This window comes from Alcaligenes sp., assembly GCF_050255915.1.
In the GTDB taxonomy this organism is placed as follows: Bacteria; Pseudomonadota; Gammaproteobacteria; order Burkholderiales; family Burkholderiaceae_B; genus Alcaligenes; species Alcaligenes aquatilis.
In genome coordinates, this window is record NZ_JBFWIQ010000002.1 from 27,822 (window position 1) to 143,164 (window position 115,343).

At 54.3% G+C, this 115,343-nt stretch carries 97 protein-coding genes and 4 tRNA genes (1 of these 101 only partly in view); 42 read left to right on the forward strand and 59 right to left on the reverse strand.

Annotated features, from left to right (window positions below; genetic code table 11):
- The 12 genes from AB7E06_RS02410 to AB7E06_RS02465 all read right to left on the reverse strand — a co-directional run.
- Nucleotides 1–2,026: retention module-containing protein (locus AB7E06_RS02410; RefSeq protein ID WP_427954957.1), on the reverse strand; the 2,026-nt coding region annotated here is incomplete at its 3' end.
- A 175-nt stretch (nt 2,027–2,201) separates the two neighbouring features.
- A complete protein-coding gene (locus AB7E06_RS02415) occupies nt 2,202–2,816 on the reverse strand; it encodes a response regulator transcription factor (protein WP_094198146.1) in 615 nt (204 codons plus the stop codon).
- A 117-nt stretch (nt 2,817–2,933) separates the two neighbouring features.
- The gene (locus tag AB7E06_RS02420; RefSeq protein ID WP_094198147.1) at nt 2,934–4,295 is read right to left on the reverse strand and encodes an HlyD family type I secretion periplasmic adaptor subunit; all 1,362 of its coding nucleotides are present in this window, start codon (nt 4,293–4,295) and stop codon (nt 2,934–2,936) included.
- Nucleotides 4,292–6,481 (reverse strand): type I secretion system permease/ATPase, encoded by a 2,190-nt coding sequence (locus AB7E06_RS02425; protein WP_321265487.1) that lies wholly within the window; start codon nt 6,479–6,481, stop codon nt 4,292–4,294. Before AB7E06_RS02425 ends, AB7E06_RS02420 begins: the two co-directional genes overlap by 4 nt.
- Nucleotides 6,459–6,680, reverse strand: a complete 222-nt coding sequence (locus tag AB7E06_RS02430; RefSeq protein ID WP_094198149.1) for a hypothetical protein — start codon at nt 6,678–6,680, stop codon at nt 6,459–6,461. The genes AB7E06_RS02425 and AB7E06_RS02430 overlap by 23 nt, the downstream gene beginning before the upstream one ends.
- A gap of 39 nt (nt 6,681–6,719) precedes the next feature.
- Nucleotides 6,720–8,258: a TolC family outer membrane protein gene (locus AB7E06_RS02435; RefSeq protein ID WP_230019571.1), complete on the reverse strand. Its 1,539-nt coding sequence runs from the start codon at nt 8,256–8,258 to the stop codon at nt 6,720–6,722.
- A gap of 797 nt (nt 8,259–9,055) precedes the next feature.
- Entirely contained in the window at nt 9,056–10,465 is a 1,410-nt protein-coding gene (locus AB7E06_RS02440; protein WP_346549135.1) for a YadA family autotransporter adhesin, read from the reverse strand.
- Nucleotides 10,466–10,534: 69 nt separating this feature from the next.
- Complete coding sequence (locus AB7E06_RS02445) at nt 10,535–12,703, reverse strand: phosphocholine-specific phospholipase C (RefSeq protein ID WP_427954961.1); 2,169 nt, start codon at nt 12,701–12,703, stop codon at nt 10,535–10,537.
- 31 nt (nt 12,704–12,734) lie between these two features.
- Nucleotides 12,735–12,914, reverse strand: a complete 180-nt coding sequence (locus AB7E06_RS02450; RefSeq protein WP_230019568.1) for a hypothetical protein — start codon at nt 12,912–12,914, stop codon at nt 12,735–12,737.
- 83 nt (nt 12,915–12,997) lie between these two features.
- Nucleotides 12,998–14,002 (reverse strand): phosphonate ABC transporter, permease protein PhnE, encoded by a 1,005-nt coding sequence (gene phnE, locus AB7E06_RS02455; protein WP_108728319.1) that lies wholly within the window; start codon nt 14,000–14,002, stop codon nt 12,998–13,000.
- Complete coding sequence (locus AB7E06_RS02460) at nt 13,999–14,865, reverse strand: phosphonate ABC transporter ATP-binding protein (protein ID WP_230019567.1); 867 nt, start codon at nt 14,863–14,865, stop codon at nt 13,999–14,001. The genes phnE and AB7E06_RS02460 overlap by 4 nt, the downstream gene beginning before the upstream one ends.
- A gap of 5 nt (nt 14,866–14,870) precedes the next feature.
- Nucleotides 14,871–15,809, reverse strand: a complete 939-nt coding sequence (locus tag AB7E06_RS02465) for a phosphate/phosphite/phosphonate ABC transporter substrate-binding protein (RefSeq protein WP_094198154.1) — start codon at nt 15,807–15,809, stop codon at nt 14,871–14,873.
- Nucleotides 15,810–16,032: 223 nt separating this feature from the next.
- On the opposite strand from AB7E06_RS02465, the gene AB7E06_RS02470 reads away from it, so the two are divergent.
- A complete protein-coding gene (locus AB7E06_RS02470) occupies nt 16,033–16,866 on the forward strand; it encodes an HAD-IIA family hydrolase (protein WP_094198155.1) in 834 nt (277 codons plus the stop codon).
- On the opposite strand, the gene AB7E06_RS02475 is transcribed toward AB7E06_RS02470, so the two are convergent.
- Nucleotides 16,863–17,765: a MurR/RpiR family transcriptional regulator gene (locus tag AB7E06_RS02475; RefSeq protein WP_230019566.1), complete on the reverse strand. Its 903-nt coding sequence runs from the start codon at nt 17,763–17,765 to the stop codon at nt 16,863–16,865. The two genes, AB7E06_RS02470 and AB7E06_RS02475, sit on opposite strands and share 4 nt — an antisense overlap.
- 202 nt (nt 17,766–17,967) lie before the next feature.
- On the opposite strand from AB7E06_RS02475, the gene AB7E06_RS02480 reads away from it, so the two are divergent.
- From AB7E06_RS02480 to cysG, 12 genes are all read left to right on the forward strand, one after another.
- The gene (locus AB7E06_RS02480) at nt 17,968–19,395 is read left to right on the forward strand and encodes an NAD-dependent succinate-semialdehyde dehydrogenase (RefSeq protein WP_094198157.1); all 1,428 of its coding nucleotides are present in this window, start codon (nt 17,968–17,970) and stop codon (nt 19,393–19,395) included.
- 106 nt (nt 19,396–19,501) lie between these two features.
- A complete protein-coding gene (locus AB7E06_RS02485; RefSeq protein ID WP_094198158.1) occupies nt 19,502–20,155 on the forward strand; it encodes a TetR/AcrR family transcriptional regulator in 654 nt (217 codons plus the stop codon).
- Between the two features lie 120 nt (nt 20,156–20,275).
- Nucleotides 20,276–22,621: an acyl-CoA dehydrogenase gene (locus AB7E06_RS02490; RefSeq protein WP_427954966.1), complete on the forward strand. Its 2,346-nt coding sequence runs from the start codon at nt 20,276–20,278 to the stop codon at nt 22,619–22,621.
- Nucleotides 22,618–23,913: an acetyl-CoA C-acetyltransferase gene (locus tag AB7E06_RS02495; protein WP_346549140.1), complete on the forward strand. Its 1,296-nt coding sequence runs from the start codon at nt 22,618–22,620 to the stop codon at nt 23,911–23,913. The genes AB7E06_RS02490 and AB7E06_RS02495 overlap by 4 nt, the downstream gene beginning before the upstream one ends.
- A complete protein-coding gene (locus tag AB7E06_RS02500) occupies nt 23,910–25,853 on the forward strand; it encodes a 3-hydroxyacyl-CoA dehydrogenase NAD-binding domain-containing protein (RefSeq protein ID WP_427954968.1) in 1,944 nt (647 codons plus the stop codon). Before AB7E06_RS02495 ends, AB7E06_RS02500 begins: the two co-directional genes overlap by 4 nt.
- A gap of 125 nt (nt 25,854–25,978) precedes the next feature.
- On the forward strand, nt 25,979–27,304 hold the full coding sequence (locus AB7E06_RS02505) for an OmpP1/FadL family transporter (protein ID WP_108728313.1): 1,326 nt from the start codon (nt 25,979–25,981) through the stop codon (nt 27,302–27,304).
- A gap of 9 nt (nt 27,305–27,313) precedes the next feature.
- Complete coding sequence (locus AB7E06_RS02510; RefSeq protein WP_094198163.1) at nt 27,314–27,832, forward strand: DUF4442 domain-containing protein; 519 nt, start codon at nt 27,314–27,316, stop codon at nt 27,830–27,832.
- 19 nt (nt 27,833–27,851) lie between these two features.
- Entirely contained in the window at nt 27,852–28,424 is a 573-nt protein-coding gene (locus AB7E06_RS02515) for a chalcone isomerase family protein (protein ID WP_108728312.1), read from the forward strand.
- Between the two features lie 23 nt (nt 28,425–28,447).
- On the forward strand, nt 28,448–30,112 hold the full coding sequence (locus AB7E06_RS02520; protein ID WP_427954971.1) for an AMP-binding protein: 1,665 nt from the start codon (nt 28,448–28,450) through the stop codon (nt 30,110–30,112).
- 154 nt (nt 30,113–30,266) lie between these two features.
- Nucleotides 30,267–32,099 carry an assimilatory sulfite reductase (NADPH) flavoprotein subunit gene (locus AB7E06_RS02525; protein ID WP_108728310.1) on the forward strand — a complete coding sequence of 611 codons (1,833 nt, stop codon included), beginning with the start codon at nt 30,267–30,269 and terminating at the stop codon, nt 32,097–32,099.
- 11 nt (nt 32,100–32,110) lie between these two features.
- A complete protein-coding gene (cysI, locus tag AB7E06_RS02530) occupies nt 32,111–33,820 on the forward strand; it encodes an assimilatory sulfite reductase (NADPH) hemoprotein subunit (RefSeq protein ID WP_125277251.1) in 1,710 nt (569 codons plus the stop codon).
- A gap of 1 nt (nt 33,821) precedes the next feature.
- On the forward strand, nt 33,822–35,276 hold the full coding sequence (cysG, locus tag AB7E06_RS02535; protein ID WP_427954974.1) for a siroheme synthase CysG: 1,455 nt from the start codon (nt 33,822–33,824) through the stop codon (nt 35,274–35,276).
- 257 nt (nt 35,277–35,533) lie between these two features.
- Here the strand turns inward: cysG and AB7E06_RS02540 are convergent, their stop codons facing one another.
- The 5 genes from AB7E06_RS02540 to AB7E06_RS02560 form a co-directional block, all read right to left on the reverse strand.
- The gene (locus AB7E06_RS02540; RefSeq protein ID WP_427955255.1) at nt 35,534–36,283 is read right to left on the reverse strand and encodes an ABC transporter permease; all 750 of its coding nucleotides are present in this window, start codon (nt 36,281–36,283) and stop codon (nt 35,534–35,536) included.
- Between the two features lie 86 nt (nt 36,284–36,369).
- Nucleotides 36,370–37,566, reverse strand: coding sequence for an ABC transporter substrate-binding protein (locus AB7E06_RS02545; RefSeq protein ID WP_427954976.1), 1,197 nt, complete (start codon nt 37,564–37,566; stop codon nt 36,370–36,372).
- A 10-nt stretch (nt 37,567–37,576) separates the two neighbouring features.
- Nucleotides 37,577–38,386, reverse strand: a complete 810-nt coding sequence (locus tag AB7E06_RS02550) for an ABC transporter ATP-binding protein (protein WP_108728305.1) — start codon at nt 38,384–38,386, stop codon at nt 37,577–37,579.
- On the reverse strand, nt 38,383–39,474 hold the full coding sequence (locus AB7E06_RS02555; protein WP_094198172.1) for an acyl-CoA dehydrogenase family protein: 1,092 nt from the start codon (nt 39,472–39,474) through the stop codon (nt 38,383–38,385). The genes AB7E06_RS02550 and AB7E06_RS02555 overlap by 4 nt, the downstream gene beginning before the upstream one ends.
- A complete protein-coding gene (locus AB7E06_RS02560; protein WP_094198173.1) occupies nt 39,459–40,019 on the reverse strand; it encodes a carboxymuconolactone decarboxylase family protein in 561 nt (186 codons plus the stop codon). Before AB7E06_RS02560 ends, AB7E06_RS02555 begins: the two co-directional genes overlap by 16 nt.
- A 129-nt stretch (nt 40,020–40,148) precedes the next feature.
- Between AB7E06_RS02560 and AB7E06_RS02565 the strand changes: the two genes are divergently transcribed.
- On the forward strand, nt 40,149–41,117 hold the full coding sequence (locus AB7E06_RS02565; protein WP_264672236.1) for an AraC family transcriptional regulator: 969 nt from the start codon (nt 40,149–40,151) through the stop codon (nt 41,115–41,117).
- A gap of 319 nt (nt 41,118–41,436) precedes the next feature.
- On the opposite strand, the gene rpsQ is transcribed toward AB7E06_RS02565, so the two are convergent.
- The 17 genes from rpsQ to rpsL form a co-directional block, all read right to left on the reverse strand.
- The gene (gene rpsQ, locus AB7E06_RS02570; RefSeq protein ID WP_094198175.1) at nt 41,437–41,712 is read right to left on the reverse strand and encodes a 30S ribosomal protein S17; all 276 of its coding nucleotides are present in this window, start codon (nt 41,710–41,712) and stop codon (nt 41,437–41,439) included.
- Between the two features lies 1 nt (nt 41,713).
- A complete protein-coding gene (gene rpmC / locus AB7E06_RS02575) occupies nt 41,714–41,905 on the reverse strand; it encodes a 50S ribosomal protein L29 (protein ID WP_003803032.1) in 192 nt (63 codons plus the stop codon).
- A gap of 9 nt (nt 41,906–41,914) precedes the next feature.
- On the reverse strand, nt 41,915–42,331 hold the full coding sequence (gene rplP, locus AB7E06_RS02580; protein WP_003803033.1) for a 50S ribosomal protein L16: 417 nt from the start codon (nt 42,329–42,331) through the stop codon (nt 41,915–41,917).
- A gap of 3 nt (nt 42,332–42,334) precedes the next feature.
- Nucleotides 42,335–43,108: a 30S ribosomal protein S3 gene (gene rpsC / locus AB7E06_RS02585; RefSeq protein WP_003803035.1), complete on the reverse strand. Its 774-nt coding sequence runs from the start codon at nt 43,106–43,108 to the stop codon at nt 42,335–42,337.
- Between the two features lie 9 nt (nt 43,109–43,117).
- A complete protein-coding gene (gene rplV / locus AB7E06_RS02590) occupies nt 43,118–43,447 on the reverse strand; it encodes a 50S ribosomal protein L22 (protein WP_009462426.1) in 330 nt (109 codons plus the stop codon).
- Nucleotides 43,448–43,450: 3 nt separating this feature from the next.
- A complete protein-coding gene (gene rpsS, locus AB7E06_RS02595) occupies nt 43,451–43,726 on the reverse strand; it encodes a 30S ribosomal protein S19 (RefSeq protein WP_003803039.1) in 276 nt (91 codons plus the stop codon).
- 12 nt (nt 43,727–43,738) lie between these two features.
- Entirely contained in the window at nt 43,739–44,566 is an 828-nt protein-coding gene (gene rplB, locus AB7E06_RS02600) for a 50S ribosomal protein L2 (protein WP_042489246.1), read from the reverse strand.
- A gap of 1 nt (nt 44,567) precedes the next feature.
- The gene (rplW, locus tag AB7E06_RS02605) at nt 44,568–44,864 is read right to left on the reverse strand and encodes a 50S ribosomal protein L23 (RefSeq protein WP_003803043.1); all 297 of its coding nucleotides are present in this window, start codon (nt 44,862–44,864) and stop codon (nt 44,568–44,570) included.
- The gene (gene rplD, locus AB7E06_RS02610) at nt 44,861–45,481 is read right to left on the reverse strand and encodes a 50S ribosomal protein L4 (protein WP_094198176.1); all 621 of its coding nucleotides are present in this window, start codon (nt 45,479–45,481) and stop codon (nt 44,861–44,863) included. Before rplD ends, rplW begins: the two co-directional genes overlap by 4 nt.
- Before the next feature lie 3 nt (nt 45,482–45,484).
- Nucleotides 45,485–46,159 carry a 50S ribosomal protein L3 gene (gene rplC / locus AB7E06_RS02615; RefSeq protein ID WP_003803046.1) on the reverse strand — a complete coding sequence of 225 codons (675 nt, stop codon included), beginning with the start codon at nt 46,157–46,159 and terminating at the stop codon, nt 45,485–45,487.
- Nucleotides 46,160–46,399: 240 nt separating this feature from the next.
- Entirely contained in the window at nt 46,400–47,242 is an 843-nt protein-coding gene (locus AB7E06_RS02620) for a quaternary amine ABC transporter ATP-binding protein (RefSeq protein ID WP_108728302.1), read from the reverse strand.
- On the reverse strand, nt 47,239–49,173 hold the full coding sequence (locus tag AB7E06_RS02625; RefSeq protein WP_427954984.1) for a glycine betaine ABC transporter substrate-binding protein: 1,935 nt from the start codon (nt 49,171–49,173) through the stop codon (nt 47,239–47,241). The genes AB7E06_RS02620 and AB7E06_RS02625 overlap by 4 nt, the downstream gene beginning before the upstream one ends.
- 271 nt (nt 49,174–49,444) lie before the next feature.
- A complete protein-coding gene (gene rpsJ, locus AB7E06_RS02630; protein WP_003803053.1) occupies nt 49,445–49,756 on the reverse strand; it encodes a 30S ribosomal protein S10 in 312 nt (103 codons plus the stop codon).
- A 145-nt stretch (nt 49,757–49,901) separates the two neighbouring features.
- Nucleotides 49,902–51,092, reverse strand: a complete 1,191-nt coding sequence (tuf, locus tag AB7E06_RS02635) for an elongation factor Tu (protein WP_094198179.1) — start codon at nt 51,090–51,092, stop codon at nt 49,902–49,904.
- A gap of 77 nt (nt 51,093–51,169) precedes the next feature.
- Entirely contained in the window at nt 51,170–53,272 is a 2,103-nt protein-coding gene (gene fusA, locus AB7E06_RS02640; RefSeq protein ID WP_094198180.1) for an elongation factor G, read from the reverse strand.
- Nucleotides 53,273–53,289: 17 nt separating this feature from the next.
- Entirely contained in the window at nt 53,290–53,760 is a 471-nt protein-coding gene (rpsG, locus tag AB7E06_RS02645) for a 30S ribosomal protein S7 (RefSeq protein WP_094198181.1), read from the reverse strand.
- A 139-nt stretch (nt 53,761–53,899) separates the two neighbouring features.
- The gene (gene rpsL / locus AB7E06_RS02650; protein ID WP_042489490.1) at nt 53,900–54,271 is read right to left on the reverse strand and encodes a 30S ribosomal protein S12; all 372 of its coding nucleotides are present in this window, start codon (nt 54,269–54,271) and stop codon (nt 53,900–53,902) included.
- A gap of 420 nt (nt 54,272–54,691) precedes the next feature.
- On the opposite strand from rpsL, the gene AB7E06_RS02655 reads away from it, so the two are divergent.
- From AB7E06_RS02655 to azu, 6 genes are all read left to right on the forward strand, one after another.
- The gene (locus tag AB7E06_RS02655; protein ID WP_094198182.1) at nt 54,692–55,396 is read left to right on the forward strand and encodes a response regulator transcription factor; all 705 of its coding nucleotides are present in this window, start codon (nt 54,692–54,694) and stop codon (nt 55,394–55,396) included.
- A gap of 10 nt (nt 55,397–55,406) precedes the next feature.
- Nucleotides 55,407–56,498: a FecR family protein gene (locus tag AB7E06_RS02660; RefSeq protein WP_094198183.1), complete on the forward strand. Its 1,092-nt coding sequence runs from the start codon at nt 55,407–55,409 to the stop codon at nt 56,496–56,498.
- A 19-nt stretch (nt 56,499–56,517) separates the two neighbouring features.
- Nucleotides 56,518–58,485 (forward strand): CHASE2 domain-containing protein, encoded by a 1,968-nt coding sequence (locus AB7E06_RS02665; RefSeq protein WP_427954989.1) that lies wholly within the window; start codon nt 56,518–56,520, stop codon nt 58,483–58,485.
- Nucleotides 58,475–59,269: an AraC family transcriptional regulator gene (locus AB7E06_RS02670; protein ID WP_249460616.1), complete on the forward strand. Its 795-nt coding sequence runs from the start codon at nt 58,475–58,477 to the stop codon at nt 59,267–59,269. The genes AB7E06_RS02665 and AB7E06_RS02670 overlap by 11 nt, the downstream gene beginning before the upstream one ends.
- A 97-nt stretch (nt 59,270–59,366) precedes the next feature.
- A complete protein-coding gene (locus tag AB7E06_RS02675) occupies nt 59,367–60,002 on the forward strand; it encodes a LysE family translocator (protein WP_249460619.1) in 636 nt (211 codons plus the stop codon).
- A 254-nt stretch (nt 60,003–60,256) separates the two neighbouring features.
- Nucleotides 60,257–60,703, forward strand: a complete 447-nt coding sequence (gene azu / locus AB7E06_RS02680) for an azurin (protein ID WP_094198186.1) — start codon at nt 60,257–60,259, stop codon at nt 60,701–60,703.
- Nucleotides 60,704–60,858: 155 nt separating this feature from the next.
- Here azu and rpoC read toward each other — a convergent pair whose 3' ends face one another.
- The 17 genes from rpoC to mnmG form a co-directional block, all read right to left on the reverse strand.
- Complete coding sequence (gene rpoC / locus AB7E06_RS02685) at nt 60,859–65,124, reverse strand: DNA-directed RNA polymerase subunit beta' (RefSeq protein WP_427954992.1); 4,266 nt, start codon at nt 65,122–65,124, stop codon at nt 60,859–60,861.
- The gene (gene rpoB, locus AB7E06_RS02690; RefSeq protein WP_094198188.1) at nt 65,124–69,236 is read right to left on the reverse strand and encodes a DNA-directed RNA polymerase subunit beta; all 4,113 of its coding nucleotides are present in this window, start codon (nt 69,234–69,236) and stop codon (nt 65,124–65,126) included. Before rpoB ends, rpoC begins: the two co-directional genes overlap by 1 nt.
- A 162-nt stretch (nt 69,237–69,398) precedes the next feature.
- Entirely contained in the window at nt 69,399–69,776 is a 378-nt protein-coding gene (gene rplL / locus AB7E06_RS02695; protein WP_003800851.1) for a 50S ribosomal protein L7/L12, read from the reverse strand.
- Between the two features lie 79 nt (nt 69,777–69,855).
- Entirely contained in the window at nt 69,856–70,380 is a 525-nt protein-coding gene (gene rplJ / locus AB7E06_RS02700) for a 50S ribosomal protein L10 (RefSeq protein ID WP_094198189.1), read from the reverse strand.
- Between the two features lie 233 nt (nt 70,381–70,613).
- Nucleotides 70,614–71,309 (reverse strand): 50S ribosomal protein L1, encoded by a 696-nt coding sequence (rplA, locus tag AB7E06_RS02705; RefSeq protein ID WP_094198190.1) that lies wholly within the window; start codon nt 71,307–71,309, stop codon nt 70,614–70,616.
- A gap of 3 nt (nt 71,310–71,312) precedes the next feature.
- The gene (gene rplK, locus AB7E06_RS02710; protein WP_003800842.1) at nt 71,313–71,747 is read right to left on the reverse strand and encodes a 50S ribosomal protein L11; all 435 of its coding nucleotides are present in this window, start codon (nt 71,745–71,747) and stop codon (nt 71,313–71,315) included.
- Nucleotides 71,748–71,814: 67 nt separating this feature from the next.
- On the reverse strand, nt 71,815–72,348 hold the full coding sequence (gene nusG, locus AB7E06_RS02715) for a transcription termination/antitermination protein NusG (RefSeq protein WP_003800839.1): 534 nt from the start codon (nt 72,346–72,348) through the stop codon (nt 71,815–71,817).
- A 9-nt stretch (nt 72,349–72,357) separates the two neighbouring features.
- Nucleotides 72,358–72,738 carry a preprotein translocase subunit SecE gene (secE, locus tag AB7E06_RS02720; RefSeq protein ID WP_094198191.1) on the reverse strand — a complete coding sequence of 127 codons (381 nt, stop codon included), beginning with the start codon at nt 72,736–72,738 and terminating at the stop codon, nt 72,358–72,360.
- A gap of 45 nt (nt 72,739–72,783) precedes the next feature.
- A tRNA-Trp gene (locus AB7E06_RS02725) sits at nt 72,784–72,859 on the reverse strand.
- Between the two features lie 95 nt (nt 72,860–72,954).
- Entirely contained in the window at nt 72,955–74,145 is a 1,191-nt protein-coding gene (gene tuf / locus AB7E06_RS02730; protein WP_094198179.1) for an elongation factor Tu, read from the reverse strand.
- A 43-nt stretch (nt 74,146–74,188) separates the two neighbouring features.
- Nucleotides 74,189–74,263 (reverse strand) — tRNA-Thr (locus AB7E06_RS02735).
- Nucleotides 74,264–74,301: 38 nt separating this feature from the next.
- A tRNA-Gly gene (locus tag AB7E06_RS02740) sits at nt 74,302–74,375 on the reverse strand.
- Between the two features lie 56 nt (nt 74,376–74,431).
- Nucleotides 74,432–74,518 (reverse strand) — tRNA-Tyr (locus tag AB7E06_RS02745).
- A 602-nt stretch (nt 74,519–75,120) separates the two neighbouring features.
- Entirely contained in the window at nt 75,121–76,059 is a 939-nt protein-coding gene (locus AB7E06_RS02750) for a ParB/RepB/Spo0J family partition protein (RefSeq protein ID WP_108726977.1), read from the reverse strand.
- 29 nt (nt 76,060–76,088) lie between these two features.
- The gene (locus tag AB7E06_RS02755) at nt 76,089–76,904 is read right to left on the reverse strand and encodes a ParA family protein (protein ID WP_094198194.1); all 816 of its coding nucleotides are present in this window, start codon (nt 76,902–76,904) and stop codon (nt 76,089–76,091) included.
- 2 nt (nt 76,905–76,906) lie between these two features.
- Nucleotides 76,907–77,578 carry a 16S rRNA (guanine(527)-N(7))-methyltransferase RsmG gene (rsmG, locus tag AB7E06_RS02760; protein ID WP_427954998.1) on the reverse strand — a complete coding sequence of 224 codons (672 nt, stop codon included), beginning with the start codon at nt 77,576–77,578 and terminating at the stop codon, nt 76,907–76,909.
- Nucleotides 77,575–79,491 (reverse strand): tRNA uridine-5-carboxymethylaminomethyl(34) synthesis enzyme MnmG, encoded by a 1,917-nt coding sequence (mnmG, locus tag AB7E06_RS02765; protein WP_427955000.1) that lies wholly within the window; start codon nt 79,489–79,491, stop codon nt 77,575–77,577. Before mnmG ends, rsmG begins: the two co-directional genes overlap by 4 nt.
- Nucleotides 79,492–80,347: 856 nt before the next feature.
- Here mnmG and AB7E06_RS02770 point away from each other — a divergent pair.
- Nucleotides 80,348–81,517 (forward strand): methionine aminotransferase, encoded by a 1,170-nt coding sequence (locus AB7E06_RS02770; protein WP_230019554.1) that lies wholly within the window; start codon nt 80,348–80,350, stop codon nt 81,515–81,517.
- 1,243 nt (nt 81,518–82,760) lie between these two features.
- Here the strand turns inward: AB7E06_RS02770 and AB7E06_RS02775 are convergent.
- Nucleotides 82,761–83,819, reverse strand: a complete 1,059-nt coding sequence (locus tag AB7E06_RS02775) for a metallophosphoesterase (protein ID WP_230019553.1) — start codon at nt 83,817–83,819, stop codon at nt 82,761–82,763.
- A 1,475-nt stretch (nt 83,820–85,294) separates the two neighbouring features.
- Between AB7E06_RS02775 and AB7E06_RS02780 the strand changes: the two genes are divergently transcribed.
- From AB7E06_RS02780 to AB7E06_RS02790, 3 genes are all read left to right on the forward strand, one after another.
- On the forward strand, nt 85,295–86,662 hold the full coding sequence (locus AB7E06_RS02780; RefSeq protein WP_427955002.1) for a diguanylate cyclase: 1,368 nt from the start codon (nt 85,295–85,297) through the stop codon (nt 86,660–86,662).
- 220 nt (nt 86,663–86,882) lie between these two features.
- Nucleotides 86,883–87,731, forward strand: coding sequence for an archaetidylserine decarboxylase (asd, locus tag AB7E06_RS02785; protein WP_125277259.1), 849 nt, complete (start codon nt 86,883–86,885; stop codon nt 87,729–87,731).
- 196 nt (nt 87,732–87,927) lie between these two features.
- The gene (locus AB7E06_RS02790) at nt 87,928–88,929 is read left to right on the forward strand and encodes a DUF4105 domain-containing protein (protein ID WP_234354363.1); all 1,002 of its coding nucleotides are present in this window, start codon (nt 87,928–87,930) and stop codon (nt 88,927–88,929) included.
- A 212-nt stretch (nt 88,930–89,141) separates the two neighbouring features.
- Here AB7E06_RS02790 and AB7E06_RS02795 read toward each other — a convergent pair whose 3' ends face one another.
- On the reverse strand, nt 89,142–90,059 hold the full coding sequence (locus AB7E06_RS02795) for a pyridoxal-phosphate dependent enzyme (RefSeq protein ID WP_094198201.1): 918 nt from the start codon (nt 90,057–90,059) through the stop codon (nt 89,142–89,144).
- 561 nt (nt 90,060–90,620) lie between these two features.
- On the opposite strand from AB7E06_RS02795, the gene AB7E06_RS02800 reads away from it, so the two are divergent.
- From AB7E06_RS02800 to AB7E06_RS02815, 4 genes are all read left to right on the forward strand, one after another.
- A complete protein-coding gene (locus AB7E06_RS02800) occupies nt 90,621–90,974 on the forward strand; it encodes a MarR family transcriptional regulator (protein ID WP_021447165.1) in 354 nt (117 codons plus the stop codon).
- Nucleotides 90,975–91,232: 258 nt separating this feature from the next.
- Nucleotides 91,233–92,021 (forward strand): PhzF family phenazine biosynthesis protein, encoded by a 789-nt coding sequence (locus AB7E06_RS02805; RefSeq protein WP_094198202.1) that lies wholly within the window; start codon nt 91,233–91,235, stop codon nt 92,019–92,021.
- 459 nt (nt 92,022–92,480) lie between these two features.
- A complete protein-coding gene (locus tag AB7E06_RS02810; RefSeq protein ID WP_427955006.1) occupies nt 92,481–93,212 on the forward strand; it encodes a hypothetical protein in 732 nt (243 codons plus the stop codon).
- 289 nt (nt 93,213–93,501) lie between these two features.
- A complete protein-coding gene (locus tag AB7E06_RS02815; protein WP_094198204.1) occupies nt 93,502–94,254 on the forward strand; it encodes a DUF4880 domain-containing protein in 753 nt (250 codons plus the stop codon).
- 27 nt (nt 94,255–94,281) lie between these two features.
- Here AB7E06_RS02815 and AB7E06_RS02820 read toward each other — a convergent pair whose 3' ends face one another.
- Entirely contained in the window at nt 94,282–97,584 is a 3,303-nt protein-coding gene (locus tag AB7E06_RS02820; RefSeq protein ID WP_427955008.1) for an autotransporter domain-containing protein, read from the reverse strand.
- A 279-nt stretch (nt 97,585–97,863) separates the two neighbouring features.
- On the opposite strand from AB7E06_RS02820, the gene AB7E06_RS02825 reads away from it, so the two are divergent.
- Entirely contained in the window at nt 97,864–98,286 is a 423-nt protein-coding gene (locus AB7E06_RS02825) for a hypothetical protein (protein ID WP_230019549.1), read from the forward strand.
- A gap of 130 nt (nt 98,287–98,416) precedes the next feature.
- Here AB7E06_RS02825 and AB7E06_RS02830 read toward each other — a convergent pair whose 3' ends face one another.
- The 4 genes from AB7E06_RS02830 to AB7E06_RS02845 form a co-directional block, all read right to left on the reverse strand.
- On the reverse strand, nt 98,417–98,806 hold the full coding sequence (locus AB7E06_RS02830; protein ID WP_094198207.1) for a DUF6180 family protein: 390 nt from the start codon (nt 98,804–98,806) through the stop codon (nt 98,417–98,419).
- A gap of 135 nt (nt 98,807–98,941) precedes the next feature.
- On the reverse strand, nt 98,942–99,979 hold the full coding sequence (locus AB7E06_RS02835) for a virulence RhuM family protein (protein WP_125277262.1): 1,038 nt from the start codon (nt 99,977–99,979) through the stop codon (nt 98,942–98,944).
- A gap of 43 nt (nt 99,980–100,022) precedes the next feature.
- Nucleotides 100,023–101,396 (reverse strand): tRNA uridine-5-carboxymethylaminomethyl(34) synthesis GTPase MnmE, encoded by a 1,374-nt coding sequence (gene mnmE, locus AB7E06_RS02840; RefSeq protein ID WP_094198209.1) that lies wholly within the window; start codon nt 101,394–101,396, stop codon nt 100,023–100,025.
- 248 nt (nt 101,397–101,644) lie between these two features.
- Nucleotides 101,645–102,196: a helix-turn-helix domain-containing protein gene (locus AB7E06_RS02845; RefSeq protein ID WP_003800785.1), complete on the reverse strand. Its 552-nt coding sequence runs from the start codon at nt 102,194–102,196 to the stop codon at nt 101,645–101,647.
- 160 nt (nt 102,197–102,356) lie between these two features.
- Between AB7E06_RS02845 and argE the strand changes: the two genes are divergently transcribed.
- The 13 genes from argE to AB7E06_RS02910 all read left to right on the forward strand — a co-directional run.
- The gene (gene argE, locus AB7E06_RS02850; RefSeq protein ID WP_094198210.1) at nt 102,357–103,553 is read left to right on the forward strand and encodes an acetylornithine deacetylase; all 1,197 of its coding nucleotides are present in this window, start codon (nt 102,357–102,359) and stop codon (nt 103,551–103,553) included.
- A gap of 30 nt (nt 103,554–103,583) precedes the next feature.
- Nucleotides 103,584–104,558, forward strand: a complete 975-nt coding sequence (locus tag AB7E06_RS02855; protein WP_094198211.1) for a threonine ammonia-lyase — start codon at nt 103,584–103,586, stop codon at nt 104,556–104,558.
- A 2-nt stretch (nt 104,559–104,560) separates the two neighbouring features.
- A complete protein-coding gene (locus tag AB7E06_RS02860) occupies nt 104,561–105,565 on the forward strand; it encodes an ornithine cyclodeaminase family protein (protein ID WP_094198212.1) in 1,005 nt (334 codons plus the stop codon).
- A gap of 30 nt (nt 105,566–105,595) precedes the next feature.
- Nucleotides 105,596–106,567, forward strand: a complete 972-nt coding sequence (locus tag AB7E06_RS02865; protein ID WP_427955014.1) for a tripartite tricarboxylate transporter substrate-binding protein — start codon at nt 105,596–105,598, stop codon at nt 106,565–106,567.
- 624 nt (nt 106,568–107,191) lie between these two features.
- Nucleotides 107,192–108,322, forward strand: a complete 1,131-nt coding sequence (locus AB7E06_RS02870) for an ABC transporter substrate-binding protein (RefSeq protein WP_226349074.1) — start codon at nt 107,192–107,194, stop codon at nt 108,320–108,322.
- A 44-nt stretch (nt 108,323–108,366) separates the two neighbouring features.
- The gene (locus tag AB7E06_RS02875) at nt 108,367–109,242 is read left to right on the forward strand and encodes a branched-chain amino acid ABC transporter permease (protein WP_035269511.1); all 876 of its coding nucleotides are present in this window, start codon (nt 108,367–108,369) and stop codon (nt 109,240–109,242) included.
- The gene (locus AB7E06_RS02880) at nt 109,243–110,202 is read left to right on the forward strand and encodes a branched-chain amino acid ABC transporter permease (RefSeq protein ID WP_094198214.1); all 960 of its coding nucleotides are present in this window, start codon (nt 109,243–109,245) and stop codon (nt 110,200–110,202) included. It begins immediately after the preceding gene.
- Nucleotides 110,195–110,953, forward strand: coding sequence for an ABC transporter ATP-binding protein (locus AB7E06_RS02885; RefSeq protein ID WP_042485129.1), 759 nt, complete (start codon nt 110,195–110,197; stop codon nt 110,951–110,953). The genes AB7E06_RS02880 and AB7E06_RS02885 overlap by 8 nt, the downstream gene beginning before the upstream one ends.
- The gene (locus AB7E06_RS02890) at nt 110,950–111,678 is read left to right on the forward strand and encodes an ABC transporter ATP-binding protein (RefSeq protein WP_035269507.1); all 729 of its coding nucleotides are present in this window, start codon (nt 110,950–110,952) and stop codon (nt 111,676–111,678) included. The genes AB7E06_RS02885 and AB7E06_RS02890 overlap by 4 nt, the downstream gene beginning before the upstream one ends.
- The gene (locus AB7E06_RS02895; RefSeq protein ID WP_269467002.1) at nt 111,678–112,514 is read left to right on the forward strand and encodes an alpha/beta fold hydrolase; all 837 of its coding nucleotides are present in this window, start codon (nt 111,678–111,680) and stop codon (nt 112,512–112,514) included. Before AB7E06_RS02890 ends, AB7E06_RS02895 begins: the two co-directional genes overlap by 1 nt.
- A gap of 19 nt (nt 112,515–112,533) precedes the next feature.
- Nucleotides 112,534–113,574 (forward strand): 2,5-dihydroxypyridine 5,6-dioxygenase, encoded by a 1,041-nt coding sequence (locus AB7E06_RS02900; protein WP_094198215.1) that lies wholly within the window; start codon nt 112,534–112,536, stop codon nt 113,572–113,574.
- The gene (locus AB7E06_RS02905) at nt 113,571–114,188 is read left to right on the forward strand and encodes an isochorismatase family protein (protein WP_060186798.1); all 618 of its coding nucleotides are present in this window, start codon (nt 113,571–113,573) and stop codon (nt 114,186–114,188) included. Before AB7E06_RS02900 ends, AB7E06_RS02905 begins: the two co-directional genes overlap by 4 nt.
- 93 nt (nt 114,189–114,281) lie before the next feature.
- Nucleotides 114,282–115,343, forward strand: the 5' portion of a protein-coding gene (locus AB7E06_RS02910; RefSeq protein WP_094198216.1) for an FAD-dependent monooxygenase. Its footprint extends 147 nt past the window's final position; only the first 1,062 of its 1,209 coding nucleotides appear in the window; its start codon is at nt 114,282–114,284; its stop codon lies beyond the right edge, outside the window.

Here is a 115,343-nt window from a genome sequence, read left to right on the forward strand (position 1 = left end):
CACCACCGTCACGGCTGACCGTGAACGTACCGGCCTCACCTTCGGTGATGTCCGTCTGGTTAGCCACGATATTGACCGTCGCCAACTCATCATCATCCTTGCCGTCATTATTGCGGTCATCAACAATCAGACCTGCGGCGGACAAATCACCCTCCAGCGCATTGATCACCTCGGTGATCTCAACCGTGAAGTCCTCAGGACCTTCATAGACCTTGTCATCGGCCGTCACCACACGCAGCTGTAAGCCGCCGTTGGCAGGCACTTCATACTCCGCATTCGGATCCACATCGACCCAGTTGCCAGCAGCATCCTGAACCTGCAACGTACCCACGAAGTCATCCGCATCGGCCTTGCCGTCCAGGCTCAAGCCCAGCTTGACCTTGGCCACCTGATCCGTGTCACCACCGTCACGGCTGACCGTGAACGTACCGGCCTCACCTTCGGTGATGTCCGTCTGGTTAGCCACGATATTGACCGTCGCCAACTCATCATCATCCTTGCCGTCATTATTGCGGTCATCAACAATTGTGCCTGTACCTTCACCCTGGACTTTATCAACAGGGGTACCGTTCTGTGTCTCGCCTTCTTGCGTAACAGTCAAGGTGAAGTCTTCTTCACCTTCAAAAACATCATCGTCTTTAGTATCTACAGTTACCGTGACGTCAGTGACACCGGGAGGCAGTGTGAAACTGTATGTGCCGTCACTATTTTGTGTGACAGGCACCGTATCACCATTGGGCAATTGCACAACAGGGGGCTGATCAAGAGCTATATCGCCATCGTCCGTGGAGCCATGCCCCAATTGCAGCGTAACCGTGGTCTCGTTGTCGACTGGTTTACCAAAATTCACGTTGAAGGTACCCGAACCTCCCTCACTGATGACCGTGTCGGACACAGTAATCGCAGGTACATCGTTATCTTCAACGGTAGTCGTTACCGGATCGCCGTACTCAACCTTCTCGTAGTTGCCGCCCGTGCTGCTCTCAATCCCGACATTTTCCGGGATATTGCCTTGCACCGTCCCATCATCAGGACGAGCTGGATACGTGACAGAACCGCTAGTCTCACCTTCTTTGATGATAATTTCCTGACCATTAGTCAGTTTAATCACCAAGTCTCCGCCTTGCGGAGGATTTTCAACTGTTGCGGTAATGGTGATGTCCTCACCTTCTACAACCGTATCGGGGCCTTCCAAAGTAATTTTTGTAGCATCATCATCGTCCGTGATGGTGCTGCTGGATGTACTGCTCGTATCCAGATTCTCGTAGTTACCGCCCGTTGTCGTGCTGATACCAATATCCTCAGGACGATCGCCTTGTGTGTAAGCATCATCCGGATACGGATTATCAACAAGCACCCGGCCTTCCGTACTGCCAACCGGAATCGTAATAGTGCTGCCATTGGTCAGCGTGATGATCAGATCTTGCCCAGTAACTGGGTTATCGACGCGCGCAATGATTTCAAATGGCTCGCCTTCCGTGACTCGCTCTGGTGTTTCCAATGTCACAGTCGATGTACCAGCAACGAGAGTTGGGTCCGTCTCATCGCCACCACCACCGCTAAAACGAGGCAATTCTGTGCCTAATACGCCTGGTTTGGGATACTCCAGGGCTAATGGTCGGGTTGTCTCAACAATACTGACCAAACGCACAAAACTACTTCCGCCCTCTCCGCCACCCGTCAGCACAGCAGCGGTAGGATCTAACTGTTCAAATGGGTCATTACCCGCTTCCAGTGCTGCCAGTACTGCAGCAATCGCTGGATCATCAGGATTGGTCAGAACGGCCACAGCAGGATCGACATCCGTCTGGGCAATATCGTCACTCAGCAAGAATTCCCGATTATCGGAAATGGTCATAGGCGGCCCGCCAGGAATCTCGAGCTCGACAAATGCGCCTGTTTCGGTAGTGATCTCAGCGTTTACGGGAACACGCATTCCCTCTTTGAGCGCTACTTTTGAGCCATCGCTGGTACGCATCCATGCTGTACCTTCAACGCGTGTCACTAAAACAGTATCCAGTGCCATAATTGTCTGATTCCTAAAAAAGACCGTCGCAATGCGACCATCTGAAATTGGCTTTCTTTGGTATGAGAATAGCGAGTTGATCTGCTATGTGATATTGGCGCTGCCGCCAGTTCGCCGCTTTACTTGCGATTCTTTACGCAAGTTGACAATGCAGGACTGGACGGCCCAAACAGGCTTATGAAATGCCGTGTACTTTTAGCGCCAACATTAAACGATCAGTTACACCAAGCTTTTCAAAAATAGCTTGAAGGTGGGCACGCACTGTTCGTTCAGTAATGCCAAGATCCTGGGCAATCAATTGATTGGAGTGCCCCAACGAGGCGCGTTGCGCCACCTCGATTTCACGGCTGGTCAAGTTGCTTTCCCAACCCGTGCGAATTTCCAAGTGACGAGTCACGTCACTGAGCAGGCGACTCAGCAAAGACTCTCCCACCCAAACCTGGCCCGAGGCCACGTGCTCCAACACTTGCTCCAGCAGAGCCGACGAGCTGTACGCGTGAATATAAGCTCGGGCGCCCAACGCCAATACGGCTTGCCCTTCAGAGTCGACAGGCCGAGGGCTGGCGACCACCACCTTCATCCCTTTTACTGCCTGTACCCATTGCGGGTGATTCCATAACGCAAGCGCACTGTCAATGACGACAAGCTCACGATGTTGCTGTTTCCACCGTAACAAATCCTCCATACCTCGCCCTCGGGCAGGCAAGTAGGTTACGGAATTCTGGTGACTCCAATGCTGCCACAAGGCTTCATCGTTCGTCAGAAATAAAACCGAATTTACTTGTCGCATACCGCTTTTCCCTTACTGGTAACACGAGCTAAAAAGCCATCAGCTCTGAGGCTGACGTGGGATTATTTATCCTCTATCGTCAGCACTACTCCCCCCGTACAGGCCACCCCTGCCGCTTTAACGCTCTGTAAAGGCGTTAGAGCGGGCCCTGAGAATGGGTTTGAGTAAATACTGCATGACAGTGCGTTTACCCGTGAGGATATGAACCTCTGCCACCATGCCAGGCAAAATAGGCCGATTATCATCACCCACGTAAACGGTATCAGTGCGCACTTTGGCTATATAAAATGAATTACCCTTTTCATCGGTAATCGTATCGGCACTGGTTTGCTCCAACACTCCGGCAAGACCGCCGTAAATCGCAAAGTCATAGGCAGTAAACTTAACTTCAGCAGATTGACCCGGGTGAAGAAATCCGATGTCACGCGGCTGGATACGCACCTCCAACAACAAGGAGTCATCAGTCGGCACGATCTCCAAAATATCCTTACCAGGTTGCACAACCCCCCCCACCGTATTAGCGGCAAGAGTTTTAATCGTCCCACGTACTGGCGAGCGCACTTCAGCCAATCGGACACGATCCGCCAATGCGCGCTGCCCTTGCTCTAAAGAAGCCAATTTGGCGCGAGTTTCTGCCAGCTCTGTACGAGCCTGGTTACGGAATGTAATTTCAACATCACCGATCTTGTTCTGCGCCTCTTGTATGGAGGCCTCGATCCTGCTTATTTGCGCCGTAGCGGCTCGTTGTTCTCCGCAATAACGCGCTACATCGCGCTGCAAGCGCAACAAATCCACTTCAGAAACAGCCCCGCTTTTCAGCAAAGGCCGCGTCATTTTCAATTCTTGCGATGTCAGGCCACAGCTCGATGCCGCCTGATCCCGATTGGCCTGCGTTTCTCGTAGCTCTTGCTGGCGTTGATGCAGTTGCTCCTGAGCGACAGAGATATTGGAGCGCAGCTCCTCGGTACGAGCTTGCCAGACGCGACGCTCCATTTCAGCAAGATCCGGCGCCTTTTCCACAACCTCGGCAGGCATATCCAGGGTTTGATCAGCCGCAATGGCCTCAAGCCGGGCCGCCTTGGCCAACAACGACAAGGACTCTGCCTCATTCTCACCCAAGGAAGACGATGCTCGCGTGGGATCAATGCGCAATAGCACTTCGCCCTGCTCAACGGATTGCCCGGGCCTGACAAGAATTTCCTCAACAACACCACCATCGAGGCTTTGTATGATCTGTACCTGCCGAGAAGGCACCACCTTCCCTTCTCCACGCACAACCTCGTCAATGTTGGCCAGACTTGCCCAAACAATCAGCACGCAAATTGCCAACAGCGTCAACCAGATCAACAAACGCGAACCGCGAACCTCTTGCTGACGTGCCGTCCAAGCTGCATTTTTGAGAACACTTCGGCTTGGTGCAGGCCCAGCATCGGCCTTCAGCCTTGCCCGTATCCGGGAAAACAAACTTTTTTTCGTCATGTCGCGCTCCGGGCCTTGCCAATCTGCCCACTACGCAATGCTGTAATGACCTGCTCCTTGGGACCATCGGCCACAATTCGCCCCATATCCATGACAATCAAGCGATCAACCAAGTCCAGTAGCGCTGTACGATGCGTGACCAGCACCACCGTTTTGCCTTCACATTCAGTGCGCAAACTATTGCGCAAAGCGGATTCGCTTTGATTGTCCATGTTGCTGCTAGGCTCATCGAGCAACAGAATAGAGGGGTTTCCCATCAAGGCCCGGGCCACCGCAACCGCTTGACGCTGACCGCCAGAGAGCGAATCACCACGCTCGCCGATCATCATGTCGTAGCCATCTGGGTGCCGACGAGCAAAATCATCCACACCCGCCAACTTGGCGGCAGCCAACATCTGATCATCCGTAACGTAGGGCGAACCCATCGTCAGATTATGTTTCAAGGTGCCATAAAACAGCATCGGATCTTGTGAGACATAGCCCATAGAACGACGCACATCAGCTGGGTCAATCTGCTGATTATCGATACCGTCTAACACAATCGTGCCCGAGGTCGGTTTATACAAGCCCAGAATTAACTTGGACAACGTGGTCTTACCTGAACCTATACGCCCGATAATGGCCACTTTCTCCCCTGCCTTGAGGGAAAAACTAAGCTGATTGATCACATTCTGAGTTGCACCGGGATACGCGAAACTAACACCACGGAACTCGATGGCACCTTCAAGATAAGGCCGAGGCACAAAATTGCGATCATCAGGGTGTTCGACCGGCAACTCCATATACATACCAATCGAATCCAGCGACGTACGCGCATTCTGATATTGCATCATCAGCCCGGCCACTTGCCCAAATGGGGCAAGACAACGGCCCGCAATCATGGAGGAAGCAATAATGCCCCCCATCGACAACTGCGCGTCCTGAATCAGATATACACCGATGATAATCACGCAGATCGTGACCACTTGGGTCAACATCTGCACGGTGCTTACCGTTACAGCCGAAGTCATCTTGATTCTGGCCCCTTGTCGAGCCAGGTACTCTGTAGACTGCTCCCAAGCGCGCTGGGCATTGCTCTGCGCATTCAATACCTTCAAGGTTTCAAGCCCAGCCAAGGACTCCACCAGGCCTGCGTTGCGCTGTGCAGCCGCTTGAAATGTTTGCTTGGTCAACCGCTCCATCCGAGCCTGGGCAAACCAGGACACGGCAAGAATAATGATGATAGCCACGACCGGCGGGATTAACATCCAAGGCGATATCCAGGCCAGTACCGCAAGAAACAGGACGACAAATGGCAAATCAACCAGCGTTGTCAGACTGGCAGAGGCAATAAAATCGCGCACAGACTCAAACGAGCGCAAATTGGCGGCAAAAGAGCCCACCGAAGGCGGCCGATTCTCCATGCGCAAATCCAATACCCGCTCCATAATCCGTGCTGATAACTGAATATCAACCCGCTTACTGGCCGCATCAACCACATACGCGCGTACGCTGGTCAACAGAAGGTTCAGCACGAGCACCAAACCAATCCCTATAGACAGTACCCACAACGTTTCTATCGCATTGTTAGGCACCACGCGGTCATACACATTCATGGTGTACAAGGGGATCGCCAAGGCAAACACGTTAATCAGAAACGCCGCTCCGAGCGCATCCCGATATAACTTCCAGTTTTGCGATACGGTCGCCCAGAACCAATGCTTGCCTTTCAGGGGCGTTATACCCTCTGTTGCTCGCACCTCGACCCGGAAGTCAGGTTGTACAACCGCGAGCAGGCCAGAATACAGCTCCTGCAATTGCTCCAGGTCAATTTCACTGGGGCTGCCGCTTTCTGGAAAATGCACAAGAGCACGATCATCCTCGAAGCCCAACAACACGCAAGCCCGACTATCGTTCAGCAGCAAAATGGCTGGCAACAGATTGGGATTGAGTTCGGCAAAAGAACGGCGCCAAATACGCGAGGTGCAATGCCCACGCGCTGCAGCCCGACTCAAAAGAGCGGGCGTCAGGCGTCCCTTCTGCAAGGGCAGACCCGTAGACAGATGCTGGGCCGTACATGGATTGCCGTGAATACGGGTAATCTCTACCAAACAATTCAGTAACGGATCATCATGAGTCAGATGAGGCGGGATACTGAATGTCTCGCTCTGTGGTGTTGGATTTTCAGATGAGTGGTTCGTCGTCATTAATCAAATCCAGCGAATCTCGCAGGCGCTGACGGGTTTGTTTGCGCTCGTTTAATTTAGCCAAGGCTTCAGGGGGCAAATCAGTCATGCGAAGAACGCCATTCGCAATCAAGGCGTCAATCAAGTCTTCCAGAACCCGAATAAAACTGGCATCCGAGACTGACAGCTCTTGTTTATAGCCCTCTTCTTCTGGACTCATATAGCCCCCTAACCTTCAAGTACGCTCAAGCAAAACCAATTAGTTCAGCCCAGCTGTTTTTTCACGCAAGACCGGCGGGGCCATATCGTCACGATAGTCAACTGTTATCGGAGTCAGATTGCTGGTATCCGGTACAGGTGCCATACATGCCTGAAAGGCCTCTTCGGGGAAATCCAGTTTGGCGGCTTCGTCAGGTTGCTCCGAGTAGGGCTGCGCCAAACCAACTGCTGATACCAGACGGTGCGACAGCATCAACCAGCTGTACTCGGCCTGTTGCAGGTCATAGGTGGCATTGGCCAACGCACGACGGGCATCAAACAATTCGTTTTCAGTATCCAACAAGTCCAGCAAGGAACGCTGGCCAATCTGAAATTGCTGCATATAGGCCACACGAACTTTAGACGTAGCCAGCTCATGTTGTTGCAGGAAAGGCAACTGGGCACGCAAACGTTGAACGTTGTTCCACGCTACGGACAAGTCCTGTTGCACGTTGCGGCATGTATAGTCGCGAACATCCCGCGCGGCATACTGCTGGGCAGTGGTCTGACGAATGCGCGCCATATCTGCCCCACCCCGGAACAGGTTATAGGACAGCACTAACTGCACGTTGGAGTTTTGGGCATCACGGTAAGACGATCCGGGTGGATCATTTTTATCTTTACCTGTTGCCGCACGGAACTCAAGTTTTGGGGACATACGCCCTTGAGCCACATGCTTGCCAAACTCGGCCGCTTGATACAGAGCCTGTTTAGCCAAAATGGAAGGACTGTTGCGCAAAGAAGGCAAGAAGTCGCTGGTTTTTGTGGGCAGGGATTCGCTCAAGGAAGGAGCAGGCTGCAACACCTCAGGAGCCGCTACCCCGACGATACGACGATAGCGCTGCAAAACGTCATTCAAGTTCCCGGCCTCGGTCATAACGTTACTTTGTGCCAAAGACTGGCGGCCATATGCCTGTTCCAGATCAACACCACGCCCGACGCCCGAGCTGGAGCGCTCCTCGATCTGCTTCAGGATATTCAAGTGCAGATTGTAATTTTCACGCGCCAACTTTTCCATTTCGCGGTATCGCAGCACGTCAATATGAGCATTCGCCGCCTCCAGCGCCAAGGAATCTACGGAAGCCAACAAATCATAGTAGGTGGCCAGTTTTTCGTAGCCCAACTGACGCACCTGATTAATCGACGAGAAACCATCAAAAATCAACTGGCGTAACTGCAAGCTATAGCCACTGCGAGACCAGTTCACAGACGATGCACTGGATGTGCTACCACGCCACTCCCGACCTACCCATCCTTCGGCATTGACTTCAGGCAATAACGCACCACGGCTGACATTCTGCCCTTCCAACGCAGACTGGAAGTCTTGGAAGCGAGCGCCAAGTTCGGGGTTGGACATGATTGCCCGCTCGATACTGTCTTTGAAGCTCAAGCTGTTTTCCTGCGCATGAACTGGCTGAGCCAGCACAAGCGCTGTCAGCAGCGAACTTACCGTTAGAGTTTTTTTACCACGCACGTCGGCCTCCGTAAGATCCTGTGCTGCGCCCACAACGGAGAACATCACCTCAGCGTTGTAACGCATTGCCAGATCAAATTTAAGTACAAAAATGAAAGAAGAATGGGTTCGGTGTGCCGCCTAAACAAAGCGAAAGAAACACCCCCCGAGGGCCCAACACCTATGTATTGCACATGGGCTTTACATCTAAGGCTGGTAAACACATCACCAGCCGCAGCAGTATGTTCATAATGGACCGGGGCAAGACAAGGCGGAGCTACAGGCTTCTGGCCTGTATTCTTGGAGCATAACCTTGTGTCTAATTGTGACTTTTTGCACGAAAACACACTATGATCGTCACACGAGTCACGGGACAAATTGTATCTTAGATTACAAGGGCTTTCGTCGATGACAATGTTAAAAATAATAAATAGCCTGTGACAAAAAGGGCAACAAAACTCTGAAATTAAACGATTTTAAGAAATCAGGGGCTTAACAAATAATAGCGTCATCATACCCTACTTCTAGATTTCTCCGTAAGAATCTACAAAATCTTTCACCTTAATAAGTATTTAGGTTACATCAACACCCAACAAAATTTTTAACATGCAATAAAAATAATTTTCTTGTCATACCTCTCGGCAACACGCTTATTGCAAATGCCACATTTGTAACTTTTACTTATGACACTGCAATGACCCCTACCCGCCGTATCAAGCAAAATCTAAAAAGAAATTAATAATCAAAAACTTATAACAGTATTTGAATTTCCACCCAGGTTAACGGGCACACCCGAAGCAAAACCAATCCCACTCTACAGGCAGGAAAACGGGCTGATAAACAGCCCGTTTTCTTACCACTTCCCTACTCCTTGTCCAGATGGCCTACCACTGATAGCCTACCCCTGCCGCCGCCCCGAGGTCTCCTCGAGACGTACCGTTGGCATTGACCTTGTACACCCAAGTCCCACTTTCCGAGACACGGGAAATGCCCAAAGCGTAGCCCGATTCACCATTCCAGGTCCCCCCCGCCAAAGAGACCATATTGCGCCCTGGCAAGTACGCCTGCGGCAAGGCTGCAGTTGCCATGGCAGCAGCGACCCCGGCACTCAACTTGCGCTCCTGAGACTGCAGATCACGATCCAGACGCCGCACAGACTCACCAAAGCGTGTCTCGGCCGCCTGGCTTGCTGCCCTTAACTGAGCCACATTGACAGCATCTGTCTCCTCACTACCGGGAGCTAGCCCTGTCAACTGCCGACCACCCAGATTCACTTCGCCCTGAGAACGATGGACACCATCCAAGCCATAGGCAACATATTCCTGGGATGCTCCGCGCACAGCCTGCGACCCGGCCCCTAGTGCGACACTGCCTTGCACAGCCTTCGCTCCCGAACCCAGCGCCACACCGTCAGTACCCGCTACGGCACCCGCTCCCACTGCGACACTTCGATCTGCAACCGTACCGCGACCAGCCCCCGAGCCAATTGACACATTGTCATTGCCTTGAACGCCCCCACCGGCGCCAGCACCATGAGCAATATTGTTATCACCCGTCACATCACGGCCCGCCCCCAGACCTAATGCAGCGTTACCCTCACCTGTGACGCCATAACCCGAATAGGAACCCAACGCCATATTGTTGGAACCCTGTACATTCTGGCCGGCATTCTTACCCTGGGCCAAATTGCCATTACCCACTACCTGTTGACCGGCATTCTGGCCCATTGCCAAATTGCTATCACCTTGCACATTACGGCCGGCCTCCTGGCCCAAGGCGGTATTACCATTTCCGGTTACGTCACGCCCCGCATTGCTTCCATAGGCAGCATTGTTATTGCCCACCGTATTCGTGCCTGCCCAAAAGCCCATGGCATCGTTGTAGTCTCCCTTGACGTTTTGTCCCGCACTACGCCCAATCGACTGATTCCACCCCCCTTCGACATTGGTGCCGGCGTAATAACCAATAGCCTGATTGGCATTTTTGCCGCTGACATTAGAGCCGGCGCCTTCCCCAATACCCAAATTCCAGTTCGTCGACACATCATTGCCAGCGCCCTTGCCCACCGCAATATTCACGCTGCCTGAGACATCCTGGCCTGCGTTATTGCCAACCGCCACATTGTTCTTCCCGCCGACATTCTGCCCGGCTCCCTGACCATACCCGGCATTGCTGCCATCCCACACAGCAGGCGGGGCAGTCTGAGCCCGCACATCCATTGGCTGCAACACAGCCCCCAGCACGGCTGCCGTCAATACCCCATTCACGGCAGCGGCTACATACGTGTATTTCATGAATCTCTCACACTCAAAAACAGCTCGACAGGCCCGAGCCACAACGTCCCGGGCCTTTCTCGTTAGACCTTACAGTTGCACCGCCATAGCAGGATCGCTGACGCCATGCTTGCCCGTTTCCATACGACCGGCAAAACGACGCTCGAAGCCCTCGGCCTGTACCGAAAAGTCGTACCAGTTGCCACTGTCTTTCACCGACCAACGCTGCTCAGTCACCTGTCCGGGCTCCACAAGCAGCTCCCATGGACCATCTGTGCGATACATGTTCGACAGCACCGTCGCCTTCTGAGCACGATCACCCTGATTGGACAGTTTCAAATAGACATCACCTGCAGTCGGCTCGTAACAGACCTGCACTTCCAGCGATACACCTGTCTCGGTATTGCCCACAAATGTGCGCACAAATCCATTCGTGCTGTACACCCAGAACTCGTAATCCCCGTTGTCCTGTGTGACATCCCAGGTGTCAGACAACAATTTGCCAGCCTCGACGGTGTAGCGACGAGGGATCAAGTCCAAGTGCTTCTTGTCGTAAACGTGAAAAACAGCCCCTGCGTGCCCGGTATTGCTAAACAGCAACTCGACAGCCCCTTTCTTGTCTACTCGCGCACTGGTATGCAACTCATAAGGCAAGGCACGTGAATAACGAACACCTGCTTCCTGATACAGAGGCTGCGGCGTCGCAGGAGGTTCAGCACGAGGCATCGTCTTTTGTTGTGCTTCCATCGCCTTGTAATCGCTCATGTCAGGCAAAGTCGGGAAGGAAGGATCATTCGGGCTGGCAAAGTCAAAGGCCGAGGTCAAATCCCCGCACACGGCACGGTGCCAAGGACTAACGGCGTCAACGGTGATATCGAAACGTTTTTCCAGAAACTGGGCCACAGAGGTATGGTCAAACACCTCGGAATTGACCCAGCCGCCACGACTCCAGGGGGAAATAACGTACATCGGCACACGTGGGCCCAAGCCCCAAGGACGCAAATTGCCACTGATGGTGTCATCGGCCTTCAAGTACTTACGCGCAGGATCGGAGAAATACTCACCGTCAAGCGAAACAGTCGATTTGCCCATCAACTTGCCATCGACGTCATAAGAAGGGACAGCAGGTGGGGGCAAATGATCGAACAAGCCATCGTTCTCATCAAACGTAATGATGAAGGCTGTCTTACTCCAGACTTCCGGGTTCGCCGTCAAGGCATCGAGTACCTGCGAAATATAATCCGCACCTTGGGCTGGACTACCACCACCACTGGGGTGCTCAGAGACCGACGGCCAGGGCAGAATCCAGGACACCGCTGGCAAGGTCGCATCCAGCACATCTTGCTTGAGATCCTCCAAGCTGTGATTGCTCATGCCCTGCTCATACAAAGGCTCACCTGGCTTGGACTCACGGAATGACTCAAAGGCCAAGCCCCCGTGCATAGCCCCCGTCCAGTTATTGTTCGGATCCTGATAAATACGCCAGCTCACACCCGCGTCCTGCAAGACATCAGGCAGGGTTTTCCAGGTAAAAGCCGAGCCTTGATAGGTATAGCCCGGTGTCGGTAAGGCCCCTTTGACCCAGCAGCGCAGGTTAACGGGTTCCGAATCGGAGTCCGTGCAATTGACCCCCATACGGCCGAGTTTGGGATCGTAATTAGAGCCGGACCAGAAAATAATCCGGTTGGGATCGGTGCCTGTCGCAATCGAACAGAAGTTTGCATCACACATGGTGAACGACTCGGCCAGCGCGTACTGGAAGGGAATATCGTCGCGTTTGTAATAGCCCATCGAGTACGCTTTTTTGTACTTGGGCCACAAACCAAACTTGCCTTGCCCCCAGGCCGCCTGGGCATCTGGCATGTTGTGAGGCGTACCAGGAACAAACAACGCGTTCATCGTGGCCGAGTTCAAATGGTAAGGCAGCACTTCCTTCGTACCGTCAGACTCATGCCAAACGGATTTACCCGACTCCAAAGGAATCGGGAAACGATCGCCAAAACCACGAACTCCTTTCATCGTGCCGAAGTAGTGGTCGAACGAACGATTCTCTTGCATCAGGATGACAACATGCTTGACGTCCTTAATCGTTCCTGTATCCACCGTCGCTGGAATAGCCAACGCGCGTCGAATAGAAGCGGGCAACATAGCCATCGCCGACAAGGCGCCAGCAGTTTGAGCAGAAGTTCGGAAAAATTTGCGTCGACCCGGCTGGGACAGTTCGATACCGGCATCGTCTGGGGGCAGAATCTTGGTCATGGTGCTAATCACTCAAAAAAGAAAAACGTCATCAAGGAGCGCAGCGCAACTGCGGTGTCTCGGGAACCTCGGGTTGTTCAATATCGCCACCGCCACCAGGGGGCGGGGTAGCAGAGGAATCCGTATCAGAGCCACCGCCACAGGCAGCCAGTGTCAAACTCAGGGCAATAGCCGCAACAACGCTACGGCCCAGTACAAGGTACGAGGTCATGAATCACTCCAGATCGGGAAAACAGGGCCGGCACGAACCGGCAGGGACTTGATAGAACGGCAGCCCTTACGGGATGCCGCTACTTAGCTCAGGCGCTGACGCAAGCGGGCCGCTACCTGATCCAACAAAAAAACAGTGATAAAGATCACGACGAGAATGGTCCCGACGTGGGCGTATTGATACATGTCATAGCGTCCTTTCAGCTCTTGCCCAATACCGCCCGCACCGACCAAACCCACCACCGTCGCCATCCGGACGTTACGATCCAGGATATAGAGGGTGTAGCCAGTAAATTTAGGCATTACCTGAGGCAATACGGCATACGCCAAAACCCGCAACTTGCCCGCGCCGATCGCCGTCAGCGCCTCTTGTGGCTTCACATCAGCAGTCTCGATATCCTCGGCATAGAACTTGCCCAAAAACCCCATGGAGTGGATGGCCAATGCCAAGACACCTGCAATCGGGCCAAAGCCATACGCCAGCACCAGAAACAAGGCGGAGATCAGCTCTGGCATGGCTCTAAATAGGCTGACCAAGGCCCGTGCTGTGACATAAAACACGCGATGCGGTGTGTAATTGCGCGCACTCCAATAGGCCAATGGCGCACTCCCCACCATGGCTAACAGGGTGGCCCAAATGGCGATCTCGAAGGTTTCAACCATCTTGACGGCTACCCGCCACACATACCCCAACGGCTCCACCAAGTAGGTCTGCGTATAGACCTCTTCTTCCATCTGCAAGGTATGCGGGTTCAACGATTGCTCGACCACATCAACCGTTTCCACATAGGCAAACAAAGGGAGTTTCTGCGGGTCAAAACCTTCGATACGGCTCACTTGAGTGCGATATGACACCTGCAAGGGAAACATGTTGTCTGCCAAGGCGCTCAGACCCGAAGTCACCTGCGACTGATCCTTAATACCAACCGTCGCCAAGACCCCATCTGCACTCAATGCCGCCATACGATCCATCTCTACCCGCTTGCCGGTATACAACAGCGCAATAAGCACCACGATCGCTATCAAAACGGCCCGCACACCGTAAGGAGGATCCAAATGCCAAGCGGCTGCACTTTCAGGCTTATTCATGACACGCCCTCCACCAACACAGTGCCCGGTCTGACCGTCGAACCGCCTGGCGATGCAGTGGCACGGCCAGGCGTCATGACCGCCCCAGACCATGCCTCCACGGGACTTCCTGGCGTCCCGGCCTGGTACAAGGCTGTGGCTGCGGCCTCATCGAATGCACTGGCTGGCCCATCAAAAACCACAACACCCTGACGCACCGCCACAATCCGATCCGCAAACTCACGGGCCAGCTCTACCTGATGCAAACTGCACAGAACAGTCGCCGCCCGATCACGCGCCTGGCTACGCAACAAACTCAAAATGTCACGGCTGATGCGCGGGTCCAAGCTGGCCACCGGTTCATCAGCCAGCAGCACCGCGGGCTCCAGCATGAATGCACGGGCGATACCAACCCGCTGCTGCTGCCCGCCCGACAGTTCACTGACGCGCCGATGCAAATGCTCCGGCTGTAGTCCGACCTCACGCACCAAGCGGCAAGCCCGCTCGCGTAGTGAGGCTGGAAACTGCATCAAAAACGCTCGCCACGCAGGCAAACCGGGCAAGGCTCCTGACAGCACGTTCGTCGCGACGGTGGCACGCGAGACCAAATTAAAGTGCTGATGCACCATCCCAATTCCCGGTCGCACCGCTTTCAAGCTGCTGCGCTGCACACGCTGGCCATCGACCCAAACTGCCCCCTGCGTAGGAACAGTGAGCCCATTAGCCATACGTAACAAGGTCGACTTGCCTGCTCCAGAGGCCCCCAGCAGCACACAGAACTGTCCTCGAGGCACACTCAAAGACACCGATTTGAGCGCAGTCGTGCCATCGGGATATCGCATCCCCACAGATTCAAAACGCAACATGGCAGCGATCTCGTTCATCACACTCACCGCTGTGCAGCCTTGGCCAGAATCTCGCCTTTGACCTCGTCAGTGAGCAATGACATCTTGGATGCGGGGCCACTGAACTGCTCTTCCGAGAATGCCGTGTCGTAGCGATCCAATTTGGCACCGCCATAGCCACGCACCATGTCTGGAGTCACGCCTGGAGCTTGATGAACCGTCGAGAATGCTTCTTTCAAGGTCTTTTTCAGCCCCTCAGGCAGTTTGGTGTTCATCGCCAGCGGGGGATAAGGAATTGGCTCGCTCTTGAAGATAACCTTGACCGATTGAGGATCAACAGCACCTTGGCGAACAGCTTTGTCAAAAGAGTCAAAAGACAAGGCGGCTGCATCGACCTGCCCTTGCACCAAAGCAGCCAAACTGCTGGCATGGCTACCGGTCAAATGCAACTCGGCCAAATCCTGGGCGGGATTCATGCCATCGTTAATCATAGAAGCCATCTGAAACGTGAAACTGGATGCCGAATTGACATCACCAAATGCGGCACGTTTACCTTTCAGGTCCTTCAAAGAGGTCACAGAGGATTCTTTCGGGGCAAACATGGCGGCGTAATAGGAAGACTGCCCCTTTTGCACACCCACCGCTAACAACTGAGCGCAACCCCGGTCATGTGCCTGCACATAAGAGACAGGTCCCAGAAAGGCAACTTCAGCCAATTGGTTGCACATCCCTTCCACCACAGCTCCATAGGACTGCCCAACCGTCAAATCAAAATGCAGACCCGTGCTGCTTGTGATCGCGTTGAAGATGGGTTGGTAGTCTGCCTTGGTACCGGACTCTGTACCGCCATCAGCAGGGATCAACAACACGCGCAAGGGGTGCTGTTGTGAACCATCCGCCAATGCCTGTGCCTGTGCAGCAGCGAACGGAGTCAGCATGAAAGCCAGGGCCAATGCGGAAAGATGAAAGCGGTGCGTCTTCATTTCGATAATCCTTGTCGTGAAAAGGTGTGCGTCATGACATGGGTACTTGTCTGACATCGAAACGAAGATTAGCTGCCTTATATGACAAAAAAATGAAAATAGCTCAAAACAACAAAAATGATTTTTGAATAATGTTCAGTTAGAATTTGAGCCATTCCAGCGCGCAGAGCCGGCATTGCGGCCAGTTCGACGCGGTCCTTTTTTGACACTCTGTATCTCGTTTATGACCTCCTTGCTCTCTGCTGCGCCACCCAGCTCCCAACCCGATGCTCCATCGGATGCATCATGGCTCTCTCAGTCCCTAGGTTTGATTCTGGATTTAGATGGCACACTCATCCGTGGCGATGAAGTACTACCCGGCGCCAAGGAATTACTACATTACTGGGAGGGTCGGTATATCGTGGTTTCCAACAACTCTACCCATACCGCACAAACGCTGGCCCCCCAACTGCAAGCATTGGGGTTACCAGTGCCACCGGCCAACTTGGTGCTGGCAGGAGAACAAGCCATACATCACATTGCCTGCCGCTACCCACACAACCCGCTTATGCTGTGCGCCTCTCAAGCGCTGCGGGCACTGGCCATGGAGCTGGGTTTGACTCTGGTAGAGCGAAATGCCGACATTGTTCTGCTGACGCGAGATCGCCATTTCAGCTATGACACTTTGCAGCAAGTCATCCGTGAACTCAGCCAAGGCGCCACGCTTCTGGTCAGCAATGCTGACCTGACCCACCCTGGCCCGCAAGGTCTACTCACCCCGGAAACAGGCGCACTATTACAGGCGGTATTAGCCTGCATACCTGGGGCGCAAGCGGAAATTCTGGGTAAACCGCAATCGATGCTATTTAGGGAAGGCTTGCAACGTCTGGGCTTGCACAATGAGCATGTGACCGTTATCGGGGACAATGCCGCCACAGATGCCTTGGGTGCAGTCAGCCTCGGATTAGGCTATCTACTGGTCGGCCCATCCTCACAAGCCGACGCGCCAGACGTAGGCGCCTTGATGCTCCGAAACATCCCCGTGCGACGTCATCTCCACGAAGTCAGCCAAGGTTAATAACGCTTGTTGGATAGCACTTCAAAGGTGCTGCGCAAAGTCTGCACCGATTTATCATAGTCAGCTAAGGCCAGGCAGGCGATCAAGGTATCAATAATAGCCAGTTGAGCCAAACGACTGGTCATCGCCTCGGTGCGAAAATGGGTTTCGCGGGACATGGTGTGCAAGACGACATCGGCATAGCCTTGAATCGGAGACTTGCCAAAATTGGTAATACATATCGTGCTGGCGCCCGCCTCTTTAGCCAGACGAGTGGCCAGTACGGTTTCATGTGTACTGCCCGAATGAGAAATTGTCAGCACAACCACCTGCGGCCCGGTCAGCGAAGCGCTGATAGCCTGTACATGTGAATCCGTGACCGCTGTTGCCTGCAAACCAATACGCAACATCCGGTAGTGGGCATCGTGCGCAATCACCGACGAACTACCAATACCGTAAATTTCAATACGCTGCGCCTGACGGATCAACGCAACCGCCTTGGCCAAGGCAGCCGGATCGAGTACCGACTCTGTCTCTTGCAAGGTTTGAATATTGCTGTGAAAGATCTTGCTCACAACCTGATCGATTGAGTCACCCGACTCCAGATCCTCGTGTATGTACTGGACGGGTTGCACAATTTGCTGGGCCAGCGAGATTTTCAATTGCTGAAAACCTGTTGCACCCAGCAGTTTGCAAAATCCAACTACGCTTCCCTCACTGCATTGCGTGCGCTCAGCCACTTCACTGACCGACATGTGGACCACATCTGCCGGATAGTTAATGACAAATTCACCAATGCGCTGTGAGGCCGCCCCCATGGTCGGTAACAAACTCCGAATGCGCGCCAGCATGGCCTGAGGAGTGCTGCGAGGAGACTCTGCCTCCGGTGAGATACGGCGTGTACGTTTCGTGGTGACCATGACAGGAATTGGATTTCAGACAGGAGAGTTTTACTATGAGTCAAAGACGGCCATACAGGATGATCCTGCCATTTTAACGAGCCGACATGACAATGGGAGCATAGGCCGCATAAACGGCCAATGCTCATCAGGCCCTCGCGACCGGCCCTGTCCCTTCGGTGCGCTGCATTCGATCTGCACAGTCTACTCTGGAGAAAAGCACATGTATCAACATCTGGCCCTCTATATCAATGGCCAATTCCTGGACGGGCAAGGTCGTCAGACCCAAGCCGTCATCAACCCAGCCGATGGCAGTACCTTGGGCCAACTGCCCCTGGCATCCCAGGCAGATCTGGATGCGGCTCTGCATGCCGCTCAAGCCGCGTTCCAAAGCTGGCGTCATAGCTCGCCCATGGATCGCAGCGCGATCTTGCGCAAGGTGGCGGAACTATCCCGCGAACGCGCCCAGGAAATTGGCCGTAACCTGACGCTGGACCAAGGCAAACCGCTGGCCGAGGCCGTGGGTGAAATCATGTCCTGCGCCGATCATGCAGACTGGCACGCCGAAGAATGCCGTCGCATCTATGGTCGCGTTATTCCCGCACGCAACCCCAAAGTGCAACAACTGGTCTTGCGCGAACCCATTGGGGTTTGCGCCGCCTTTACGCCATGGAACTTCCCCTATAACCAAGCCATTCGTAAAATCTGCGCGGCAATTGGTGCAGGTTGCACGATCATTCTCAAAGGCCCCGAGGACTCCCCCAGCGCAGTCATGGCCATTGCTCAAGCCTTCCACGACGCCGGTCTGCCGCCAGGCGTGCTGAATATTGTGTGGGGTGTGCCACACGAGGTCTCGGACTACCTGATCCGTTCGCCCATCGTGCGCAAAGTCTCCTTTACCGGCTCTGTACCAGTAGGCAAACAACTGGCTGCGCTAGCCGGCGCTCATATGAAACGCATCACCATGGAATTGGGCGGTCATTCTCCCGTGCTGGTCCTGCCCGATGCCGATGTAGCCCGCGCCGCCCGTCAATTGGCTCGTTTCAAGATCCGTAACGCGGGACAGGTTTGCATTTCGCCCACGCGCTTTTACATCCACGACGATATTTACACCGCGTTTGTGGATCGCTTCACCCAAGAGCTGGCCAATGTCAAAGTGGGTGATGGACTGGACCCGGATACGCAAATGGGCCCCTTGGCTCACGAGCGCCGCATCCCCATGATGCAAAAGTTTGTCGACAATGCCCGCTCTCTGGGCGGCAAAGTGCTGTTGGGTGGTGAGCAGATCAAGCGCGACGGTTTCTTTTTCTCGCCCACTGTACTGACGGATTTACCAGACGATGCGCTGGTCATGACCGAGGAGCCTTTCGGCCCTATCGCCCCCCTGACTCGCTACAGCGACCTGGACGATGCCATCGCCCGCGCCAACAGCCTGCCTTTTGGTTTGTCGGCCTATGCCTTTACGCAATCCTTGCAAGACGCACATCGACTGGGCACCGAGCTGGAATCCGGTATGGTCAATATCAACCACTTTGGCAGTTCCCTGCCCGAAACGCCGTTTGGTGGCGTCAAGGACAGTGGTATTGGCAGCGAAGGCGGTGCGGAAACCTTTGACGGATATTTAGTCACCAAATTTGTGACTCAAATCTAAAGCTGGCTCCTGGCCCTGCTTTGCAGGGCTAGGGTGAACCCCTACTGTACTAACCGCCTATTCCCGCTACATTATTCAAACACTCGTTTGAAATTAGGAAATAACGGTGAAACGCTCTGATAGGACACAGTCCGCCATTCTCGATGCAGCCGAACATCTGTTCGCGCTGTATGGTCACGAAAATACCTCCATGCGCCAGATTACGGCGCAGGCCAAGGTAAACCTGTCGGCTGTTAATTACCACTTTGGCAGTAAAGACGGACTGACACAGGCCGTATTTCAGCGCCGCTTGAACAGTATCAATCAAGAACGCCTGGAAAAGCTGGCTTTTTATCGCCAACAAGCCGGTGAGGGTCCGTTGAAAGCATCACAGGTAGTAGATGCCTTTTTTGGGCCACTAATCCGCTTGGCGGGTTCTGGCAATGGCACACCACGCTCGTTTATTCCTTTGCCCGGGCAAGACCGCCCGGCACCGCAAGACTTCATCCAATCCATTTGTTGGGACGAGCAAGTCGCCATCTTCCTGCCTTTCAAGCAGGCTTTGCACGAAGCCCTGCCCACCGTGCCCGAAGAAGAAATCATCTGGCGATTTCATTTCATGCTGGGTGCCACCTCTTACGCCTTGATGGGCACCCAATCACTACGTCGGGCCTTGCAATTACCCCTTAGCGACAGCCCCGAAAGTGAGCAACAACTGCAACAGCGTCTGATGAGTTTCCTGCTGGGTGGATTACGAGCGCCTTTACCCGCCAGCACCTGAGCTGAACGGTCCTGACCACCAAGCTACACCAAGGTGAACCACGCCCTTCTTTTAAGGGCAGCAAGCCGAAGGCGCAGCGTGGGGGCATTTTTTTCTTTTCTTAGCTAGTCCGGAGTTGCCATGTTTGTGACCTTGCTATTGATAGTGCTAGTGCTTGGCTGCGTCTACGTTCTCAAAAACCGGAATCTACGCACCAAGTGGATAAGCCGCCCAATCTACCGCGCTTTTTCCAGTGTTTTGCCTGCCATGTCCCAAACAGAGCGCGATGCGCTGGAAGCGGGTACGGTCTGGTGGGAAAGTGAACTGTTTCGCGGCAAACCCAACTGGAATACCCTGAGCTCTTATCCAGCCTACCGGCTGACCGATGAAGAGCGCCAGTTCATGGACAATGAAGTCAATGTGGCTTGCGCCATGATTGACGACTGGCAAGTCAGCCAGGAAGACTTCGACATGCCTGCCGAGGTCTGGAATTACCTGAAAGAAAACCGCTTCTTCAGCCTGATTATTCCCAAGGAATACGGCGGTCGCGGTTTTTCGGCGCAAGCGCACTCGGCAGTCGTGGCAAAGCTCTCCACCCGCAACTCGGCTTTGTCCGTATCGGTGATGGTGCCCAACTCGCTAGGCCCGGCTGAACTGCTGCTGCACTACGGCACCGACGAACAAAAGCAACACTACCTGCCCCGTCTGGCAGATGGCCGTGACATTCCCGCTTTCGCACTGACCAGCCCTTGGGCCGGTTCCGATGCCGCCTCCATTCCTGACGTAGGTATTGTTTGCAAAGGCGAATGGGAAGGTCAGGAAGTGCTGGGCATGCGCGTCACCTGGGACAAGCGCTATATCACGCTGGCTCCGGTGTGCACCTTGCTGGGTCTGGCCTTCCGCCTCTATGACCCGGACGGTTTGCTGGGTGGCGAAAAAGACATTGGCATTACCTGCGCCCTGGTCCCTAGCGACCACCCTGGTGTCGATACCGGTCGCCGTCACTTCCCCTTGAATGCCATGTTCATGAACGGCCCCACCCGTGGCAAAGACGTGTTCATGCCGCTGGAATTCATTATTGGTGGTCCCGACATGGCTGGCCAAGGCTGGCGCATGTTGATGGAATGTCTGGCTGCCGGCCGCTCCATCTCCCTACCCTCCTCCTTTACCGGCATGGCCAAACTGACCAGCCGCGCCGTGGGTGGTTACTCCGCTGTGCGTACCCAGTTCCGCAGCGCCATCAGCAAGTTCGAAGGTGTGGAAGAAGCACTGGCTCGCATTGCTGGCCATACCTATGCCATGGATGCCGCCCGCACCATGACGGCTGCTGCCGTGGACCTGGGCGAGAAACCTTCCGTGGTCTCGGCCATCGTCAAATATCACGTCACCGAACGTGGTCGCATTGTGGTGAACGACGGTATGGACGTGATTGGCGGTAAAGGTATTTGCCTTGGCCCCTCCAACTTTCTGGGCCGTGCTTATCAACAGATCCCCGTCGGTATTACAGTGGAAGGCGCCAATATTCTGACGCGTAGCCTGATCATCTTTGGTCAAGGCGCGATCCGTTGCCATCCTTTCATTCTGGAAGAAATGACAGCCGCGCTGGATCCTGATCGTGAAGCCGGTTTGCGTAAGTTTGATCAGGCGTTTTGGGCACACATTCGCTACACCCTGGCTAACACGGGCCGTTCCTTCTGGTTGGGTTTGGGTGGCTGGCGCTTGCTAAGTGGCCCTACCGGCACCGCCAAGGCCATGCACACCTACTACAGCCAGGCCAGCCGTTACAGCGCCGCCTTCTCCTTGCTGGCCGACGCGTCCATGCTGGTGCTGGGAGGATCCCTGAAAATGCGTGAGCGTCTGTCCTCGCGTCTGGGGGATGTGCTGTCCGAGCTGTACATGCTAAGTGCCGTGCTCAAACGCTATCAGGACGAAGGTCGTCAACAAGAAGATGCTCCTTTGGCTCACTGGGCGGCTCAAGACGCCCTGATGCGCGCTCAACACGCCCTGGACAAGGTGCTGGAAAACTTCCCGAACCGTCCTTTGGCGGCCGTGCTGCGCTTCCTGGTCTTCCCTCTGGGCCAGCGCCGTCTGGGTCCCGATGACAAACTGGATCACACCGTTGCCAAACTGTTGACCAAACCCGGTGCCACTCGTGATCGCCTGACCTACGACACTTACTTGCCTGACGACGATATGGAACCCGTCGGTGCGATTGAAGCCGCCTTGCTGGCGACGCTGAACACTCGTGATATTGACGCCAAAATCCGTCAGTTCGAGAAAAGTGGTCAATTGCAGGACAACCCCAAAGCCAACGTGCGCGATCTGGCCGAAGCCGTCTTCCAGGCCGGTGGCATCACCGCCCAGGAATACGAACAAATCCAGGCTCGCGACATCGTGCGCGACCGGGTTATTGCCGTGGATGATTTCCCCTTCGATCTGCGTCGGGAAAATCCTGCCGCTGAAGCCGCCAGTGGGAGCCAAGTATGAGTTTTCAACCGGTCTATATTATTGACGGCGCACGCAGCCCGTTTCTGAAAGCGCGTAATGCGCCCGGCCCTTTCTCCGCTGGAGATCTGGCCGTGCAAACTGGACGCGAGTTGCTGCTGCGCCAACCCTTTGAGGCCCCGCAACTCAGCGAGGTCATTCTGGGTTGCGCCGCCCCCTCGCCCGATGAAACCAATATCGGCCGGATTCTGGGTCTGCGTCTGGGCACAGGTCACAAAGTGCCCGGCTGGACGGTCATGCGAAACTGCGCCTCGGGCATGCAGGCTCTGGATTCTGGCGTACAGGCCATTCAAACTGGCCGTTCGGATCTGGTGCTGGCCGGTGGCGTTGATGCGCTATCCCATGCCCCCATCTTGTTCAGCGATGACATGGTGCACTGGCTCGCCACCTGGGGCAAAGCCCGTAGTGTCGGCGCCCGCCTGAAAGCCCTACGCAGTTTGCGTCTGTCCTACTTGAAACCTGTCATCGGCCTGCTCAAAGGGCTGACCGACCCCGTGGTTGGGTTGTCCATGGGCCAGACCGCTGAAAATCTGGCGCATGAATTTGGCATTACCCGTCAGGATATGGACGAGTTTGCAGCCCGCAGCCATCGTCTGACGCTACGCGCACAACAAGAAAACGCGTTTGAAGAAATCGTGCCGTTGAGCGACACGCGCGGCAATAACTACCCGCAAGATGATGGCGTGCGCGAAGACTCCACGCCCGAAAAACTAGCCAAGCTGCGCCCGGTCTTTGACCCGCCCTGGGGCAATATCACAGCCGGTAACAGCTCTCAGGTAACTGACGGTGCGGCCTTGTTGATTCTGGCCAGTGAAGCAGCCGTCAAAGAACATCAGCTCAAACCCATTGGCCGCATTGTGGATGCGCAATGGGCTGGGCTGGACCCGGCCACCATGGGCCTGGGCCCTGTTTTTGCTGCGACGCCTATTTTGGAGCGCAACCGCCTGGCCCTAAATGGCCCGGACTTGTGGGAGATCAACGAGGCTTTTGCAGCACAGGTACTGGCATGTCGTGCCGCATGGGACGATCAGCAGTGGTGCCAACAACACCTGGGCCGTGATGCGTTGGGACTGCTGGATATGGACAAGCTCAATGTAGACGGTGGCGCTATTGCAATTGGTCATCCGGTGGGTGCCTCCGGTGCCCGAATTGTGCTGCATTGCTTGAATGCCCTGCGTCGTCGCAACTTGCGTCTGGGCATGGCCGCTATTTGTATTGGCGGCGGTCAAGGCGGCGCCATGCTGATCGAATCGCTGCAAGGAACTGAATCATGATGCCCGTCGCTACCTTGGATTTGCAAAACTTCACGCTGTACACGGACGATCAGCACATTGCCTGGCTGAAAATCAATTGCGTGGGCAGCTCGGTCAACCGGCTCTCGGCAGCCGTCCTGCAGGAACTGAATCAGACGCTGGACTACCTGAACAGCCATCCTCCTAAAGCACTGATTATTTACTCCGGCAAAGCGGCCGGTTTTATTGCCGGTGCCGATATCGATGAGTTCTCCGAACACGGCAACAACCCGGAAAAAGGGCTGGCACTGGTCACACGCGGCTGGACCGTTTTCAACAAACTGGCCAAGCAAAGCTACCCTACGCTGGCCCTGGTACAAGGGCACTGCCTGGGCGGTGGGCTGGAACTGGCCCTGGCCTGCCGCTATTGCCTGACCGTGGATCAAGACGACACACGGCTGGCTCTGCCCGAAGTGATGTTGGGTATTTTCCCCGGCTGGGGTGGCATGTTGCGCCTGCCTGAATATATAGGCCCTGCCGCTGCCATGGACTTGATGCTCAGTGGCAAGAGCGTAGATGCCCGCAAGGCTGCTCGCCTGGGTATGGTCGATGCCTGCGTTCCCGTGCGTCTGGCCAAACAAGCCGCCGTCAAACAAGTACTGAGTGGCAAAAAACCACGTCGTGCCAAAGGTCTGCCACGCCTGATGAACAGCAAGCTGTTGCGCCCCCTGGTGGCGGGCCAAGTACGCAAGCAGCTAGAAAAGCGCGATCCCTATCAGCACTATCAGGCCCCACGTGCCATTTTGGAAATCTGGGAGAAGCACAACGGCAATGCCTTGAAGGCCCCCGAGCTGATCGAGCAAATTACCCGTTCCAACACCGCCGCTAATCTGCTGCGTGTCTTCCATCTGCAAGAACGACTAAAAAGCATAGGCAAACATTCATCGACTCAAGAGATCAGCCATATCCATGTAGTCGGTGCAGGCGTCATGGGAGGCGATATTGCGGCCGTATGTGCACTGAAAGGCATACGTGTGACCTTGCAAGACCAGGACCGCAAACGCATCGCCCAGGCTCAAGGCCGTGCTGCCAAGCTGTTCCAGCGTCGTCTCAAAGACCGCAGGCTGGTACAGGCCGCCCTGGATCGCTTGATTCCAGACCCAGACGGCCACGGCATCCCTTCTGCAGATCTGGTTCTGGAAGCGATCTTTGAGAACGCTGATGCCAAGCGCAGCCTGTACACCCGCATTGAGCCCCTGCTAAAACCCGGTGCTGTGCTGGCAAGCAATACCTCCAGCCTGCCCCTGTCCGAGCTCAGCCTGAATCTGATCAATCCGGAACGGCTGGTAGGGATTCACTTCTTTAACCCGGTATCTCGTATGCCATTGGTTGAAGTGGTGGAAAGTGAACTGCTGGCTCCGGACGTACGCAGCGCCGCCTATGCCTTTGTGAATCAGATTGGCAAACTGCCCTTGCCCGTTAAAGACAGCCCTGGTTTTCTGGTCAATGCCGTCCTGGCTCCCTATATGTTGGAAGCCATGCGCTGCGTGGACGAAGGGCTGGATCCGGCCACCGTGGACAAAGCTATGTTGCAGTTCGGCATGCCGATGGGCCCGCTTGAGTTGGCCGACACCGTAGGCCTGGATATTGCCCGTGATGCCGGTGCCCAACTTAGCCAGCAGGCGGCCATGCCCGCTTGCCTGAAAACCCATTTGGACCGTCAGGAACTGGGTCGAAAAACCGGCCAAGGTTTCTATACCTGGAAAGAGGGTAAAGCACAGAAATCTCCTGCGGGAACGGTTCCAAACGGTCTGGCAGACCGCTTGATCAAACCGCTGGTCGAACAGACCGAACACCAGGTTCGCATTGGTGTTGTGGAGGACGACGATCTGGCCGATGCAGGTGTCATTTTCGGTACGGGCTTTGCCCCATTCAGGGGAGGTCCTCTGCACTACAAAGCAACACAAAAACAACGCAATTAGTTCGAATTGGCACAAACACCTATACGCCGATTGGCCTAGGTCATGCACCATAGAAAACAAACAGGTGTTTTAAAACCTGTCCCAAGCCTCTGTCAGACGTCGCACCTATACCTTGGAGAAGAGACATGAAAAAGACGGTTGTAGCTTTGCGTACCATCCCCGCCTTGCTGATTCCTCTGGGAATGAGCATGGGAATGGGTCAAGCCCAAGCGGCTGGTTTTAACTTGCTAGAACAGAATGCGAGCGGCCTGGGTAATGCCTACGCGGGCTCGGCCGCCATTGGTGACAATGCCAGCACGATCTACTTCAACCCGGCTGGCATGACCTTGTTGCCCGAGACGAACTTCTCGGCAGGTTTTAACGCGATCAAACCTACGTTCAAGTTCACCGATAAAGGCAGTACCGACCCCCTGGCCCTGACGGGTGGCGCCAGCCGTCCCGCCACCGGCGGTTCGGGTGGTGACGCCGGTAAAGTCGCCGCTGTTCCCAATATTTATCTCTCCCACCAGCTCTCGCCCAAATGGTGGGTGGGTTTGGGTATTGGCGTCCCGTTTGGTCTGACGACTGAATACGACGAAGGCTGGGTTGGTCGTTACCACTCCGAAAAGTTCGCCATTGAAACCATCAACGTCAACCCGTCGGTAGCCTACAAGGTCAACGATCAGCTGTCCTTCGGTGTGGGTGTGAACTGGCTGCACATCGACGCAGACTATCGTCTGGCAACACCCGTTGGTTACCATCCCGCACTGGGCCCACTGGACATGAGCACCCGCGTCAAGATGAAAGGCGATGCTTGGGGTTGGAACGCTGGTTTGCTCTATCAAATTACCCCCAGCACTCGACTGGGCGTCTCCTATCGCTCGCAAATCAAGGTCACGGCTGACGGCGATACCAAATTGCGCAATCGCAACATCCCTGCCGGCATTCCCGCTCCCAACATCAACTGGGATGCCGAAGCCACCATCAAGCTACCTGACACCGCCATTGTCAGCTTGGTACACGACTTGAACTCGCGCTGGCAACTGCTGGCCGACGTGTCCTGGACAGGCTGGAGCAGCATTCCACGCCTGACCATTGAAAACAGCGGCCCCGGCGCCAAAGATTCCGGCCTGGAGCTGAAGTTCAAAGACGCTTGGCGTGTCGCCTTCGGTGCCAACTACCACTACAACGAACAATGGACGTTCAAGGGTGGTGTAGCGTGGGACCAATCGCCCGTACGCGACAAGAACTACCGTCCAACCGCCCTGCCTGACAGCGACCGTTACTGGGTTTCCCTGGGTGCCCAATACCGTCCCAGCAAAAACGCCACGTGGGACATCGGCTACACCCACTTGTTCCTGAAAAACACCGATATGAATAACAACACCGATGTCGGCGCTCGTGGTTTGACACGCGGTACCTACAAAAACAGTGGTGACATTCTGGGCGTGCAGTTCAGCTATCGCTTCTAAGGATGCATTATGGCCCGCAGTCGCCGCATGGAGCTGCTCGCACGCCTTCCCCCCGCATGGCGTGCCCGCTTTTTGCAGCTGGGCTTTAACTGGCACCCCGCCTTCCGGGCAACCGGCGGGCGGGTCCACAAAGTTTCAGCGAACTTGCAACACATCGTCGTCCGCCTGCCATTGCGTCGACGCACTCGCAACATCAATGGTTCTTTATTTGGTGGTTCCCTGTTTGCCATCACCGACGGCGTGCACGCCACGATGCTTCTGGCTGGCTTGCAACGTCATGTCATTGTCTGGGACAAGAATGCAGAGATTCAGTATCGCCGTCCAGGCTACCAGACACTGTATGCCAACTTTCAAATCAATCCAGACGAACTGGACGCCATACGAGGACAGCTAGACCAATACCACGAGGCTGAAGCCACATTTACCGTGCAGATCCAGGACCCTGAAGGCCAGATCTACACCACGGTGGAACGCACCATCTATATTGCCGACGCCCACTTCTACCAGCAGAAATCACAATCACGCTAATTTGTCGGAGGATCGCTTCATGTTCACCCCCCGCTGTGCCGCCCTGATTTTAAGTCTGTCCCTAGGGCTAACCGCCGCTCAGGCGGCTACTGTTGCAAATGTCACCGTACCAGACATGGTCACCGTCCAGCAGCAAAGCCTGAAACTGAATGGGGCAGGCCTGCGTAAGAAAGTTGTTTTTAATGTGTACGTTGCCGCCCTATATACCGCGTCTCCTTCCCAGGATGCCGACACCATCATCCAGGCTCCCGGCCCGCATCAAGTACGGATGGTTCTTAAACGCGACCTGGACGCCCAAACCCTGATCGATGCCCTGAAAGACGGCATTCACAGCAACCTGACAGATCCAGAAAAACAGGAATTGGCCCCCGTTATCAAGCAATTTGAAGACTTGATGCGGCAAGTTGGCCAAGCCAAAGAAGGCGACATCATCGTGCTGGACATGAATACCCCCCAGGTCACGATTCTGTTTAACGACAAGGTTTTAGGTCAGCTCTCCCACCCTAATCTGCCCCCTGCTTTGTTGAAAATCTGGTTAGGCAAAAAACCTGCCCAAGAATCGCTCAAAAAGGCCCTGCTGGGATTGTCTTGAACCTACTCGCCCTGGAGCGCTTCATGGATAAAGTCTGGCTGCAGAACTACCCCGCCGGTATTCCTGCCACTATCGAAGATCAGGCCCAGCAGTACTCGTCCTTGCTGGATGTATTTGAACAAAGCTGCACCGAGTTCGCACAGCGCACGGCCTACATCAGTATGGGTAAACGCATGAGCTACCGCGAACTGTCGGCCAATGCCTTGGCCCTGGCCAGTTGGCTGCAAAGCCAAGGCGTGAAAAAAGGCGACCGCATCGCCTTGATGATGCCCAATATGCTGCAATACCCCATCAGCCTGTATGGGGTGTTGCGCAGTGGGGCCACCATCATCAACACCAACCCGCTGTATACCGCCCGTGAGCTGCGTCACCAGTTGCAAGACAGCGGTGCTGAAACCATCATCATTGCGGAAAATTTTGCCCACGTGCTGCAAGAGGTTTTACACGAAACACCTATCAAGCGAATCATTGTGACCAGCGTGGGCGATTGCCTGGGTGGCTTCAAAGGCTGGCTGGTCAATCAGGTGGTGCGCCACATTAAAAAAGGCGTGCCTGCCTGGTCCTTGCCTAACTCCGTCTCGTTCAAGACAGTGCTGGCACAAGGGCGCGGCCGCGCACCTGCTCCCGTCACACTGACCCACGATGACATTGCCTGCCTGCAATACACGGGGGGCACCACGGGCGTGGCCAAAGGGGCCATCCTGACCCACGGCAATCTGGTCTCAAACCTGAGCCAGGCTCTGGCCTGGATTCGCCCCAATCTGAAAGAAGGCCAGATCGACTGCATTGTCACTGCTTTGCCGCTCTACCATATCTTCGCCTTCACCGCGAACCTGCTGGTATTCCTGCGCCTGGGCGCAGAAAACCTGCTGATCATCAATGCTCGCGACATTCCGGCCATGATCAAGGACATGTCCAAAATACGGTTTACCGCCATTACCGGGGTGAACACCTTGTTCAATGCCATGCTGAACAATGCCGAATTCCGTAAGCTGGATTTCTCCTCCCTGCGCTTTACACTGGGCGGCGGCATGGCGGTGCAGGAAGTGGTCGCCCAGCGCTGGCTGGAGGCTACAGGCAAACCTTTGGCCCAGGCGTATGGTCTGACTGAGACCTCCCCCGCTGCCACCATCAATCCGCTGGATAAACAAGAGTTCACCGGCTCCATTGGTCTGCCCATCCCATCGACCGACATACGCATACGCGACGAAGACCAAAACGACTTGCCCCTAGGCGAGACGGGCGAGTTGTGCATTCGTGGTCCGCAAGTCACCCCGGGTTACTGGCAGCGCCCCGATGAAACCGCCAAGGTTTTTGATCGCGATGGCTTTTTACGCACGGGCGATATCGGCTATATGGACGAGCAAGGCTATGTCTTCCTGCTGGATCGCAAAAAGGACATGATTCTGGTCTCGGGCTTTAACGTCTATCCCAATGAAGTCGAAGCCGTGGCCGCCCAGCATCCGGATATTGTCGAGGCCGCTGCCGTCGGTATTCCCGATGAAAAAGCAGGTGAAGTCGTCAAACTGTATGTCATCAGCCGTAATCCTGACCTGACAGAACAAGACGTGATCGCCTTTTGCCGCAAGAACCTGACCGGCTACAAAGCCCCACGCAGTGTCGAATTCCGCGACGAGTTGCCGCGTACCAATGTGGGCAAAATCCTGCGTCGGGAGCTGCGTCCGTAGCACGTCTGGTACACACGCTTAGACCAGGATGAAAGGGGCTTATGCCCCTTTTTCATTAACCGACGTATTCATAAACAAATAAGAATCGGATCGTTCGTCGCCCTGATACCGCTCTTTAGAATGGGACAAACTATTGATATAAGCGAGTGTCAGAATGCACGCCCTGTCCCGCCTCTCGGAGGCCAATCGCACCGCGATTGCCCACATTACCGACGAGCTCGATCCGCTTTCCCTGAACTGGCTATCCGGCTATCTCGCCGGTGTCGCTCAAGTACGCCACACCGGCCTTCCCGCTCAAGCGCCTGTTTCCCCTGAACTGTCTTTGGTGCCCGCCGCCGCTGCGCCCGCCCAACGACCTGCCACCATTGTGTTTGGTAGTCAGACAGGCAATGCCCAACGCGTCGCCGAAGCCTTTGCCCAACGCTGCGAAGCAGCCGGTATCCCCGTGCGCCTGCTGCGCGCCGACCGTTACCCCACGCGCGAGCTGAAAGAAGAGCGTCTGCTGTACGTCATTATCAGCACCCAGGGTGAAGGCGATCCGCCAGACGACTCCATCGCGTTCTTCGAATTCCTGTCCGGTGCCCGTGCTCCCAAACTGCCCGAGCTGAAATTCGGTGTGTTGGGCCTGGGTGATTCCAGCTACCCCCTGTTCTGTGGGATCGCGGAAAAGATTGATCAGCGTCTGCTGGCTCTGGGGGCGGAACGCATTCTGGACGCAGGCCTGGCCGATCTGGATATTGATACCGTTGCCGCCCCCTGGCAAGACAAGGCCTTCGGTTTTCTGGAAACGGATCACCAGGCTCACGCTGCGGCAACAGTTCCTGCCGCCCAGTCCAGCAACGTTACAGTGCTGGAAACCCAGACTCGCAGCACCTTCACTCGCGACAATCCCTTTCAGGCCACCGTACTGCAAAGCCAAAGCATTACGGGCCGTGATAGCACCCGCAATATCTATCACTACGAGTTGTCGCTGGAAGGCAGTGGCCTGAAGTATCAGCCCGGTGATGCACTCGGTGTTTGGCCTACTCAAAATGCCAAGCTGGTCGAAGCGGTCATTCAGACTTTGAAGCTGGACCCGCAAGACACCGTCACCATTCAGGACAAGTCGCATACGCTGCAAGCGTGGCTTAGCCACTACCGTGAGCTGACACAACTGACCAAGCCTTTCCTGGTGGAACTGGCCAAGCGCAACAACGATGCCGTGCTGCAAACCGCTGTAGGCCCGGATGGTTTGAGCACCTTGCAAGAGCTGCTAAAGACCCATCAAGTGCTGGACGTACTGGAACGCTTCCCGGCCACCTGGAGCGCTGCCGAGCTGGTGCAAGCCTTGCGCCCCCTGGCACCCCGCATGTACTCCATCGCCTCCAGCCAATCCGAGGTAGATGAAGAAGTGCATCTGACCGTGGCCAATGTGCACTACCAGTTCAATGAACAAGATCGTTGGGGCGTGGCTTCCGACTATCTGGCCCGCCTGAACGAAGGCGATACCGTGCCGGTGTTTATCGACCCCAACACACGTTTCCGCCTGCCTGAAGACAGCAACCGTGACGTGATCATGATTGGTCCCGGCACCGGCGTGGCCCCCTTCCGTGCCTTTGTACAAGAGCGCAGCGTTCAGGGTGGCGAAGGTCGCAACTGGCTGTTCTTTGGCAACCCGCACTTTCACTCCGACTTCCTCTACCAGACCGAATGGCAACGCGCCTTGCAGGACGGCCAGTTGCAACACCTGGATCTGGCCTTCTCGCGCGATCAGGAAAACAAGGTTTACGTCCAGCACCGCTTGCTGGAAAAAGCAGCCGATGTTTACGCCTGGATTCAGGGCGGCGCCCACATTTATGTATGCGGTGATGCCAATCAAATGGCCAAGGACGTACACCAGACCCTGCAGGAAATCGCCCGCCAGGAAGGTGGATTGGACGCAGACCAGGCACGACGCTGGTTGGAAGAACTCTCGGCGCAGGGCCGCTACGCCCGCGACGTTTACTGAGAAGCAAGAACATGACAACTAAGAAAATCGCCGCTATCGAGCAAGTCAAAATTGATAGCCGCTATCTGCGCGGGGGCATCACCGAAGGTCTGGCCGACCCCATTACCGGCGCCATCAGTGAAGACGACAACAAGCTGCTGAAGTTTCACGGCAGCTATCAGCAAGACGACCGAGACCAACGCGAAGAGCGTCGCAAACAAAAGCTGGAACCGGCGTTCAGCTTCATGATTCGCGCCCGCTTGCCCGGTGGTGTGGTTACGCCCGCCCAGTGGTTGGCCTTTGACCAGATCGCCTGTGACTGGGCCCAGTTTGGCCTGCGCATCACCACCCGTCAGACCTTTCAATGGCACGGCGTGCGCAAGCCCTTTTTAAAACCCACCCTGCAAGCCATTAACAAGGCCATGTCCACGACATTGGCTACCTGCGGCGACGTGAACCGTCAGGTGGTCAGCGCCACCAATCCCTTGCTGTCCGAACAGCACGGTCTGGTTCAAGAGTGGGCTGACAAGATTTCCGAAACCTTCTTGCCCAAAACCCGCGCCTATGCCGAGATCTGGCTGGACGGCAAAAAAGTCGAAGACGCCATTGATGGCGAAGACTTTGAACCGATTTACGGCAAGACTTACCTGCCCCGCAAATTCAAGATCGGCATTGCCGTGCCTCCCTTAAATGATGTGGACGTATTTGCGCAGGACATCGGCCTGATCGCGATTATTGAAAACAACCAGTTGCTGGGCTTTAACGTCGCCATTGGCGGCGGCATGGGTGCCACTCACGGCGACGACACCACCTACCCGCGACTGGGCAGTGTGATCGGCTTTGTGCGCCCCGAGCAACTGCTGGCCGTTTGCGAAGCCGTTATCACCACGCAACGCGACCACGGCAACCGCGACGAACGCCGTCATGCCCGCCTGAAATACACCGTGGATAAGTTGGGTGTGGACTGGTTCCTGGAAGAAGTGCAAAACCGCAGTGGCCAAACGCTGGAGCCTTCGCGCCCCTATCACTTTGACCACAATGGCGACCGCTTCGGCTGGACCCAAGGCAGCAATGGCCGCTGGCACCTGAGCCTGCGTATCGATTCGGGCCGCATCATGGATACCGAAGTCGGTCCCTGGCTGACGGGTATGCGTGAAATTGCCAAGATTCACCAAGGGCAGTTCCGCCTGACCTGCAACCAGAACCTGATCATTGCCGATGTGCCTGAAGAAGATAAGGCCAAGATCGACAAGCTGGTCGCCGATCACAAGCTGGATGTGTACCAGACACAAAGCGGCATACGCAGCAGCACGATTGCCTGTGTTTCTCTGCCAACCTGCGGTCTGGCCATGGCCGAGAGCGAACGCTACGCCCCCATCCTGCTGCCCAAGCTGGAAACCTTGCTGCACAAGTATCAACTGCGTGACGAACGCATTGTGCTGCGTATTTCCGGCTGCCCCAACGGCTGCGCCCGTCCTTACCTGGGTGAAATCGCTCTGGTGGGCCGTGCTCTGGGTCGCTATGACTTGCGTTTGGGGGCGAACTTCAGCGGCGAACGCCTGAACGTCATCTACCGCCAGAATATAGATGAACCTGAGATTCTAAGCATTCTGGACGAGCTGTTTGGCCGCTTTGCGGCCGAGCGTCTGGAAGGTGAACATTTTGGTGATTTCCTGGTTCGCGCTGGCGTCGTTGCCGAGCCTTCAAGCCGCTTGATTCCTTTGGTTTTACAACCGGCCTGATATGAACCTTTTTCCTTTATTCGCCAACTTGAAGCAGCGCGCCGTACTGGTGATCGGCGGTGGAGAAATCGCCGAACGCAAAGTACGTCTGGTTCTGGCTGCCGGTGCCCAGGTGACACTGGTCGCCCCCTATGTAGTGGACAGTCTGCAAGAGCTGGCCAAACAAGGGCGCATCACCCTGATTCGGGAGCGCTATCAGGCCCCACATCTGCAAGGGGCCTGGCTGATTATTGCCGCCACTGACAAGCGAGACGTAAACCAGGTGATTGCCCAGGACGCACAAGAAGCGCGCATTCTGGTCAATGTGGTGGACGACCCCGAATTATCCAGTTTTCAGGTACCTGCCATTGTGGATCGCTCACCGCTGATTATTGCGATTTCCTCAGCGGGATCAGCCCCCATGTTGGCACGGCGAGTACGGGAGCAATTGGAAACCATGTTGGACCACAGCCTGGGTGCGATCAGCCGTCTGGCACAGGAATACCGCAGTGCCATTCGACACGCTCGCCCCGAGCTGGGTGCGCGCCGCCGTTTCTACGACTGGCTGCTGGATGGCCCGGTGGGTGCGGCACTACGCAGCCACCAGAATGAACAGGCACGCCTTAGCCTGGAAAGCGCACTACAACAGCCTGAATCGCCCCGTGCCAGACAAGGCCGTGTGATTCTGGTGGGAGCCGGTCCTGGAGATCCTGGTCTGCTGACGCTGCACGCCTTGCGCGCACTGAATCGTGCCGATGTGATTCTGTACGATAGGCTGGTATCCGATCAGGTGATGGAGCTGGCCCGTCGCGATGCGCACCGCATTTTTGTCGGCAAACAGTTGGGCGAAGACCATCATCAAACTCAGAACCGTATTCATCAGCTGATGATTGAACACGCTCGCGCCGGTCAAACCGTGGTGCGCCTGAAAGGCGGCGATGGCTTTATTTTTGGTCGCGGCGGTGAAGAGCTGGAATATCTGGCTAAGCACGGTATCGCGTTTGAAGTAGTGCCCGGTATCACGGCTGCCATCGCATGCGCGGCTTACAGCGGCATTCCCCTGACACACCGCGATCACGCCCAGTCCGTGCAGTTCGTGACAGCACACCGCAAAAGCGGTCACGGTATCGACGATTGGAACCCGCTGCTCGATACCAGCCAGACAGTGGCTGTGTACATGGGTTTGCAGCAAATCCTGGGCTTTAGCCATGAGCTGGTGCAGCGTGGCCGTAGTGCCACTACGCCCTGCGCCTTGATTGAAAATGGCTCGCGCCCTGAACAACGCACCTTGCTGTCCACACTGGAAAGTATTGCCCAGGATGCACAGCAGCATCAGTTTGCCAGCCCCTGCATTTTGGTAATTGGCCAGGTCGCCACCTTGGGCACGACTTTGTCCTGGTATGGCGAGTTGATTGATCAGCTCAGTCCACGTGCCGCGATTGAACAGGATGCGGATAGTACGCTAGTCGCTGCCTGAACCCGCCGTCCCTAGAGTAATAGCTGCACCAAGATGAACATGAAAAGGCCCTCAACATGTCTTGTTGAGGGCCTTTCTATTCGGTATTCCGGTGCTTCTGCAACAGCCGCCAGACACGCACACCAACGTTAACGAGCGATGCAGCAAAAGTGTGAAAGGGCGGGTTCCGTGGTCATTTTCGCTACCCTGCACTTCTTGAAAGCACTGAGCAATCAACTGCCTCACCCTCCATGAAGTCGAAGGGCAAGCCTATGTTTTTAACGCTGTCCCAAAGCCGCAAACAAGGCTCGCAAAGCACTATCCAGCAGATAGCCAATCAGACCAATCAAGACAATCACGGCCATCAATTCGGAATACGCCATGCGATCACGCGTATCCAGAATCAGGTAACCCAAACCGGCTGATACGCCCAGCATTTCACAAGGCACCAGCACAATCCATAAGACACCAATCGCCAGTCGGCTACCTGTCAGCACCGAGCCAACAATGCCGGGCAGAATCAAATACAAAAGCGTTTCCAACTTGGTGGCTGCCAGACTGCGACCCAGCATCAGCCAGCGCGGATTCAAATGACGTACACCCGAAGCCGTATTCAGCAAGACAGGCCAGACACCGGCCACACCCAGCAGAAAATAAATCGGTGCATCCCCAATCCCGAAGGCCATGACGGCAATGGGCATCCATGACAGGGGCGAGATCATGCGCAAGAACTGGAACAAGGGAGTTAAAGCAGCATGAGCCCGATTAGACAGGCCCAGCAGCAAGCCAGCGGGCACGCCGACACCCAAAGAGATCGCCAAGCCTACAAAAATACGCTGCAAGCTGGCACCGACGTGCAACCAGGTCTCCGACCAGCCCAGTATTTCCAGCAGGCTATGAAACGCGGCTGCAGGCCCAAACTGTTGCATCAAGGGGCTGCTTGACCAGACTGTGGCCAAGTACCACAGCACGACTCCCGCCAACAAACCGCCCAAACCCCACAGGGTGCTGGCAATCCAGGCATTCATTTTGGGGCGTCGCAAAGACGCAGCCGATCGCGACTCGGACTGCGTCACAGGCGTCGCACGGGAAGAAGTAGCAGACGCGCTCAAACTCATACAACAATGCTCTCGTTGCGGGTGTACTGCTCGGACAAGCCAAACTGCGCCAGGCCACCCTGCTTTTCCAAAGCGGCACGCACAAAACGATCATCCACCAGATCACTGGCTACGTGTTCAGGAGACAATCCTTCCAGAAAACCACGCTCGCCCTGGATCAAGGTCCCTTGCAGCATTTTCACCAAAGACTCGGTGTAGCTGGGGAAGGGATAGGGTTGAAAATCAATGCGCTGGTCGTCCCAGTCCGGGTGACGAATCACACCAGACTTCACGTATTGAGCGCGATCAGCCGGGTCCGGGGATAGCACTTTCAAAAGATTTTCCTGAGTGTGCGGGGTATAACGGTTGCCTCCTTCACGCGACAGGATTTGAGCCGCCTCGGCACGGTTGCTCCGTATCCAGATCTGCGCCTTGACCAGACCCTCCACCACACCTTGCGACCATTGGGGGCGAGTCTGCAAATCCTGCTCGTGCATGAAGGCCACGCAACAGGCGTGATCGCGCCAAACGTCACCGGTAAAACGCAAAATGCGGCCCATTCCCTGGGTTTCTGCCAAGGCATTGAAGGGTTCAGCTACGGTGAAACCGGCAATCCGCCCCGACGCCAAAGCCGGGGGCATATCGGCAGGAGCCATCACCACCAGATTGACCTCATTGGGTGCCAGCGCACCGGCGTTTTTCACGACCGGCGTCAGGCCATGTGCTTTGAGCACATGCTGCAAGACCACGTTATGAATGGAATACCAGAAAGGAATGGCCACCGTCTGCCCACCCAATTGTTCGGCCGAGCTGATGTTCTGCGCCACCGTGATGGCAGAGCCACTCATGTGATTCCAGGCCACCACTTTGGCAGGCACTTTGCTGCCGTAGCGCGCCCACACCGTCATGGGCGAGAGCAAGTGCACCAGATTGACCTGCCCGGAGATAAAGGCCTCGATCAGTTGGGCCCAGCTACGCACCATCACGGGTTTCTCAACCGCAATGCCTGCTTGTTCAAAGTATCCATTGTGATGTGCCACCAACATGGCGGTAGCATCAGTAATCGGCAAATAGCCGATACGCAAAGGCGCATTCGACTCGCTTTGTGCACGGGCAGCGCCTTGAGCTAGCAAGGGCGCGGCTCCCGCTACCGTCAGCAAGGACGCCAGTTTCAGCAAGTCGCGACGGGCACGAGACGTAGGAGATTCAATCATAAAGAGCACCTTACGAAACAGAGGCGTGAACCGCCTGGGAGAGGCTTTGCTCCAGATTGGCCACAATTTCCAGGCGTATGGTCTGAAGCCAGTTGTCCAGATGAGATCGGGGATGGGCCGGGCAGCTCCATTCCCGCTGCAAACTGGCAGGACGGCCCCCTAAAAGCAGGGCACGGTCTGCCAGCAAGAGCGCCTCATCAATATCGTGAGTGACCAGCACAATGGCGCAGCCGGTCTGATCGCGTATCGACAGAATCAGCTCTTGCATCTGACGGCGGGTCACCTCGTCCAGCGCACCAAAAGGCTCATCCATCAACAAGACTTGCGGACGTCGAGCCAGACAACGCGCAATGGCAACACGCTGTGCCATCCCGCCCGACAAGGCACCGGGACGCTGGTGGCGGCTTTCATATAAACCGACCTGACGCAGCGCCTGTTCAACGCGCTGGCGGCGCTCTGCGGCGGATACGCAAGGCTGACGAGCAAAGCCCAGGCCAAAGCCGGTATTGGCCTGCACATTCAGCCACGGCAAGAGAATGGCTTCTTGAAACGCCATCGCCAAAGCAGGATGAACTCCGCGCACAGCTTGCCCCAGAAAAGAAACCTCACCCAGTGTGGGAGTCTGCAAACCGGCCAGGACTCGCAACAAGGAGGACTTGCCGACTCCACTAGGCCCCAGCAACGCCACGATCTCACCCGCAGCCACATTCAAGTCCAGGTTCTGCAAGATAGTCTGGCCACCGTAGGCCAGGCTGATCCCCCGGGCGGACAAAAGCCCGGCCTCTTCAGAATCGGTATGCAGGGGGGCGGCGGAACTCATACAGCATCCTGCCCAAGTTCAGCTTTCAGTTGCGCCACGGTGGGCGAAATCAAAGGCACCAGCATGGCTTCCCGATAACGGCGCAGCAGTTGGGGATGCTTGCCTTGCATATAGGTGGCCCCACCAATGGCGGAGCTTTCCAAAGCCACGGCCTGCGACGCCAGACTGCTTAGCTCGATACGGACGTTGAACAGATCAGGCGGCGTAGCCGAGCCGGGTTTACGTACGGCATCAACCAGCACATCCGACAATTCCTGCACACGATCCAGCAAGCGGCGGGCGGGCTGTTCCTGTACCCATTGGCAGCGTGGCGCCGCCAGCACTTGCTTCAAGGAACGACGTGCCAGCCCCATGGCCATGCCGCATTGCAGTGCCATGAAACGAGGGCGCACCGAGCGCACAAAGTGACCCGCATCGGGATGCAGCAAACGCTCCTGTCCCAGACGCACGGTATTGAACGTCAAGGCTGCGGTATTGCTGCCACGCAGTCCGACCAGATCCAGATCCGCCGAACGCTCCAATCCTGGATCGCCCAGCTCTGCCACCCAAATGCCGGCCTGATCCTCGGGCATGGCGGCCACAATGGCGACCAGGCAATGATCGGGGCGCAGATTAGTAATCCAGGGCAAGCGGCCTTCAAACTGCCATTGCCCTTGTTCGGGCTGGGCACGCACTTGCAGCTCTTCAATACCACCCAAAAACTTGATGGCATTGGACAGGCCCGTCGCACCGGCAATACTGCCGTCCAGCAAACCCGGCAAATAGCGCTCACGCATGGCAGGGTCCTGAACGTCGCGCAGGTATTCAATGAACGTACGCTGGCTCCACAGGACAAAACCCGCTGTCAGCGAATGCTCGGCCACTTCCACGATAGATTGAACGGCATCACCGAAGTCAGAAAAGTCTGCTTTCAGGCCCAGACCCAACAAACCGTCTTGTGCCAGGCGAGGCAGCAAGGCCTGTGCCTGGGACGCATCGCTGTCCAGTGACAGGGCATGCTCTTCCAGCCACTGTGCCAAGCCGCGCGACAAAACAGGACGCTCTGAGGCCAGCGCAGGCTGCTCAGCACGCTTTAGGGCGTTTCCCATGCGTAGGCCTCCAGCTGGCTATTGAGCGGCGTACGGGCCAGATTATTGGCAAAGTTGCAGATCGTCGCCAAACCAATGCCGGTAATCACTTCCAACGCCTGCTGGTCGCCATAACCGGCTGCGCGGAAATCGGCCAGAGCCTGATCCGACACCTGACCACGGGTATCAATCACCGCACGGCTAAACAAAGCCAGAGCCTGCAGGCGCTCGTCGTTGATCTGGTCAAAGCCACGCGCACGCAAGGCAGCCAGGATTTCCGGGTCCAGCTTGGCTTTATTGGTCGCAATGGCGGTGTGACCGGCCACGCAGAAGCGGCAACCATGAGTGGTGCCAGCGACCAGTTGCACCACCTCGCGCTCGACCAGCGACAGGCTGGCGGTGGCGTTCAGGGCGGACATATCCTGATAGGCTTGCAGGGCAACGGGCGCATTGGCCAAAATAGCCAGCAGATTGGACAAAAAGCCGCTACCACGTACCGCTTTTTCAAGGGCTGGTTTGACCACCTCTGGTGCGGAGTCCACAGTATGCAAGGTTAAGCGGGTCATGATGGCGACAATTCCTTAGTTAATCCGAGAAGGTTTCATTGTCGATTGCCTGACGCCTTATCTCCATGTGCGAACATAGCGGTATTCATATTAAAAATATCCACGAAAAGAAATAAGCATATTTTCTGCATGAGCCACTCTGCCTTTCCTGACAGCCATTGCGCCGTTGATTCCAAAGACACCGGACACCCTGTGGAGGATCTGCTCTTGTCCGGGCTGGAGATCTCCGCCAGCCTGTTTCACTTGGGGCAATACTGCAATCAATGGGAAAGCAGCTTGCACGGTCATCAACGGGCAGGCTTTCATGTGGTCTTGCATGGACCGTGCTGGCTACATATTCAGCATCAGGAAGCCTTGGCCTTGCAGGCGGGTGATGCGGTGTTCTTCTTGCGTGATGTGCCCCATCGCCTGAGCTCTTCACCCACGCCGCCGAACTGGAATGTGGCCATACAGCGGCAAGCCATGCAGAATCTGGAGCCACAAGTGCCACAGAGCACGGGCTTGCTCTGTGGCTTCCTGGATCTAGGCCGTGGTTTGAGCGAGTTGCTACTGGCAACGGTGCCGGATGTCTTGCTGATTGATGGTTCGCAGGCGGATGCGGATTCGGGGCGTCCCTTGCTGGATTTGATTCAGGCCGAGATGCGACGTCAGCCACAAGCTAATTCCAGCCTGCTGGAGAAGCTGGTGGAGCTGTTGTTGTTCTATACCTTGCGTCAGCAAATCGGGCAGGCACCCGCCCACGGAGCCCTGCCTGCCGGCTTGATTCATCTGGCTAGCGATCCTGCGTTTGGTGGCTTGATCGAGCAACTACTGCGTGAGCCTGCCAAAGCCTGGTCGGTGGACGATATGGCCGCCTACCTGAATATGTCACGCGCGGCCTTTCACCGGCGCTTTACCCTGCTCTGCGGGATGGCACCGGCCCAGGTTCTGTTGCAGCTACGCATGCAGTTGGCCAAACGCCAGTTGGAGCAAGGGCTGACCATGGAGCAGATTGCCGAACGTATCGGCTACAGCTCTGCAGCAGCCTTTAGCGCTGCATTCAGACGCAGTGTCGGTGTCAGCCCGGCACAATGGCGCAAACAGGAACCACGTGGCTAAGTCTCGAGTACGACTTACGGCGGCAACTAGCCTCTGTTTTCAGCCCAATCATCCACGCGGGTAAATGGCTCGAACCAGAGGGTCGAGTCAATGTCCTGCGCAAGATGCCCTGCTGCCCAGGCAGGAGTGAAACCCACGGGCACTCAAAAACACATGCTAGTTCCAGCCTTCATGCCAGCACCACGCACACCATACGGCCACCCTGCTCTTCCAGCACCCGTCGGCAAACAGCCGGGCATAAAAAAACCCCAATCTGTAAACAGATCGGGGTTTTTTGACTTACCAGAGCCAGACCGGAGCCTGGCATCTGAGCAAGCGTTTAGATCACGCGGGCTGCTTCGATCAAACGCACAACAGTCCAGGACTTGCTGCGGCTGATAGGACGACCTTCGGTAATCTCAACGGTATCGCCTTCGTTGCACTGGTTGGTCTCGTCATGCGCTTTGTACTTATTGGAGCGCACGATGATCTTGCCATACAAAGGATGTTTAACGCGGCGTTCAACCAGAACGACGACAGTTTTGTCCATCTTGTTGCTGACAACTTGACCAATCAGGGTACGTTGACGTTTTTCGGTAGTTTGAGTTTCGCTCATCTTACTTTCCTGCGGTCTCAGCCATGACAGTACGGACGCGAGCGATGTCGCGACGTACTTTGCCCAATTGGCTGGTGTTGGAAAGCTGTTGAGTAGCACGCTGCATGCGCAGGTTAAATTGTGCTTTCAACAGGCTCTCGAGCTCTTTCTGGAGCTCGGCGGCATCTTTAGTACGGAGTTCGCTGGCTTTCATGACGTCTCCTTAAGCACCGATCTGACGCGTTACGAACGTCGTCGAGATAGGCAGCTTGGCAGCGGCCAGACGGAATGCCTCGCGTGCCAGCTCTTCGCTAACACCTTCCATTTCGTACAGGACCTTGCCTGGTTGAATCTCAGCGACCCAGAACTCTGGATTACCCTTACCGTTACCCATACGAACTTCGGCAGGTTTCTGCGAAATTGGCTTATCGGGGAAGATACGGATCCAGATGCGGCCACCACGTTTGATGTGACGGTTAATTGCACGACGTGCTGCTTCGATCTGGCGAGCAGTCAGACGGCCACGGTCAGTGGCTTTCAGACCAAATTCGCCAAACGAAACTTGCGCACCGCGAGTTGCCAGACCGGTATTACGGCCTTTGTGCTCTTTGCGGTACTTTCTGCGAGAAGGTTGCAGCATGTTTTATTCTCCTTCGGACGCAGCAGGAGCAGCGTCTTTACGAGGACCGCGGCCACGACCACCTGGACGGCGGTTTTCAGGGCGGTCACCACGTGGACGACGTGGGCGGCGCTCTTCAGGGGCTACGGTGTCAACAGGCATTTCGCCGTTAGGCAGCATGTCGCCCTTGTAGACCCAGACCTTGATACCGATAATCCCGTACGTCGTGTGCGCTTCGGAAGTGCCGTAATCGATGTTAGCGCGCAGGGTGTGCAGAGGCACACGGCCTTCGCGGTACCATTCAGTACGAGCGATTTCGATGCCGTTCAAGCGACCCGAGCTCATGATCTTGATGCCTTGGGCACCCAGACGCATGGCGTTTTGCATGGAACGCTTCATCGCACGACGGAACATGATGCGCTTTTCCAGTTGCTGAGCAATGGAGTCGGCGATCAGTTGAGCGTCGGTTTCAGGTTTGCGAATTTCTTCGATGTTAACGTGCACGGGCACGCCCAACAGTCGCTGCAGGTCAGCCTTCAGGCTTTCGATGTCCTCGCCGCGCTTGCCGATCACTACACCAGGACGAGCCGAGTAAATAGTGATGCGAGCATTTTTGGCAGGACGCTCGATGACCACACGGCCAACGGACGCGCTTTTCAGCTTGCGTTTCAGGTATTCGCGCACACGGATGTCATCAGCCAACATCGTACCGAACTCAGCACCGTCAGCGTACCAACGCGAGCTCCAGTTACGGTTAACAGCCAGGCGGAACCCAATTGGGTGGATTTTCTGTCCCATTGTGACTCCTTAAGCGCCGACTTTGACCACAATGTGGCAAGTCTGCTTCTCAATACGGTTACCGCGGCCTTTGGCTCGTGCAGAAAAACGCTTCAACGACTGAGCCTTGTCCACGTAAATGGAGGTGACTTTCAGTTCGTCGATATCGGCGCCGTCATTGTGCTCAGCGTTGGCAATAGCCGATTCCAGAGCTTTCTTGATGATGCCAGCGGCTTTCTTAGGAGTGAAAGTCAGCGTATTCAGAGCGTGAGCGACGGACTTGCCGCGGACCATGTCCGCAACCAGACGTGCTTTTTGCGCCGAAATATGGACTCCACGAATAATTGCTGTAGTTTCCATCACTTATCTCCGGGCCTTTTTGTCCGCAGCGTGACCCTTGAACGTACGGGTCAAAGCGAACTCGCCGAGCTTGTGGCCAACCATGTTCTCGTTGATGTAAACGGGAATGTGTTGACGGCCATTGTGAACGGCAATCGTCAGCCCAATGAACTCGGGCAGGATGGTAGAGCGGCGCGACCAGGTTTTGATTGGTCGCTTGTCGTTACCCACAACGGCTGCGTCAACCTTTTTGATCAGGTGAGCATCAACGAATGGGCCTTTTTTAATCGAACGTGACATAGTGTTCGCCCCTTACTTGCGCTTACGGCGCGAAACAATCATGTTGTCTGTGCGCTTGTTACGACGGGTGCGGTAGCCCTTGGCAGGCGTACCCCATGGGCTGACTGGCTCACGGCCTTCACCCGTACGACCTTCACCACCACCGTGCGGGTGATCGACTGGGTTCATCGCCACACCGCGAACGGTAGGACGAATACCACGCCAGCGAACAGCACCGGCTTTACCGATTTGACGCAGGCTGTGATCGTGGTTGCTAACTTCGCCAATCGTGGCGCGGCAGTCGATGTGGATGCGGCGAACTTCACCGGAACGCAGACGTACTTGAGCGTACGTGCCTTCACGAGCCAGCAACACAGCGGAACCACCAGCGGAACGAGCGATTTGAGCACCCTTACCAGGCAGCATCTCGATGCAGTGAATGGTTTGACCCACAGGAATGTTGCGGATAGGCAAAGTGTTGCCGGAACGGATAGGAGCTTCCGCGCCAGAGACAACCGTTGCACCCACTGCCAGACCACGAGGGGCGATGATGTAACGACGCTCGCCGTCTGCGTAGCACACCAATGCGATGTGAGCGCTGCGGTTAGGGTCGTATTCCAGACGTTCTACTTTCGCAGGAATACCGTCTTTGTTGCGACGGAAGTCGACAATACGGTAGTGCTGCTTGTGACCGCCGCCACGGTGACGAACCGTGATGTGGCCGTTGTTGTTACGGCCAGCACTGCTGGATTTCTTTTCCAGCAAAGCCGCGTAAGGAGCGCCTTTGTGCAGTTCAGGGTGAACTACTTTGATCATGCCACGGCGACCTGGCGACGTTGGTTTTACTTTTACCAATGCCATATTAGTTCACCTCAGAAAAGTCGAGTTCCTGACCGGGCTTGAGCGAGACATATGCCTTGCGCACACTGCGGCGGCGACCCATGAAACGGCCAAAGCGCTTTTCTTTGCCCTTCTGATTGAGCACCTGCACCGACTCAACTTCTACCTTGAACAGCAGTTCAATAGCAGCTTTGATTTCAGGCTTGGTAGCATCAGGAGCGACGCGGAAAGCGATTTGCTGATTTTTTTCGGCAACGTACGTGGCTTTTTCAGTCACGACAGGAGCCAGAATGACTTGCAATAGACGTTCGGCGTTCATCCCAACATCTCCTCAAACTGAGCGACAGCCGCTTTGGTGACCAACACTTTTTTGTAGTGGATCAGGGACAGCGGGTCAGCGTAGCGTGGCTCAACCACAGCAACGTGAGGCAGGTTACGCGTAGCCAAGTACACGTTCTCGTCCAGCGCGTCGGTGATGATCAGCACGGATTCCAGGCCCAGGTCTTTCAGCTTGTTGGCTGCCAGACGAGTCTTGGGTGCTTCCAGAGTGAAGGAATCAACAACCAACAGACGCTCGTCACGGACCAACTGAGACAGAATCGCGCTGATACCGGCGCGGTACATCTTCTTGTTGACCTTGTGCGTGTAGTTTTCTTCACCGGTGTTGGGGAATGCACGACCGCCTCCACGCCACACGGGCGAGGATGTCATACCAGCACGAGCACGGCCAGTGCCTTTTTGGCGCCATGGCTTTTTGGTGCTGTGGTTGACTTCGGCACGAGTCAATTGCTTGCTGTTACCGCTGCGAGCATTGGACTGGTATGCAACAACGATCTGGTGAACCAGAGCTTCGTTGAATTCACGACCGAAAACGGTTTCGTTGGCCTGCAATGTGGATGCAGCTTGGCCTTGTTCGTTCAGGAGCTTCAGTTCCATGGATTAGGCTCCTTTCACAGCAGGGCGCACAACGATATTGGCATTCTTGTGACCTGGGACAGCGCCCCGGACCAACAACAAGCCACGCTCGGCGTCGACGCGGATCACGTCAAGATTCTGAACCGTACGGGTAACATCACCCATATGGCCCGACATTTTTTTACCTTTGAACACACGGCCTGGATCCTGGGCTTGACCAATGGAACCGGGTACGCGGTGCGAGCGCGAGTTACCGTGGCTGTTACGCTGGCCGCCAAAATTGTGGCGTTTGATGGTACCGGCAAAGCCTTTACCGATCGTGGTGCCCGTAACGTCAACCTTCTGACCCGCTTCGAAAATGCTTTCCACAGCAACTACGGAACCGGCGGAAAGCTCGGCGATAGCAGCAGGGTCGAGGCGGAATTCTTTCAGGATGCTGCCAGCTTCAACGCCAGCTTTTGCATAGTGCCCTGCCTGGGGCTTGGTAACGCGTGTTGCACGGCGGGTGCCAAAGGCAACCTGTACAGCGGCGTAACCGTCAACTGCGGGCGTCTTGACCTGGGTGATGCGGTTGTTGGACACGTCCAGCACGGTCACAGGGATGGACTCGCCTTCCTCTGTAAACACACGGGTCATGCCAACTTTACGCCCAACAAGGCCCAGCCGCCACGCGGCAGGCGTAGGTGTCGAGTTCGACATCGTTTTCTCCATTCCTGACTACGATTGGTCAGGGCTAACTGAGAGTACACGCAATGATTTGCGCGACGACCATAGCCAAAACTTTTTGGCTAAGCTAGTAAATATAGCACGCGGCTGTAAAGCCAAGCAAGATTTACTGCAAAAATCTGCCCTAAACTGCTTGATTGACAACAGTTTTTTCGGATTTGGCCGTCGTGGCTATGCGATCACGATCAGAAAAATTGATTCATGATCAATTTTCTATTGATGTGCCTTATTCACAAAACGGGCGACGTATTCGTTCACTGGTTCATCACGAATTTGAGCCGGAGTACCGCTTTGTTCCACCCTGCCCTCGCGCAACACCACAATATGCTGACCCAAGCGCAATGCCTCATCAATATCATGCGTAATAAAGATGATGGTTTTGTTCAGGCTGCTTTGCAGGCGTAACAGCTCGTCCTGCATCTCGTAGCGAATCAAGGGGTCCAGCGCCGAGAAGGCCTCGTCCATCAGCAGGATGTCGGCATCCACAGCCAAGGCACGTGCCAGACCGACCCGTTGCTGCATCCCCCCTGACAATTCATCGGGGTAGTTATCGGCATAGTCGTGCAAACCCACACGCTCCAACCATTGCCGAGCCTGCTCCCTGGCTTGCGAGCGTTTGTCGCCCCGTACCTCAAGGCCGAAAGCAACGTTCTCCACCACTGTTAAATGGGGCAGCAAACCAAAGGCCTGAAAGACCATGCTGATTCCATAGCGGCGAAATTGCCGCAAGCGGGCCAAGTCCAGCTGCAATATGTCCTGCCCGTCTACCAACACCTGCCCGGCGCTTGGATCGATCAGGCGGTTAATGTGACGCACCAGGGTGGATTTACCTGAACCGGATAAGCCCATCACGCAGGAAATCTGCTGCGCAGGAAAACAGGCATCCACACCTGCCAGCCCCACAATGCAATCCGTCTGCTTTTGTACGGCCTGTTTGTCGGCCCCCTGCTTTAACAACGCCACCGCTTCCGTCGCCCGGCTGCCAAAGACTTTATAGACATCTCGCAACTCTATCTTGCAGGTCTGCTCGCCCGAGGGGGTAGGTATGGTATTCATGCTTGCCTCCTGACCTTGCGACGATGACGCTGGGAGCGACCAAAGGATTGAGAGATTCGGTCAATAACAATAGCCAGGATCACGATCGCTACTCCCGCCTGCAAGCCACGCCCTATATCCAGGGTCTGAATGCCGGCCAGTACGTCTTCACCCAAACCTTGGGCACCAATCATGGAAGCGACCACCACCATGGACAGTGCCATCATCGTAGTTTGATTAATGCCCGCCATAATGCTGGGACGTGCCAGAGGCAGAGTCACTTTGATCAGCATTTGCCAACGCGTAACCCCATAGGCTTGTGCCGCCTCCATCACATGCTTGTCCACCTGTTGCAAACCCAAACTGGTCAGGCGAATCAAGGGAGGAACGGCATACACAACAGTGGCAAGAACCGCAGGTACTTTACCCAGGCCAAACAACATCAGCACCGGAATCAGATACACGAAGCTGGGCATGGTCTGCATGACATCCAGCACAGGCGTCAGCACTTTTCTAAGCAGACGGCTGCGGGCACTCAGAATACCCACCGGGACACCGATCAGGACAGAGAAAACAGTTGCCACCAAAACCAGGGTGAAAGTTTGCATCAGCTTGTCCCACAGGCCCATGGCGCCTATCAAGTACAAGCCCCCCACATACAGCAGAACGGGCAGAAAGCGACGCTGTCCCCACCAGGCCAACAAGCCGGTCAAAGCCAGAATCGCCCAGGCAGGCACATGTTGCAAAACGCGTTCTACCGGCAAGATGGCATATGTCAGAATCCACGAACTGATCTGGCGAAAGCCTGTCCCCCAATCTTGCACGGCAACCAACAACTGACGGTTCACCCAATCTGCGGCTGACCACTCCGGGAAGAAGCGGGACTGAGCTGTGGCTATGGGCTTTGTTGCCGGAATATCCAAGGCCGCCTGCAAGCGATCTGCCTGAGCCACCGGCATCCACTGACGCCATTGCTCTGCATTCTCTTTCAGGAATTTCTGGACCTGCGTACTAGCATTTTGCCCACCTTCCGTCATGCCCAAAATGATCTGGTTCATCTGTTCGGGCTCCAGCTGGATCTTTTCAAACAAGGCCACCAGCTCGGGGTGAGACTCCACGAAAGGGGTGGAAACCGCAACCCCTATATTGGCCAAGATGAAATCCGTAGGACAAATCTCGCCCTTGCCTGAGACAGCCGCCTTCCAGCAGGTTTCATTGAAAGGCGCACTGGCTAACTTCTTGAAGGAGTATTTCGCCATCAGGCCCGCAGGCTGCCAGTAATAGAACAGGATTGGCTCACGTCTGTCATAGGCGGCACTGATTGCCGCATCCAGCGCCGCACCCGTACCGGGTCGGAAATTCTGATAGTGTTCGCCCAGGCCATAAAGATCAAATAGGCGGCTATTGAACGTTTCACACACCCAGCCGGACGGACAGTTATAGAAGCGGCCCTTGTCAGGTTGCTCTGGATCACTAAAGACGGCGGCGTAGCGTCCCAAATCCTCAACTTTCTGCAGATCAGGAGCCACTGGCTTGATTCCCTTGGCAGAGTCGCCATCGACTACATAGTCTGGCACATACCAGCCCTGCTCAGCCCCGCCTTTTAAGGTATTGCCCAGCACCTGAACCTGACCGGCTTCAATGGCTTTTTCAATGATCTCTGTGCGTCCGGACCAGATCTCGCCAATCACCTGAATATCATTCTGAGCTAAGGCACTTTCCAGAGCCGCCGAAGAACCCGGCACCCGTTCCGTCTTGCAGCCGTAGGCCTTCTCCAGAATCTGCTGATACAGCTCAGTGCTAAACGCTGCGCTTTCCCAGCTCAGATCAGCCAGCCGTATGGGTTTGTCGTCCGCACACACTTGCGCTGATGCACTGCTTGCCCACAGACATAGCCAGAGTGCCAGGAAATACCACCAGGCCAGGAACGGCTTTCGTCTCCGATTTATCATTCTTGTCCTCCTTAAAGCCTGCACATCGTCGCATTTGTTTCCGGGTCAAAGTGTGTCCGGTCGTAAAAAATATACCAAAACCCCCTTTATCCAATAGCAATGCTGTGATGAATGCGCCACGAAGAGGCAAAGAGCAAGGCTATCGTCCTTTTTAGGGGAATCGAGCAATCGCGGCATCCGCTTCTACATCAGAAACAAATCTACAGACGAAAAAAAACGCCATGCAGTTGCATGGCGTTTCTTTCGATGTATCTCGAACAGCTAGGCAGAATTACTGCAGAGCGATTTCGACGTCAACACCGGCTGGCAAATCCAGACGCATCAGAGCGTCAACGGTCTTGTCGGTAGGATCGACAATGTCCATCAAGCGCTGGTGGGTACGCATTTCAAACTGATCGCGCGATGTCTTGTTGACGTGCGGCGAACGCAGAATGTCGTAGCGACGGATACGTGTTGGCAGTGGTACTGGACCACGAACAACAGCGCCGGTGCGCTTGGCGGTTTCTACGATCTCAGCAGCAGACTGATCGATCAACTTGTAATCGTAAGCCTTCAGACGGATGCGGATTTTCTGGTTTTTCATGGGTAATCCTAAAGAACGATATAAGTGGGGGCTTTGTGACTGGGCTTATCGATTACTCGAAAAGCCCTGAGCAAAAAGCACCCCTTTTGGGGGTAGCAAAGACGCGGCGGGAAGGTTTGCACCTTCACACCGCGATCAAGGCTGATTACTTGATGATTTTTGCCACCACGCCAGCGCCAACGGTACGGCCGCCTTCGCGAATAGCGAAGCGCAGACCTTCTTCCATGGCGATAGGAGCGATCAGGGACACTTTCATCGAAATGTTGTCGCCTGGCAGAACCATTTCTTTGTCTTCTGGCAGCTCGATGGTGCCGGTCACGTCAGTCGTACGGAAGTAGAACTGAGGACGGTAGCCCTTGAAGAAAGGCGTGTGACGACCACCTTCTTCTTTGGACAGAATGTACACCTCGGCGTCAAAGTCCGTGTGTGGCTTGATCGAGCCTGGCTTGGCCAGAACCTGACCACGTTCCACGTCTTCACGCTTGGTACCGCGCAGCAGCAAACCAACGTTATCGCCAGCTTCGCCTTGGTCCAGCAATTTGCGGAACATTTCAACGCCGGTACAAATGGTCTTGACCGTGTCTTTGATACCCACGATTTCGATTTCTTCGCCGACTTTGATGATGCCGCGCTCAATACGACCGGTCACAACCGTACCACGGCCGGAGATCGAGAACACGTCTTCAACAGGCATCAAGAAAGTACCGTCAACGGCACGCTCTGGCGTAGGAATGTAGTTGTCCAGCGCATCGGCCAGAGCCAGAACGGCTTGGCTGCCCAATGGGCCTTCGTCGCCTTCCAGAGCCAGTTTGGCCGAACCCTTGATGATCGGGGTGTCGTCGCCTGGGAAGTCGTACTTGGACAACAGCTCGCGAACTTCCATTTCAACCAGTTCGATCAGCTCTTCGTCATCAACCATGTCGGCCTTGTTCAGGAACACGATGATGTAAGGAACGCCAACCTGACGGCTCAGCAGGATGTGCTCGCGAGTCTGGGGCATTGGGCCGTCAGCGGCCGAGCAAACCAAGATCGCGCCGTCCATCTGGGCAGCACCCGTAATCATGTTCTTGACGTAGTCAGCGTGGCCGGGGCAGTCAACGTGTGCGTAGTGACGGTTAGGCGTCTCGTACTCAACGTGCGAGGTGCTGATGGTGATACCACGTGCTTTTTCTTCAGGGGCGTTGTCGATCTGCGAGTAATCGCGTGCTTCGCCGCCGTATGCCTTGGACAGAACCGTGCAGATTGCAGCGGTCAGAGTGGTTTTACCGTGGTCAACGTGACCGATAGTACCGACGTTGACGTGCGGTTTAGTCCGTTCAAACTTACCTTTTGCCATGATTTATCCCAATTATGTTTTACAGGAAAACAAAAAAATTGTTGAGCAGCCCGCCATAAGGCGGGCTGATATTGCTATTACTTACCGCGAGCGCTGATCACTTCGTCAGCCACGTTCTTTGGAGCTTCAGCATATTGCTTGAATTCCATCGTGTACGTAGCACGACCTTGTGTTTGCGAACGCAGGCTGGTCGAGTAACCGAACATCTCGGCCAGAGGAACCTCGGCCTTGATGACCTTGCCACCACCAACCATATCGTCCATACCCTGCACCATACCGCGACGGGAAGACAAGTCACCCATCACTGTACCGGCGTATTCCTCAGGAGTCTCAACCTCAACAGCCATGGTTGGCTCCAGCAGAACTGGGGAAGCCTTGCGCATACCATCCTTGAAGGCCATCGAAGCGGCCATACGGAAGGCGTTTTCGTTCGAGTCCACATCGTGGTACGAACCGAAGAACAGCGTAGCTTTGACATCCACCACTGGGTAACCGGCAACCACACCCGAAGACAGCGTTTCGCGGATACCTTTTTCAACAGCAGGAATGAATTCGCGAGGAACCACACCGCCCTTGATGGCGTCAACGAACTCAAAGCCGCCGCCTGCTTCCAGGGGCTCCAGCTTGAGGACAACGTGACCGTACTGACCACGACCACCGGACTGTTTGACGAATTTACCTTCAATTTCGTCGCAAGTCTTGCGGATGGTTTCGCGGTAAGCCACTTGTGGTTTGCCCACGTTGGCTTCCACGCCGAATTCACGGCGCATGCGGTCTACCAGAACTTCCAGGTGCAGCTCGCCCATACCGGAAATAATGGTCTGGCCGGATTCTTCGTCGCTGCTGACGCGGAAAGAAGGATCTTCCTGAGCCAGACGGGACAAGGCCACGCCCATTTTTTCCTGGTCGGACTTGGTTTTTGGTTCCACTGCCTGCGAAATCACGGGCTCCGGGAACTCCATGCGCTCCAGAATGATGTGCTGGCTGGCGTCACACAGGGTTTCACCTGTGGTCACGTCTTTCAGGCCCACCACGGAAGCGATGTCACCGGCAACCAGCTCTTTCAGTTCGGCACGGTTGTTTGCGTGCATCTGCAAAATACGGCCGATACGTTCTTTTTTGCCCTTGATAGGGTTGTAGACCGTGTCGCCCGAACGCAGAATGCCCGAGTAAACGCGCACGAAGGTCAATTGACCAACAAAGGGGTCAGTCATCAGCTTGAACGCCAGAGCAGACATAGGCTCTTCGTCGTTGGCTTTACGATGAATAACGTTACCGTCGTCATCCGAACCTTCGACAGGTGGAATATCCACTGGCGATGGCAGGTAGTCGATCACGGCGTCCAGCATGCGCTGTACACCTTTGTTCTTGAACGCGGTACCGCACAGCATTGGCTGAATTTCGCAGGCAATGGTACGTGTACGCAGACCCAGGTTGATGTCCTCTTCGGAGAGGTCACCATTTTCCAGGTACTTGTTCATCAGGTCTTCGCTGGCTTCAGCAGCCGACTCGAGCATTTTTTCGCGCCATTCTTCAGCCGAAGCTTGCAGCTCGGCAGGAATGTCGGTGTAGTCAAACTTCACACCGTTGCTGGCTTGATCCCAGATGATTGCTTTCATCTTGATCAGGTCAACCACGCCCTGGAAGCCGTCTTCAGCACCGATCGGGATAACGACAGGCACGGGGTGAGCTTTCAGACGCAGCTTGAGCTGGTCGTAAACCTTGAAGAAGTTAGCGCCAGTACGGTCCATCTTGTTGATGAAAGCCAGACGAGGCACGCCGTATTTGTTGGCTTGACGCCATACGGTTTCCGACTGAGGCTGAACACCACCCACCGCGCAGTACACCATGCAAGCGCCGTCCAGCACGCGCATGGAACGCTCAACTTCAATGGTGAAGTCAACGTGACCGGGGGTATCAATGATGTTGATACGGTGTTCTGGGTAATTGCCCGCCATACCACGCCAGAAAGCAGTGGTAGCAGCCGAGGTAATGGTGATCCCGCGCTCTTGCTCTTGCTCCATCCAGTCCATGGTGGCCGAACCTTCGTGGGTTTCGCCCAGCTTGTGGTTCACACCGGTGTAGAACAGGATGCGCTCGGTAGTGGTCGTTTTCCCGGCGTCGATGTGAGCCGAGATACCGATATTGCGGTAGCGCTGAATGGGGGTTTTGCGGGCCATGGTTATATGTCCTCAGATTACCAACGGAAATGGCTGAATGCTTTGTTAGCATCGGCCATCTTGTGCGTGTCTTCACGCTTTTTCATTGCACCGCCACGGCCTTCAGCCGCATCGGACAATTCGCCGGCCAGGCGCAAGTCCATCGATTTTTCACCGCGCTTCTTGGCGGATTCACGCACCCAGCGCATGGCCAGAGCCAGACGACGGACAGGGCGTACTTCGACAGGTACCTGGTAGTTAGCACCACCAACACGGCGGCTCTTAACTTCAACAACAGGTTTTACATTATTGATGGCAGCATTAAACACTTCGAGCGGATCTTTGCCGGTTTTCTGCGCAATTTGGTCCAGCGCGCCATAAACAATACGTTCGGCAACAGCTTTCTTGCCGGACAGCATGACCACGTTCATGAATTTGGCCAGCTCAACGCTGCCAAATTTTGGGTCAGGTAGGATTTCACGTTTGGGTACTTCGCGACGGCGAGGCATTTTAATTTCCTTGTGACTATTCAGTTGAACCGCTTTTCGCGGTCTCGGCCATTCATGACAAATGACCACTTACCTACCATGGCGCAAAGGCCACGGTTGCACGGATCCAGATCAGTGAACTGATCGATGGATACATGGATTACTTGGGACGCTTGGCGCCGTACTTGGAGCGGGACTGTTTACGGTCCTTGACGCCTTGCAGGTCAAGAGCACCGCGAACGATGTGGTAACGCACACCTGGCAAGTCTTTGACACGACCACCACGGACGAGAACGACCGAGTGCTCTTGCAGGTTGTGGCCTTCACCACCGATGTAAGAAATAACTTCGAAGCCGTTGGTCAGACGCACTTTGGCGACTTTACGCAGAGCGGAGTTAGGCTTCTTGGGGGTCGTGGTGTATACACGGGTGCAAACACCGCGGCGCTGTGGGCAGTTCTCGAGCGCAGGGCTCTTGCTGCTAACGCGGCTGACTTCGCGCGGTTTACGCACGAGCTGGCTAATGGTTGGCATGACCTTTACGTATCCTATAACGTACTTTACGTACTGGTTGACGTATGTGTTTTGAAAAACGCCGTCCAGTTGGCGGGTTTTGAAACCCTGTACCGGAAGCGGCATTGCGCAATACCACTCCCCATAAAACACGAAAAAGAGCGGTCTTGCACATGGCTTGGGCTTGATTTCAAGCACTCAAAAAGTGCCCGCAGCCCCTAAATTCAGGGCTGCCATCAAATTACTGCAAGGTGTACCGGCAAAGGATCCTTAAAGTAAGCTCTAAAATTTACCACAGTAAACCCTTATAGGTCAACGATTTGGACACCAATCCGGCGGTTTCCCGTTGTCACGGCACACGCATGGAAGCACTTGGTCACTCGCTATCTACATATCGTTATACTGCAGGGCTATTGCACTTCTGCGACAAGGACAATGCCCATGATCATCGCTTCCCTGGAAGACGACCTCGTCCAGGCTGAACTGATTGCCCGGATCTTGACCGAGGCTGGCTATGAGTGTCGCTCCTTTCATCAAGGAAAAGACCTGCTGGCTGCTCTGGCCAAGCCACATGATTTCGGCTTATTGCTACTGGATTGGGAACTGCCCGATGTCAGCGGCCTGGATGTGTTGCGTTGGGTTCGCACCACACTAGGTCATGCTCTGCCGGTTCTATTCTTGACCAGCCGTACCCAGGAAGAGGATCTGGTCACGGGTTTGCAGGCCGGAGCCGACGACTATATTAGTAAGCCCGTACGCAAGGGAGAGCTGGTTGCGCGCGTCAATGCCGCTGTCCGGCGTATGGATTTGAACACTTCGGCCATTCAGGACAGCCGCTTCTCGTTTGCCGGCTATGATATTTTTCCTGAACAAGGTCATATTGTGCTGGATGGTGAAACCGTCACTCTGGCGCCCAAAGAGTTTGAACTAGCCCTTTTGCTGTTTCGTAACCCCGGCCGCCTGTTCTCACGCGATGTTTTAAGCTCCGCAGTGTGGAACCGGGAAATTCCGGCCACGTCCCGTACGCTGGATACTCATCTGTCCAACATACGACGTAAACTTCAACTGCGCCCCGAAAACGGGGTACGCCTGACAGCGTCCTACGCCCTTGGCTATCGCCTTGAACTTTTGACCGACCCTTGCTAGCTCACTTCCTATGATTACTTTGCGTATCGCCGCTCCTCTTGTTTGCGGCCTGCTTTGGGGCGGCGTCGTGTCAGCCCAACCTTCCGGAGCACGTGGCGAGAACTTTGTCTACAAAGTGATGTCCGGTGACACTTTGCTTGATATTTCCCAGACATACACACGCCAAAGCCGGAACTGGTCCGAAATCCAGCGTTTGAATGCGGTGGATGACCCTTATCGTCTGCCCATTGGCAAAGAGCTGCACATCCCGTTTCGCATGATTCCGGAAGTGGCCGCCCCCGCCCGGATTACACACCAAGCCGGCCAGATTCTGGTTAACGGTCAAACACTGGGCGCAGGAACCACTCATTTGCAAGAGGGGGATCTGATCCGCACAGGCAGTAATGGTTACTTGACGCTGGAGCTACAGGACGGCAGCCAACTGAGTGTGCCCGCCCAGGCCTCCTTGAGCGTGACCCGGATGCGTGCCTTTGAGGGTACAGGTCTGACCGACTCGATCATCGCCCTGGATGATGGCGATGTGGAATCGCGCGTATCCCCGGAAAAGACCGGCGTAGGTCGCTTTGAGGTTCGCACTCCCGTCAGCATTACCGGCGTAAGGGGTACAGAGTTGCGTGTGCGTACACAGCAAGGCATGGCACACAGCGAAGTGCTGGACGGCCGCGCAGAGTTAGGAACGCAGCAACGCAGCACCCCCACCGCCCTGAAACAGAACCAAGGTGCCGCTGTGGGAACAGACGGCAATATCCTGGCACTGGCGTCTTTGTTGCCTGCTCCGCAGATCTCCACGCCCGAGCGTCGCGGCGGCCAATGGAGCAGCACGATTCAGGCTGTGCCCGGTGCCCAAGCCTATCTGGTTCAGACCTCCACCGACCCCCAAGGTGCCAAGCTGTTGTCGCGGGCCATCACAACCGAGACCGATATCCAATTCAGTGCTTCGCGTCCCGGCACCTACTACGTCACCGTACGTGCCATTGACCGCCACGGCCTGATGGGTCCGGACACGATCGAAAGCTTTGAAGGCGCTGCCAGCCTGACCAGCTCGGACGGCCAGGCCGTAGCCAACAATTTTGGCGACCCCATCTTGCTGTCTCAGTTCTAAAGCCTGAACGGCGTACGCCATGAACAGCCCGGCCCCCAGAAACAGTAAGCTACTGTCTGACCGAATTCGGAAGGAATGGCATCTGGTTTCGGGCTTGCTGGTGCTGCTGACCTTGTTGTTCAGCTCCCTGCGTGATGACTTCGCGCTGGGCAAGCTGAACAACCTGATTTACGACTTCACCATGGCGGCAGCAATTCCACAGGCCGCCCCCCCGGACATTGTCATCGTCGCCATTGACGACTACAGCATTGCCAATCTGGGTTTTTGGCCCTGGCGACGTATCAGCCATGCACAACTGCTGGGCCGCCTTGAGCAAGCACGCGCGGTGGGCATAGACCTGGTCTTTCAGGAACCCAATCCCGCCTACCCAGATGATGACCTTGCCCTTTCCGAGGCCATTCGCCATCATGGGCGCGTTGTCCTGCCGCTTATCTACGACGTTCAGCGTGATGCTGTGCATACCGCCATTCCCCTGCTCAGCAAGGCGGCCAAGGCATCGGGCTACATCAATATCGAACCTGATCCGGATGGCGTCGTACGTCGTGTCGCCTTGCAACGAATTACCCCCTCGGACCGAGTGCTGCCACACTTTACGATTGCGATGTTGCTGGCCGGTGACGACACGGATTTGGCCTTGCAAGCCCTGAGCGCCAGCAAGACGGACACTCCTCACATTCCCTTTTTGGGTCGCAGCGGTCATTTCCAGATCGTGCCTTACTTCAATGTCCTTAACGGCGATATTCCGCCCTCCTTCTTCAAGGACAAATATGTGCTGGTCGGCTCCTGGGGCAGTGGACTGGGCGATACCTTCCCTACCCCATTGTCCAAAGCCGGTATGAGCAGCATGTCTGGCGTCGAAATTCTGGCCAATACCCTGCAAGCAGTACGCAGTAATGAATGGATACGCACGCCACCAGCCTGGTTGATTGCCTTGGCAAGCTGCCTGCCAGTATTGCTGGCTTGTCAGGTTCTGATCTACCTGTCTCCACGTGCGACCTTGCTAAGCTTGATTGGGCTGGTCATTGCGATTTTGCTGGTGAACTGGATCGCCATGCATGGCTTCAATCTGTGGATTCCGCCGCTGGCCAGTCTGATAACCATACTGCTGGCCTATCCACTTTGGCATTGGCGCAGTCAGGAAGCCGCCTTGAATCAAGTCACTGAGGAACTGAACAAGCTGCAGCTGGAATACCCCGATGTCAGAACCGCATTGAACGAACGCTTGTCTGGCTTAAATGCACGTAACCTGCCCCATCGCCTGACCCAGCTACACACATCCATCGATCTGCTGCGCCAGGCTCAAACCAAGCGTGAAGAGACCTTGCGCTTTATTTCGCATGATATGCGGGCTCCCCAGAACTCCATCCTGGCGCTGACCAGCTTGCAACGCCAGGATGACAGCAAGCTGGCGCCCGATCAGTTCCTGCATAAGATGGAAGGCTATGCCGAACAAACACTGGAACTGGTGGATAACTTCATCAGTCTGGCACGGGCTGAGGCGATGGAGATGGTACTCAGTCCCCTGGCCCTGTCCGATCTGCTGGCAGACTGTGTAGACGATGCCTGGGCCAGTGCCAGCAAACGCTCCATCAGCCTGAATCTGAATGACTCAGAGCTGGTCTGGGTGAACGGTAACGCCCCCATGCTGCGCCGTGCCTTTACCAACCTGATTCAAAATGCCATCAAGTATGGGCCGGACGGCAATCAGATTGATATAAACCTGGTTCTGGATAAAAAAACAGTGCAGGTGTTGGTCAAGGACCAGGGCTGGGGTATTCCGGCAGAAAATCAGGCCACTATTTTCGAGCCCTATCACCGCGCCCATGAGAACGCCGCTGGCGCGCCTTCGGGCAGTGGGCTGGGTTTGGCCTTTGTAAAAACCGTCATCAACAAACACGGTGGGGATATTGTGCTGGACAGCACCAACGAGCAGGGCTGTACCTTTATCGTCTCCCTGGCCACGATTGATGTCTGCGATGAAGACTGAATTCTGGCGCAACAAGGCCCTTCCCTATGTAGAAAGCCGACGCGCCTGTGACAGCCGTACATGCTACCTGGAGCACAGCCACCCCACCTACTCGATTGGTGCTGTTGACAGCGGCAGCAGTATCTTTACAGGCGCACCCGATGGCCCCATTGAGCTTACGCCAGGCTCTCTTGTTCTTGTACCCGCGCACCGCAGCCACGCGTGCAATCCCCTGCCGGATCAATCCTGGAGCTACCAAATGCTGCATCTGGACGCGATATGGCTGGAGCAGCTTTGGCAAGAAAGTACGGGACTCAGTCTCAAGGCCCAGGAACCTATTCGTGTTAGCCACGAACCGCTGCTTTATGCGGCCTACTGTGAGTTGAACGCCCTTTTGTTTTCAGCCGCTCCCGTACTAAACAAAGAAGCAGCGCTGATCGAATTTTTGCTCCACCATTGGCCAGCTCACGGCCAGCTCTTGGCACCGGCTCCACCACCTAGCCCTGTTTTGCAAAAAAGCCTGGATCGCTGGATTGACGGTCAACTAAGCACTATTCCCCTGCACGAGCTGGCTCAGGAAACAGGCTTCAGCCGCTACCAACTGATCCGCGCCTTTCGTCGCCATACCGGCCTGACTCCGCAACGCTGGCAACTGAATCAACGCGTCAATCTGGCTCGGGACGCCTTGAAACAAGGTGAGGAGCTGGCTGATATTGCTTATCGCCTCGGTTTTTCGGATCAAAGCCACTTTCAACGCGTATTCAAGCACTACACCGGCGTTACCCCAGGTCAATACCGAGGCTAGAACACGCCCGGCGCCCTGACCGTTTGCGTGCGCACTTTTATTCAATACGACTCCCAACCTTCTGGTCACACTGCCGTTTTGTCCAGGAGCTACTGCTGTGTCTTTGTTCTTGCTGATTGCCGGCACCCATTTCTTGGCCTTGCTCTCCCCCGGCCCAGACTTCTTCCTGATTGCGCGCAGCACCTTGGCCCATGGCCGGCGGGTGGCAAGTGGCGTTTGCGCTGGTGTGGCCTTGGCCAATGGCATTTACATCAGCTTGGCGCTAACAGGCTTTGCCCGGATGAGTAGCAGCAGCCCCCTCTTTCTATTGCTTCAGGGTGCCGGGGGGCTATATCTGCTGTATTTAGGCATGAAATTCCTGCAGACGGCCCGTCACAACAACCAGCAACAGATCAGTGCATCTGGCGCTTGTGCAGGCGGCTGGTGGCACCATGCCCTGCTGGGACTGCTCTCCGGGCTGCTCAATCCCAAGAACGCGCTGTTTTACGCCAGCCTGGCCTCGGTACTGGCCAGCAGTCGCGCCAGTACAGGTCTACAGATACTGCTGGGCCTATGGATGTTTTTTATTGTTTTGCTCTGGGATTTGTTCATTACTGTTCTGATCGGGCATCCTCGCTGGCAGCAAGGCATAAAAAAGTATTTGCCCCGTATCGAACAGCTTTGTGGACTACTGCTGTGTCTGCTTGCGGTGGCCGCACTGTTGAACGTTCTCCAGCATCTGAATGGGGGCTAATATGCCGAAAAGCGATACCTAGTCTGCGCTGTCGTCAAGCCGCCCGAAGGCGATCGAGTGAGGCTGTTAGAGCCACATCAAACGATGAGAAAACAAATCATTCGCGGGTTCGGACGGGGCGCTATAAGCCGTTAAAATAGTCCGGGTCTATGTTTTGTTAAGCACCTTTAGTGCGCTACAGTCTATGCTGTAAGACCGGAACAACACCCTCGTGTCCCGTTCCTTTTTTTGTCAGTTTTCAAGGAGTTATTAGAATGTTTGCCAAACTTGCTTTCACAGCCGTTCTTGGATTGGCCAGCGTGCCTGCTTTTGCTGCTTGCGACGTTACCATCGAAGGCAATGACTCCATGCAGTTCAACACCAAGAGCATCGTTGTTGACAAGACATGCAAGGAATTCACGATCAATCTGAAACACACCGGCAAGTTGCCCAAAGCAGCCATGGGCCACAACGTCGTGATCTCGAAAAAATCCGATGAAAGCGCAGTTGCTACCGATGGCATGAAAGCCGGTCTGGACAACAACTACGTTAAAGCCGGTGACGAGCGCGTTATCGCCCACACTGACGTGATCGGTGGTGGCGAAAGCACCTCCGTGACCTTTGATGTATCCAAGCTGAAAGCCGGCGAAGACTACGCCTTCTTTTGCTCCTTCCCAGGTCACTGGAGCATCATGACTGGCGAAATCAAGCTGGGTAGCTAAGCGCATCCGCTTGTAGCCGCCAGACGGCCATAAAAAAACCCCACGTGGCATAGCCATGTGGGGTTTTTTGTCGCCTGGATCATCTGGTTTTATCCGAATACCTGAAGGTATCGGCCCACCCTGAATAAACAGGATGGGGAACCACACGATTTAGCTTATTCCTGATCGCCCTCTGGGGCTTCAGGTTGCGCCTGCTCGGACTCAGAGGCACCCGACACAAAGACGGGGTCTTCCGAAGGCTCAGGAGCCGATGCGAACGGATTTTCCAGTTCACGGGCTGCTTTGCGCTCTGCCACTTCAAAGGCTTCTTTTTCCTTGCGGGCAGCATGGAAAGCCATACCGGTACCAGCAGGAATCAGACGGCCCACGATCACGTTTTCTTTCAGACCACGCAGATCGTCGGTTTTGCCCATGATGGCCGCTTCGGTCAACACGCGGGTGGTTTCCTGGAAGGAAGCCGCCGAGATGAAGGAGTCGGTCGACAGCGAGGCCTTGGTAATACCCAGCAGCACGTTTTCGTACGTAGCAGGAATACCGTTTTCAGCCAGGACGCGATCGTTCTCGTTCAGCAGTTCGGAGCGTTCAACCTGTTCACCCGTGATGAAGCTGGTATCACCGGCATCCACAATGTTCACGCGGCGCAGCATCTGACGAACAATCACTTCAATGTGCTTGTCGTTGATCTTCACACCTTGCAGACGGTAAACGTCCTGCACTTCGTTAACAATGTAGTTGGCCAGTTTCTCGATACCCTTCAAGCGCAGGATGTCGTGCGGATCGGCCGGGCCGTCCACAATCATCTCGCCCTTGTTCACCACTTGACCGTCGTGAGCCAGAACCTGTTTTTCCTTCGGAATCAGGAATTCGTGGCTGACGCCGTCCAGGTCAGTAATGACCAGACGCTGTTTGCCCTTGGTGTCTTTACCGAAGGAAACCGTACCCGTGACTTCGGCCAACAGACCGGCATCCTTGGGCGAACGGGCTTCGAACAGTTCGGCCACACGTGGCAGACCACCAGTAATATCCCGAGTCTTTTGCGATTCCTGAGGAATACGCGCCAGAATCTCACCCACGGACACTTGCTGACCGTCACGAACGGTAATCAGGGCGCCCACTGGGAAGGAGATATTGACCATGTGATCGGTACCCGCGATCTTGATCTCCTGACCCTGTTCGTTCAGCAGCTTGATCTGAGGACGCATGGTGATCTTGCCACCACGTGTCTTGGGTGTGATCACAACCAGAGTCGACAGGCCGGTCACTTCGTCCACCTGACGAGCCACGGTTACGCCCTCTTCGATATTCTCGAAGCGAACCGTACCGGTGTACTCGGACACGATAGGACGGGTCAGCGGATCCCAGCTTGCCAGACGCTGGCCAGCCTTGATCGCATCACCATCACCGACCGTAATGGTGGCACCGTAAGGCACTTTGTGACGTTCGCGCTCGCGACGATTGTCGTCAAAAATGACAATTTCGCCGGAACGGGAGATCGCAACACGTTCGCCCTTGGCGTTGGTCACATAACGCAGACCGATTTCAAAACCGACCGTACCTGCCGTCTTGGTTTCGACCGAACTTGCCAGTGCAGCAGGCGAAGCGGCACCACCAATGTGGAACGTACGCATGGTCAACTGGGTACCCGGTTCACCGATGGACTGAGCCGCGATAACACCGATAGCTTCACCACGATTGACCAGCGTACCGCGGCCCAGATCACGACCGTAGCAGCTTGCGCACAAGCCATGACGGGTTTCGCAAGTCAGCGGAGTACGGATCTTGACTTCATCAATGCCCAGGTTGTCAATCAACTCGACCAGATCCTCGTTCAGCAAGGTGCCGGCGGGGATAACCAGTTCCTGGTTGTCAGGGTTGACGATGTCGGTCGAGGCCACACGACCCAGAATCAGATCGCGCAGGGGCTCGATAACCTCACCACCATCCAGGATGGCTTTCATGGTGTAGCCGCCCTTGGTACCGCAATCGTCTTCGGTAATGACCAGATCTTGAGTCACGTCGACCAGACGACGAGTCAGGTAACCGGAGTTAGCCGTCTTCAAGGCCGTATCAGCCAGACCCTTACGAGCACCGTGAGTCGAAATAAAGTACTGCAGTACGTTCAGACCTTCACGGAAGTTCGCGGTAATAGGCGTTTCAATAATGGAGCCATCTGGCTTGGCCATCAGACCACGCATACCAGCCAGCTGACGAATCTGTGCAGCCGAACCACGAGCACCGGAGTCCGCCATCATGTAGATGGAGTTGAAGGACTCTTGGCGTACTTCTTCACCAAAACGGTTGGTCACTGGCTCGGAAGCCAGTTGCTCCATCATGGCCTTACCCACGCGGTCACCGGCTTTGCCCCAGATGTCCACCACGTTGTTGTAGCGTTCCTGAGCCGTCACCAGACCGGAGGAGTACTGCTTGTCGATTTCTTTAACTTCATTGCTTGCCTGGGCCAGGATGCTTTCCTTGACGGCAGGCACAACCATGTCGTTCATGGCGATGGAAATACCACCACGTGTTGCCAGACGGAAACCGGACTGCATCAATTTGTCCGCAAAAATCACGGTGGCACGCAGGCCACAGCGACGGAAGGACTGGTTGATCAGACGCGAAATTTCTTTCTTTTTCAACGCACGGTTCAGTGCGGTGAAAGGCATGCCCTTGGGCAGAATTTCGGACAACAAGGCACGGCCAGCCGTCGTTTCGTAACGCTTGATGGTCTTGACCCACTCACCGTCTTCGCCCTTCTCGAATTCTTCGATACGGACGGTCAGACGAGTTTGCAGCTCGACTTCCTTGTTGTCGTAGGCGCGCTGGACTTCGGCCACATCGGCCATGAACAGACCTTCGCCCTTGCCATTTACCAGTTCGCGGGTCGCATAGTACAGACCCAACACGATATCCTGGGAAGGAACGATGGATGGTTCGCCGTTGGCGGGGAACAGCACGTTGTTCGAGGCCAGCATCAGGGTGCGCGCTTCCAGCTGGGCTTCCAGCGACAGCGGCACGTGAACGGCCATCTGGTCACCGTCAAAGTCAGCGTTAAAGGCGGCACACACCAAGGGGTGCAGCTGAATCGCTTTACCTTCGATCAGGACCGGTTCAAAAGCCTGAATACCCAAACGGTGCAGCGTCGGTGCACGGTTCAGCATGACCGGATGCTCGCGGATCACCTCTTCGAGGATGTCCCACACCACCGGTTCCTGGCTTTCCACCAACTTCTTGGCCGCTTTGATGGTCGTAGCCAGACCCATCAATTCCAGACGGTTGAAGATGAAGGGCTTGAACAGTTCCAGCGCCATCAGCTTGGGCAGACCACACTGGTGCAGCTTCAACTGAGGACCCACCACAATCACGGAACGACCAGAGTAGTCCACGCGCTTGCCCAGCAGGTTCTGACGGAAACGACCGCTCTTGCCCTTGATCATGTCGGCCAAGGACTTCAGTTGACGCTTGTTGGCGCCGGTCATAGCTTTACCGCGACGACCGTTATCCAGCAAGGAGTCCACGGACTCTTGCAGCATACGTTTTTCGTTGCGCAAGATGATGTCCGGAGCCTTCAGTTCCAGCAGACGCTTCAAACGGTTATTACGGTTGATCACGCGGCGGTACAGATCGTTCAGGTCGGAAGTCGCAAAGCGGCCGCCGTCCAGTGGCACCAACGGACGCAAGTCCGGTGGCAGCACGGGCAGCACTTCCATGATCATCCAGTCTGCCTTGATGCCGGATTTCTGGAAGCCTTCCAGTACTTTCAGACGCTTGGAGATCTTCTTGATCTTGGCATCCGAGCCAGTGGCTTTCAGTTCGGCGCGCAGGCGCTCGACTTCGCGATCGATGTCGATCGTACGCAGCAATTCGCGCACCGCTTCCGCGCCCATCAGAGCGTGGAAGTCATCACCGTATTCTTCGGTCTTGGCCAGGAAATCGTCATCGGACATGATCTGACCGCGCTTGAGCGGGGTCATACCAGGTTCGATCACGCACCAGGCTTCAAAGTACAGTACGCGCTCGATGTCACGCAGGGTCATGTCCAGCACCATGCCCAGACGGGATGGCAGGCTCTTCAGGAACCAGATGTGAGCAACCGGGCAGGCCAGTTCAATGTGACCCATGCGCTCGCGACGCACCTTGGAGACGGTGACTTCAACACCACACTTCTCGCAGATGACGCCACGATGTTTCAGGCGCTTGTATTTGCCACACAAGCATTCGTAGTCCTTGATGGGACCAAAAATCTTGGCGCAAAACAGACCATCGCGTTCGGGTTTGAACGTGCGATAGTTGATGGTCTCTGGCTTGCGGACTTCACCGAAAGACCAGGACCGGATTTTCTCGGGCGAGGCGATGCCGATCTTGATGGCATCGAACTGCTCGTCCTGAGTGACTTGTTTAAAGAGATCGAGTAGCGCTTTCATTATTTACGCTCCAAATCCATGTCCAGGGACAAGGAACGGATTTCCTTGACCAGAACGTTAAAGGACTCCGGCATACCGGCGTCGATCACGTGGTCACCCTTGACAATGTTCTCGTAGACCTTGGTACGGCCGGCGATGTCGTCGGATTTAACCGTGAGCATTTCCTGCAGGGTATAGGCGGCGCCATACGCTTCCAGCGCCCAGACTTCCATCTCCCCGAAACGCTGACCACCGAACTGTGCCTTACCACCCAGCGGCTGCTGAGTAACCAGCGAGTATGGGCCGGTGGAACGAGCGTGCATCTTGTCATCGACCAAGTGATGCAGCTTCAGGTAGTGCATGTAGCCTACAGTGACCATACGCTCAAAGGCTTCGCCGGTACGACCGTCAAACAGGCGAACCTGGGTGCGATGCGGTGCCAGTTGCAAGTTCTCAGCGATATCGTCCGGATAGGCCAGACGCAGCATCTTGTCAATTTCCTGCTCGGTTGCCCCATCGAACACGGGGGTAGCCAATGGCAGACCTTTTTGCAAGTTGGTGGCCAGGTTCATCACTTCGTCGTCAGTCAACTCGTTGATACGAGTTTTCTTGCCGGTCGTGTTGTAAACCTTGTCCAGGAACGCGCGCAGTTCGGAAACCTGCACGTTCTTTTCCTCTTGCATCATGTCGTTGATGCGGTGGCCAATACCCTTGGCAGCCCAACCCAGGTGAACTTCCAGAACCTGACCCACGTTCATCCGCGAAGGCACGCCCAGCGGGTTCAGAACGATGTCCACAGGGGTACCGTCAGCCATGTGCGGCATGTCTTCCACGGGAACGATGCGGGAAACCACACCCTTGTTACCGTGACGACCAGCCATCTTGTCACCAGGCTGCAGACGACGCTTAACAGCCAGGTAAACCTTGACCATCTTCAGCACGCCAGGAGGCAGCTCGTCGCCTTGGGTGAGCTTCTTGCGCTTTTCTTCAAAAGCCAGATCGAACTGGTGACGCTTTTGCTCCAAGGATTCCTTGGTGTGCTCCAGCACCAGTGCGTGTTGCTCATCAGCCAGACGAATGTCGAACCACTGCCAGCGATCCAGATCGTTCAGGTAGTCAGCGGTCAGCTCGGTGCCCTTGGGCAGCTTGCGTGGACCACCGTTGACGGTTTTGCCGACCAGGAACTTCAAGGCACGGTCAAAGGCGTCGTCTTCAACGATTTGCAGCTGATCGTTCAGGTCCTGGCGGTAGCGACGCAGTTCATCATCAATGATGGACTGGGCGCGCTTGTCACGCTCGATACCTTCACGGGTAAAGACTTGAACGTCGATCACCGTACCGACCATGCCCGAAGGCACGCGCAGGGAGGTGTCTTTAACGTCAGAGGCTTTCTCACCAAAAATGGCGCGCAGCAGTTTTTCTTCCGGTGTCAGCTGAGTTTCACCCTTGGGTGTCACTTTACCGACCAGCACGTCGTCGGCACGCACTTCGGCGCCGATGTACACAATGCCGGAATCGTCCAGACGGTTCAGCTGAATTTCGGACAGGTTGCTGATATCGCGGGTGATATCCTCAGGTCCCAGCTTCGTGTCACGGGCAACCACCGTCAGCTCTTCGATATGAACCGACGTGTAGCGATCGTCCGCCACAACCTTCTCGGAGATCAGAATCGAGTCCTCGAAGTTGTAGCCGTTCCAAGGCATAAAGGCGATCAGCATGTTCTGACCCAGAGCCAATTCGCCCAGGTCAGTCGATGCACCGTCAGCCAGCACGTCACCACGAGCCACGATATCGCCACGTTTGACGATAGGACGCTGGTTGATGTTGGTGTTCTGGTTGGAACGGGTGTACTTGGTCATGTTGTAGATATCTACACCGACCTCGCCAGCCACGTTCTCGTCATCGTGCACGCGAATAACCACGCGCTGTGCGTCAACGTCTACCACCACACCGCCACGACGGGCTTGTACGGTCGTACCCGAGTCAACAGCAACAGTACGTTCAATACCGGTACCGACCAAAGGCTTCTCAGGGCGCAGGCAAGGAACCGCCTGGCGCTGCATGTTGGCGCCCATCAGTGCTCGGTTGGCGTCATCGTGTTCCAGGAACGGAATCAGCGAAGCAGCCACAGACACGATCTGCGAAGGAGCCACGTCCATGTAATGGATGTTCTCGGGCGCAGTCATCATGGTTTCGCCCGCTTCACGGCAAGCAACCAGATCGTTCGCAAAGGCACCGTCTTCGGTCAATTCGGCGTTAGCCTGAGCGATGACGTAATTGCTTTCTTCAATAGCCGACAGGTAATCGATCTGTTCACTGACCTTGCCGTCAACAATCTTGCGGTAAGGCGTTTCCAGGAAACCGTACTCGTTCAGACGAGCGTACAGCGCCATGGAGTTGATCAGACCAATGTTTGGACCTTCAGGCGTTTCAATCGGGCACACGCGACCGTAGTGGGTTGGGTGCACGTCGCGCACCTCAAAGCCTGCACGTTCACGCGTCAGACCACCAGGGCCCAGTGCCGAAACACGACGCTTGTGCGTGATTTCGGACAGCGGGTTGGTTTGGTCCATAAACTGCGACAGCTGGCTGGAACCGAAGAACTCTTTAACAGCCGCAGAGATGGGCTTGGAGTTGATCAGATCGTGCGGCATCAGGTTTTCGGTCTCGGCCTGGCCCAGACGTTCCTTGACAGCACGTTCCACACGCACCAGACCGGCGCGGAATTGGTTTTCGGCCAGTTCGCCTACGCAACGAACACGACGGTTACCCAGGTGATCGATATCGTCGATCTGACCGCGGCCGTTACGCAGACTCACCAGCACCTGAATGGTGTCCAGAATGTCTTCGTCGGTCAGGGTCATGGGACCTTCGATACTGTCACCACGGCCCAGACGGCTGTTGACCTTCATGCGACCTACGCGCGACAAGTCGTAGGACTCTTCGCTGTAGAACAGACGGTTGAACAGGGCCTCAACCGCTTCTTCGGTTGGTGGCTCGCCGGGACGCATCATGCGATAGATCGCGATACGGGCAGCATTGGAATCCGCTGTTTCGTCAGTGCGCAGGGTCAGGGAGATAAAGCCGCCCTGGTCCAGTTCATTGATGTACAGGGTCTCGAAATCACGCACATTGGCTGCGCGCATTTCGGCCAGAATGGATTCGGTGATTTCGTCGTTGGCGTTGGCAATCACTTCGCCGGTTTCGGCGTTGATGATGTTCTTGGCCAGCACACGACCCAGAAGGAAATCTTCCGGGATGGAAATGTATTCGATCTTGGCTGCTTGCAGGTCGCGCAAATGCTTGGCATTGATACGCTTGTCCTTTTCAACCAGTACGCGACCGTCGCGGTCGGTAATGTCGAAACGGGCAACCTCGCCCTTCCAGTGTTCTGGAACGAATTGCAGCTTGCCACCTTCCTGGTGCAGTTCGATGTGGTCGAACTCGAAGAAGTGGGCCAGGATCTGCTCTGGCGTCAGGCCAATGGCCTTCAGCAAGATAGTCACAGGCATCTTGCGACGACGGTCGATACGGAAGAACAGAATGTCCTTAGGATCGAACTCGAAGTCCAGCCAGGAACCACGGTAAGGAATCACGCGCGCCGAGAACAGCAACTTGCCCGAGCTGTGCGTTTTACCGCGGTCGTGTTCAAAGAACACGCCGGGCGAACGGTGCAGCTGGGAAACGATGACTCGTTCGGTACCGTTAATCACAAAAGAGCCGTTATCGGTCATCAGGGGCATTTCGCCCATGTAGACTTCTTGCTCTTTTACTTCCTTGACGGTAGGCTTGCTCACCTCGCGGTCCATGAGGACCAGACGAACCTTCGCCCGCAAGGGGGAGGCATAGGTCAAACCACGAAGTTGACACTCTTTGACGTCGAACACCGGCTCGCCGAGCGTATAGCTCACGAACTCTAGCCGCGCCATTTGGTTATGGCTTACTATTGGAAATATGGAACTGAAAGCTTCCTGCAAGCCTTCAACCTTACGCTGAGAAGGCAGCGTGTCCTTCTGCAAGAAGGTTCTGAAAGAATGCAGCTGGGTAGCCAACAGGTAAGGAACCTGCTGTACGTCTTCACGTTTGGCGAAGCTCTTGCGTATGCGCTTTTTTTCGGTGTACGAATAAGGCATGAGCACTCCGACTCAAGGGTTACACGGACCGTCAACCACGGCCCTGGTTTACGACTCTAAAAAACCCGACTTTCTACAATACTAATTAAAAATCGTGGGTTTTCTGGAAACGCAAAAGCCCGGGAAGGCTTGAAACGCATTCCCGGGCATCTATCGATACTCTTACTTGAGCTCGATCTTGGCGCCAGCTTCTTCCAGCTTCTTCTGAGCGTCTTCAGCATCAGCTTTGGACAGGCCTTCTTTAACAGCCTTAGGAGCACCGTCAACCAGATCTTTGGCTTCTTTCAGGCCCAGACCGGTGATTTCGCGCACGACTTTAATGACGCTAACTTTGTTTGCGCCAACGTCAGCCAGGAACACGGTGAATTCGGTTTGCTCTTCAGCGGCAGCAGCAGCGCCACCAGCAGCAGGAGCTGCAACAGCAACAGCGGCGGCAGCAGCCGACACACCGAATTTTTCTTCCATTTCTTTGATCAGCTCGGACAGTTCGAGCACGGACATTGCGCCGATGGCGTCAAGGATTTCAGCTTTAGTAGCCATTTTTAAGAACTCCAGATATTAGGTAAATGCCAGGTTTGGTTGTCGTTCGCAACGACGAAGTTTCCTGAAGGAAAACTGCTTACGCAGCTTCTTTCTGATCGCGCACAGCCGCCAGGCCGCGAACAAACTTGGTGGGAACTTCGTTAAGCGTACGCACAAAAGTAGCGATAGGTGCTTGCATGGTGCCCAGCAGTTTCGCCAGCAGTTCGTCGCGCGAGGGCATTGTGGCCAGAGCCTTAACACCATCAGCATTCAGAACGCTATTGGGCAGCGCACCGCCCATAATGACCAATTTGTCATTGGTCTTGGCAAAATCTGCAACGACTTTCGCCGCAGCCACGGGATCTTCACTGATGGCGTACATCAGAGGACCCACGAGCTGGCTGGAGATACCGTCAAACGAGGTACCTTCCAACGAACGACGAACCAGCGTGTTTTTCATAACACGCAGGTAGACGCCAGACTCACGCGCTTTTTTGCGCAATACGGTAGCAGAAGCGACGTCCAGACCACGGTACTCGGCGATAATGATCGATTGGGCCTTTGCCAGTTCGGCAGTGACTTCTTCGATGACTACCGCTTTCTCTTCACGATTGAGACTCACGGTTGAACACTCCTTCAAACGATGTCGGGAAGGCTTCCCAACATCAACCGAATGCGGCGCACCTGGACGAGTTCTATTACGAATTCTTCCACGGGCGCCGTCTACGTTGGATGGAGCGTTTTGCCCCGATTAAGCATTTAGGTGACTAGTCAGCCCAACTGCTCCAACGGTCTTTGACAGCAGTGATCCTGTAAACAGGATCGCAGCCCAAAGTTCTTTTTTCTAACTGTTGATTAAACAGTCAGAGATGCAATTTCAACACGTGCACCGCCACCCATGGTGGAGGACACGGCAACCTTGCGCAGGTAAACACCCTTGGCAGCAGCTGGACGAGCCTTGTTCAAGGCGTCAACCAGGGCGACCAGGTTGGTTTGCAGCTGTTCAACGTCGAACGAAGCGCGACCAATGGTGCTGTGAATGATACCGGCCTTATCGGTACGGTATTGAACTTGACCAGCCTTGGCGTTTTTAACAGCCGTAGCAACGTCAGGAGTCACAGTACCGACCTTGGGGTTTGGCATCAGGCCACGTGGACCCAGAACCTGACCCAGGGTACCGACAACACGCATGGTGTCGGGCGAAGCGATCACAACGTCAAAGTCCATTTGACCGGCTTTGATTTGCTCAGCCAGATCGTCCAGACCAACGATGTCAGCACCCGCTTCGCGAGCGGCGTCGGCTTTTTCGCCTTGAGCGAAAACGGCAACACGCACGGATTTACCGGTACCAGCAGGCAGAACCACCGAGCCACGGACCAGTTGGTCGGACTTACGGGGATCGATGCCCAGCTGAACGGCGATATCGATGGATTCGTCGAACTTGGCAGTGGCAGTGTCTTTCACCAGGGCCAAAGCTTCGGCCACAGGGTAGAACTTGTTGCGGTCGATCTTGGCAGCAATAGCGGCTGCGCGTTTGCTTACTTTAGCCATGACTTACACCACCCCTTCAACGTTGATGCCCATGCTGCGAGCGCTACCAGCGATGGTACGCACAGCGGCGTCCAGATCGGCGGCGGTCAGGTCGGGTTGTTTGGTCTTGGCGATTTCTTCAGCCTGAGCGCGAGTCAGGGTACCGACTTTGTCCGCGTTAGGACGTGCAGAACCGGATTTGATACCAGCAGCCTTTTTGATCAGGATGGTTGCTGGAGGAGTCTTCATGATGAACGTGAAGCTCTTGTCAGCAAAAGCGGTGATCACCACAGGAATTGGCAGACCGGGTTCCAGACCCTGTGTCTGGGCGTTGAACGCCTTGCAGAATTCCATGATGTTCAGACCGCGCTGACCCAGCGCTGGACCGATTGGAGGGGATGGGTTTGCCTTACCAGCTGGGACTTGCAGCTTGATAAAGCCGACGATTTTCTTCGCCATGCTTAGCTCCTTGCGGGTGATGACGCCTGACACAGACTGCGCCAGGCTTCCCGGGGGTTGTAATTAATCAGGTCTTTTCGACTTGATCGAAATCGAGTTCGACAGGGGTAGCGCGGCCGAAAATAGTAACGGTGACACGAACCTTGTTTTTCTCGTAGTTAACTTCTTCGACGTTACCGTTGAAATCTGCGAACGGGCCGTCCTTGACGCGCACCAGTTCACCCACTTCAAACAACACTTTGTGCCGTGGCTTTTCAACGCCCTCTTCCATTTGCGACAGGATTTTTTCCACTTCGCGCTCGGAGATGGGAGCAGGACGGTTACCGGAACCGCCCAAAAAGCCGGTGACGCGCGGCGTACTTTTTACCAAATGCCAGGTTTCGTCGGTCAAAGCCATCTCGACCAAAACGTAACCGGGGTAAATACGTCGCTCTGTAATTGATTTCTTGCCGTTTTTTACTTCAACGACTTCTTCCGATGGAACCAGAATGCGACCAAACGCTTCTTGGAGTTCAGCGCGTTCAATGCGCTCCACCAGAGCTTTGTGCACGCTTTTTTCCATGCCGGAATAAACGTGAACCACATACCAGCGTTTGCTCATGTGTGCCCTTTATTTCCAGCCCAGCAACAGGCCATAAATGATCCAGCCGAGCCCTTTGTCAATCAGCCACAACAAGATGGCCATAACGGCAACAAACACAAAGACAATACCTGTCATTTGTGTTGCTTCTTTACGGGATGGCCAGTGAACGCGACGCACTTCCGTATAAGCATCACGAGAAAAAGCGACCAGGCGACGGCCTGTATCGCTAAACCAGACGATTAATACGGCGACGATTAAGCTGGCAACAAATACCCCAGCGCGAACCAGTGAATTTTGACCATCCAGAACGGAATAGCCAACAATACCGGCGGCGACGACTAGGACCGCTAGGCCCAGCTTGATGCGCTCGGAACCTCGGTTAACGGTTTCTACGTTGGTATTCGACATATTCCGACGAGTGACGCCACGCGAGGTGGTGGCGAGTGACTGTGGTGGCAGGGGCAGAAGGAATCGAACCCTCAACCTTCGGTTTTGGAGACCGACGCTCTGCCAATTGAGCTATACCCCTATACCGCGACAAACCATAGCGCGCTAAATGCTATGTTTGGCTTTTAGGCAAAAGAGGATATTAACCTCTTTCGCCTAAAATTACTACTCTTTTTTTTACTTGATGATTTTTGCCACCACGCCAGCGCCAACGGTACGGCCGCCTTCGCGAATAGCGAAGCGCAGACCTTCTTCCATGGCGATAGGAGCGATCAGGGACACTTTCATCGAAATGTTGTCGCCTGGCAGAACCATTTCTTTGTCTTCTGGCAGCTCGATGGTGCCGGTCACGTCAGTCGTACGGAAGTAGAACTGAGGACGGTAGCCCTTGAAGAAAGGCGTGTGACGACCACCTTCTTCTTTGGACAGAATGTACACCTCGGCGTCAAAGTCCGTGTGTGGCTTGATCGAGCCTGGCTTGGCCAGAACCTGACCACGTTCCACGTCTTCACGCTTGGTACCGCGCAGCAGCAAACCAACGTTATCGCCAGCTTCGCCTTGGTCCAGCAATTTGCGGAACATTTCAACGCCGGTACAAATGGTCTTGACCGTGTCTTTGATACCCACGATTTCGATTTCTTCGCCGACTTTGATGATGCCGCGCTCAATACGACCGGTCACAACCGTACCACGGCCGGAGATCGAGAACACGTCTTCAACAGGCATCAAGAAAGTACCGTCAACGGCACGCTCTGGCGTAGGAATGTAGTTGTCCAGCGCATCGGCCAGAGCCAGAACGGCTTGGCTGCCCAATGGGCCTTCGTCGCCTTCCAGAGCCAGTTTGGCCGAACCCTTGATGATCGGGGTGTCGTCGCCTGGGAAGTCGTACTTGGACAACAGCTCGCGAACTTCCATTTCAACCAGTTCGATCAGCTCTTCGTCATCAACCATGTCGGCCTTGTTCAGGAACACGATGATGTAAGGAACGCCAACCTGACGGCTCAGCAGGATGTGCTCGCGAGTCTGGGGCATTGGGCCGTCAGCGGCCGAGCAAACCAAGATCGCGCCGTCCATCTGGGCAGCACCCGTAATCATGTTCTTGACGTAGTCAGCGTGGCCGGGGCAGTCAACGTGTGCGTAGTGACGGTTAGGCGTCTCGTACTCAACGTGCGAGGTGCTGATGGTGATACCACGTGCTTTTTCTTCAGGGGCGTTGTCGATCTGCGAGTAATCGCGTGCTTCGCCGCCGTATGCCTTGGACAGAACCGTGCAGATTGCAGCGGTCAGAGTGGTTTTACCGTGGTCAACGTGACCGATAGTACCGACGTTGACGTGCGGTTTAGTCCGTTCAAACTTGCCTTTAGCCATGGCAGACTCCTGAAGGGATAGAACGATAGAGAGAAGAGAGATGTGGTGCCCATGACGCGGATCGAACGCGTGACCTCTCCCTTACCAAGGGAGTGCTCTACCACTGAGCCACATGGGCATTCAACTTCAGCCCAGAATGGCCAAAGATTTTAAACCTGGAGCGGGTGAAGGGGATCGAACCCTCGTCTTAAGCTTGGAAGGCTTCTGCTCTACCATTGAGCTACACCCGCAGACTTTTCTTCACCCTCTCCTAAAGCCGCCTTGCTGGCTGACTTTAGAAAAGTGCTGGTGGTGGGAGTTGGATTCGAACCAACGTAGGCGCAGGGCCAACAGATTTACAGTCTGCCTCCTTTAACCACTCGGACATCCCACCCGAAGCGAAAATCGAATTATGGGCATGTTTTGCGAAGTCGTCAAGTCTTTTACGAATAAAACCGAATAATTCGATGAAAATCTAAAAAAAAACTGATTTTGACCGGTTTCCTTACTGGTTTTGCCACTGTCTTGGGGCGCCGGGGATACCATTTTTGAGCGCATTCAAAACCAGACAAACAGGACGGAATGCGGGTAAACACATAGATTTTTTCTTGTTTTCAGGGCTTATTTTTGTAAGCAAAAGATACGAAATCAGGTTTTCTGCTTTTAATCCGGCTTTCAGGCATCTTCCCTACTCTTTCCTTCTCCTCCTTAAGGTCCTTATCTTGCTGTTTTCTACTGGCTGGAGCACAAGCAAGCAATCTGAATAATCATGTAACCATGAGCAGTCCCGCAAACAAGGTTGAATTGTCCAACAGCTTTAGGAAGGGGAAATCCATCATTTCAGAAGTTTTTCTAATCCATCTCCTTCTTGCCGCTTCTTTTTTACAGGAAGCTGCGGACCATTAACAAAACGCGGCTTACAACAACGAAAAAGCCGACCTGTGGTCGGCTCTTTCAATGGCAATCGCATTGTTTGTAGCTTAATGCGGGCCTGGCTTAATCGTTCGTTTGCTCCAGCAGGGATGACAAGCCCTGCTTTTCCAACAAGGCGTTCAGATGCTCCCAGCCATGAAACGCGATCTGCAGCTGACCTTTATCCTTGGCCCCCACCTTCAAGGTCACTTTAGTCCCCAAGTGGTCAGACAACACTTTTTCAAAGCGCTGTACGTCCCCATTGCGACTGGCCTTGTTCTGAGCCTGTTTGTTGGCAGGTTCGTCATCCTCATGCAGGGCACGGGCAACCAGTTTCTCGGTTTCTCGTACCGACAGACGGCGGGCAATCACTTCGTTGGCCAGCATGATCTGACGAGCAGCGTCCATAGCCAGCAAGGCACGGGCGTGCCCCATATCGATGTCCCCGGCCAGCAGCATAATCTGCACAGGCTCTGCCAGGTTAATCAGACGCAGCAGGTTGCTGGTGGTCGAGCGCGAACGGCCAATAGCCTGAGCAGCCTGCTCGTGGGTCAGCCCGAACTCGTCCAGCAGACGTTTGACGCCTTGTGCCTCTTCCAGCGGATTCAGATCTTCACGCTGAATGTTCTCAATCAAAGCCATGATGGCGGCGTTTTCGTCGCCAACTTCGCGCACCAGGACGGGGACTTCTTCCAGACCTGCAATTTGCGACGCGCGGAAACGACGCTCACCAGCGATGATCTCGTACTTGCCTTTATCCTTACCCGACAAGGGACGCACCAAAATTGGCTGCATCACACCTTGGGCGCGAATGGACTCGGCCAGCTCATTCAAGGCTCCCTCGTCCATTCGAGTGCGCGGCTGATATACCCCTGCCTTCAGCAGCTTAACGGGCAGGTTGGAAGGCGGGCCATCGCTTACCGCCGCTTCGCCCTTTTTCCCTATAGTTGCGATAGCGCCTGTGTCTGCGCCGAGCAAGGCATCCAAGCCTCGACCTAGACCTTTTGGTTTTCGTGTAGCCATGCTTACATTCCTATTGATTCTTGTGTGCCTTATGCCTTATCGCTGCGGGAGTCTTTCTTCAAGCGCTTGATCAGCTCTTTGCCAAAGTCCATATAGGCCTTGGCACCCCGGGAGTTCTTGTCATAGACAATACCTGGCATACCGTGACTTGGCGCTTCAGCCAAACGCACATTACGTGGCACCACCGTCTTGAATACCTTATCGCCAAAATGGGTCTCGATCTGATTGGAGACTTGCTGCTGCAAGGTGACACGACCATCAAACATCACCCGCAGCAAACCAATCAACTGCAGATCCGGATTGATATTGCGATAGACCCGTTTAACCGTATTGACCAGATCCGAGAGCCCTTCCAGAGCAAAGTACTCGCACTGCATGGGGATGATGACCCCATGCGCGCTAGCCAGGCCATTGAGCGTTAACAGCGACAAGGTAGGTGGGCAGTCGATCAGCACAAAATCGTAATCGTCCAGCACCTGTGCCAGAGCCTGTTTAAGTTGTTGCTCGCGCTCTTGCATCTGGATCAGGTCGATTTCCGCGCCCGACAACTCCCTATTGGAAGGCAAGACGTCATAACCACCTGTTTCTGAATGTATCTTTACATTAGCAATGCTTTCATCGCCAATCAGTACTTGGTACAAATTGCCAGACAGGTTGTTCTTATCAATACCGCTACCCATAGTGGCATTGCCCTGGGGATCCAGATCAATCAACAAAACTTTTTTCTTCAGTACCGCAAGTGCAGCGGCCAAATTGATCGCGGTGGTTGTCTTGCCTACCCCACCCTTTTGGTTCGCAATACAGAACACATAGGCACGGGGAGATTTTTCGTCGTTTTTACTCATGATTATCCTTGCTGCACCAACCACACTAGACAACGCTGTGCCTCTAGCTCCGGTACGGTTAATGATTCTATTCGTTCGACTTGCCAGTTACTTTCCGATTGCAATGCGGCTATTTCCAAGTCAGGCTCTTTACCCTTCATAGCTGCAATGCGCCCACCTGGTCGAACATGCCTGCCTGCCAAATTCACGAAATCAAGCAGCGAAGAAAAAGCTCGGGAAACCACAATATCTGCCTGCATGGGTTCCTGCTGCTCTACACGCACATGCATTGCCGACAAATTAGGCAAGGCCAAAGCCCCCACCATTTGTTGAACAAATGCCATTTTTTTCTCAACAGCATCAATGCAAGTAATGTTCCACGTGGAACATGCTGCTGCCAAAACAACACCCGGCAAACCAGCCCCTGACCCTACATCCACAATCCGAACCGATTCTTGAGCCGATTGATTGTGGCCGGCCAGGTAATTATGAAACGGGCGCACAATAGACAGGCTATCAAAAATATGTTGCACCAGCATTTGATCTGGGTCACGCAGGGCAGTCAGATTATAGGTACGGTTCCAGCGCTGCAACTGATTAATATAATCCAGTAGCTTGCGCACCAAGGCAGGATCCTGATCCAGACCCAAATCCAGCAGGGCCTGATTCAGGCGTTTTGAAAAAATGTCGCTCATACCGTTTGTTTGTTTTTTTGCTTGCGCTTCAGGTGAACCAGCAATAAAGACACCGCCGCAGGTGTCACACCCTGAACACGTCCGGCCTGGCCAATGGTCAAAGGCTTTGCAGCCTTCAAACGCTGCCGCACTTCAATCGACAATCCCTTGATATCGTCGTAATCCAAATCTTCCGGAATGCCCTGCTCTTCCAGCGCTGCCTGACGAGTCACCTCGTCCTGTTGACGCGCCACATAGCCTGCATACTTCACTTGGATTTCAACCTGTTCAACATACACCGGATCGTCCAGACCGGGGCCTGCTACGGGGGCACCTTGATCATTGAGTACAGCCATTAGCTTTGCATAGTCCACTTCGGGACGCTTGAGCAAATCGAAGAAAGAGTATTCCCGTTCGATATTTTTGCCTAACAGTGCATTGGCCTGATCAGCGGGCAAGCTACGAGGGTTCACCCAGGTGCCCTTCAAGCGCTCAATTTCACGTGCGACAGCATCGCGCTTACGGTTGAATTGATCCCAGCGGACATCATCCACCAGCCCCAATTCGCGACCCATTTCCGTCAGTCGCTGGTCGGCATTATCTTCCCGCAGGCTTAAACGATACTCCGCGCGAGAGGTAAACATGCGGTACGGCTCGGTCACCCCACGGGTAATCAAATCGTCTACCAACACACCCAGGTAAGCCTCGTTACGGCGTGGGTACCACTGTTCTTTATCTTGCGCCAAACGGGCGGCATTCACCCCAGCCAACAAGCCCTGTGCGGCTGCTTCTTCGTAACCCGTCGTGCCATTAATCTGGCCGGCAAAGAACAAGCCACGAATTTGTTTGGTTTCCAAAGTGGGATACAGAGATCGGGGATCGAAATAATCGTACTCAATCGCGTAGCCGGGGCGCATGATACGGGCATTTTCCAAGCCAGGCAGACTGCGCACCATTGCTAATTGGATATCGAAAGGCAAACTGGTGGAGACACCATTAGGGTAAATCTCAGTCGTGCTCAAGCCTTCAGGCTCCAGAAACACCTGGTGGCTGCTCTTGTCTGCAAAGCGATGAATCTTGTCTTCAATCGATGGGCAGTAACGTGGGCCAATACCCTCGATGGTGCCCTGGTCGCTATACATGGGCGAGCGATCCAGGCCCGAGCGAATAATATCGTGGGTACGCTCATTGGTGTGCGTAATCCAGCAAGGCATCTGCTGGGGATGCATGGAAACATCACCCATATAGGAAAACACCGGAATCGGATCACTATCGCCTGGCTGACCTTCCAGACGAGAAAAATCGATTGTGTTGGCATCAATGCGTGGAGGGGTCCCTGTCTTCAATCGCCCTTGTGGCAATTGCAGTTCCCGCAGGCGGTGGGCCAAACTGATGGAGGGGGGATCCCCGGCCCGGCCTGCCGAGTAATTATTCAGACCTACGTGGACCAAGCCATTCAAAAAGGTACCTGCCGTCAGAACCACGGATTTGGCTTTGAACTCCAAACCAATCTTGGTGACAGCCCCTACCACCCGATCACCTTCCACAATCAGGTCTTCGACCGACTGCTGGAACACCATCAAGTTGGGCTGATTCTGCAGAACCTCGCGGATAGCTTTGCGATACAAAGAGCGGTCTGCCTGTGCACGCGTTGCACGCACGGCTGGCCCTTTGGAGCTATTCAGGGTGCGGAATTGAATACCAGCATGGTCGGTGGCCAAAGCCATCGCCCCGCCCAGCGCATCCACTTCTTTAACCAAATGCCCCTTGCCAATCCCCCCAATAGAAGGGTTGCAGGACATTTGTCCCAAGGTATCCATATTATGGGTTAACAATAAGGTAGACACACCGGTTCGAGCTGCCGCTAAAGCCGCTTCGGTACCAGCATGTCCGCCGCCTATGACAATAACGTCAAACTCTTCGGGATAAATCATGTCAGAACAGCTAAAAAATAAAAATCAATTATACGATTACCAGCACTGGATGTTCCACGTGAAACACATGAAACCAATATCTGTTCCACGTGGAACACAGTTTTTTGCGTAAATACCACTGTGGATAACTTTGTGGAGAAACAGACCGTTTTTTATCCCCAGGCCCGACTACGGCGCGTGGGTTATGCTTTCAAAGGTTTTTTTTGACCATAACACGCCCAGGAGCGAAGCTATAAAAGGCGCGCTTATCACCCTTAAACCCCATAAAAGTAGCTATCTAAGCGGCTACCCTCCAGCAAGTGGGTAAAGGCAATCCAAGTAGAGAGCAAAATTGTGGATAACAGAACAATCAAAAAAACACTGCCAGATAAATAGGAGCACAGCGCAACAGTCAGGTGACAAGGGAATTTGCGCTGAGAAGGAGAAGGGATAGCTCCCAATTTGCCAATCTGACTACTTTGTCTGCAGACAAAATCAATTAACAAAAAGAGATCCTTCAGACAAGACCAGGCTTGTGAGCGAGACCAGGCAGTGCTTTAAAAAATGCCGTTTTATCTCCGGTCTGTCTGAGAATATGAAGCTTGATTAGACGCTCAGGTTTAAGACACAGGTCTATCAGAAAAATTCCTGCAGTCACAACGGGGCTGCCAGACACACCAGAAAAACAAAGTTCGGACTGTATATAGGGAACAGCTATATCGATGTAAGAAACTGTCCTGAACCCAGGGTTCCACGATCAACGGAAAAGCGTGGAATCTATGGTATTTTCGTCAAGAATTTATCTGATACTACGCCGCCCAACTTTTGCTCAAATCTGAAGCACGGGTGCATTTTTATTATTCCTATCCGTTGACCCATGCAGATCACATCCAAGCTCCCTTCTGTGGGCACCACTATCTTTACTACCATGAGCCAATTGGCCCTGGAGTACAAAGCGATCAACCTCGGACAAGGCTTTCCAGACTTCAATCCAGATCCGGCTCTGATTGAGGCCGTACACCAAGCCATGCTCGATGGTATTAACCAATATCCCGCCATGGCTGGCTACCCTGCCCTGCGGGCAGCTATTGCCAACAAGACACTCGCTCGGTATGGCCACTGTTATAACGTGGATACGGAGATTACCGTTACCAGTGGCGCGACCGAGGCCTTGATGGCCAGTTTTCAAGCCTTTGTGCATGCAGGCGATGAAGTCATTGTCATCGAGCCCTTCTATGACTTGTATATCCCCGCCATCGAGCTAGCAGGAGGTATTCCTGTTACCGTGCCCATGACAGCGCCTAGCGAGTCTGTACCTTACTACCGCGTGGATTGGGAGCGTGTGGAAAAAGCCATCACCAACAAGACTCGCATGCTGGTGATTAACTTTCCGCACAATCCGACCTGTACCCTATTGCAGCCCCAGGACCTGGATGCGTTGGAACAGATTGTAGAAAAGCATCCTTTGATCATCTTGTCCGATGAAGTCTATGAACATCTGACCTTCGATCAGAAAGAACATTTAAGTCTGGCTACCCGTCCCCGTCTGGCGGAACGAGCAGTGATCGTTTCTTCCTTTGGCAAGACCTTCCACGCTACAGGTTGGAAAGTAGGCTATTGCTGTGCTCCAGCCATTCTCAGCACGGAAATCCGTAAGGTCCATCAATACACTGTCTTTACCGTTCCCAGCCCTTTACAGGCCGGTTTGGCCGCTTATATGCAGGATCCTGCTACCTGGGAGCGCCTACCTGCTTTCTACCAGGAAAAGCGCGATCATTTGCACCAAGGTCTGCAAAACACCCGCTTCACACCTATGCCCAGTGAAGGGACTTTTTTCCTATTGGCCAGCTATGAAAATATTTCGGAGCTGTCCGAGTTGGATTTTGCCAAGTACCTGAACCAGAACTACGGAGTAGGCGCGATTCCTGTCTCAGCCTTTTATCTGGAACCCAATTCTGCACAGGCTAACCATCGTTTACTGCGTTTTTGCTTTGCCAAGCAGCACAACACCTTAGATCAGGCTATTGAACGCTTAAAAAAGGTCTAGAGCCTCTCTTCATCTTGTTTTTCAAACCGCCGATAGGCGGTTTTTTTTGCCGCCGGGCCGCCCCAAGGCAAAAAGCTCCCCTTGGGGGGCAGCAAGCGCGAAGGCGCAGCGTGGGGTTTTTTTGTTCCCGATTTTTGTGGACAAGTACGACAGCGCTAATCTGTCCTTTCGCAGCCAGAAAAGACGGATCGCTGCACTGCAAAACATCGCAAGCGTTTTGAGACCCAAAACATGGAACACGAACCACAAAACCCGTGTTTTGCACCCCACAAAGCGTCAAAGGTGAAACAAGCAATTCAGTCTTCAAGAGTCATCCTGTTGATAACTTTGGGGGTAAACCTGATTTTTTGCCCAGTTATCACTTCTTTTCTTTTGATAAAAACAAGCACAAGCCAACGCTACAGCTTCTGCGTTTCAGTCCCCACCATCAGCAAAGAAAACGACTTCAACATTAAAATAAAGAAAAATATAGATATAAAACAAGGACTTATTACAAAACCACGTACTTTTCACTTACTGTCTATCTGTGAAAATACACAGTTCATCAAGCCCTTTCCAACAACGTAAGACGAGTGTGAGCATCAACACACGCCTTACCCACAAAATGTGGATAAGTCAAAAATTCAAACAAGATTGGCCTAGTACAAGCTCCAGGCGCAGCAATCCCTGAAACCATAGTCAATACTTGGCCAAACAAGTCTTCCAGATAGAACTCCCCTCTTTTGCTATCAGACCCTTTATTTGAGTTTTTCTCATACTGACGAAACCCCCCAGTGACTTGATAGCAAAGTCGACCTTGCTTGATGCTGAAAATGAATTTTCAACTTCTGCGGTTCAAATTCCTGCATGCAAAAGTCGCATAAGCCAGCTTCGAGCAAGATCGTGATTTTTGTTCATGGACTGCATCTTAGTCGAGAACTTTTGGCTTGCAAAGGGTTGGGGCCTGGCCTGCAAGGAGTTGAACTTATCTTATATAACAAGCACTTAAATCTTTTATTAGAATTAATGGATGGAGGCCTGTTGATAAGTCGAACAAGTGTCTTTAACAACGATAAAACAAGAACTTAGACCTTTTTTTTCCGGGGATAGATCTAACGCTTACCGGTGGATGGTTTAGGTACAACTTTTAGACTTCACAAAGAAGCACCTACTTATGCCTTATGTATCCACACCCTGTTCACAATGCCCTTCCTAGAGCTTATCCACAGAAAAGAAAATTGTAACAGCGAGCAGAAAAGTGAATTTAGCGGGTTGGATACGTAAAACCGGTGTCCGTCATGATGATTTTCTCAGGCCAACGCAAAGCGGCCAGGTGAAAGGCGGAGTCTTCGGGCTCCTGATCTTTACGGCGATCACGCCAGCGAGCCCCAACGGAAAAATCCACGCAAAATGTGTTTTTCTTCGCTCCGTGCCAGGAAAAAGGATCTATATCCTTGAATAACAAGGAGTATTTAGACATTTTCGCTGTCGGCTGAGGAAAAAGCTGGCGCCAATAATGACCAAAAATCACCGGAATATCGTCCTGATAACTGTCCCACCAAGGGGTACGGTCGGAAAAACGCCATCGGTTACCCGCAAAAAAGGGACGATTTGCCGGTCCTTCAGTCCCGGAAGTGAGCAAACGGATGGGGTTGAAGTCATTTTTGATCAAATCGTAGTCAATGTAGGCCTGCAATAACGGCACCAACGCCTCTGGATCTTCGATTTTTTCTTTCCATTCCTGTTTTGCAGCTAGATATTTATCCAGAATTCCTTCTTTTTCTGCATAATTATCTGCTTTACGCTCGCATTCGAAGAAAAAATCAAGAAAATTTTCGCTTTTAACCGATCGAATAGCATCAATTGCTGAATTATTCCAGGCGGCATGCACAATTCTGAGGTCGTTTCTTTCTAATACGATAGGTAATGAGCTTAAAAATTTTTTAATTTCATCTTTATTCTTTGGTTTTACACGCGTAAATGGCGAGTAATTTTTTAAATCTGACTGATATCGTTGGTCAAAATACCAACCTGATCCATCTTTTGCATCGTCTATCAGCAGATTGATTTCATGATTACCTAATATTCCTTTTGCTTTATTTTTATTTATCAAGAACTTAAGGTATTCAATGACTGCCGGACTGTTTGGACCTCGATCACAATAATCTCCCACGAATATCAGACTACGTTGCTCTGGATGAGAGCCATTTTCTTGGTAGCCCAAATTTTGGATCAGTTGTTGCAAGGCCTGAAGTTCTCCATGTACATCGCCGATGATGTCTAAAGAACCTGAAGGTAAGGGCTGTACAAGAAAGTTGGGCATGGGTGAAGATATCTTTATTTAATAATAACTATATATATAACTGGTAATGGATAATGGGTGTCTGTGGATAAGTCGCATAGATGAAAATTTACCTTTAATTTCAGTGACTTATTGAACATTTTTGCCTGTGTACCACCTTGATGGAGTCGGTGGACCAAAACTGGACAAATTTTGAGGTCTACAAAGATAGGTGACTTATCCCCCTTTCATCCACAGCACGTCCACAACAGGCCTTCTTGGAGCTTATCCACAGGGCTTCAAGGCTAGTCGTGGCCTTAAATATAGCTTTTTTGCCCAATCCTTGACTGATTTTCTGGCTGGATCCCCCCTTCAGGGAGCGTCTGGGTGAGCTGAGGTCGGTGTTTGTACCCGTACCCTGTTTGAGCAAGAATTAAGCCTTTATAATATCCACAAACTATTCACTTTCTTATTAACGGTTATTTTTAATAGATTCCATATTTTCATTTTTGGCTTAATCTATTTTGTTAATAAAATTGTGGATTTCTTTGTTATGCAAGCCTGTGGATAAGTTGGCCTATCACGACCGTTATTAGTTTCTCTGGTCCAAACAAACTCCTATCTTTGTGATTCAATATATTGGTTTTGTTTTTCACCCTAGTTTTTATTTTTATCTACAGGAAATAAAAAATTAGCAGTCCGATTTATTGTTTTTAATTGTTAGTTGGATTGTTTTCTTGCTATTCGTCTTTCCTTTATATAGACAGTTTTTTTGTTGATTAATATTTTTTTAAAAAAAGAAATTAATCAATAATTTGAATCTGTTTATCCCTGTCCTCCAGCTATTTTCTTTGATTATCAGTTGATTTCTTTCTTCGCTTTGTAGATAAATAAAAGAATGGCTTGGAGCAGAGCAATAAACATTGAATGATCAGGTTTAACTGTGGAACCTATCTGCCGACCCGACCCGACCCGACCCGACCCGACCCGACCCGACCCGACCCGACCCGACCCGACCCGGCGTGCTGTGGCCATGTAGATCTGGATGTTTTCTCTGTATTGGATATAAACCCAGATTCTGTCTCGGCCTGCTTCAGCTTCTTTAGCCTGGGCATGCTTGATCGACCGTTCTCAGCCTGGATGCCGAGCGTGGCTTTTTGGCGATAGCGGGTAATTTGTTTAGTCAGCTATCTGCTTTGATAGGACAATTTGCTCACCGTGGAACTTCCAGGGCATTGGGGCGACAAAGCCTTGAGTTTGAAGCACAGATCGCCGCCACAGTCAGGCAAAACAGGGGCTTGCTTGAGTGCATAGACACTATGCTGCTGTCGTGGCGGGTGGTATCACCCACTTATCTTTAAGGGGTATGTTTTTTCCTTGGCAATAGCAAGGGTATTCTCCAGCTAGCCTGTGGCTTGTATCGCTATAAGAAATAGCGCGAAACCTCCCCTCATGTAACAATTGCCGCCAAGGCTGTATAATCCTTAAGTATCGTCTCGCTACTCACCCCGTACTTCATGTCTCAACCGAATATCGAAGAAGCCGCTCAGGATTGGCATGGCTTGCTCCAGAAAGTGCCCCTGGCAGTCCGTGCTCATGTGCTGACTATCACTCAAGATAACCAGGACGAGCTTGCGACCCACTTTTATACGCATATGCTCAAGCATCCTGCTGCGCAGGTGTATCTGTCACATGAACAGGTGCACAAGCGTTTGCATCGTTCCTTGCGCAGTTGGTTGGTTCAGCTGTTTTCGGTAGATGAGCACAGTGATATGCAGGACCAGGTCAGGCTGCAAAATCAGGTTGGCGAGGTCCACGCACGGGTGGGGGTACCTGTTCATCTGGTGCTGCGCGGCGCACGCTTGCTCAAGGGGCGTTATGCCCGCTTTTTGTTTGAGTCCTCGACTGTCAGCTCTGAGCAAGCGTGGGAGTGCTTTCGTTACGTTCAGAGCTTTATTGACTTGGCGATGGAGCTGATGAGCCATGCCTATGCCAATTCTCGTGAGCGTAAATCCCGTGCTGAAGAGTCTTATCGCCTGTTTGCCATTGTGCAGAACGCGGCGGCCGAGCGTGGGCGACAGCGTGCCGCACTGCTGGATTGGGAAAATCTCTTTATGTTTGCGATGGCGGTCAACAATGGCGTGACGCCTGCCCCGCGAATTGGAGATTCGGACTTCGGTATTTGGTTCAAACATAAGGGCGCTCATGCGTTTCAGGGCACGGTAGAGAGCCGTGAGATCCTGGATCTGATGAACCTGATTGATACCGAGTTGATGCCCGCGTTCGAACAAGGGGACACGAAAGGACAGATTTCGCGCTTGCATGAGCTGCGTGATCGAACCCGGGCGATTGGTTTGCACCTGGATCACTTGTTTGAGCAGCAAAACGAGCTGGAGTCTGGCCGGGACGTGTTGACCCGCCTGTTAAGCCGCAAATACCTACCTGTAGTGCTTAGCCGTGAAGTGGGCTATGCCCAGCAGCGGGGGTCGCGTTTTGCGCTGCTGGCCGTGGATATAGACTTTTTCAAACGTGTCAATGATACCTACGGACATGATGCGGGCGACCGCATCTTGCGTCAGTTTGCCGAGCTGCTCAGCAATAGTGCTCGTGCCGGTGATTATGTATTCCGTCTTGGCGGCGAGGAGTTCCTCCTGGTATTGGTCGATGTGGATGGGGATGGAGCGGTGCGTGCTGCCCGCAACTTGCGTCTTCGCATTCATGCGGAAACCTTCCGGGTTGTGGATGGGGAGAGCATGAATATCACTGCCAGTATTGGCGTGGCCCTGTACGATGGCCACCCGGATTACGAGCGTACGTTGCGCCGGGTTGACCGCGCCTTGTATCAAGCCAAAGAAGAAGGCCGCGATCGGGTTGTGTACATTTGACCGGGCACGCTTGCCCACCCTTTTATGTCGTATGGCAGCAACCTGTGCTACAAGTGCGTATTGTTCTGTTCTTGCCAGTGTTTGCCGCCTGATTTCTGACTGTGTGTGGCCTGTGAAGTGCTTGTCCCGGGCCGGATGTGGTGCGATAAACACAATTACATTGAATGGCATCAATGCTTTGGCCTCAGGTTGAAGCAGGATTTGTTTGCGAGCTGATTTTATGCATCCCCGTTTGGCTGTTCTACCCCAGTATCTCCTTCCTAAACAGGCTCTGACCGAGTTTCTAGGCGGCTTGGCCTCTAAGCCCTTGGGCGGGCGTACGACCTGGGCTATCAAGCGCTTTATTGACCGTTACCAGGTCGATATGAGTGAAGCGGAAAACTCCGATCCAGCCAGCTACACTACGTTTAACGAGTTCTTTGGCCGCGCCTTGCGCCCGGGCGCCCGCCCTATCGCGGATACGGCACTGGTCAGCCCTGTCGATGGTGCTATTAGCCAACTGGGGCCTATTCAGGGCGCCGAGGTGTTCCAGGCGAAAGGCCATAGCTATTCAACCATCGCTTTGGTGGGTGGTGACGCCAAGGAGGCTGCTCGCTATCAGGATGGGGTGTTCGCAACCCTGTATTTGAGTCCTAGCGACTATCACCGGGTGCATATGCCTTGCGCGGGTGTTCTCAAGCGCATGATTCATGTGCCTGGTGACTTGTTCTCGGTCAATCCTACGACAGCGCGTGGTGTCCCTGGCCTGTTTGCGCGTAACGAACGTGTAGTCTGCTTTTTTGACTCCGAGCAAGGCCCTTTTGTACTGGTGCTGGTGGGGGCGACGGTGGTGGGCAGTATGGTCACGGTTTGGCACGGTGTGGTGAATGCCTCGCGTGATGGCAAGATTCACGAATGGAATTATGACGGCCAGGGTATCGCCTTGGAAAAGGGGCAGGAAATGGGTCGATTCTTGCTGGGCTCTACTGTTGTGATGCTGTTTCCTAAAGAAAGCGGATACCGCTTTGATCCTGGCTGGCAGCCGCAAGGCGTCATTCGTCAAGGTCAGGCGATGGGCTATCAGGGCTAAACCCTGTTTTCTAATGAGTAAAACCTGTGTTCAAGTGGACACAGGTTTTTTTTTGTCGTCGGGCTGCCCCAAGGCTCGGCGCCCTCGGCAAAAAACTCCCCCTGAGGGGCAGCAAGCCGAAGGCGTAGCGTGGGGGCATGGTTGACGGTTCAGCGCTTAAAAATCAATTTGTATTTAAGGTGTAGGTGGAGTAGGTATGAAAAGGTGGGGGGCGATGGTGATCAAGATTTTGGTCTTGTTATTGGTCTTGGTAGTAGCGGTCTGGGGGACGCTTGCACTGCAATTTCAGCTTTCGGCAAGCCTTGGGCGCTGGCTGGCACTGGCCGGCTGGGTCGCGGTGGCTGTACTGAGTCTGTACGCCTTGGGTAAGGGCAAGAACTGGCTCTTTGTGCCTCAGGCGCTGGGCTTTTTGGTGCTGGTGGGCTGGTGGAGCAGTATTGTGCCTAGTAATGACCGGGAATGGGCTCCTGATGTCGCCAGAATAAGCGATGGACAGGTCAATGGTTCGATTGTGACTTTGCACAATGTGCGTGACTTTACCTGGCGCAGTGAGACCGATTTTGACGAGCATTGGATAAGCCAGGACTATGATTTGCAGACACTCAAATCGGTAGATATGTTTCTTTCGTACTGGATGGGGCCAGTGATTGCCCATACCCTGGTGTCTTTCGGGTTTGAAGATGGCCGTCATGTGGTGTTTTCGGTAGAGATACGCAAGGAAAAGCATGAGGCTTTTTCTGCAATAGGCGGTTTTTTCAAAGACTTTGAGTTAAGTCTTGTCGCGGCAACAGAGCAGGATATTGTGCGTACTCGCAGTAATATTCGCGGTGAAGATGTATACATGTACAGCGTGGATTTAGCTAAACCCGCTATGCAGGCCTTGTTCTTGTCGTATGTAAAGCAAGGCCAGCAATTGCAGACTACTCCCCGTTTCTACAACACGTTGACGGCTAACTGCACCACCATTGTTTATGACATGGTCTCCAGGATCGTGGATGGCGTACCGTGGGACTGGCGTGTGCTGGCGTCGGGCTATCTGGACGAGTATGTGTATGGTTTGAATGCTTTGGCACCCGACCATAGTTTTCAGGAACTGAAGCAACTGGGTTACATCAATCCAAGAGCCTTGTCACAGCGGGAAGGGCAGGATTTCTCAGCCCTAATTCGACAGGGTTTGCCTCTCGTAAAGCCCTTTTAAGGCTGTTTTAGGTGCTTTTGTTCCACGTGAAACATATGTTTTTCTTTTTATGATCTAATAATTAGATCGTTTCAAAAACAAAGAAGTAAATAAAACCCCATCATTTAAAAAAACATATGATGGGGTTTTTTATTTCAAATCTCCGGCTTAAGGAATAAGCTTGGCTTGAAAAAAATAAATCTTACTGCGTGAGATCTTTTTCCTGGGGCGGCTTAAGGAGTTGCCCGCCACTGCACTAGTTGCTCTAGCGTCATGGTGTTGCCACCACATACAACAACCAGAATATTTTTGTAAGGGGCTAAGGCCTCGTGATCTAGATACAAGGTCGATAACGCTGCGCCGCATGCGGGTTCCACCAGAACACGATGGTCGGTCAGAAAACGTAAACAAGCGCTGACGGCCTGGGCATCACTGACCTGAATGCAGGTGGTGGGATGGGACTGGCTAACGGCATATGCCTGATCGCAAACACGAGGAGCTGCCAGCGAGGTGGCAACCCCGCTGACCTGGCTTAGTGTGATGTGCCGGCGTTGCCGCACTGATTCGCCCAGGCTGGCTGTGCCCTCGGTTTCGACAGCAATAATGGTGGTCTTGTCCCAACCCTGCTCTCGCAGACCTTGGGCGACGCCGCTTAGCAAGCCTCCTCCCCCTACCGCCAGCAAGACGGCATCGGGCTGCACGCCCATTTGGGCTACTTCAGCAATCAGGCTGGCATGGCCTTCCCAAAGCAAAGGGTCGTCAAAGGGATGGATCAAGGCATCATCTTCTTGAACCAGGGTCAGCGCATATTCATGGGCTTCCTGCCAGTTCTTGCCGACCACGTGTAGCTCGGCTTTTTCCCGTTGAATCAGGCGTCTGGCGTGTTCGCTGGTGCTTTCGGGAACGACGACAAGGGTGGGTATGGTGAGCCGGCGCCCGGCGTAAGCGACAGCAATCCCTGCATTGCCACCCGAGGAAATGATAAAGCGTTTCTTGTTTTGTTCAGCGTGATGCTGGCATAGGTGCCCAATACCGCGAATTTTGAATGATCCACTAGGCTGCAATGCATCCATTTTCAACCAGATTTGTTTGCCTAGTGGTTCGCTCAAGGCATGTGAGTAAATAAGTGGTGTCTCAAGGTGAAGAATCATTTCTTATCGTTCCAGATTTTATAGTGATCTGTGGGGCATGATAAGTGCTCAAGGCCCTGTTCACCCCATTTTATCGGTCTGAAACATATGTGGCTGAAAATATTGAGCAGTGTCTGGTGGCGGTCAGGTCAAGCGTGCGGGAAACGATTTGGTAAGGATGTTTATAGCAAAGAGCCTGGGTTCGGTAACTGCCCTCGTTCTTTGCACCCAGTCTCTTTATTAGCGTTTAATGTGAGGCAGCTTACTATCTGTCTGATAGTCTGCACCTTCTTACAATTTAGCTTCTTCGGAACCGTAGTGTCCAAGCTAAATCAAGGGCTTATCTGATAAAATGCTAGCCAAACTGCCCGACTCAAGACCTCTTTCTACATAGGATGCAGGCCCGGTCTCAAGCGTTTAATTTTAGATGCGTGATACGCACAAAAAACCATTCCAATCACTCCGGCCATAAAGCAGGGTTGTTTTTTGCTTTGCCTGATCGGAATAAAAACAATAATAACCAGAACTTATTTCTAGAAAAGGCGCTGTTGTAGCGGCTCTTAAAGGAATAAAGATTTTGTTATGAAAACTGCTACCAGACCTGCTGATATATATATGCGTTTTTTGCAGCTCGCCGATTCGCTGCATACCCTGCCTTGCTTGCCCTGCCTGGACCCTCTTGAAGAGCGTATCTTGGTGCTGGTTGCCAAGGCGTCAAAAGATTGTTTGCGTTTGTCGGTACGCGATGTCATGGCCGTAGAGCGGCTGGGATCGCCAGCGACCATACACACCCGGCTCAAGTCCATGCGCGAGAAAGGCTGGATCGTTCTCAGTGATACGGAGGACACGCGCCGCAAACAAGTTGATTTGAGCCAAGCGGCCTTGTTGCATTTTGACCGTCTTTCTGCCTGCCTGTTAGAAGCGGCCAATGTCTGATTGCACCAATAATGCGGTGATGCATGGTGTGTAATTCCAGTATCTGTAGACAATAAGCTTTTGGCTTGAAGCTAATGCGTTGGACGCGTTCGGGTCCAGGCAATGGAATGCAAACACGCATTTATCCAACGAGTCCGCATGCCCAGCACAAAAAAGAAGGGATAAAAACAAGACGCTTGCTCCAAGATTTACCTGCCTGTAAAGAGTCTATTTTTCTATACTCAGGGTTCATATTGAATTTCCAGGCTTGGAGGCAGAATGCGCTTACCCATCTATCAGGTCGATGCCTTTACTGACACCTTGTTTGCAGGCAACCCTGCTGCCGTGGTGTTGTTGTCCGAGTTCCCTGACGATGCCTTGATGCAGTCGATTGCGGGAGAGAACAATCTGGCGGAAACCGCCTTTCTGGTACCACAAGGCCAGGACTTTGGTCTGCGCTGGTTCACCCCTACGGTAGAAGTGCCCTTGTGCGGTCACGCCACCTTGGCCAGTGCGGCAGTCGTACTGCAGCATGTGCGTCCCCAGGATAGCCAGGTGGTATTTCATACCCTGAGTGGTGCGTTGACGGTGCGTCGTGACCAGGGGGCTTATGTCATGGACTTGCCTGTGCGCCCTGTTATCCGTGTGGATGATAATCCGTTGCTGGAAAAAGCCTTGGGTACCAAGGTTGCGCAGTTGTGGCGTAATGACTTCACCCATTTGGCCGTGTTGGAGACGGAAGCGCAGGTACGAGAGCTGCAGGTGGATACGGCGGCCATGCTGGCCAGCGGTTGTGAAGGGTGTATTGTGACTGCGCCAGGCTCGGGCCAGTTTGATATCGTCAGCCGCTTTTTTGCGCCTGGTCACGGTGTTGAGGAAGACCCTGTTACGGGTTCGGCGCACTGTGCTTTGCTGCCTTATTGGGCCCCTATTCTGGGGAAAAACCATTTGCTGGCGTTTCAGGCTTCTTCTCGAGGCGGGGTGCTCGATTGCTCTTTAGAGGGTGATCGCGTGTTTCTGAAGGGGCAGGCCGTCATGTATATGGAAGGCCATATCCAGGTCGGTTAAGACGGCCTAAGGCGTTATAAGCAGGCCTGGCATTGCTGTTCCCCTGTATGTAACGCCCTTTCCTTGCAGCAGTACCGTGCTATCAGCACAGCCGTTAGAAAGACAAGCCAGCGTATTTTGGTTCGGTTTTCTTTATGACGGCTTTTTATGTTTTTTTGATCTCTTATGATTCCTGTTGCGCCCTTCTCCTCGATACTTTTGCTGATTCTTACGCTTGGCCCGATCGCACTGTTTTTTCTGTTGGTCTGGGCGGTTTCGCTTTTAGTGCAGCCACGACGCCGGGCAAACTTTAAGAAAAACCCCTGGCCGCGAATCCTGTTTTTGCTCCCCTTGTTGGTATTGGCGGCTTACTACAGCGTTTTTCAATGGGAGAGCTATCGGTTTGAAAAAAAGCAGCAACAGGAGCTGGCTAGCCGGCAACATGTTTTAAAAGAGCCGGGCCGCTTTGCCGGGGTGGATATGCCAAGCGGAACAGAGCTGGAATTGAGTGTGTGGGGCGACCCAGACAGCGTGTCCTGGGCCCGTTTTCCAGAGGCTGTGAAGATAGGCAACGCTCTTGTATTGTCATTTGAGCGCCCCCGGCCCGATCTGCCAAACTCCAGTTGGAAACTGCATCTGGCAGGCGATGCAACGCTGGAGGGTTGGCAGTGTGATGGCAATCAAGTGCTTGAAATGGAACAAGATCCTATGGAAATGAACGGCTTTCGTTTTGTCAGCTGTTTTTTGGCCAAAGGCAATCAAATTACAGGCTGGAGTCCTTATGCGGCGGCCGCCAATATGAGTACGGCTCCAGACTTCGTTCTGGAGCTACCTGCGGGTACTTTGGTGCAGTCCAGACCCGCTGGGACCTTGTATACGAATGGAGAGCGGGATCAGGATCGCTGGATGGTGCGCGTTGAGGCAGAGGGCTTGCAGGTCCGTGCCTGGAACTTGCCGTTGGAGCGCGCTTATTTCTCGGTCGATAAGAATAAAGACCTGCTTTATCTCTCCCAAGCGCGATTGGCCCAGGAAATTCAATTCGGTGGATTGACCTATTTGGCCGGTACGCGTGTGTCTACACCCAACTATCGTTTTTACCCGCAGTGGCCTCTTTTATTGAAAATGGTATTGCCGGCGGGTGAGGGTTCGGATCACAGTAAAGAACAATTCCACGAGCTGCTCAGCGGCCAAATTTTGGACGATTTTCACTAGTTAACGGCCTGATTTTGGCTTTTTTTACCTGCAATCTGCATTTTTTTTGTGGTGAGTGTAATTAAATAAGGCGAATTTGTTTTGATTAGCTCAATTTGAGTTAATGTAAGCATTTGAAGCGTTTGTATAAAATAAAAACGTAACGTTTTCAAACGTTGACAGCTAGACAGCTAAAAAGTTGGTGGCTACTGGTTTCCTTTCCTGAGGTTTTGGGCTCGAGCGGCAGGGACTTGCCGCCACGCTGAAACCACCCTATTGCTGGCGTAACTGAACAAGGTTAGATGCCGCTATGACGACATATCAAGGGGAGCTGCTGGAGCATACGCAGGCTCACGCACAAGCTGCTTATTGGTTTACTCGCTTGAACTCCGGCGAGGCGACTGCAGCCGAATTACGAGAGTTTGAGGATTGGCGTCGTGACAATCCAGAAAATGAACGTTCATATCGATACATTTGCTATTTTTGTGACGCCAGTCTGGATGCGCCCGAGCATGAAATCCGCCGTTTATTGGCCAGTTCGGGTGAGAAGGCGGCGTTGCTCAAGCCTTATCACCGAGGTCTGCTGGCCGGTTTGTTTGTTTTGGCCTTGGCGCTGACGGTGTTTTTCTTTTGGCCGGAGCGGGTACTACGACAAGAGCATCTGATTTCGGGGGCACAAACGCTGGAGCAGCGGTTTGTGGATGGCGCGGTGGTGCAATTGGGCCCCGACTCCGCTCTCGAAATCCGCGAGTACGAGGACAGGCTGAATCTGCAACTATTACGCGGTCAGGTCACTTTGCTGCTGGCTGACCCCACACCAAAGAGCGTGACGGTCTTTTCCAGCTTTGCGCAGGCGCGCAGCAACAAGGGGCAGTTTTCGGCCTTTTTGAACAGCGATCAAATGACGTTTGCGGTGGATACAGGTTCGATCGAAGTCTCCAGTGGAACATGGTGGCGCCGACAGATTCGGGTCTTGATTCCGGGTCAGTATCTTGATGTTGACCGGTGGTCTGGCATGAAACGGGTTCAACCCGCTCCTGTATCTCCCAATGAGGCCGACTAAAAGTCGGCCTCTTACATTCCAGCGCGTTTAGAACGTCCAGTTCAGGAACAATTTACCGTTTATATCGGCCCGGCTATCCCCAAGTAAACGGGTATTGGCCGACAGCCCTAAACGCAGGCGCTCGGATTGTTGCAAGCTGATGCTGGTTCCCAGCGATAAAGCATGACGATCCACTCGCGCATAACGCCCTTCAAAACCCACAGACTGGGCACTGGCAAAAGCCACTTCCTGAGTCTGATGACGGCTTAGCAAAGCCTGCTCCCAAGCGATGGAGAAGGCTGTTTGCAATTGGCGATCCTGGCTTAAATTCCAGTTTTGACGCAGGGCCAGGCCAAGCGAAGCCTGTAAGGCATGTTGACGGCTGGAATCCAAACGCAGGCGGCTGGCGGCATCGCCACTTTCTTCCAGCCCTGGGCGACGGTAATGGAGATAATCCAGAGCCAGAACCGGGCCGATGCTGCCGTTTTCACCTAGCGCCCAGTTGTAGCCAGTCTGTACCCCCAGCGAGAAGGTATGGCCTGTCCAATCTGAAGCAGGACGCGCTTGATAGCCCGCAAAGCTGATAGTGCGGTTCATCTTGCCTTGTTCAATACCCACACGTAGCTGAGCCAGACCGTTCCAGCCTTCCTGGCTGTAGGCACGATAGCGGGCATGGACACCCAGGCCCAAGCCTGTCAGCTTGCTTTTGGCCTGGAAGGGGGCGTCTACATTGACGCGTTGTTCGTTGGCATTGCCGTGTACGCCCAGACTCCAGTCACTGCCCTGAGCGCGATGTTCTGCCCCCAGCATCACCCCATAGGTTTGGCTGCGGTGGTCAACATCGTTGCTGCCCAACTGCCAGTGGTAGCGGCCACCATAGGTTTGGATGAAGCTTTGCCAGCCGCTCTTATCGATACCGTCGGTTTGACGCAGTTGTTCGGACACCAACTGTTCGCGGCGCAAGGAAGCGGCGGTTTGGGCGGCGTAGGCACCTGCACTTAGCTGATCCAGGGCTAGACCAATATCGCTGCCATCTGCACGCGAGAAGTCCATGGCTTGATACACGGCTGCCAGGGACTGATTACCCGAGGAAGCCTGCGCCAGGCTGGTACCGACAGCGGCGGCATTGGGCGATGCAGCGTATTGGGCATACGCATTCTGATGACGGCTGACAGTCCAGCCATCACCGGTACTTTCCACATTCAGGGTGGGGGATGCCAACGTGGCGCTGAGCACCGCAAACTGCCCTTGTGTCTGGCTGGCAGTGAACACCTTGTCCTGATTCAAGGTCCAGCCGTTTTGATACCAGTCTGGCTGCAGGTCCACGTTCAACTCGCCATCGAGCTGAGCCAGGCCCTGCACATCAATATGATCATTCTGGGTGGTCGAGGCTTCCACCAGAATCCGGCCATTGGCGCCTTGGACAAAATTGCCCTTGATCGTCATGTTCCCGTAGGAGTTTCCGGGGCTGAGTGTGCCGTTATTGGTGAAGTTGTATTCAGGGTTGAGGGTGAATTCGCTATTGCCATACAGGGTCGCGCCCTGATCCACGCGCAAGCCGTACAGCTCATGCTGGCCATTCAAGGACGTTGCGCCCCCGGCAATGACGACTGCCAGACTGTTCAGGCCCTTGATATTGCCGTCATAACGCATCTGGAAGCTGGAGTCGGCAGCGCTGGTCGCGCGCCCATTCTCATCGGCTTTTTGACCAAAGCTGATGCGGGTCGGCAGCGGTTGCTGGTCGGAGTCGCGGCGCTTGTAATCCGAGGTAATGTCACCTGTGATTTGTGCACCCTGCAAAATATTGATGTTCTGTACCCAGGCATTGTCCGCGATATGGATGGCCGCCTTCTGACCCGATAAGGTGCCGGACAAATCGTAATTACTGATCAAGGCACCTTGCAATATCTCCGGTACAGCGCGTAGCTGACCTTTAGCCATGAGCATCCAGGAGCCGTGATATTCATCGTCGCTGCCCATGGCGTTCTGGCCAAAATCGAATAAGGCTCCGACGCCATCCTGGCCATCTGCCCGGACCTCTCCTTGCTGGACAATATGGTGATGGCGGCCATAGCTGAACTGCAGGCCACGACCATACCAGCCCTGGGCATGAATACGCGTCGCCTCGGGAATGATGAGCGTGTTTTCGCTACCATCCACACGTACACCGACCCCGCCTGGCCCGGCTGTCAGTAGATCCGCCGCTTGGGTAATGGTATTGCGTTCGCCATAAATGTGCAGACCCAAGCCTTGTGTGGCCATGTTGTACTGACCGGGCAAGTAGGCTGTGCCGTCTTCATTGCGCGCAAAGTAGCCATTGGTATTGTTCAAGGTGACGTCGTCGCCATAGACCGAATAGCCAAAGAAGTTGCGGCGATCAATGCTCAGCCCGATGTCTTGCAAGGCGGCAATTTCAGCTTCCATCAGATTCACGTAGTTGCGATAGGTCTGATGGCTCATCAGGCTGTTGCGCAGCTCGGTGTGGCTCATGTAGTTGCGGTCCACTCCATACTGTGGCTGGTCGTGGAAGTTCAGGATACTGACGGGAATGCCCGGCATGGCGCCATTCAGGACTTCCTGTACGTGATCGCCGGTGAAGTAGCCCTTGTCCTGGCGCAGATCAAAAGCGTCTGGGTCATACGGATTGGTGCAAACTGAACACAGGATTTTCTGCCCAGGGCTGGGGGCTCGACCCTGATCATCGCGCAAACCCAAGGCCCAGGGGCTGAGGTCATTTTGGAAGAAGGGGTCGGGTGGATCGAAACTGTCTGCAGGCAGGTTGTCCGTGACCGTGTTGCTGATGCCCAAGGCATGGGCCAGCTCGTGGAAAATCACTGCGTTGTAGTCAGCCTTGCCAGTTAAGGGCAGTTGGCTTGGGTTGACCGGAGCCGTATCCAGATCAAGCTTGCCGACGCTGATAACGGCATCGGGGTTATTCGGATCGCCCTGGAATATTCCCTGCAAGCGCGCTTGCAAGGCCGAGATGGTGAAGTTGGGATGGTCAGGGTTGTAGAGTGAAGCACCGTAGGCATTGGCGTTCTGGTCATTCATGGTGCCCAGATTGATCACAGCCGGTGTGTACCCTACGGGCAAATTAATGATTTCGGCCCAGCGCTCCAGCGCGGCACGAATTTTCAGTCGACCATTCTCGTCAATATTCCAAGGGGAAACGCGTGGATCGGATTGATCCGACGTATCGTAGCCCCCATCATCAGGTCCATAGATCCGCAATTCAAAGGCCTGCTGGCCTTGTTTGTTCATAATGGATTCTGTCTGGTAAGCATGGGCGCTGCTGGCCCAGCTCAAGGCCAGCAGGGTGTGGCCTAGTAGCGCTTTGATTTTGAAGTCCATGTGATTCAGATAATGTGAAGACAATGGTTAGGGGGCATTTTTTATATAAAAGTAAATAAAAGTGTCTTTTCTTGCTACTTATTTCTGAGCTGTGCCGAACATCTGAGTAAAAGGCGCAACACCGGGTGCACACATCACGGTAAAGAACGAGCGGGTTGCAGCCGTAACCTCTAAGGAATAATGTGTACAAGAGAGGAAAGTATGACCATAGAGATCAGTGGACAGGGTTTAATACATAGACAAACTATGCCTGTGGCCGAGCCATTAAACGCGACGGCCATGACGCCCCCTGTGGTGCCCGAGCAAGAAGAGTCTGGCTCCATAGACTCATCGGGACGTATCAAGGTGCACCTGTCTCCCATGGGAAAAGATCTGTCATTGACCAGTCAGCAAGCTCAGAAAAAGGGTCGTGACAAGGATATTGATAGCAGTTCTTTGCCCGATGGCATCAAGGACATACTTAAACGTATTCGTGATCTGAAAGAGCAGATTCAACAGAAACTGATGGAGCTGCAGCGTATCCAGGCCAGCAACAAAAGCAGCGAAGCGGAAAAAAAGCAGGAATTGGATCGTGTGCAAAGCGAGCTCAATAGCTTGAACGGTGCTTTATCCAGTGCGCATGCCATGTTGAACAAGGTCATGGACGACATTGAGTTGGACGGTGATGCCCGTATGGAAGTTGGGGATTTATTGATGGCGTAAAAAAAAACCGTTCAACTGGTTTTGGGAGCCCTTGGGGGCGCAGGCGGGTGTGCCTAGGCGGTAGGCCTGCATGGACATGGGCTGCGCCCCTTTTTTACTTTAAGCAGCCAGGGGCTGCTTTTGCTGACGCTCAAGGCTGGTTTGCCACCGTCAAAGCTCGCGTAATTTTGCAGTTGAGCTGATGCGGAGACATCAAATTGGCGGTGACTTGTGCCTTGGTGCGAATGATGTAGGCGGTCGAGGGGTTCAAATCAATGCAGTACACCACCAGCGAGCCGCCCCCCAAGGGAGCCGAGCCAATATAGACGCCTAACTGATCGCTGGCTGTGGAGTCATTGTGCTGCTGGAAGCCCTCTCGCGCTGCTGTCTGCTGAACCGTATTGAGGCACTGGGCCACGCTGAGACGGGAGACGGAACGCTGTTCTGCCTCCAGCTCCAGAGGTATCAGTTCTTGAGCCTGTACTACCCCAGCGCCATGAATCAAAGCCGCCATCAAAACCCACTTGTTGAGTGTGCGCATGATGCCCTCCCGCAGGAGACAATGGAGTGTTCAGCATAGTCCTGATTGATCAGGGCAGGCTTTGATAGTGCTTAATTCAGGGACGAATGTCGGGTTTTTACTGAGGTGGGGGCAAGCCGTGTGGGAGTGATCAGCTTAGTGATCAGCTTCCGAATTTGAGGAGCCTAGTTCTTTTATTGCTTTATCAAAGTCACTCTCAAACAAGCGATCTTGTATGACGCGATATTTCTCGAACTCGCTTTCAGCATGAGTCTGGGCCAGCTTGGCAGAAATCTTGCCGCTATCTTGCAGAATTTCCCGGTCATCGAATTCCAGAAACATATCCAGGCGTTTGGCCCAGTCTTCCATGGTCATGGGGATTTTGCGGCGGGCACGGTTTTCAGCCAGCTCCAGATAGGCATTGACGATGCGCCCCAAGGCATCCAGCTCGTTTTGTTTCAGGTAGTTCTTGACAATACTGATGTCTGTTTTCAGTATTTTTCCATTGGGAGCATTGGCCCAGGAGGTAAGTCCCATATGGGCTTGGCTGCTGTCGGCACGCTGATGAACAAGCTCCGCTGCAGTTTGGCCGTGAATGGCGTAATGCAGCTTGTTCTGCACCTTGGCAAAGAAGGATTTACTGGTCGGGGCATTCTTGTTGTAGTCCACGCTGGTTGCGTAGATATCGGTGATCTTCTGGTAGAAGCGCCGTTCGCTTAGGCGTATTTCGCGGATTTCTGCCAGCAACTGCTCAAAGTAGTCTTCGTTTAGAAAACTGCCGTTCTCCATGCGCTGACGATCAATCAGGTATCCCTTGATCGCAAATTCGCGCAGGATGTGGGTGGCCCATTGGCGGAATTGGGTGGCACGGATGGAGTTGACCCGGTAGCCAACGGAAATAATGGCGTCGAGGTTATAGAAGTCCACCAGACGCTTTACGTCCCGATTACCTTCTTGCTGAACTATCCGGAATTTCCGGATAGTTGCCTCGGAAGCCAGTTCATTGCTGGCAAAGATATTTTTTAAGTGCTCATTGACCGTGCGTACATCAACGCCAAAAAGCTCCGCCATCAGCTTCTGAGACAACCAGACCGTCTCGTCTTCGTAGCGAGCTTCGATGCTTTGTTCACCAGCCTGACCAGTAAAGATCAGAAATTCAGTGGTGCTATTTCGAATCAGCTTCTTGCCGCTCATGCCTAGTTCCTCTGCACATCAATGGCTCAGTCTTTTGATGAGGTCACTTCCCAATACAAAAACTGGAGAAAATCTCCCCCAGCAAATCATCGCTGCTGAACTCGCCGGTAATTGAGCATAAATCCAGATGTGCCAAGCGCAGTTCTTCGGCAAACAGGTCCAGCACTTGATCGCTGTGCGTAGCGTGCTCTGCGGCCAGGCCCAGGTGGTATTCTGCGCGCTCCAAGGCGCGCAGGTGTCGTTCCCGCGCCAGCCAGGGGGATTCACTGCCGGGGTTCCAGCCGGCGATATCCAGCAAGGTGCGGCGCAGTGTGTCCAGACCTATATCCTTACGGGCAGAAATCGGTAGCACGGTGGCGCCGCTTTCCTGTGCAGGCAAGGCTGCCTGTTGTTCTGCTGTCAGCAAGTCTATCTTGTTATAGACGCGCAGCACGGGTACATGTGATGGCAGGCGAGTGGTAATGGCACTGTCCAGCTCGTCTTGCGGGTTGCGAGCATCGAGCAGGTGCACGATCACGTTGGCTTTGGCGATTTCGTCCCAGGTACGGGCGATACCGATGCGCTCGACGGTGTCCTCGGTGTCACGCAAACCGGCGGTATCCACGATGTGTAGCGGGATGCCGTCAATGTGGATCAGCTGCATGACACGGTCGCGGGTGGTGCCGGCAATATCGGTCACGATAGCCACGTCCTCACCGGCCAGTGCGTTAAGCAGGCTGGATTTGCCCACATTGGGCTGACCGGCCAGTACAACGTGCAGGCCCTCGCGCAGAATCGCCCCCTGACGCGAATGCTGCAGGATGCGTTCCAGCTCGTCCTGTATGCCTTGCAGGGTGGCCGCCGCCTGGTATTTTTCCAGGAAGTCGATTTCTTCTTCGGGAAAGTCCAGCGTGGCTTCCACCAGCATGCGCAGGTGAATGATGCGGTCAGCCAGGGTGTTGACCTTATTGGAAAACACGCCCGACAGGGAGGCGACGGCACTGCGGGCAGCGGCCTCCGAGGAGGCGTCAATCAAGTCGGCCACGGCCTCGGCCTGAGCCAGGTCCAGCCTGTCATTCAAGAAGGCGCGTTGGGTGAATTCTCCCGGTTCAGCCAGTCGCAGACCCTGATCTTTACCTGCTTCCAGGCAGCGATCCAGCAGGCGGCGCAGAACAGCCGGGCCGCCGTGGCCTTGCAGTTCCAGCACGTCTTCGCCGGTATAGGAGTGCGGGCCTTTAAAGAACAGTGCAATGCCCTCGTCGATTGCCTCGCCTTGTGCATCCTTGAAGGGCAAAAAGTGGGCATGACGCGCTTGCAGCGTACGGCCAAACAGGGTCTGGATCAGAGCATCAAGCTCTTTGCCGGACACACGGATGACACCAATACCGCCCCGGCCGGGGGCGGTGGCAATAGCCACAATAGGGGAAGAGCTGGACATGGTCAGATCGATCAAAGAGGCGGAACAGAACCGTATTGTAATGGAGCAGGTAGACGGTTCGGGCTTGGGGCGCTAAGCCTTGTTGGTATCTGAAACGCTTGTGTTTATGTCCCTGTGGACTAGGCTCTTGAGAATCAGGCAATTAGGCAATCGGTCGTGTGGGAGAACCTAAAAAGGCCAGGGCAAACAAAAAGCCTTTGGACGTGTCATCAAAGCGACTGAGGCCAGCCGTCTGCGCTTCTTTGAGCCTAGTGATTGTTCACACAAACCACCAGAATCTCCACGCTTTCCCCGTGTTCGCACAGATACAGGTGACCCAGATTGCTTTTGAAGTAGATGCTGTCGCGCGCTTGCAGTACATGCCGGCGGCCGTCCTGGAACTGCATGGTCAACTGCCCTTCAATGACAAAAATAAATTCTTCGCCTTCGTGTTGGCTGAAGTCGCTGGCATCGCGCGGTTTACCGGCCAGCACGCGCCCGTGCATGGGCGTCATTTTTTTGTTGATCCATTCCGATGCCAGCATGCCGTATTCATAGCGGTGAGCATGGTAGGTTACGGTGCGTGAAGCCCGTCCCACCAGGATGTCCATGCCGGACTCGTTCTGATCACGAGGCGTCTTGAACAGGTCGGACAAATCCATTTTCAAGGCCCGGCTGACGGCCAGGAATTTCTCGTAGCTCAGGCCAATCAGGCCGCGCTCTGCCTTGGACAGGGTGGACAAAGACACATTGGATAAACGTGCCAACATGAGCAGGGTCAGGCCCTGACGCTTGCGTTCATCACGTATGCGCGCCCCCATGGCTGTCTTGCTTAATAAGTTGGGGGTGGTGTTAACCAAGTCTTTTGTCATAACCGAAAGAAGTAATAAACAACATTCTTATAAATATTATTGATTTTCTTATAAGAAAACTCTGTCCTATTGTATAGAACTACACGCTTTACGTTGGGAGAAAGAAGGCATGACTGCGTTGTTTGATCCTACTGCTTATCCCTCTACCTCGGTGGAATGGATAAAAAAACTGATTGCTTATGATACGACAAGCCGGGAATCCAACCTGGAACTGATTCACGACGTACAGGCCTATTTACAGCAGCAAGGGCTGGAAACCGTGCTGACGCATGACGCCAGCGGCCGCAAGGCCAATCTGTTTGCCACTATTCCGGCAGCCGATGGCACACGTACCGGTGGCATTGTTCTGTCGGGCCATACTGATGTGGTGCCCGTCGATGGCCAGAACTGGAGCAGCGACCCCTTCAAGGCTGAGGTTCGTGACGATCGTCTGTATGGCCGTGGCACGTGCGACATGAAAGGCTTTGTCGGTGTGACCCTGCAATTGGTTCCTGAGATGTTGGCGACCAGGCTGGCCAAACCCATCCACCTGGCCTATTCATACGACGAAGAAGTGGGTTGTGTGGGCGCGCCTGTCATGATTGATGATCTGGTCCGTCGCGGCGTTCAGCCCGAAGGTTGCGTGGTGGGTGAACCCACCAGCATGCGTACCATCGTGGCACATAAGGGCATTAACGCCTATCGCTGCCGCGTACATGGTCATGCCGCGCATTCCTCGCTGACCCCTAAGGGCGTAAACGCGATCGAACATGCGGCACGCATCATCACGGCTATTCGTGATCTGGCCGACGACTACAAGAGCATGGGCCCTTACGACCACGATTTCGACGTGCCCTTCACCACCTTGCAGACCAGCATGATCCGGGGCGGTATCGCCTTGAATACCGTGCCTGACCTGTGCGAATTCGAGTTTGAATACCGCAATCTGCCCGGTGTGGACCCCGAGCCGATCTTGCAAGAGATACGCGAATTCATCGACCTGAAAGTCCTGCCCGCCATGCGCCGCGAGCATCCCGATGCTGTAGTGGAGCTGGAAAAGCTGGCCAGCGCCCCCGGCCTGAATCCCGAAGAACAAGCTGCCATTACCAAGCTGGTACGTGAACTGACGCGGGACGACACGGTACGAAAAGTGGCCTATGGCACAGAAGCAGGTCTGTTCCAGCAAGCCGGTATTCCTTCGATTATTTGTGGCCCCGGCAATATCGAGCAGGCCCACCGCCCCGATGAGTACGTGGAATTGGCCCAGGTGGAGCAGTGCGAGCAGTTCTTGCGTGCTCTGATTCGCAGCCAGGCCGTGACCGCTTAAAAACAGACAAACAGGTTTCAACGCAAACCCATGACAACAGAAAAAGTTACCCAGGAAAATGTGGTGCAGGCCCACGAGCGTCTGCGTCCCTATGTGCGCCAGACGCCCGTGTTTGATTACCAGACCGGGCGTCTGGATAGCGCCGTCAATTTCAAGTTCGAGCATTTGCAGGCCTCGGGCACCTTCAAGGCACGTGGTGCTTTCAATAACTTGCTGAGCTTGTCTGAAGAGGCTCGCCAGCAAGGGGTGACCTGCGTCTCCGCAGGCAACCACGCCGTGGCCGTGGCCTATGCTGCCCATCAAATGGGGGTGAAAGCCAAGACTGTCATGATCAAGACCGCCAGCCCGGCCCGCGTAGCCTTGTGCCGTGAATATGGGGCTGAGATTGTCTTTGCTGATAACGGCGAGCAGGCGTTTGAGCTGGTGCGCCAGATTGAAAAGGATGAACAGAAAACCTTTATCCATCCGTTCAGCACCTACCCCACCGTGCTGGGAACCGCCACGCTGGGCTACGAGTGGTTGCAGCAAGCGGGCAAGCTGGATGCGGTGCTGGTGCCCATTGGTGGTGGTGGTTTGGCTGCGGGTGTCTCGGCTGCCGTTAAGCTGTGGCAGCCTGATTGCGTGGTCTATGGCATTGAGCCGGTAGGCGCAAACGTCATGGCACTAAGCCGCCAGGCAGGCGAGCCGCAAAAAATCGGTGCCATGCAGTCCATCGCAGACAGTCTGATGGCCCCCCATACCGACGAGTTCAGCTTCCGCGTGTGTCAGGACAATATCGACACGCTGGTGACCGTCAACGACGACCAGATCCGTGCTGGCATGCACTTCCTGTTCAATGAATTCAAGATGGCTACGGAACCAGCGTGCGCGGTGGCGACCGCTGCCTTGATGTCCCCTTTGCGCAAACATCTGGCCGGGCAACGAGTGGGCGTGTTGTTTTGTGGTTCCAACACGGATACCGACACCTTTATCCGCCATATCACTACGCCACTGGCGCAAGGCTAACCATGCAGCTTAGCGTTTATGTAGCAAAAGCCCAGGAAGTGTATGAAGGGCTGGATATGGGGGCGGCGATTGATCTGATGCGCCAGGGTTTTATTGCCCTGCAGCAAGGGCGTATTGACCAGCCCTTGCGTACGATTGTGCGCAGCCATTTGTCCAGCGGTTTTCTGGGCATGATGCCTGCCTGCATTGATATGCCGGAGATTTATCCCGAGCCTTTGTACGGTGCCAAGATGGGCACCCTGTTTCCAGACAATGTGCGCTTGGGTAAAGACCCCCATCAAGGCTGCGTGCTCTTGATGAGCGGTTTGACTGGCGAGACGCGTGCCATTCTGGACGCCAGCAGCGTGACGGCATTGCGCACTGCGGCGGTCAGTGGCTTGGCCACCGATATGTTGGCGCGTCCCGATGCCAGCGTGCTGACCTTGTTTGGCGGCGGACATCAAGCCTTGTGGCAATTGCGCGCCGTGGCGCAAGTGCGTCGTTTGAGCAAGGTGTTTGTGCTTACCCGCTCTGCACAATCGGCCCAGCATTTTATTGAGGAAGCTCAGGCGTATCTGGATTGCCCCTTGATAGCGGGCGTCTCGGCCCAGGAAGCCGTGTCCCAGTCGGATATGGTACTGACGGCCACCAGCTCTGCCACACCTGTCTTGCAGCGTGAATGGCTGCGCCCTGGCACGCACATCACCGCCATGGGTTCCAGCACACCCGCCAGCAGTGAACTGGATGGCCCCACCATGACGGCAGGCCGTTTGTTTGTGGATCGTGCGCAATCCACGCGTAGCGAGTCGGGCGAATTTTTGAATGCGTGTAAACAGGGTTACTTGTCAGCCGATACTGAGCTGAACGAGTTGGGGGCGGTCCTGGAGGGGCAAGCCGCAGGCCGCAATGACAACCAAGAAATCACGATTTTTAAATCCTTGGGATTGGCATTTGAGGATGTATTGACGGCGGCTGCCTTGTTAAGCCGTCATGCCGCACAAGGCAATGGACGAGTAGTAGAACTTTAATCGCGTCATCAAGAGGTAGGGAGACAAGTAATGAAAAAGAAATGGGCGCAGGTCGTGTTGGGAACGGCCTTGGCATTGGCAACAGGTATGTCTGTTGCTAGCAAATTGCCGGACACCATACGCTTGGTCGTGGGCTATCCGGCGGGGGGAACTGCGGATGCCGTTGCGCGGGTATATGCCGAGCAACTGCGTGAAAAGCTGGGTGTGAATGTGGTGGTGGATAACCGCGCTGGCGCAGGTGGGCAGGTTGCTGCCCAAGGTTTTTTGCGCTCGCCTACGGATGGTTCGGTGCTGTTGGTTGCCAATAATCACATGATGACCACCCTGCCCCTGACGGTGAAAACCGTCAGCTACGACCCCATGAAGGATTTTGCGCCGGTGGCGGTGATCGCCAAGTTCGAGCATATCTTTGTGGTCGGTAAAACCACGCCGGCCCATACCTTGCAGGAGTACGTGGAACTGGTCCGTAAAGAACCGGAGAAGTACGGCCATTATGGTATTCCCGCTCCTGGCAGCGCCCCCCAGTTCATGGGCTATAGCATTGCCAAGAAGAACGATATCCAGATGTCCCCCGTACCGTACAAAGGGGGCGCCCCCCTGATCAACGACCTGTTGGGTGACCATATCCCTGCTGGCGTGGATGCGGTGGGCATGATTACCGAGCATGTCGCCGCCGGTTCGGTGCGGGTGCTGGGAATTACCGGGGCTGAACGCCTGCCTATTTTGAAGGACGTGCCTACTTTTGCAGAAATGGGCTACGGCGATTTGAAGGCCTCGGGCTGGATGGGGATTTTTGCACCGCTGGGCATGGAGCCGGAGATGGTCAAACAGTTCCAGGATGCCTTCAATGAAGTGGCCAAGCTGCCACGTATTGAAAGCGCGATTGTGCCGATTGGCTTCCGATCTGAATCGGGCGATGCGCAGGAGTTGGCCCGTACGGTTCAGGCGGACCTGGATACCTGGGGGCCTATCATCAAGGAGTCGGGGTATTTGCAGCAGTAAGACTCAGGGTGTTGATGCATACGCCTGCTTGTGATGAGCGGTGTTTATCAAGTCCGATGAGTAAAGGCTAGCGCTTCGACTTCGTTCTTATGGAACATGGGGAGCAACGGCCAGTAGCAGCTAGCAGCACAAAACTTGTTAGCGCAGAAAAGTGGGAATGCGGGCCTGATGTCAAATCAGGTCCGCTTTTTTATGGCGATTTCAAGAAGGGAACTGCCACCTTCAGAGCTTGTTGGTTGTGTCTCTTGTGAGGCCAGCTTTTGGGCGGAATTTCATCATCAGAAAGAGGCCTAGTGGCCCGAAAAGGGAGCTGTTTATCTATGTGCTGAGACATCGGGTTTTCGGTTCGTAGCCAGTCTGTGGGTAGCTGAAATACCTTTGGTCTACCCTTCAAATAGCACTTGAGTGTTGTCACCAAGATTAAGCCGGCAAGCAGGTTTCGCCTGGCCTCCATCATCCATGAAAACTACAGAAAATCCATTAAGTGACTGATAGATAACAATAAAAAATCATTTTAAGTCTGTAGGGAATTCCCTATATTTTATTTATTGGCTAGTCAGTTAATAATATTTCAAACTAGAAATAATCAATCAGTTAATTAAAAACCAAGGAAGGAGATACAAGGTGCGCAAGACGATATTGACGATGGGGTTGCTCATGACGCTGGGTGCTGTGGGGGCCGTGCAAGCGCAAACCATCAAGATTGGTGTGATTCAGCCTTTGACCGGGTCGGTGGCCTACAACGGGGAGGCCGATGTGAATGGCTCCAAGTTGGCTGTCAAAGAGCGTAATGCTCGTGGCGGGGTGTTGGGCAAACAGGTTGAACTGGCTATTGAGGATGGAGAGTGTCAGCCCTCCAAAACCGTGAACGCGGCTGAAAAACTGATTCAGAAAGACAAGGTGCCGATTATCTCCGGCGCCTTTTGCAGCTCCGCCACCATCGCAGCCATGAGCGTGGCGCAAAAGTACAAAGTGCCCCTGCTCTCGGGCGTGTCCTCAAAAAGTGATTTAACCGAGCGTGGCAATGAGTGGTTCTTCCGCACCGCAGAAACCGATGGTTTGCTGGCCCATGCCTTCGCAACGATTCTGGTCGAGCAGCTCAAGCTGAAAAAAATCGCCTACATCGGGGTGAATGATGACTGGGGCCGGGGCGGCATGGAAGAGTTCTCCAGCCAGATCGAAGCCCTGGGCGGTGAAACCGTGCAAAAGCTGTATTTCGACCATGGCACCACGGACTTCTACACGCTGTTGACGCGGGTACGAGCCGCCAAACCAGATGGTGTTTTTGTGGCAGCCGAAACCCAGGATGGCTCGATTCTGGTCAAACAGATGAAGGAAGTGGGTCTGGAGAGTCTGATTTTCGGCGTAGGCAGTTGGGCGACGGCGGACTTCGTGAATCTGGCCGGCTCTGCATCAGAAGGCATTCATGCTGCCGTTCCTTATGCCCACACTTTGCAGCGTCCCGAAAATCTGGAGTTCGTGCAGTCCTATCAGAAAGAGTATGGCGAGCTGCCGGGCAAGTATTCGGTGGCTGGCTATAACGCGATGAACATCATCATGGACGCGATCGAACGCGCAGGGGAAGCCGATCCGGACAAGATTCGTCTGGCACTGCCGGCCACGGATTACAACGGCCCCAATGGCAACTTCAAATTCAACGAAAAACGCCAGGGCTACGGCTTTGATGCCGTGTTGGTGAAGCTTCAAGGCGGGCAGCCGGAAATAGTTGCTCAGGCCAAGGTAACGGCGGACTAAGAGCACGATGAGCTGCGGATTCTATCGTTTGATGAGGGGGCATTGTGTTTGATTTATTGCTGCAGTTCATTGCCAATGGACTGGTGAACGGGACGTTCTACGCGCTGTCGGCCCTGGGCCTGACCCTGATTTTTGGCTTGATGCGATTGGTGAACTTTGCTCATGGCGAGTTCTACATGATCGGTGGCCTGCTGGGATGGTTGGTGACCCAGCAATTGGAGCTGAACTTCTTTGTGGGCCTGGCGCTGGTCATGGTGATCGTTGCGGTGTTTGGATGGCTGCTGGATCGCTTCCTGATTGCTCGTATCCGGGACAAGGGCCCGGAGCCAGGCATTTTGCTGACTATCGGTTTGTCGATTTTCCTGACGAATACCGCCTTGATGATCGTGGGTACGGCACCTTTGAAAGTGGTGGCGCCGGTGCCTAATACTCCCCTGTTTTTGGGACCGATATTCATCACCGAGGTGCGCGTTTTTGCGATCGGGATGTCTATTGCGGCCATCGTCGGCGCACGCCTTCTGATCCAGAAAACCCGTTTGGGCAAAGCCATGCGGGCCACCTTCCAGGACTCGACGGCGGCCAGTCTGGTCGGTATCAATACCGCCACTATCTACGCCTCCACCTTCGCCTTGGGTGTTGTTCTGGCGGCAACCTCGGGCATGTTGCTCAGCTCCATTTATGTCGCGCAGGCTTCGATCGGTGGCCTGATCAGTTTGAAGGCCTTTGTGGTGGTCATTCTGGGCGGGATGGGCAATTTCGGTGGTGCCATTCTGGGTGGCTTGATTCTGGGCGTGGCAGAAGCGCTGTGGGGAGGTTATGTGCAAACGGGGACAGCGGACATGGTGGGCTTTGCCCTGGTGATTTTGATTCTGTTCTTCCGTCCCTATGGCTTGTTTTCGGTTCGAGCGGAGCGCGCGTAAATGAAAATAGAACGTCACTTTATGGTGGGCTTCCTGGCCTTGTCGGCGTTGCTCGCTTGTTTTGTGCAGAACGATTATTTGCTGCACATCCTGGTGCTGGTGTTGATGTATAGCGTGCTGGCCAGCAGCCTGAACTTGATCATTGGTTATGTGGGAGAGTTCCCGCTGGGTCATGTGGCATTTTTTGGCCTGGGGGCGTATTCGGTCGCCATTTTGAGCTCGCCCGCGGTGGGCTGGCCTGTCACGGTCACCATTGCCGCGGCGGCCTTGATTGCTGCGGCAGCGGGTTACGTGATTGGGCGTGTGACTTTGCGTCTGAATGGGCCCTTCTTTGTCATTGTGACGCTGGCCTTTGCCGAGGTCCTGCGCCTGCTGGCCAATAACTGGGTGGACCTGACCAATGGCCCGATGGGCATCTCGGGTGTGGCTCATCCTGCTTTGCTGGACATGTCGCCCTGGCTGGCTGGCAAGCGGGGTTTTGTGGTGATGGGCATTGTGCTGGCCGCCATCACTTTCTACATCTGCTACCGCCTGGTGCATTCCAGTGCGGGCCGTGCTGCCGTCACTCTGCGAGAGAACAACTACGTGGCGCAATCGGTCGGTATTGATCCTTTTCGCTACTCGCAGTTTGTCTTTGTGGTGGCGGCCTTTCTGGCCGGGATTGCCGGGGCTTACTACGCCAGCTACATCAGTTTTGTAGGGCCGGAAGTTTTCGGTTTTCCGTTTACCGCGACCATGATTATTATCGTTTTGCTGGGCGGTAAAGGCACCTTGCTGGGGCCTATTGCAGGGGCCATTGTGGTGGCCTTGCTGGAAGAGTATTTGCGCGAATTCAAGGAGTTGCGTCTGTCCTTATTTGGACTGATCGTCATGGCTTCGGTGCTGTTTGCGCCGGATGGAATCATGGGATTTGTGCAGCAGCGTTTTCATCATTTATTTGGGAGGACGCGTCATGCTTGAAGTGTGCGGTCTCAGCAAATCCTTTGGCGGTATTCATGCGGTTCAGGATATTGATTTCACCGTTCCTGCCGGGCAAATCGTCAGCTTGATCGGGCCCAATGGGGCTGGCAAAACAACGTGCTTCAACCTTATCACCGGCTTTTATCAGCCTACTCGTGGGCGGGTGTTATGGGATGGCAAAGAGGTCACGGCCAGCAAGCCGTATCGCATGGCACAGCAGGGCGTCATTCGCACTTTTCAAAAGACTAATGTGCTGCGGGCTCTGAGTGTTTTCGACAATCTGGTCCATGCCCATTATTTGGCTGATCGGGCACCCTTGTGGCGCACTTTCTGGCCTAGCAAAGAGCAGGCAAAAACCGAACAGGAAATCATCGTCTCGGCCCGCCGTATTCTCGATCAGATTGGCTTGGCCAAGCGTGCTGATGTCCTGGCCAGCTCCTTGTCTTGTGGCGAGTTGCGACTGCTGGAGGTGGGCGTTGCTCTTGGTGCTAAACCCAGATTGTTGATGCTGGATGAGCCAGCCGCCGGACTTAATACACATGAAGCAGAAGGCTTGGCCGACTTGCTCAAACAGCTGCCTGGGCAGTGGGTGGAGTCCATTTTGCTGGTAGAGCACAACATGGGTTTGATCATGCGTGTGTCTGACCAGATCGTGGTCATGAACTTTGGCAAAAAACTGGCAACGGGAACACCGGCAGAGATTCAGGCCAATGAGCAAGTGTTGGAAGCCTATATGGGGAAAGCGGCATGAGTAAACAGGACATTGAACCTCTATTGGCGTTGCAGGATGTGGTGGCGGGTTATGGCAATTTGACGGCCCTGCATGGCGTCAGCTTGCATGTGCAGCCTGGTGAAGTTGTAGCCATTCTGGGAGCCAATGGCGCCGGGAAATCCACCACGCTCCGGGCAATCTCCGGTCTGATCCGCCCTACTTCTGGCCAGATCACCTGGAAGGGACAGGTGATCAGTGGTCGTAGCCCTGAACATATTCTGAAGCTGGGTTTGGCTCACTGCCCTGAAGAACGGCATGTGTGGCCTGAAATGACCGTTGAAGACAATCTGGATCTGGGCGCTTACCTGATCAAGTCCAAGACTGAAGTGGAGCGGCGTAAAGGCATTGCCTTTCATCGCTTCCCGCGCCTGAAAGAGCGATACAGGCAACTGGCAGGCACGCTTAGCGGCGGGGAGCAGCAGATGCTGGCGATTGCTCGGGCATTGATGTCAGAACCGGAACTGTTGATTCTGGACGAACCTTCTTTGGGGCTTAGTCCCAAGATGGCGCTGGAGGTTTTTCAGGTGGTGCGGGACATCAGCGAGCATGGCGTGTCCATTCTGGTGGTGGAACAGAACGTGCATAACGCGCTGAATGTGGCCAGTCGAGCCTATGTGCTGGAGACAGGGCGCGTTATTGCAGAGAAAGACAGCGCCAGCATGCTGAAAGATCCTGAACTATTGAGTGCTTACCTGGGAGGCTGATGATGAGCATGAACAAGGCGACTGAACTCCTATCGCGACTTAGCTATGGCGCTCATGTCCACGCTAACGGCATCCGGCAGCATTACTTGCGTTATGCCGGTCCCGGACCAGCCTTGGTGCTGGTGCCCGGAATCACCAGCCCTGCTCCCACCTGGGGGTTTGTGGCAGAGCGTCTGGCCCTGCATTTTGATGTGTATGTGCTTGATGTACGTGGTCGTGGTCTTTCTCAAGCAGGCGCAGATCTGGATTATGGCGTGAATGCTTGCGCGGATGATCTGTGCGAGTTCGTTCGGGAGCTGGCACTGGAGTCGCCCATTTATGTGGGGCACTCCATGGGGGCGCGCATTCTGTTGCGTGCGGCCAGCCGAGGGTTGGCCAAGGGGGCCGCCATGGTGCTGGTGGATCCGCCAGTGTCCGGCCCAGGGCGACGCCCCTATCCGGCGAATATCGCCTGGTACACCGATTCCATTGCACAGGCTCAACAAGGTATGAGCGCCGAGCAGATGCGGCAGTTTTGCCCGACCTGGACTCCTGAGCAACTGACGCTGCGCGCACAGTGGCTACACACCTGCGATGTGCGCGCAGTGACGGACAGCTACGAGTGGTTCCACACCGACGATGCGTTCCCGGACTTCAGCCAGCTTAATGATTGGAGGGTGGCCCTGATGGTGGCGGGCAAGGGGGATGTCATTCGCGATGAGGATAGTAAAGAGGCGCAGTCCTTGAAGCCTGACTTGCAGATCTTACGTGTACCAGACGCTGGGCACATGATCCCCTGGGATGACGAGGAAGGCTTTTATCGCGCATTGGGCACCTTTCTGGGCCTTACCTTTTAACAAGAAACAGGAGTGGAAGATGGCTGTATCTGATCATCAAATGGTTCAGGCCTGGAATGAGGTGCTGAGTCTTTCTGGAGTGAAGCCGGGGCAGATGGTCACCATTCTGACCAGTTCGCATACCCATCCTCAAACCTTGGCTACCGCCAAGCTGGCCGTGGCATCTTTGGGGGCAACCCAGATGCAGGTGGACTTGCTGCCTGTAAACGCAGAAAAAGCATTGAGCCGCGACCTTCTGGCTTACTTGGGCACGACTCCGCTGACGGGTAATCCAGCCGCGATTGCCGCCCTCAAGGCCAGTGATTTGGTGCTGGATCTGATGACCTTGCTGTTCTCTCCCGAACAGCATGAGATTTTGAAGTCGGGCACCAAAATTCTCCTGGCAGCCGAACCGCCCGAGGTGCTGGTGCGTATGGTGCCATCCTTGCAGGATAAGGAACGTGTGGAGCGTTCGGCACAGGTGCTACAGGGCGCTCGTGAAATGCGGGCCACGTCCAGGGCAGGTACGGATCTGGTCATGCCTTTGGGGCAGTACCCGGTAGTAAAGGAATACGGCTTTGTGGATGATCCGGGGCGCTGGGATCACTGGCCCAGCGGTTTTATCCTTACTTGGCCAAACGAAGGTCAGGCTCATGGTCGCATCGTGATTGATCGTGGCGACATTTTATTGCCCATGAAGTCCTATGCGGCTGATCCCATCATCATGACGGTCGAGAACGGTGTGGTGACCTCGATTGAAGGCGGGCTGGATGCCGAGCTGCTGCGCGAATACATGGCCTCGTTCGACGATCCTGAGGCTTACGCCATGTCCCACATAGGCTGGGGCCTGCAGCCTCGTGCTCACTGGTCCACGCTGGGCCTTTACGACAAAGAGCAAACCCTGGGCATGGATGCTCGTGCCTACGCAGGCAATTTTCTGTTCTCCTTTGGCCCCAATAATGAAGTTGGGGGCAACCGCACAACGGCTTGCCACATTGATATTCCGCTGCGTGCCTGCACCGTGACGGTAGATGGTCGCGAGACTGTGCGGGAGGGCAAAGTGGTAGAGGAGTTGGCATGAGCAGCCAGAGTGTTTACGAGCGACAGGGATTTGGGCAAGGGCTGGAGCTTGAAGGCAATGTCGGGCTGTTAATTGTGGATTTCGTTAATGGTTTTGCCGACCCCCAGGCATTTGGTGGTGGAAATATTCTGGAAGCCATTGAGCAAACGCGTACGGTTCTGGCGGATGCACGGGCACAGAACTGGCCGGTGGCACACAGCCGCATTGTCTTTGCCGATGACAGCGCCGACCGCAATGTATTCGGTCTGAAAGTCCCCGGTTTGGTGCAGCTACGAGAGCACAACCCGGCCAGTGCCATTGTCGATGCCCTGAAGCCTGCACCGGGTGAACTGGTCGTGCGTAAAACGGTTCCATCGGCCTTCTTTGGTACTGCCTTGGCTGCCTGGTTTGCAGAGCGGGCGGTGCAGACTTTGCTGATTGCTGGCGCAACGACCAGCGGGTGCGTACGTGCTTCCGTCGTGGATGCCATGTCCTGCGGCTTGCGCCCTTTTGTCCTGGCAGATTGCGTGGGTGACCGAGCCAAGGAGCCTCATGACGCGAGCCTGTTTGATATTCAACAGAAGTACGGCGAGGTTCGTCCGTATGCAGACTTGCGTCCTTTGCTGGTGATCTAGGGTTATCAGTTTTTTTGCGTATTTATTATTTATTTGTTTAATTAATTGGGGAGGTTTGGGCTTCTCAGGGCCCAAACACCGAGGATGTACAGCATGAAAAAAACGTTGAAAGTAGGTGTGATAGGCGGTGGTATTGGTGGCGTGACTTTGGCAGCAGCCCTGGAGCAACGCGGCATCGAAGTACATTTGTTTGAGCGTGCAGCCGCCTTTGGAGAGGTCGGTGCCGGGATTCAAATGACTCCGAATGCGGTCAAGGTGCTCAACGCTTTAGGTGCCCACGATGCGCTGGCCAAGGTTGGTTTCTTGCCCGAGGCTTTGGTGGGGCGTGATTGGTCCAGTGGAGAGGAAAGCTTCCGTATCCCTTTAAAGAGCGACTGCCCGAAGCTGTATGGGGCGGAGTTCTTTCACGTGCATCGCGCGGACCTGCATCATTTGCTGACCGAGCTTCTGGATACAACAACGGTCACCTTCAACACGCAGTGCACCGGGGTGTCGCAGCAAGATGGCAAGGCGGTGGCCCATTTTGCTGACGGGTCTAGCTTTGAGGCTGATCTGATTGTGGGGGCCGATGGAGTGCGTTCGGAAGTACGCCGCTCCATCTTTGGGGAGGAAGAACCCAAGTTCACCGGCAATATGTGCTATCGGGCCGTTGTGCCCTTTGATGAGATGCCTGATTTTGTCGCACCCGAATCCTCCTTCTGGCTGGGTCCTAAAAGCCACGTGGTGACCTATTACGTGAACGGCGGCAAGGCCGTCAATATTGTGGCGGTGAATGAAACAGCCAGCTGGGTGGAAGAGTCCTGGAATGCGCGCAGCACCCAGCAGGAAATGCTGCAGGACTTCAAGGATTGGCACCCCAATATCGTCAAGCTGTTCGAGCGCGTGACGGATGTCTATCGCTGGGGATTGTTTGATCGTGACCCTATGACCAAATGGTCGGCAGGCCGTGTGACTTTGCTGGGCGATGCGGCGCATCCGATGCTGCCCTTCCTGTCTCAGGGCGCGGCAATGGCTATCGAGGACGCCTACGTGTTGGCTGTTGCGTTAGCCACTTTGCCAGATGATCTGGACACCGCCTTGTCGCTTTATGAAGCAGAACGCCTGCCACGTACCAGCCGGGTGCAACTGGAAGCACGTGAGCGCGGCCGCACCTAT

Coding starts and splice junctions, on each gene's coding strand:
- AB7E06_RS02435 (WP_230019571.1), bottom strand. CDS start 8,258: ATGCGTTACAACGCTGAGGTGATGTTCTCCGTTGTGGGCGCAGCACAG.
- nusG (WP_003800839.1), bottom strand. CDS start 72,348: ATGAGCAAACGCTGGTATGTGGTTCACGTTTATTCCGGCATGGAAAAA.
- AB7E06_RS02420 (WP_094198147.1), bottom strand. CDS start 4,295: ATGACGAAAAAAAGTTTGTTTTCCCGGATACGGGCAAGGCTGAAGGCC.
- AB7E06_RS02470 (WP_094198155.1), top strand. CDS start 16,033: ATGACCTCCTTGCTCTCTGCTGCGCCACCCAGCTCCCAACCCGATGCT.
- azu (WP_094198186.1), top strand. CDS start 60,257: ATGTTTGCCAAACTTGCTTTCACAGCCGTTCTTGGATTGGCCAGCGTG.
- AB7E06_RS02790 (WP_234354363.1), top strand. CDS start 87,928: ATGAAAAGGTGGGGGGCGATGGTGATCAAGATTTTGGTCTTGTTATTG.
- AB7E06_RS02820 (WP_427955008.1), bottom strand. CDS start 97,584: ATGGACTTCAAAATCAAAGCGCTACTAGGCCACACCCTGCTGGCCTTG.
- AB7E06_RS02555 (WP_094198172.1), bottom strand. CDS start 39,474: ATGGGAAACGCCCTAAAGCGTGCTGAGCAGCCTGCGCTGGCCTCAGAG.
- AB7E06_RS02500 (WP_427954968.1), top strand. CDS start 23,910: ATGATGCCCGTCGCTACCTTGGATTTGCAAAACTTCACGCTGTACACG.
- AB7E06_RS02825 (WP_230019549.1), top strand. CDS start 97,864: ATGACGCCCCCTGTGGTGCCCGAGCAAGAAGAGTCTGGCTCCATAGAC.
- AB7E06_RS02795 (WP_094198201.1), bottom strand. CDS start 90,059: ATGATTCTTCACCTTGAGACACCACTTATTTACTCACATGCCTTGAGC.
- cysG (WP_427954974.1), top strand. CDS start 33,822: ATGAACCTTTTTCCTTTATTCGCCAACTTGAAGCAGCGCGCCGTACTG.
- rplA (WP_094198190.1), bottom strand. CDS start 71,309: ATGGCTAAAGTAAGCAAACGCGCAGCCGCTATTGCTGCCAAGATCGAC.
- AB7E06_RS02655 (WP_094198182.1), top strand. CDS start 54,692: ATGATCATCGCTTCCCTGGAAGACGACCTCGTCCAGGCTGAACTGATT.
- argE (WP_094198210.1), top strand. CDS start 102,357: ATGACTGCGTTGTTTGATCCTACTGCTTATCCCTCTACCTCGGTGGAA.
- AB7E06_RS02450 (WP_230019568.1), bottom strand. CDS start 12,914: ATGACCTCGTACCTTGTACTGGGCCGTAGCGTTGTTGCGGCTATTGCC.
- rpsL (WP_042489490.1), bottom strand. CDS start 54,271: ATGCCAACCATTAGCCAGCTCGTGCGTAAACCGCGCGAAGTCAGCCGC.
- AB7E06_RS02665 (WP_427954989.1), top strand. CDS start 56,518: ATGAACAGCCCGGCCCCCAGAAACAGTAAGCTACTGTCTGACCGAATT.
- mnmE (WP_094198209.1), bottom strand. CDS start 101,396: ATGTCCAGCTCTTCCCCTATTGTGGCTATTGCCACCGCCCCCGGCCGG.
- AB7E06_RS02835 (WP_125277262.1), bottom strand. CDS start 99,979: ATGAGCGGCAAGAAGCTGATTCGAAATAGCACCACTGAATTTCTGATC.
- AB7E06_RS02475 (WP_230019566.1), bottom strand. CDS start 17,765: ATGGTCACCACGAAACGTACACGCCGTATCTCACCGGAGGCAGAGTCT.
- tuf (WP_094198179.1), bottom strand. CDS start 51,092: ATGGCAAAAGGTAAGTTTGAACGGACTAAACCGCACGTCAACGTCGGT.
- AB7E06_RS02550 (WP_108728305.1), bottom strand. CDS start 38,386: ATGAGTTCCGCCGCCCCCCTGCATACCGATTCTGAAGAGGCCGGGCTT.
- AB7E06_RS02525 (WP_108728310.1), top strand. CDS start 30,267: ATGCACGCCCTGTCCCGCCTCTCGGAGGCCAATCGCACCGCGATTGCC.
- AB7E06_RS02905 (WP_060186798.1), top strand. CDS start 113,571: ATGAGCAGCCAGAGTGTTTACGAGCGACAGGGATTTGGGCAAGGGCTG.
- AB7E06_RS02890 (WP_035269507.1), top strand. CDS start 110,950: ATGAGTAAACAGGACATTGAACCTCTATTGGCGTTGCAGGATGTGGTG.
- AB7E06_RS02865 (WP_427955014.1), top strand. CDS start 105,596: ATGAAAAAGAAATGGGCGCAGGTCGTGTTGGGAACGGCCTTGGCATTG.
- AB7E06_RS02750 (WP_108726977.1), bottom strand. CDS start 76,059: ATGGCTACACGAAAACCAAAAGGTCTAGGTCGAGGCTTGGATGCCTTG.
- AB7E06_RS02425 (WP_321265487.1), bottom strand. CDS start 6,481: ATGACGACGAACCACTCATCTGAAAATCCAACACCACAGAGCGAGACA.
- AB7E06_RS02460 (WP_230019567.1), bottom strand. CDS start 14,865: ATGAACGAGATCGCTGCCATGTTGCGTTTTGAATCTGTGGGGATGCGA.
- rpsG (WP_094198181.1), bottom strand. CDS start 53,760: ATGCCTCGCCGTCGCGAAGTACCCAAACGTGAAATCCTACCTGACCCA.
- AB7E06_RS02520 (WP_427954971.1), top strand. CDS start 28,448: ATGGATAAAGTCTGGCTGCAGAACTACCCCGCCGGTATTCCTGCCACT.
- AB7E06_RS02770 (WP_230019554.1), top strand. CDS start 80,348: ATGCAGATCACATCCAAGCTCCCTTCTGTGGGCACCACTATCTTTACT.
- rplP (WP_003803033.1), bottom strand. CDS start 42,331: ATGCTGCAACCTTCTCGCAGAAAGTACCGCAAAGAGCACAAAGGCCGT.
- cysI (WP_125277251.1), top strand. CDS start 32,111: ATGACAACTAAGAAAATCGCCGCTATCGAGCAAGTCAAAATTGATAGC.
- rplB (WP_042489246.1), bottom strand. CDS start 44,566: ATGGCATTGGTAAAAGTAAAACCAACGTCGCCAGGTCGCCGTGGCATG.
- AB7E06_RS02860 (WP_094198212.1), top strand. CDS start 104,561: ATGCAGCTTAGCGTTTATGTAGCAAAAGCCCAGGAAGTGTATGAAGGG.
- AB7E06_RS02480 (WP_094198157.1), top strand. CDS start 17,968: ATGTATCAACATCTGGCCCTCTATATCAATGGCCAATTCCTGGACGGG.
- AB7E06_RS02670 (WP_249460616.1), top strand. CDS start 58,475: ATGAAGACTGAATTCTGGCGCAACAAGGCCCTTCCCTATGTAGAAAGC.
- AB7E06_RS02505 (WP_108728313.1), top strand. CDS start 25,979: ATGAAAAAGACGGTTGTAGCTTTGCGTACCATCCCCGCCTTGCTGATT.
- AB7E06_RS02780 (WP_427955002.1), top strand. CDS start 85,295: ATGTCTCAACCGAATATCGAAGAAGCCGCTCAGGATTGGCATGGCTTG.
- tuf (WP_094198179.1), bottom strand. CDS start 74,145: ATGGCTAAAGGCAAGTTTGAACGGACTAAACCGCACGTCAACGTCGGT.
- AB7E06_RS02660 (WP_094198183.1), top strand. CDS start 55,407: ATGATTACTTTGCGTATCGCCGCTCCTCTTGTTTGCGGCCTGCTTTGG.
- AB7E06_RS02830 (WP_094198207.1), bottom strand. CDS start 98,806: ATGCGCACACTCAACAAGTGGGTTTTGATGGCGGCTTTGATTCATGGC.
- rpsS (WP_003803039.1), bottom strand. CDS start 43,726: ATGTCACGTTCGATTAAAAAAGGCCCATTCGTTGATGCTCACCTGATC.
- rplW (WP_003803043.1), bottom strand. CDS start 44,864: ATGAACGCCGAACGTCTATTGCAAGTCATTCTGGCTCCTGTCGTGACT.
- rpsQ (WP_094198175.1), bottom strand. CDS start 41,712: ATGAGCGAAACTCAAACTACCGAAAAACGTCAACGTACCCTGATTGGT.
- AB7E06_RS02885 (WP_042485129.1), top strand. CDS start 110,195: ATGCTTGAAGTGTGCGGTCTCAGCAAATCCTTTGGCGGTATTCATGCG.
- asd (WP_125277259.1), top strand. CDS start 86,883: ATGCATCCCCGTTTGGCTGTTCTACCCCAGTATCTCCTTCCTAAACAG.
- AB7E06_RS02805 (WP_094198202.1), top strand. CDS start 91,233: ATGCGCTTACCCATCTATCAGGTCGATGCCTTTACTGACACCTTGTTT.
- rplK (WP_003800842.1), bottom strand. CDS start 71,747: ATGGCGAAGAAAATCGTCGGCTTTATCAAGCTGCAAGTCCCAGCTGGT.
- rplV (WP_009462426.1), bottom strand. CDS start 43,447: ATGGAAACTACAGCAATTATTCGTGGAGTCCATATTTCGGCGCAAAAA.
- rplL (WP_003800851.1), bottom strand. CDS start 69,776: ATGGCTACTAAAGCTGAAATCCTTGACGCCATCGGCGCAATGTCCGTG.
- AB7E06_RS02880 (WP_094198214.1), top strand. CDS start 109,243: ATGAAAATAGAACGTCACTTTATGGTGGGCTTCCTGGCCTTGTCGGCG.
- AB7E06_RS02490 (WP_427954966.1), top strand. CDS start 20,276: ATGTTTGTGACCTTGCTATTGATAGTGCTAGTGCTTGGCTGCGTCTAC.
- AB7E06_RS02495 (WP_346549140.1), top strand. CDS start 22,618: ATGAGTTTTCAACCGGTCTATATTATTGACGGCGCACGCAGCCCGTTT.
- AB7E06_RS02855 (WP_094198211.1), top strand. CDS start 103,584: ATGACAACAGAAAAAGTTACCCAGGAAAATGTGGTGCAGGCCCACGAG.
- rpmC (WP_003803032.1), bottom strand. CDS start 41,905: ATGAAAGCCAGCGAACTCCGTACTAAAGATGCCGCCGAGCTCCAGAAA.
- AB7E06_RS02625 (WP_427954984.1), bottom strand. CDS start 49,173: ATGATAAATCGGAGACGAAAGCCGTTCCTGGCCTGGTGGTATTTCCTG.
- AB7E06_RS02510 (WP_094198163.1), top strand. CDS start 27,314: ATGGCCCGCAGTCGCCGCATGGAGCTGCTCGCACGCCTTCCCCCCGCA.
- rsmG (WP_427954998.1), bottom strand. CDS start 77,578: ATGAGCGACATTTTTTCAAAACGCCTGAATCAGGCCCTGCTGGATTTG.
- AB7E06_RS02440 (WP_346549135.1), bottom strand. CDS start 10,465: ATGAAATACACGTATGTAGCCGCTGCCGTGAATGGGGTATTGACGGCA.
- rplC (WP_003803046.1), bottom strand. CDS start 46,159: ATGTCGAACTCGACACCTACGCCTGCCGCGTGGCGGCTGGGCCTTGTT.
- rpsJ (WP_003803053.1), bottom strand. CDS start 49,756: ATGAAAAACCAGAAAATCCGCATCCGTCTGAAGGCTTACGATTACAAG.
- AB7E06_RS02465 (WP_094198154.1), bottom strand. CDS start 15,809: ATGAAGACGCACCGCTTTCATCTTTCCGCATTGGCCCTGGCTTTCATG.
- AB7E06_RS02895 (WP_269467002.1), top strand. CDS start 111,678: ATGATGAGCATGAACAAGGCGACTGAACTCCTATCGCGACTTAGCTAT.
- AB7E06_RS02540 (WP_427955255.1), bottom strand. CDS start 36,283: ATGAATGCCTGGATTGCCAGCACCCTGTGGGGTTTGGGCGGTTTGTTG.
- mnmG (WP_427955000.1), bottom strand. CDS start 79,491: ATGATTTATCCCGAAGAGTTTGACGTTATTGTCATAGGCGGCGGACAT.
- AB7E06_RS02755 (WP_094198194.1), bottom strand. CDS start 76,904: ATGAGTAAAAACGACGAAAAATCTCCCCGTGCCTATGTGTTCTGTATT.
- rpoB (WP_094198188.1), bottom strand. CDS start 69,236: ATGCCTTATTCGTACACCGAAAAAAAGCGCATACGCAAGAGCTTCGCC.
- AB7E06_RS02775 (WP_230019553.1), bottom strand. CDS start 83,819: ATGCCCAACTTTCTTGTACAGCCCTTACCTTCAGGTTCTTTAGACATC.
- AB7E06_RS02815 (WP_094198204.1), top strand. CDS start 93,502: ATGACGACATATCAAGGGGAGCTGCTGGAGCATACGCAGGCTCACGCA.
- AB7E06_RS02560 (WP_094198173.1), bottom strand. CDS start 40,019: ATGACCCGCTTAACCTTGCATACTGTGGACTCCGCACCAGAGGTGGTC.
- AB7E06_RS02415 (WP_094198146.1), bottom strand. CDS start 2,816: ATGCGACAAGTAAATTCGGTTTTATTTCTGACGAACGATGAAGCCTTG.
- secE (WP_094198191.1), bottom strand. CDS start 72,738: ATGTCGAATACCAACGTAGAAACCGTTAACCGAGGTTCCGAGCGCATC.
- AB7E06_RS02620 (WP_108728302.1), bottom strand. CDS start 47,242: ATGAATACCATACCTACCCCCTCGGGCGAGCAGACCTGCAAGATAGAG.
- AB7E06_RS02430 (WP_094198149.1), bottom strand. CDS start 6,680: ATGAGTCCAGAAGAAGAGGGCTATAAACAAGAGCTGTCAGTCTCGGAT.
- AB7E06_RS02845 (WP_003800785.1), bottom strand. CDS start 102,196: ATGGGGGCGCGCATACGTGATGAACGCAAGCGTCAGGGCCTGACCCTG.
- rpoC (WP_427954992.1), bottom strand. CDS start 65,124: ATGAAAGCGCTACTCGATCTCTTTAAACAAGTCACTCAGGACGAGCAG.
- rplD (WP_094198176.1), bottom strand. CDS start 45,481: ATGGAACTGAAGCTCCTGAACGAACAAGGCCAAGCTGCATCCACATTG.
- AB7E06_RS02565 (WP_264672236.1), top strand. CDS start 40,149: ATGAGCCACTCTGCCTTTCCTGACAGCCATTGCGCCGTTGATTCCAAA.
- phnE (WP_108728319.1), bottom strand. CDS start 14,002: ATGAATAAGCCTGAAAGTGCAGCCGCTTGGCATTTGGATCCTCCTTAC.
- AB7E06_RS02445 (WP_427954961.1), bottom strand. CDS start 12,703: ATGACCAAGATTCTGCCCCCAGACGATGCCGGTATCGAACTGTCCCAG.
- fusA (WP_094198180.1), bottom strand. CDS start 53,272: ATGGCCCGCAAAACCCCCATTCAGCGCTACCGCAATATCGGTATCTCG.
- AB7E06_RS02900 (WP_094198215.1), top strand. CDS start 112,534: ATGGCTGTATCTGATCATCAAATGGTTCAGGCCTGGAATGAGGTGCTG.
- AB7E06_RS02800 (WP_021447165.1), top strand. CDS start 90,621: ATGAAAACTGCTACCAGACCTGCTGATATATATATGCGTTTTTTGCAG.
- AB7E06_RS02515 (WP_108728312.1), top strand. CDS start 27,852: ATGTTCACCCCCCGCTGTGCCGCCCTGATTTTAAGTCTGTCCCTAGGG.
- rpsC (WP_003803035.1), bottom strand. CDS start 43,108: ATGGGACAGAAAATCCACCCAATTGGGTTCCGCCTGGCTGTTAACCGT.
- AB7E06_RS02810 (WP_427955006.1), top strand. CDS start 92,481: ATGCCAAGCGGAACAGAGCTGGAATTGAGTGTGTGGGGCGACCCAGAC.
- AB7E06_RS02545 (WP_427954976.1), bottom strand. CDS start 37,566: ATGATTGAATCTCCTACGTCTCGTGCCCGTCGCGACTTGCTGAAACTG.